The sequence below is a fragment of the Allosphingosinicella sp. genome, assembly GCF_059502505.1.
The window spans coordinates 931,278-1,037,968 of sequence record NZ_JCACEU010000014.1 but is presented as its reverse complement, the minus strand read 5'-3'; the positions used below and the strand labels follow the sequence as shown (position 1 = coordinate 1,037,968).

Sequence of the window (106,691 nt, the reverse complement as noted above, 5' to 3'; positions counted from 1 at the left end):
CTGGCCCTGAACCGATTGCCTTGACGGCGGGTTCGCTGTGGAGGCCGCTCATGGCCGGACCGGGGAAGCACAGACTGAAGGTGACGTTGCTCGGCGAGCTGACGCTGAGCGAGGCCGGCCACGCGCTCCCGCTGCCGGCGTCGCGCAAAACCCGCGCCTTGTTCGCCTACCTGCTGCTCGCCGGAAATGCGGTGCGCCGTGAACGGCTGTGCGAGTTCTTCTTCGACATACCCGACGATCCGCGCGCGGCGCTGCGCTGGTCGCTCTCGAAGATCCGCACGATGCTGTGCAGCCACGCCGATTGCCTGATCGCCGACCGCGACCGCGTCGAGCTCGTCACCCGCACGATCGATACGGACATCGACGAAGCCGAGGCCCTGCTCGCCTCGTCGGAGCTTGCCAACGGTGCCCCCGGCGAGGCGCTCGACCGCTTTGTCGAACTGGCCCATGCGGCGATCGACACGCCGCTCGCCGGACTCGATCTCGCCGGGCTCGACGGCTACGCCGCCTGGTTGGCGGCCGAGCGCAGCCTGATCGACGATTTACGCGCCCGCCTCTTCGCCGCAGCGGCCGCCCATCCCGCCTTTACGCTCGAACAGCAGAAGCGCTTCGCCATGGAGGCGGAAGCGCTGGGCCGGTCCGTCCCTTCAGCGCGGCCGCAGGACACGACTCTTACGGTCGTCGCCGAACCGGCCACGATTGAGTTGGTCGGCCAGGAGACATCCTCGGCGGACGTCGATCAGCACGTCCGCTACACCTTCACATCCGACCGGGTGCGCATCGCTTATGCCTGCACCGGCTCGGGTCCGCCGCTGGTCAAGGCCGCCAACTGGCTCAACCATCTGGAGCTCGACTGGTCCGGTCCTGTGTGGGGTCGCCTCTTCCGCGAGCTGTCCGCAAACCATAGCCTGATCCGCTACGACGAGCGCGGAAACGGCTTCTCCGACTGGGAGGTCGAGGATCTGAGCTTCGAGGCGTTCGTCAGCGACCTCGAATGCGTCGTCGATCATCTCGGGCTGGAGCGCTTCCCGCTGCTCGGGATCAGCCAAGGCTGCGCGGTCTCGATCGAATATGCCGCGCGTCACCCGGAGCGGGTCAGCCAGCTGATCCTCCTCGGCGGCTATGCCGCGGGCTGGCGCCACACCGCCGACCCGGCAGAGATCGAGCAGCGCGAGGCGGTGATCACTCTGGTGCGTCACGGCTGGGGCGGCGACAATCCGGTCTACCGCCAGCTGTTCAGCCAGGCCTTCATGCCGTCTGCCACCCATGCCGAGATCGACTGGTTCAACGAATTCCAGCGCCGCACCACCAGCACAGAGAACGCCGTCCGCTTCCTGGAAGCCTTTTCGCGGATCGACGTCCGCCACCGCCTTTCGGAGGTGCGCGCGCCGACTGTGGTTCTCCACGCCAGCCGCGATCAGCGCGTACCGATCCTCTGCGCTGTCGAGCTTGCCGCCACCATTCCCAATGCGAGCTTGGTCTCGCTCGATACCGACAGCCATATCCCGCTTTCGCGTGAGCCGGCCACCGGCCGCATCGTCGAATGCATCGAGGCGTTCCTGCGCACGACGCCCGAGGCACCGCTCCACCGCCGCCACCTCGTCGCGCCGCATTGACCCCCGGCGATCAGGTCGCCAGCCAGAACAGCCCGGCCAGCAGATACAATCCCGCGCTGATCAGCAGGCCGTACATCAGTCCCTTGCTCGGCCCCCGCGCGTCATCGTCGTGCATCGCCACTCCACGGTCACTTTCGCCACGCCGTCCCTCGTCGGAACTTGCGAAAGGCCAGGAGTCAGTCGCGCTAAGGCGGGATTTCAGTCGATCGCTTCAACGCCGATCAGGCTGAAGCGGCGAGTGCCGACGGTGGGCGCGCCGTCGGCTTCGGAGGGTGCCGGAATGGGCCTGCCTTCGATCACGTAGGCGGCAAGGATCCCTTCCAGAATGCGGGCGGCGCCGCGAAAGGCCTCGTCGGCGCAGCGGGCGACAACGACGGCTTCCGGCACGTCGGGAAAGGTCAGCATCACCGCCTGCTCGCTGCCGGGCGTGACGTGCACCGGATAGTTCAGCATCGCGTCACTCCTTGCGCCACTTGAACAGCGGCCGTTCAGTCGGGCTCGGCGCCAAGGCAAGCCGTGTCAGCTGCCGGCGATAATTGGCGACAACCTTCCTGCTCTTCTCGATGCCGCGACGAAGCTGGCGCTCCGCCTGGTCGGCACTCATTTGCTCGTCGACCGTCCGCTGCCGACTAGAAGGGCCCGCTTTGTCCAAGCTCCACCGCCTGCATCTGCTCCGGCTGCCCGGTATTACGTGCCGTCCAGCCGCAGCGCGGACAGGCATTGTCGACCATGGCCGGATGGAAGCCCCAGGGACTTTCAGGCGAACACTCCGCCCGTTCCGCCCCGGGGCTGACTACGCTGTTCATCAACTTAATCTGCATCAATTCCGCTGGAGAACGACCGTCATTCTGATCTGTTTCAAGAATTCCGCCGCCGTTCCGAAGATCAGCCGATCTGGCATGGCCCGCGGCCGTTCCGGGTGCGGAAACTCGCCTCGCCAGCGCGCGTTCGTCGGCCATGGCCCAGCCATCGCCCCTTCTGCTCCAGCCGGAACGCAATTGCTGGCGGATAGAGCGCGCGGATCGGGCTGCGCTGATCGTCGATGCCGCAGACTATTACCGGCTCGCGCGCGAGGCGATGCTCGCGGCGAGGCACCAGATCCTGCTGATCGGCTGGGACGTTGACACCCGCGTCGCCTTGGTAAGCAAGGAAGACGCCGGCGAGGCGCCCAACTGCCTGGGTGCCTTTCTCTCGTGGCTCGGTCGCACCCGACCCGGCCTGAACATCTACATCCTCGCCTGGGACGAGGGGCTGCTCAGCATCCCCGGCCGCGGCACCACCTTCTTGCGCCTGCTCCGCTGGTATTTCGACAAGGACATCAGCATCAAGTGGGACAGCACTCATCCGCTCGATGCCAGCCACCATCAGAAGATTCTGGTGATCGACGACGCTCTCGCCTTCTGCGGCGGCATCGACATCACCGCCTCGCGCTGGGATACGCGCGATCATCGCGATCTTGAGCCAGGACGCCGTCGCCCCTTCACCCATCGCGTCTATGAACCTTGGCACGACGCGATCATGGCCGTGGACGGCAACGCCGCGCGTGCTTTGGGTGAGCTCGGCCGAATGCGCTGGGATGCCGCCACCACCGATGACGAGCTTCCGGTTCCCCCGTCCGGCAGCGATCCCTGGCCCAAGGCGCTGGAGCCTCAATTCCGCCATGTCCCGGTCGCCATCGCCCGCACCCGCGGCCATGAGGGGCCGCAGTCCGAACTGCGCGAAATCGAGGCGCTGTTCCTCGACCTCGTCGCCTGCGCGCGCCGGTACATCTATTTCGAGACGCAATATTTCGCCTCGCGCGCGGTCGCCCTCGCCATCGCCGAACGGCTGGAGGAGCCGGACGGCCCTGAGATCGTCGTGATCAATCCGAAGACCGCGGAAGGCTGGCTGGACGAAAGCGTGATGGGCCCGGCGCGTGCCCTCCTCCTCGGCGAGCTCCGGAAAAGGGACCGCCACGGCCGCTTCCGCATCTACACGCCCGTCACCGAGCAGGGCGCTGACATCTACGTCCATGCCAAGATCATGATCGTCGACGACGAATATCTCCGCGTCGGCTCGGCCAATCTCAACAACCGCTCGATGGGCCTCGACAGCGAGTGCGACCTGCTCATCGATGGCGTCCATGCCGATCCTGAGGCGCGCCGCACCATCGCCTCCGTCCGCTGCGACTTGCTCGCCGAGCATCTCGGTGTTTCGCCCGAGACGATGGCGGCGAGTCTCGACGAGACCGGCTCCGTGATCCAGACGATCGACCGCCTTCGCGGCTCCGGCCGAACCCTCGTGCCGTTCGAGCCGCCTCCGACGAGCGCCGCGCAGGGCGCCCTTGCGACGAGCGAACTGCTCGATCCGGAAGCGCCCAACGAATTGTTCGAACCGCGTGTTCGGCCGGGCCTGCTGTTCGGCCTCAGAGGGCGCCAGGGGTCCAGGATGCTACGCGGGAACGACCTTCCGCGATCATCCTCATCGTGATCCTCGGCTCTTGAAGGGCGTCCTTTTTCCTCAGGTCAAGGCGCCGCTTTTGTCCGGGATCGGATAGGCAGTGGTCCACTTCACCCGCTCGACCGAAAAGCGGGAGGTCACCTTCTTGATCGGCACGGCGGCGATCAGCCTTTTGTAGAACGCATCGTAAGCCGGCATGTCCGCGACTGCGACGCGCATCAGATAGTCGATGTCGCCGGTCGTGCGGTGCACTTCCAGCACTTCCGGCATGGCCTGGACCGCACCTTCGAAGCGCTGCAGCCAGTCGGGCGTATGGTCGCCAGTCTCGATTGCCACCAGAACCTGGATGCCGAGGCCGACCTTCTCCGGATCGAGTATTGCCACGCGCCGCTGGATGACGCCGTTCGCTTCGAGCCGCTGGATGCGGCGCCAGCACGGCGTCTGGCTGAGGTTCACGCGCGCTGCGATTTCGGCGATCGGCAGCGAGGCGTCCTCCTGCAGGATCGCAAGAATTTTCCGGTCAGTCTGGTCCAAATCCCTTGCTCCCGCTACTCCGAATCGCGTTCTGCGGGAGTCGAGCCGGATTGGCAAATTCTTCTCACTGGAATGGGTAGCGGCCCAATTTCGAATGACTTGCTGCGCCGCAGCTCAGTTGCAGTAGCAACGATATTCTCCATCACCCCACTTAGGGAGAAAAGTTTTACTGAAAATCCCGCGCTGCAAATGACAAACACCTAAATGTGGGCGCCGCCGCAGCGCAGCATTGCCCATGCTAGCGCGAACTGTATTTCTGCCGCTGATCAAGTTCACAAAAAGGGGAAAGAAATGAACAAGTTTTTGGCGGCTCTCGGCACGGCTTCGCTGCTCGCTCTTACCGCATGTGGTGGCGGCGCTTCGGAGACCGAAACAAACAACGTCACCGCGACCGACGATCTGGCGCTCCCGTCCGATGAGAATTCGGCGCTCGGCACCGAGACGCTGGGCGACCAGGCCAATGCGCTGGACGCGAATCTCACCACCGATGCCAATCTGACGACGGACGCCAATCTCACCAATACCGCCGACGCCAATGCGATCGGCAACGTCGCCAACAGCCAGTAACCGATCCCGCGGCCCCGGCCGCGCCAGACACGCACCGCGGAAACTCCCTAGACCTCCTAGCGGTGAACTCGCCCCGGCCCTCGCGCCGGGGCTTTTTTGTTCGTTTGCCTCTGTCGGTCGGGGCGGAACGCGCCGCCCCACCGGATGTTGATTTCACGACAACTTCGACGGAGGATCTGATGGCAGACGATCGCTACGGCGCCCGCGGCTATGCGAGCAACTCACCCCATGGCCCGGAGGATCGGGACCGGCATCCCGATGACGAGGAGCGCAGCTTCTTCGGGCGCAGGGGCAACGAGCTCCGCTCCTGGTTCGGCTTCGGCGATGACGATCCGCGCGGCGGCTACGGCCGTGGCACGCAGAGCTGGGGTCAGGCCAACGAGGGCGGCAATTGGGGCAGCGGCCGGCGGGAGCCGGATCGCAGTCACTACGGGCCGGAGCACGGCTTTGGCGGCTTCCAGGGCGATTATGGCGGCGGCAGCGGCCAGGGTGGCTTCGGCGGCCGCGGCGACTGGGAAGGCGGCCGGCAGAGCTTCAGCGGCGGCCGCAACTTCGGCCCGCAGGACCAGCATTATCTGAGCTGGCGCGACCGCCACATCGCAGAGCTCGACCGCGATTATGAGGATTATCGCCGCGAGAACCAACAGGATTTCCATTCCAGCTTCGACAGCTGGCGCCGCACTCGCCAGTCAGGCGCGTCCGCTCCTCAGGAGACGACCAGCGGCGCCTCCGGCTCGACCGGCTCGAGCGCGGAAACACCGGAGAGCTCCGGCTCGAAGGGCTAGCGCGACGCGCCGTCGCTGCGGTTGCGCAGAACCGCGCGCGAGAAGCTGTCCTCCTCCCCCGGCGCTTGCGCGGGGGGCGGCGGAGGCGCCTTGGCTGTCTCGGTCACTGGCGGCTCGGCTGCCGGCGGCGGCACGGCGGCATCGATGATCGACGTCAGATCCTCCGCCAGGTTCACATCGGGCGCGGGTCCGCTGGCGATGCGCGGGCCAATCCCCTGCAGTTCCTCGGGCGAAGCGCACCAGCGTATGTAGAAATCGGGGAAAATGTCCTCCGGATCCGCGAACATCACCTGCGGCGTGGTGCTGATCACCGCCACGCCCTCCGGCGTCACCACGAACGGCCGCGGCCCGCCATGCTTGCCGTCCGCCTGCTTGGCATCGACGAGACCGCAGACCGAGCCGGCGGCGCCTGCCCGCACCTCGGAATAGCGCGCGCTTTCCGGATCAACGAGGATCGCGGCGAGCGCCTGCGACGCCCGCTGCTGATTCTGTGCCGCCTGCTGGGCCGGCGATGCCGCGCCTGATGCGTCAGCCGCGGCGGGCAGGCTGCCATCCGGCGCAGGCCCCGCCTCGGGAGCAGGTTCGGAATCGCAGCCGGCGAGCAAGAGCAGGATCAGCAGTCTTCGCATGCGCCCCTCATCGCAAAAAAGAACCGGATGGTCAGCCCGGGTTCAGCGTGCTGGGGATAATCTAGTGGCATCGAGTCAGCCAAAGTTCGAAAGCATCCTCATGAAGCGCCTGATTGCTCTCGCCGCAGCAGCCTCCATTCTCGCCATCGCGCCCGCTCAGGCGGGGCCCCGCCTGAGCCCCGAGGCGCGTCTCGCCAAGGAGATCGAGGGCCGCGTCGCCGGTGAGCCGGTCGACTGCATCAACCTGCGCTCGATCCGCTCCAGCCGGATCATCGACGACACCGCCATCGTCTACGAGGTCGGCAGCACAATCTACGTCAACCGCCCCCGCGCCGGCCAGGAGAGCCTCGACCGCTGGGATACGATGGTCACGAAGACGTTCGGCAGCCAGCTCTGCAGCATCGACACGATCAAGCTGGTCGATTCCAGCTCGCACATGCTGACCGGCATCGTCTTCCTCGGCGACTTCGTCCCCTACAAGAAGGTCCGCTGATCTATTCGGCCTGGCGCGGCGCCGGCACCAGCTCGATCACGTCGAGCTTCGAGGTGCCGCGCGGGCGCGGGATGACGAGGCGGTAGCGGAACGGTCCGACCCGCTCGAACACGCCCGCCATATCGCGCGCAGGATCCTCACCATAAGCAAGCGGCGCCTCCTCCGTCCCCAGCGCCAGCGAGCCGAGGAAGACGAGCCGGCCGCTATTCCCCGGCTCCTCCCACAGATATCCCGCCGGCCGCTCGGAGCCGGTCTGCTTGGTGATGCTGAGTTGGTCCTCATTGACCCCGACGTTGCAGAAGAACGGCTTGAACGCATTATAGGCGGCCCCTCGCCCTTCGCTGCCGATGCGAATGACCCGGCACATGTAGGATCCCGGTGCGGGCGCCGCGCGCGGAAGCACGGCACCGGGGTCGAGCAGCGGCCCTTCGCTGCTGACCTGTCTGTTGAACCCGGCGCGGCGCGCGGCCGACAGAGCTTCGTCCCATGCCACGTCGACGGCCTCGATCTTGGCGATGTCCTCGTCTCGCGCGACCGATCTCCAGCCGGTGTCCGGCTCTTCCACCTCGATGACCGGCCGCGGCCGCTCGCGCTCGGGCGCTGCGCATGCGCCCAGCAGCAGCAGCGCGGCAAGCCACGACCGGCGCACCATCATAGCGCGTTTCATGCCCATCTCTCGCTTGTAACGCGAGGCCCGGCCATTGCGCCGCCCGCCCCGCCAATTCGTTAACAAATTATTCCCAAAAAGTTAAATTTCGGTAAACAACCGGCTTCCATTCGGCGCACCGCGGCCCCGCCTCGACAAAAGTTGCGTCCCCGCTGAGCCAATTCGCCGCCGCCGCGTTGAAGGCCCGCCCGCGTCGCTTCCTTCGGGCGAAATCCATCTGCACCAAGGGCTTGATGACCAACCCGCAATTGCTCGCCTTCGCCGTGCTCGCCGGCATGATGGCGCTCTTCATCTGGGGCCGCATCCGCTACGATATGGTGGCGGTGCTGGCGCTCCTCACCGCGTTGCTGGTCGGCATCGTGCCGGCGGAGCGGGCCTTCGCCGGCTTCGCCGACGATATCGTCATCATCGTCGCCTCGGCGCTCGTCATCTCGGCTGCGATCGCGCGGTCGGGCATCGTGGAGGCGGCGCTGCTGCGGGCGACGGGCGGCTTCACCCGGCTCGGCTCGCAGCTCATCGTCCTCGTCGGCTCGGTCACTCTCCTGTCCGGCTTCGTCAAGAATATCGGCGCGCTCGCCATGCTGATGCCGGCCGCGTTCCAGATGGCGAAGCGGTCCAACGCCTCGCCCTCCTGCCTTCTGATGCCGATGGCGTTCGGCTCGCTGCTCGGCGGCCTCGTCACCCTCGTCGGCACTTCGCCCAACATCATCGTCAGCCGCGTGCGCGAGGAGATGACCGGCGAGCCGTTCGGCATGTTCGACTATGCGCCGGTCGGCCTCGGCCTCAGCTTCGCCGGGCTGCTCTTCCTGCGCTGGGGCTACAAGCTGCTCCCGACCAACCGGCGTGCCGCGCCGACAATGGGCGAGGCGCTGGACATCAATGATTATACCACCGAGGCGCGCATTCCGCGCAACAGCCCCGCCGAAGGGGTCAGCGTCGCCGCCTTCAAGCAGATGACTGACGGCGAGGTCGAGGTGACCGGCCTCCATCGCGGCGAGCGCAACCGTATCGTGCCGCTCCCCGACGCGGCATTGAGCGCCGGCGACGTCCTCATCCTCGAGGGTGAGCCGGAAGCGCTCGAGCGCGCTATCGCCGCTGCCGGGCTCCAGCTCGAGGGCCAGCACCGGGAGGGCGTCGCCGACGCCGCTGCCAACGATATCGGCGTGATCGAGGCGGTCGTCGGCAAGGATTCGATCCTGGTCGGCGAGGCGGCCGGGCGGATGGCTTTGCACGACCGGCACGGCGTCAACCTGATCGCCGTTTCGCGTCAGGGCGAGCGCCTGACCCAGCGGCTGCGCGACATCCATCTCTGCCCCGGCGACGTGATCGTGCTGCAGGGGCCGCTCGCGACCCTTCCTGCCCGGCTGCGCGAGCTTGGCTGCCTGCCGCTTGCGGAGCGCAGCCTCAGGCTCGGCAATGCGCGCCAGGGTCTTGTGCCGATCGCCATCCTCGCCGGCGCGATGGCGCTGACCGCGGTCGGCTGGGTGCCGGTGGCGGTCGCATTCTTCGGCGCCGCCGCTTTGATCATGCTGAGCGGCGCCCTGCCCGCCCGCGAAGCCTATAGCCGGATCGAATGGCCGATCCTGGTGATGATCGCCTGCTTGATCCCGGTCTCCGACAGCCTGCGCACGACGGGAGCGACCGACCTGATCGCCGGCTGGCTCTCGACAACCGCGGCCAGCCTGCCCGCCTGGGCCGCGGTCGGCTTGATCATGGTGGCCGCCATGGGCGTGACGCCCTTCCTCAACAATGCCGCGACGGTGCTGGTGATGGCGCCGATCGCGTCCGTCTTCGCGACGCAACTCGGCTATCGGCCCGAAGCCTTCCTGATGGCCGTCGCGGTTGGGGCGGGCTGCGATTTCCTCACCCCCATCGGCCACCAGTGCAACACGCTCGTCATGGGCCCCGGCGGCTACCGGTTCAGCGACTATGCCCGCCTCGGCGCCCCGCTCTCGCTATTGGTCGTGCTCGTCGGCGTTCCGCTGATCCTCGCCGTCTGGCCGCTGCGCTAGGTCTCGGCGGAGGCCATCACCACCCTCAACACGGCCGGGTGGAGCGGATCGGCGAACCGGCAGCCGGCGAGGCGTTTGCTCACCCAGACGATCGTTCCGACCAGCGGCTCCAGCATCGGCAGGGTCAGCGCCACCTCGCGCCCCACCTCCAGCGGCGCCGGCGTCACCAGTCTCGCACCCTCCGGCGAGAGGTCGGTGACGACCACGAAATCGACTTCCTCCCCCTGGTCGATCTCGCGCACCGTCGCGCGCCGTGAGCGCCTCCGCTCCCCGGGCCAGCCGGTCAGGCTTGCTGCTATGCGCATCATCGCACCGCCCCCTCAGTGCCGATGGATGCGCAGTTTCCCCCCGTGCCCCCCTCTCGGCATGGCCTGCAGCGCATGCTGCCAGATCTCGATCAGCGTCGCCGCCGTGCCGTAGCGCTTCGTCGCCTGCTCGAGATCCACCTCGCCGCGCTCGATCGCGGCGGCCGCCTCGACGGCGCGTCGCGCCCGCGCGGGCATCGGCCGCTCCAATGATGTGATGCTTTTCAGCTCTGGCGCTTCGCTGCGCCGATCTTCGCTCAATACGATCATGTCCGCCTTCCGGTTCAAATTCCCCCCGGTTGGCGACTCCGCACCTGCGCCCGGCAGATTAAGAAAGTGTAAACGCGAAAGGTGAAGGCGATCCGCCTGCGCCAGCTTGCGCCGAAGCGTTCGCGGCCGGCGGCGAATTAGCAGGCCTCGGGGGCTGCCCGCGGGTGGTGGCCCCCGAGAACACTCTGCACCGCAGACTTCAGTTCGCTTTCCTTGATCGGCTTTCCGACGATCACGGCGTCCGGCACTCGCTCGCGTATCTCGTCAGTATAGCCGGTGACGAACACGACCGGGATGTCACGCTTTGCACGGATCGTCTCGACGGCACTGACGCCGTCGCCGGGAAGCAGCCGCGCATCGGCGGTGATGAGGTCGAACTTCTGCTCGCCCGCGCCGAGGATCGCGACGTCCTCCGATCGCGCGAAGCTGAAGCGGCTGAAGCCGATCTCGCTCAGGATTTCCTGGATGGCCTGGCCGATCAGGTAATCGTCTTCGATGATATAGGCGTGCATTCCGTCTGCTTTCTCACGCCCCCGCCGCTGCTCCACAGGCTCCTATGTCGGCCGTCCGACAAATAAGCAACGCATGTTAAGGTGGAGGATGAGACGAAAACGCACGCCTGGCCTCCCGGTTTCCCGGACAGCCGCCCCTAGCGCTTCAGCACGCGGGTGAAGCGGGCGAGGCCGAACAGGATGGTCGGCCAGAACATCGTGTTCCAGATGTCCTTCCAGTTGGCGTTCCAGCGCGGGCGCCCGCCATGGCTGAACGTGTCGATCACGTCCCAGATCTCCCCGGCGACAGAGGCGAGCGCCACCGCCGCGAGGGGCCGCCAGTCGGACAGGGAACGCTTGAAGGCGATCGCCACGACCAGCATCACAGCCATGCCGACATAAATGTGCAGCGCATCCTTGGCGAGATTGGTGACATCCATCAGCACCAGCTTTGCTGACTGCAAAACGCTCATCTCAGATCGCAGCCGGACGAACGGAATCCTGCCGTTCGCCGATCAGATACGCGACCGGGAAGCTCAACGCGAGCAGCGACAGCGGCACGGCGACGACCGCCGCAGCCTGGCCCAGCCAAGGCACCGCCGCGGCCATGACGGAGAGCAGGACCAGCCACATGAAGGGTCCGAGCGGCGCCGTATCCGCGCCGGCGGCGTGGAGCCTGGTCCGATCGTCGAGAATGGCGTGGAGCAACCGAATGCGCCGGCTGGCGGAGGTCGGGAACAGAGCCGGCACCATTGCGTGAACCGCGCAGCAGAAGCCGGCGACGAGCAGCAGCCGGCTCACGCCAAGCGCGAAGTGCATATGCTCGCCATAGGTCTCGCCCACTCCTTCGAGATGGTCGCGGCTCTCGGTCAGCATTTGCTTCATAGGCACCCTCTCCGTCATTTCTCTAGCACGCAGGTGGAGAATAGTTGATCCCCCCGTACGAGCCGCAGGCGGCGGTCCGCCCCGCTAATAAGCTGGACAGCGGCAGGAAGCGCCGCGATGAAGGAGGTCGTGCGTCAAGAGTCTGATTTCGCTTATTACAGCCGCAGGGCAGACGAGGAGAGGGAGGCCGCGGAACGCGCCGCCTCCGACGAGGCGCGAGCCAGCCATGTCCAGCTCTCCGCTCAATATGCCATTCTGGCCGACATGATCCGGGAAGCGAGAGGCCGGGGCGGCGCCAACGACAATCCGTAGCCGCTGCCGCCTGGCTGCGCAGGCAAGCGCGGTGCGGTTCTAGAAGGCGATACCGCAAGGGTCCTGCTGGCACCGCCGCTTGGTGTCGCGATGGAAGCAGCCGGTATAGCCGCCCGGCCCCGTGGTCGAGCAGGAGCCGATCCCCGCATCCCCTTCCTGGATGAGCTTGTGCCGCTCGCGCGACACGCTGTCGACGGGCCCCTTAGGGTCGAAGCCTTGTGACCGGATCGGCAGGCGATAGCGCTCCGTCTCGTTGCGCCCGCAGACGACGATCTCATCGCCGTCTGCCGGGTCGCAGCGCCTGACGATCGCGAAGGATCGCGCAGCATCCGCCAGATTGCCCTCCTCCGGCGCCGCCTGGGCGGCCTGCGCCGCGAGGAGCAGCAGCATCACCTCGCCTCGGCACCCGCGACGCTGCGCCGGCTGCCGTAGAGGAGGTAGATGGCGAGCCCCACGACATGGGCGATCAGGAAATAAACCTGCGTCCTCTGCGGGAGGCTGATGAAGAGGTAGGCGCAGCCGAGGATCGCGAAGATACCTACCGGCCACGCAAGCGGTGTGCGGAAGGTGCGCGCCATGTCCGGCTCGCGCCGGCGCATGATCAGCATGCACGCCGACACAGCGATGAAGGCGGTGAGCGTGCCCGCATTGGCGAGGGCGGCGAGCTCGTCGAGCGGGATGAGGCCGGCGAGGATCGCCACCAGCACGGCGGTGAAGATGGTGATCCTGACCGGCGACCCGCGCTCCGAAACCCGCGCCAGGTTGCGCGGCAGCAGCCCGTCGCGCGCCATGACGAAGAAGATCCGGCTCTGGCCGTAGAAGAAGGCGAGGATGACCGTCGGCAGCGCGATCACCGCGGAGGCGGCGAGATAGGCGGCCGCGCCCTCCTGATCCAGCAGCCGCAGGATGAGCGCGAGCGGCTCCGGACTGTTGGCGAAGCCGGTATAGGCGACGGCGCCGATCGCCGCCGCCGCGACGGCCATGTAGATGACCACGCACAGCAGCATCGACCCGACGATGCCGATCGACAGGTCACGCGCGGGGTTCTTCGCCTCCTCGGCCGCTGTGGCGATGGCGTCGAAGCCGTAGAAGGCGAAGAAGATGATCGCCGCGGCCGCCATCACGCCCACTTCCGCACCCGGGGGCCCGCTCTTGGCGAAGCCGAAGGGCATGAACGGCTCGAACTTCGCCGCATCGAAATAGGGCAAGGCGACGACCACGAAGACGATAAGTGCGGCGATCTTCACCAGCACCAGCAGGGCGTTGATGGTCGCGCTCTCCTTGGTGCCGAGAATGAGGAGTCCCGCCACGACGGCGATGATGAAGATCGCCGGCAGGTTGACGACGCCGCCAAGGGCCGGTCCCTGGATCAGAGCGGCCGGCAGCCCCGCCCCGATGCTCTCCATGAAGCCGGCCGCATAGCCCGACCAGCCGACCGCCACGGCGCTGACGACGAGGCTGTATTCGAGAATCAGGCTCCAGCCGACCACCCAGGCGAGCAACTCGCCTATGACGACATAGGTGTAGGTGTAAGCGCTGCCCGAGGCGGGGATCATCGTCGCCATCTCGGCATAAGCGAGTGCCGCCGCCGCGCAGATGATGCCCGCGATGGCGAAGGACAGGATCACCGACGGCCCCGCCTTGGCCGCGCCGACGCCGATCAGGGTGAGGATGCCGGTGCCGACGATCGCGCCGACGCCCAATGCCACCAGATGCGGCCAGGAGAGCGATTTGCGGAGACGGTGCTCCGACGGCATGTCCTCATGCGCATCGACGCGCTTGCGAGCGTTCCAGTGCTTCAATCCTGCCCCCTTTGTCTCAGACGCCGTCGATCACGCGCTGGCTGTTGAGCCAGCGCAGCAGCTCGACCGTGTTCTTGGCCGGGCCTTCGAAGCTGAAGTTGACGCCGTTGAGGCGGCAGCGATCCATCTCGGGAATGCCGCCGCCGAAATAGACCAGCGTCGTGCCGTTGAACTCGCATTCGATGAAGGTGCCGCCGTCGAGGATGATGCGATCGGCGCCGAAGGTCTTGCCCTTCAGCTCGGCGCGGCTCCTGGTGACTGGTTCCCCCATGCGCCTAGCTGCTCCGCTTGGGCGCCGCCGGTCAAGCTGCCGGTTCAATAATCCTTGGAGACGCGCACGTTTACGCTCTCGCGGCCGATGGTCGAGATGCTGGAGAGCAATGAGAGCCACCGCGTGATCTGATATTCGATGCGAGTGGCGGAATAGCCGCGGCCGTCGGTGATGACCTCCACATAAACCTGGCGGCCAAGATATTTGCCGGCGGCGATGGATGTGCCCTGGCCGGTGGCGATGTCCGCGGGAAGGATGCGCAGGCGGTCGAGACCGATCGCGCTGCGGACGCTGTTGATCGGATCGAGGCCGCCGCCCGTGTTGTTCAGCGACGCGACGGCAGCGGCGAGCTGCAGCGCCTCGGGCGCGGTGAGGTTGGTGATGGAGGTGCCGAAGAGAAGCCGGCTGAGCAGCTCGTCTTGCGGCAGCGCGGGCGTGCTGGTGAAGGCGATTTCCGGCTTCTGGCCGCGCCCGGTGACGCGGATGGTGGCGTTAAGGCCCTGGATGCCGCCCTCGGCGGTGATGTCGAGGATGGGGTTGGGCGGGCTCTCGCCGAGGAAGCGGATGGTGCCGCGCTCGAGGTCGAAGCGGCGGCCGGCAAAGTCGTAGCTTCCGCGCACCAGGTCGGCTCGGCCGTCGATCCGCGGCTCGGTGACGGTGCCGCCGACCTTCAGGTCTGCCCCCCATTCGCTGGTGATGCCGAGGCCGGTCACGGTCAGCCGGTTGTCGGCTTTCAAGGCGATGTCCAGGCGCCAGGGGTCGGCGCGGCTCGGCGGCGGCAGGTCGTCCTCCTCGCGGTTCAGCTCGCGAACAGGCAGACGCGGCACCTGCGCGACGGCGGTGGCGCTGCCGAGGCGGAAGCTGCCGCTGACCAGCTCCAGATCGCCGGAAATGGTGCCGCCCGAGCCGTCGGAGCGGAAGCGCAGCGGCCCCGTCACCTGGGCCTTCAGATCGTCGCGGTCGATCAGCTGCGCCGCCTTGGCCTCGACGGCGAGGTCGATGCCGAAGCCGCGTGCCGCCGAGAGGTCGAAATTGCCGCGGCCCGACACGGTGCCGCCGCGCTTGGTAGTACCGGTGAAGCGATCGATCACCAGCTGCGGCCCGCCGAAGCTGCCGGCGGCGGCGATATTCTCGATGATAGTGCCGAGCACCGGGCTCTCCAGCCGCGCCCGCTCGGTGCGCAGCGAGCCGCGGATCTGCGGGTCGTTAAGCGTGCCGCGCGCGTCGGCGCCCACCGCCACCGGCCCGCTGAGATCGAGCAGTTCGACGCCGGTCAGGCGCCAGAGCGTGTCGGCGGGCCCGTTATAGCGCAGCTGCGCGAAGAGCGGCGCGCGGGAGATACGATCGGCGAGGCTGCCGGCCCCGCCGATCGGGGAGATGCGCGCCTGGGCCCGCCCAATCGTGCGACCTTCGCTGACCGCCACCGCACGCAGCGCCGCATTGCCACCGAGCAGCCGCGCGGCGACGCCGATATCCACTGGCCGCGACGACAGGACCAGGCCGGAGCGAGTGAGGCCGCGCACCTTGATGTTGGCGGCGCCGGTCGGCTGGGCGCCCGGCTGCTCGCGATAGCTGAGCGTGCCCGATGCGATGCCGCCGAGACCGAGCCTCGGGATGGCAATGTCGACTACCGTCAGCGGCAGCGCCTCCAGATCGGCGCTGAACTCGGTGCGCGCCGCGCCGAACAGGCCACCAACCGTCGCATTGCCGCCCGCGAAGCTCAGCGCAGCCGGGGCGAGCCTCCAGCCGCCCTCCTCGCGCGTCAGCACGGCCGGACGATTGAGGCGGATCGGCCGCCGGTCGACCGTGCCTTCGCCGGTCAGCCGGATCCGCCCCGGCGCCACCTCGGCAAAGCTGTTGAAGACGAAGTCGCGGCCGCGATTGCCGGCTATGCTCGCCTTCACCTGCCCGACGCCGCCGCGCAGGCTCGCCTGCGCATCCAACCGCGCCAGCGAGAGCGGTCCGCGCGTCATGCCGCGCAACGCGATCGTGCCTTCGACCGAGGTGGCGCCCGGGTTGAGCAGTATCACGCCATCAAGCTTGCCGCGGCGGATCGCAATCGGCGGCGGACCGAGGAAACGGGCATTCTCCGCCGTCAGATGGGCTTCGATCCGCTGCACCTGGCCGACTGGGTTGAACAACAAGCTCCCGCCCAGGCCGCCGCCCGCCACGTCGAGCCGTCCGCTAAAGCCACCCGGATCGGACCTCAGCGAGCCCGTCGCGCTGGTGCCGGAGACGTTGAGCGCCGCCACCTGGATCGTCGCGGGCCGGCCTGCCGGGAGCAGGATATCGCCGCGGGAGGTGAACGGCCCCAGCGTGGATTCACCCTCCGCCCGATAGGCGAAGCCGGTCGAAGTCGGATCGAGCAGCAGCAGCACGTTGGCGAGCCCCATCGCCTCGTTGGGGCTCTGCAGACGGATCGCGAGCTTCGGCCGCTCGATGCGGCCGTCCAGCGTCATCGCGAACGGGCCGTAGGTGCCCTGCCGCCCCGACCCTTCGAAGAGGAACGTCCCGTCGCGGCGCCTGAGGCCGCTGCCCTGGATGCGGATCGCAGGCGCAATCAGCCGCAGGTTCGAGAAGCGGATCACGCCGTCATTGGTGCGGACGAGATCGGTCTCGAGCTGCGGCAGCCCGCCGGCGAGCCCGAGCAGGAAGCGATTGTCGAAGCTCCGCACCCAGGCGCGTCCCTGGCCGGTGACCAGGGCGCCGCGCGCGCCGGGGTTCGGCACGATCTTCAACTCGGTCAGCACGTCGACGATGCCGAGGCCCGGGATCAGATAGCGCGTGAGACCGCCCGACAGCACGACGTCGAAGCGCCCGGTGACGAGGTCGACGAACAGGCTGCCCTTGCCCTTGAGCTTGTCGGACGTGATGGCGAGATCGTCGCCGGTGAGGCGCTTGTCGGTGACCTTCAGCACGCCCTGGACACGCAGATTGGCGAGGATGCCGCCCGCCACGTCGCCGACGCCGGTCACCCTCCGCGCGGTCAGCAGCACCGGCACGCTCACCGGCGCCTTGGACCAGCGCCCCCTCCCCTCCGCCCGCACATCCTCGAAACCGGTATTGTCGAACGCGACCCGCGGTGTGGTGATGCGATAGGCGAAGCTGGCGCGGCGAAAGACGCCGTTGAGCAAGGCGGTCATCCGCACCGAGCGTCCGCTCATGTTCGGGAACAAGGCCTGCGGGCGGAGCAGGTCGATGCCGATCCTGACGCCGTCGAAGCTGCTGCGGGCGAAGTCGATCACGCCCTTGCTCTCGACCCTGAGCGCCGACGAGCGCAGCGACAGCGTGCCGTCCAGCCGCCGGTCCTCGAAGGTCGCGCGGGCGTTGAGCAGCACCCGCGGCGCCGTCAGCCGTGCCTTCTTGCCCTTCCAGAATTGCGCGGGCGCAACCGCGCCGGTGAGGCTGTAATGGCCGTCCCGCGCCCGCAGCGCGAGCTCGGCGGTGCGGCGGCCGGACAGGTCGAGCCGCGCGGTCCCCGCCCACGCGCTCCACCGCCCCTCGCCTTGCACCTGGAACTGGATCGGCCGCTTAGTGCCGAAGAGCGCGCCGGCAACGCCGCCCTCCGGACTCTGCAGTCGCACGTCCACGTCGAAGCGGTCGCGGTCGGGCTCGGCGTCGAGCAGCAGGGCGAGCCGGTCGCCCCCGCCCCGCACTTCCGCCTTGAGGTCGATCAGCGCGCGGCCGGAACGGATGTTTGCGGTGCCAACGACACGGGCGGAACGCCGCTGCCCCGTCCACGGCTTCTCGAAGCGGAGCTGCTCGATGCTGAGACGGCCGACGCGGATGTCGAAACCGGGCAGGATCGGCCCCGGCGTCTCGCTCGGCAGCAGCTTCGGCTGGCGGTGGAGGATGACTAGGTCCGACTGCAGCTCGTCGATCAGCAGCCTTTCGGTCAGCCAGCCGAACGGCTGCCAGTCCAGGTCGACGCGCGGCGACTCCGCGAACACGCCCTGGGGGTCGTAGAGCCGGACGTCGGTGAGCCGCGTCTCGCCCCAGATCGATCCCTCGATCCGGCCGACACGGATGCGGAGCCCCGAGCCCGGCGCCAGCGCAGCGATGCGATCGGCGATGAAACGGTGACCCGGCCCGGTGTCGAGGAAGGCGGTGAACGCGCCCAAGGCGAGCAGCAGGACGATCAGCAGCCCCGCCAGCCATCCGGCGAGGCGGGAGGGCCAGCGCCTCCGCCTGCGGACGGGCAATTCCTCCTGCTCGTCCTCGAAGCGGGCGGGCGCCTCATCGTTCATCTAGAAGGCCTGGCCGAGGGAGACATAGACGGCGATGCGCGGATCGCCGCTGCGACGGCTGAGCGGCGTGCCGACGTCGACGCGGATCGGCCCGAAATTGGTGTGGTAGCGAACCCCGATGCCCGCCCCGAAGCGCAGATCGTCGAGCCGCGGCAGGGGCGAGGTGTAGATATTGCCCGCGTCGACGAAGGGGACCACCCCGAGCGCGCCGCCGAACAGAGGCGTCCGCACTCGCGCTTCCAAGGCGAATTCGGCAAGGCTGCGCCCGCCGATCGGATCGTCGAACACCGGATCGCGCGGGCCCAGCCGTTGGAAGCCGTAGCCGCGCACCGATCCGCCGCCGCCGGCATAGAAGCGGCGCGATGGCGCGATGCGGTCGCGATCCGCCCCGAAGATCGTGCCCAGCCGCGCCCGCCCCGCTAGCGTGACGGTGCCGGAGACCGGCTGGTAGTAGCTGCCGTCCAGTTGCAGCCGCGAATAGCCGAAGGCGCCCCCCTGGAAGGAGGCTTCGGGCGAGAAGCGCGACGACAGCCGGTAGCCGTCGGTCGGGTCGAGCAGATCGTTCGACCCGTCATAGGAAAGCGTCGCCGGCAGCGCGCCGATGAAGAAGGTGCGCCGCCGCGTCATCCCGCTGTCCAGGTCGACGTCGCGCTCGTCGGTGGCGATCAGGTCCGCGCCGACCGACCAGGTCCACTTCTTCTGCCAGATGATGTTGGTCTGGCGCTCCAGCCCGATGCCGACTAGGAAACTGCGCGCCTCATAGGCATCACGTTCGATGTTGCTGGCGATCACGTTGCCGGTCAGCACCTGGTCGCGCTTGCGGAAATTGTTGCGGCGAAGCGTCGCCCCGACCAGCTGCTCGTCGGTGCCGAGCACGCCGCGGAACCGCACCGCGCCCTCCGGGCGGATCAGGTTGCGATGTTCCCAGCTCAGTTCGACGCGGGCGCCTTCGCCGGTGCCGTAGCCCGCCTCGCCCGCGACCGTCCGCAGCGGCGCCCGTTCCAGCGCGACGGCGATATCGACCACATCGCTGCCCTCCCGCGCCACCGGGCGGATCGTCACCACCGAGACTAGGCCGGTCGCGACGAGTGCCCGCCGCAAATCCTCCAGCCGCGGCGTCTCGAACCGTTCGCCGGCATCGAAGCGGGCGATGGTCTGGATATGCTCGGCGCTGAACAAGGGCCGTCCCTCGACGATGATCCGCCCGAACTGGCGCGAGCCGTTCGGCTGGACCGGAAGCACCAGGCTGGCGGTGCGCGTCTCGTGATCGACGGCGATGTCGAGCGTGCCGACATCGGCAAAGGCGAAGCCGCGCCGGCCGAGCTCCGCCCGCAACGCCGCCTCGCCCGCCGTGACCGCCGCCGCATTCACCGCCTCGCCTTCCTCGACGCCGAATGCCTGGCGAAGATCGTCGGTCTCCTCGCCCGCCGCTTCGATCCCCGGCAGGCGCACCTCGGTGAAGCGGTAGAGCGGCCCCGGATTCGTCTCCAGCGTCACCTGCACGCCAGCCGCCCCCGCCTCCACTCGGGTCGCGACCTCGGCATCATAATAGCCGTAGGCGCGCAGCAGCTCGGTCAGCAGCTCGGCATCCTCTCGCGCGCGGCGGTCGATCTGGGCGGCGTTGGCGGGATCGTCGCGATTGGTTCCGAGCGTCGAGAGGTCGTTGAACTGCGCGACCAGCCCTTCCGCCTCCAATCCGTCCAGCCCGGTCAGCGCGATCGTATAGCTGCGCTCGGCGGCGGCATCCGCGATATTCGTGTCGGGCGTGTCGGAGAGCGCTTCCGGCCCCTGCTCCATCTCCGGCCATTCGACGCCGAGATCGGGCAAGGGATCGAGCGGGGCCGAAGGATCGAGCGGCTGGTCGATCGCGTCCAGGCCGCCCCTATCCTGCGCCCGCGCCTCCGATTGGCAAAGGACAAGGGCGGCGACGGCCAGGGCCGCCACACGCCGCCCCGCAGCGGTCTGGAACATCGCACGAAACTAGCGCCCGCACCTTTACCGCGCCAGAACAGATTGGCCGCCAACGCTCCCGCGGGAGGTGGGGATCAGCGGGTCAGTGCACCGTTCCGACGGCGTGCGGGACGCTCAGCATCTCGATCGCGCGCTCGATCTGCCGCCACTGGCAGAAATGGATGACGTTGCCGACGGCGCGGCTGCGGTCGGCGCGCTGGGCGGCCTCGACCACGGCAAGCTCACCGAACATCGTCATCAGCTCCTGCGCCTGATCCAGATCCGCACGATCGACATGAACATAGGTTTCCAAGTGGGCGCTCCCTTGCCTGTTCCAGGCGTGTAGGCAGGCAGCGGTTTCCATTTGGCGGATGTTAATTATCAACGGGATCTTAATCACGACGACTGGCTCGGCCCGACTGAAACTGCCATGAAAGAGCGATGGAAAAGACCAGACGCAAAGGCACGCGCGCAGGCGGCTTCATCCTCGCTGTCTGCATCATGGCGGGGGCGATCGGGGGCGCCATGCTCCGGCAGGCGAGCGCAGGACTACTCGCCGGCGGCGCCCTCGGCGTCTTGATCGCACTGGCCTTGTGGTGGCGCGATAGGCGCTATTACGGCTAGGCGATCCGCCCGCCCGCCCAAACGACGCGCCCGACGATGTCGAAATCGGCCGGGTCGCAATCCGGCCAGTTCATGTAGGCGGGATTGTCGCTGACCACGGTGATGGTTCGCCCCGACGGGTTGAGCGCGAGCCGCTTCACCAGCAGCGCGTCGTCCATCCTCAGCACATAGACGCCGTCCCTTAGCCGGCCGGCTGCGTCCCCTTCGTCGACCAGGATCTCGTCGCCGTCCTTCAGCGTCGGCGCCATGGAATCTCCGCGTACCGCGATCATCGACAGCCGCCGGACGTCGCCGGCCAGCCGCCGGAGCCAGGCGGCATCGAAGGAAAGGTGCGAGCGCGCCCGCTCGTCCTGGGCAAAGGCGCCGGGTCCCGCCGACGCCTCGACCCGCAGGCGCGGCACCGCGACTGGGCCATTGCCGGATGGCGATGCGGACGCCGCCGGTCCGCCGAGCAATGCCTCGTCGATCTTGAAATAGCGCGCGAGCGTGCGGCGATCGTCCTCCGCGAGCCGCTTCGGCGTCCCGCGGCGGATAAATTGCTGCATGTAGGCGGCGTTGCGGCCGAGCAGCCGCGACAGGCCGGCATAATCCTCTCCCCGCTCCCGCACGAGGCGCTCCAGCACAATGCGAGGATCGGCTTCAGCCATGACTTCCTATAGAGATAGGAATTTTCCTAGACAAGTAGGAAATTTCCTATGACGGAACATAGCAGGAACAGCAGCTGATTCGAAAGGAAAGCCATGCACCTGCTCAGCATTATCGAGCGCCATCTGCGGCGCAGCGGGACGCCGCCGACCCGCTTTGGCCGCGAGTGCCTCAAGGATCCGCAATTCGTCTTCGACCTGCGCCGCGGCCGCGAGCCGGGACCGGAGGTCAGCGCGCGCGTCGCCGCTTACATTGCGGCGCGTGATCCTAGCGAGGGGATGAAATCATGTTCTCGCTGAGCCCGGACGCAACCACCTCGCTGCTGCGCGCGATCGTCAACTTCGTGAACTTCGACATCTGCTTCGAGGAGATACGCAGCCGCAGCTGGGCGAGCGTCACCTTCACGGGTGCGCGGCACGAGCTCGGGCTGCGGCTCGAAGGAGATGGCGCGGAGGCGGCAGCCGACCGGCTGTGCGATGGCCTCGATACGGCCGAGCTCAACCTGCGCGGCCACATTCTCGCGGACATCGCCCTGGTCTCCCGCGAGCCAGTGGATCAGGCCAGCGTGCGGCTCAGGCTCGAAGCCTTGACCGTGGAGGATGCTTAGAAGCCAGAGCGGGTCGTCAAGAAAAGATGCGCCCCGGTGCGAGCTCGGAGCGACGACTCAGAAGGTTTGAGGTGTCAGCCGCGCGACATCTTGCGCAGGTCGCTGATCGCGCCGCGCAGGCGCTCCTCAAGCTTCCGGTCCTCTTCGGACACGGGCGCGCTTGGCGTCCAGGTCGCCCGCTTGCGGCGTCCTACCCCCGTTTCAAGACGATCGACGAGGCCGTCGATGCTCTCATGGTCCAGAGCCTGCTTCTTGGGCAGCCGCTGACCAAGCTCATCCAGTTCCGGATACTCCTCCTGCGCCACCAGCGCGGGCTCGTCGAGCACCAGCTCCTCGTCCTCCGGATCCACCACGACGGACGCCTCAGCCCAGAAGGGCACTGCCGGCGGCTCGTCGCTTTCGCCGACTTCCGGCTCCTCGAAAGAAGTCTCGGCCGGCTCTATTTCTTCCACCACCTCGTCGGCGGACGCATCGTCCGGCACCCAGAAGGGCAGATCGGACTCGCGCGCCGGCTCGGCATCGACTTCCGCGACCTCATCGACGGTCGCGCTTGTGTCGGCTTCGTCAGTTTCGCTCGCGATGAAACCCGGGAGCGGACGCTCCCATTCGGCTTCATAATCGACATTCTCGACGTCCTCGACATCGACCGCTTCATCTGCGCGTTCGTCGACGGCCATGTCGTCGAGCGGCACGCCCAGCTCGCGGCCGGCCAGGATCGGCGTGCGCGCCGGAGCGTCGGGATGCATGTCGGCACGACGCAGCCGCGGCGGCTCGTTCGGGACCTCGACCGGGGCCCGGCGGCTGCCCGGCGGCTTGCTCAGCGCCCGCAGCAGCAGCGCCACGCCCGCGAAGGTGGCGATGGCAGCGACGAGGGACAAAGCGGCGCGGCCGGTCTGGCTGCTGATCGCGATCACGCGGGCGAGGAGATCGGCCGGCATCACGTAGGTAGCGAAGGCCACCGAAGCTGCCGCGAAGACGGCCATCGCCGTATCGAGCGGCGATGCGCGACCGTTCCCTGCTGCCTTCAACTTGATCTTCTCTGCCATCTAGAGCGCCTTGCCGGTCAGCTTTTGGTAAGCGGGGATGTAACGGCAAATGTTTGACGACCAGTTACGTTCGGTTTCGACGAACCGTCGAGCGACTTCGCGCCTGCGCTCCCAACCCGCTCTTTCGCCGAACAATTTGTCGAGCGACTCGGCAATCGCCGCCGGATCACCGGGCGCGAAGAGCGTGCCGGTAACGCCGTCTTCGATCAGCTCACGATGGCCGCCGACGTCCGAAGCGGCGACGAGCTTGCGCTGCGCCATCGCCTCCAGCGGCTTCAAGGGCGTAACCAGGTCGGTCAGCCGCATCTTCTTCCTTGGATAAGCAAGCACGTCGATCAGGCTGTAATAGCGATCGACCTCCTCATGCGGCACCCGGCCGACGAAGCAGATCCGCGCCCGCGCCGGCGAGGCGTCTGCCTGGGCCTTCAACTTGGCTTCCATCGGCCCGCCGCCCACCAGCAGCAGGAACGCGCGTGGCCTTTTGGCCAGCAGCGACGGCATCGCCGCGATCAGATCGTCGATGCCTTCATAATCGTAGAAGGAGCCGATGAAGCCGACCACGTCCGACCCGTCGATGCCGAGCCGGCGCGCCAGAGCGGCGTCGCGCGGCGGCGGCTCGCCGAACAGCCCCAGATCGACGCCGTTAGGGGAGACGATGATCTTTTCCGCGTCGATGCCGCGCTCGATCAGGTCCTGACGCAACCCCTCGCAGATCACCGCCACCGCATCGGCCTTGCGAGCGGCGCGGGTCTCCAGCGCGCGCGTCAGACGATATCGAAGCGAAGCGTCGCTGCCCGTGCCGTTGCCGACCGCTGCGTCCTCCCAGAAGGCGCGGATCTCGTAGAGCAAGGGCACGCCTCGCCGCCTTGCCACCGGCAGCGCCGCGAGCGGGTTCAGCACCGGCGAATGGGCGTGGATGAGGTCCGGCCGCGATGCCTCGATGAGCGCGTCGAGCCGCTGCCGCGTTGCCCGTATCTCGCGCCACTCGCGCAGGGGCGACGGCCCTTCCGCGGGCGCGCGGGTGCGGTAGAAAGTGATGCCGTCGACCGTCTCAGGGTCCGGCCCCGACGCCGTGTGGCGGGGGCCGGTCAGTCCGATCACCTCCCAGCCCTTCGCCAGCTGCGCCTTCACGATCGCGCGCGTGCGGAACGTGTAGCCGCTGTGGAGCGGCAGGCTGTGGTCGAGGAGGTGGAGGATGCGCATGCACCCTTCCTCTGCCATGGGAGGCTTAACGCCCCGTCAACCGCGACCTCTCGCTGTGCCGAAGCGGGACGGCCGATTTGCGCTCGCTACCGGGCCCTGGCCTTTTCCAATATGCCTTGGGCCATGCGTACCATCATCCTTGCCGCCGCCCTTTTGACCAGCGCCGCTTCGGCTCAGTCGGGAGGTCCGTTCCTGCTCGTCGAGAATGGGCAGAGCTTCGCCCGCCTGCAGGACGCGGTGAGCGCGATCGGCGGCGGAGCCGGCACTATCCAGATCGCGCCCGGCACCTATCGCGACTGCGCCGTCCAGGAAGCCGGGCGCATCGCCTATGTCGCGCGGGTGCCGGGCACCGCCGTGTTCGACGGCGGCACCTGTGAAGGCAAGGCGGCGCTGGTGCTGCGCGGCCAGTCGGCGCATGTCGAGGGCCTCGCCTTCCGGCGCCAGTTCGTGCCCGACGGCAACGGCGCCGGCATCCGCATCGAGCAAGGCGATCTGGAGGTCGTCGAAACGCTCTTCGCCGATGCCCAATGCGGCATCCTGTCCGCCGACGATCCCTCCGGCACGATCATCGTCGAGCGCTCGACCTTCAGCGGTCTCGGCAAGCATCCGGACGGCAGCGGCGCCCATGCTCTCTATATCGGCGGCTATGGCGGTCTGAAGGTCACGAACAGCCGCTTCGAGCGCGGCACCGGCGGGCATTATCTCAAGAGCCGCGCTGCTCGCATCGAAGTGCTCGACAGCAGCTTCGACGACAGCCAGGGCCGGTCGACCAATTACCATATCGACCTGCCCAACGGCGCCGTCGGCCGGATCGCCGGCAACACCTTCGCCCAGGGCAAGAACAAGGAAAATTACAGCACCATGATCACCGTCGCGCCCGAAGGCGCGCAGCAGCCTTCGGACGGGCTGGTGATCGAGAACAACAAGGCCTGGGTGGTGCCCGGCTTCGCCTGGTCGACGACCTTCGTCGGAGCCTGGACGCCGGAGTCCCTGGTCGTACGCAACAATCAGCTCGGTCGCGGCATCCAGAGCTACGCCCGCCGTTAGAGGGCGAGCCGGGAGCCGAGCCTGTTCGCGAAATATTCGAGGCAGGCGATGCGCCGGTAGACGCCATTGTCGTTGACGCGCTCGGGATGGAAGAAGCGGCGCATCACGGGGAAGTCGAGGTCGATCACCCGGCCGAGATATTCGGGCCCGAGGAGACCGCCATGCTCGTCGCCGGCGGTGCCGAGCCTGCGCTGCACCGCATAGCTGCGGTGCCGCACCCAAGCCGGCCGCACCCGCGTCGACCATTCACTGAGGCGGTGGCCCAGGCCCGGCTGGCCGGCAAAATCGTGACCGTAGGCGGAGGGCTGCCGCGCCAGCGCCGGATCGATCGCGTTCACCAGCATCGCCTCGAAGCGGCCGGCATTCTTGAGGTGCATCGGCACCGTCAGGCCGGCGGCGACCACCTGATGATCGAGGAACGGCATCATGTAAGCGCCGTGCCGCGCCTCGTCGCTGATCTCCTTGCCGAACAAGGACCGGCAGCGTGAACGCGGATAGATCTGCTCGATCACCGTCCGCGGCAGCTTCCCTCGCTCGCCCGGCAGGCCGAGGTCGGCGAGGATCTTGTCCTCGATCGCGCGGAGGAACTGGCGTTCGTCGAACAGGCTGGTGGCCTCGGCCTTGCTGTAGCGGGCGAAAAAGGCGCGGGCGACGGTGCCGGCGGTGGTGGGACGGTCCGGCAGGAAGAAGAAGTTGCGGAAGACCTCGCCGCATCCGCCGGAGGCAGCGAGCGCGCCGCCGGCATGGCGGGCGTCGCGGGCGGCGGCGTTGCCGCCATTGTCGAACAGGCCACCGAAATTAGGCAGGCCGTCATGGTCCTGGAAGGTGCTCTCGACCAAAGCCGGGAATGCGTCGGGCGCGACGAGCGCATAGCCGTCCTTGTCGAACCACTCGACCTCGAACCCCTCTGCCCGTCCGATAGCCTTGGCGACGCGAACATCGGCGCCGTCGTTCGCTCCATAGACATAGACGCTGGGGCGGCAGCCCTCGGCGCGCAGGATCGACAGCAGCAGCCTGGAATCGAGGCCGCCCGACAAGGGGCAGAAGACCCGGTCCCCGAACAGCTGCAGATGATCGCGGACGATGCCGCCGAGGCGCTCCCGGTGGACGGCGATCCGCTCCACGATCGGCATCTCCACCGGCGCGTCCGGAAGCGGCTTGGCCACGGGCCGGAGCATCGCTCCGTCATGCCGCAGGTCCGCGACCTCAAACGGGCCGAGGCGCTTCAGCTCGCTGATCACCGTGTCGTTCCCGAGCGGCACGACGTTGAACGCGAATTCGTAGACGCTCTGCCTGTCGAGAGTCAGCCGCGGCAGCGCCCGGGCGGCGCCCAGCAGCGAGGTCGAGAAAAGCCGCAGGTCCGCGTCGTGGAAGAGCTGGAACGAGGCGAAATAGTCGGTGAAGAGCAGCAATTGTCCGACCGCCCGCACCAGCGCCACGAAATGCCCGCCGATCCGCGACCAGTCGAGATCGCCCGCTGCCACCATCTCCAGCAACGCCTCCAGCGCAGGCCTGCCGATCTTGCCGTCGCAGGTCAGCGTGCCGGCGACGGCCACGAGATCGTCGCCCTGGACCAGCAGGCAATCCGGGCCGCCGATGATCGGGGGCGCGTGGAGCAGCCGCCATCCCGGCAGTTCCGTCTCCGTCACGCCACTGAAGCCGTGAAGCGCGAACTGCTCCCGCGCTCCGGCTAGAGCCGCCGCCGCGAATTCGGGTTCGCGCGTCTGCACGAGGAACAGCCCAGCCATCGCCCCCCCCTAGCAAATTAGTCTTGCGGAGGAATGATCGACTTTGGGGCGGCCGGGACAATTAACGGCAAGGCAACGACGACCGCGTAAACAGCGCCGAGGGCACAGGGCGCGGACACGGCAGGCATGATCGACAATTTCGCCCTTGGATTGAGCCATGGCCTCCTGATCCTTGCCGCCTGGCGTCTGCTCTCCCGCCCCGATCTCGATGACGAGAACGCTGCCGGCCCCCCACCCGTCACGGGCGGCGGCCCCATCACCGATGCCCTGAAGAAGGTGCGCAAAGGTGCGTGACCTCGCCTTTGTCGGTTTCCTTGTGGCACTGCTCGCGCTCGGCTTCCGGCGGCCGTTCCTGTTCGTGCTCGCTTATGCCTATGTCGACATCGTCGCGCCGCAGCGCCTCTCTTATTACATGCTGAACCTGGTGCCGGTGTCGATGATCGTCGCGACGCTCGCGATGCTCGGCTGGCTGATCGCCGACGACAAACGCGCCTTCCGCTTCACCGCGCGCCAGGGGCTGATGCTACTGCTCCTGCTCTATGCCGGCTGGTCGACGTGGAATGCCGAATTCCTGACCGACGCCCTGTTCAAGTGGGAATGGGTGTGGAAATCGATGCTCTGGGCGATCTTCCTGCCCCTCACGCTGCGCACCAGGCTCCGGCTCGAAGCCTATCTCCTGTTCATGACGCTGTCGGCCGCGGCGATCATCATCGTCGGCGGCATCAAGACCGCGGCCTCGGGCGGCGGCTATGGCGCGTTGAACCTGATGGTCGACACAAACAGCGGCCTCTACGAGGGCAGCCAGATCTCGACCGTGGCGATCGCGGTGATCCCGGTGATCCTCTGGCTCGCTCGCTTCGGCACCGTCTATCCGCGCGACTGGCGGGTCAGGCTCTTCGCCTACAATTTGATCTTCGCCTGCCTGCTGATCCCGGTCGGCACTGAGGCGCGCACCGGCCTCGTCTGCATCGCCGCGCTCGCCATCCTGATGCTCCGCAACGTCAAGAACCGCATCGGCTATATGGCGATGGTGGCGATCGCGGTCGCGGGCGCCGTGCCGATGCTGCCGGACAGCTTCACCAGCCGGATGAGCACCATCCAGTCCTATGAGGCCGACGCGTCGGCGAGCACCCGCCTGGCCGTCTGGGCGTGGACCTGGGAATATGTGCAGGACAAGCCGATGGGCGGCGGCTTCGAGGCCTATCGCCAGAACCGTCTCAACGTGAACATGGTGCAGACGCGCGACCTCGGCAACGTGGAGACGGTGCGGAGCGCGCAGGTCCAGGAGGCCGGCCGCGCCTATCACTCCAGCTATTTCGAGATGCTGGGCGAGCAGGGCTTCCCCGGCCTTATCCTCTTCCTGCTGATCCACGCCGCCGGCCTGATCCGCATGGAGGTGCTGCGCCGCCGTTATCGCGATGCCGTGGGCGACAGGAGCTGGATCTCGCCCCTCGCGACCGCCCTCCAGAACGCCCAGATCATTTACCTGATCGGGGCGTTGTTCGTCGCCATCGCGTGGCAGCCCTTCGTCTACATGCTGCTGGCGGTCCAGATCGGCTTCGACACCGTTGTCCGCCGCATGGACCAGCAGGCGAAACGCGAACCCTGGGGCAAGAAGAGGTCCGCGAGACCGGAGCCGGCAACCGCCTGATTTCCGGGCCGGAACGAAGCGCCCGCGCGTCCATTCTAGGCGGATGCTCAAATTCGTCGACGACAGCAAACCCGGCATAATCCGCAAGAAGATGCGGCTCGGCTGGGGCTATTACGGCCCCGACGGCAAGCGCATCACGGACCGCCAGGAGATCGAGCGGCTGAACGCGATCGGAATGCCGCCGGCCTACGAGAAGTGCTGGTTCTGTCCCGATCCAAACGGGCATCTCCAGGGGATCGGCTACGACGCGCGCGGCCGCAAGCAGTATCGCTACCACCCCGACTTCCGGGCCGAGCAGGAGAGCCGCAAATATGAGCGGCTCGCCCATTTTGGCCGCGCCTTGCCCAAGCTGCGCAAGAAGATCGAGGAGGATATCAAGGGCAAGCCGACAGCGCCGGACACGGTGATCGCCGCGGTGGTACGGCTGATCGAGAGCACCCACATCCGCGTCGGCAACGAGGAATATGCGAAGGAAAACAAGAGCTTCGGCGCGACGACCCTGCGCAACCGCCATGCGAAGGTGGAAGGCGGCAAGGTGAAGCTCACCTATGCCGGCAAGCACGGCATCAAGCGAACGGTAACCGTTACAGACCGTAATCTCGCCCGTATCGCCAAGCGGACCCAGGACCTGCCTGGCCAGCATCTGTTCGAATATCAGAATGAGGATGGGGAAATCTGTCCGGTGAGCTCGAGCGACGTCAACGCCTATATCAAAGAGGCCATGGGCGACGACTTCACCGCCAAGGACTTCCGCACCTGGGGCGCCAGCGTGATTGCATTCGAGGAGATCGTGCGCCGCCACGAGACCGAGAAGAAGATCAACCTCAAGAACGTCATTGCGCCGGTTGCCGAGGCGCTCGGCAACACGCCCGCGATTAGCCGGAAATCCTATGTCCATCCGGCGCTGATCGAGGCGCTGAAGGATGCGGGCGCGATCGGCGAGCGCAAGCTGCCGCGCACCACGGCGCATCTCAGCGCCTACGAGCGCGGTCTGATCGAATTCCTGGATGCCTTGCCGAAGGAAGCGGCGAAGCAGGCAAAAAAGGCCAAGGCAAAGGGAGAACCGACGGTTCCGGCAGACGCGCGCGCGCAGCTGAAGGCCTCCCTCGCCGGCGCCTGATTTGGCTTCAACCGTCGCTTCGGGCTAGGAGGCCGGCCCCATGAGCAATGCCAACTCGCCCGCAATCGCCGAATCCACGCAGAACCTCAGCGAGAAAGGCGCCCGCTTCGCAAACGAGGCGTCAGCTTGGGTGACCGGCAACGCGGTCAACATCCTGGTCGCTGCCGGCGCCGCCTCCGTCATCGTCCTGATCCTGCTGGCGCTGCGGGCGTTCGGCCACCGGCTGGTGAGGAGCCAGACCGACGGCATCGACTGGAGCACCATCATCGGGCGCGTCCTGTCGAAGACCACGATGTTCTTCATCGTCATGTGCGCTCTGGAGCTGGTCGCCGAGCATGCCGCGACGCCGCCGAGCGTGCTCCGCGCGATCAACATTCTGTTCGTGGTCGCCGCCGCTTTCCAGGCCGCGATCTGGGCACGCGAGCTGATCCTTGGCCTCGTCCAGCACAAGGTGGGAGTCGACGATTCCCACAGCACCCTCGGCTCTGCGATCGGGATCATCCGCCTGCTGGTGACGGTCGCCCTGTTCGCGATCGCTGTGATCGTCATTCTCGACAATCTCGGCGTCAACGTCACCGGCCTCGTCGCCGGCCTCGGCATCGGCGGCATCGCCATCGGCCTTGCCGCACAGGGCATCTTCTCCGACTTGTTCGCGGCGCTTTCGATCATCTTCGACCGCCCCTTTCGCCGCGGCGACGGCATCCGTTTCGACCAGCTCTCGGGCTCGGTCGAGCAGATCGGCCTCAAGACGACGCGGATCCGGTCGCTGGACGGGGAGGAGGTGGTGATCTCCAACACCAACCTGCTCAGCAAGCAGATCCACAATTTCGCCCGCCTGGAGCATCGCCGATTCGTGCTGCGCTTCGGTGTCGTCTACCAGACCGGCCCGGACGTGCTGGAGGCGATCCCCGGCATCGCCCGCGAGATCGTCACCAGCGATGAGCACACGACGTTCGTCCGCTGCGGCATGACGGCTTTCGGTGCCTCGAGCCTGGATTTCGAGCTGCAGTTCGACGTCCACACGACGGATTATGAACTTGCCTTCGCGACCCGCAGCGCGGTCTGCGTCGCGCTGCTGCGCCGCTTCGCCGACCAAAGGATCGAGTTCGCCTATCCGACGACCGTCAACTTCACCGCGGCGCCCGACGGCACCCTCGTCGATCCCTTCCCGCACGTGAAGATGGTGGCGACGGAAAATCTGGAGCCCTCGGACCCTTCGGAAAAATAGCCCGCTTCTCCCCAAGGGGATGCAAAGGAGAAGCGGGATTCCCGCTTTCGCGGAAATAGGAGCTAGGCCGCCTGGGCGAAGCGCTGCGCCTGGAAGCGGGCGATCATCGCCTGGTAATTGGGGATGGTGATCGCCTCCAGATACTCCGCCTGCATGGCCGGCGTCAGCACCTCGACGAGCTGACAGCCCTCGACCCACAATTCGATCACGCCAAACGCAGCGCCGCGCATGCAATATTTCACCGGCCAGCCCTCGCGCTCTGCAATGGCGAAGATGTCGTCCATCTCCATCGGCGTGGCGATCGCGATGTGGGTTGCGTTGTTGCGACGCATCGGAGCCATCATGCCGACGGCATCGGCATCGCCCGGCGCGAGGTGCATCTCGGTACCCCTCGCATAGACCTCGATCATCGTGCCGCGGTCGTCGCCAGCGAGCGCCACCCAGCTGTCGTCCCCGATCGGCGGAAAGGGCGCTGCGGCGCCGCCGAAAATCTCAGCGAAGACATGAGCGACATGGCGGGGATCGTCCGCCTCCAGCGAAACGTGAAACAGCATCTGCGAATCTCCTGAACGATGTTCTGAGACTCGCTTAGGTGTAGTCCGCGGCAGGACGCAGTGTCGGGCGACCAAGGTTAACCCCCGCTCGACGGAGCCTCGGTCACAACGACAAAGCCGACGGCGTGCGCGATGAAGCGGATTAGAGGCCCACATCCTCCAGGCTGAGCAGCGTCGCGTTGCCGCCTGAGCTGGTGGTGTCGGTGCTGGTCACGCGCTCGGTGCAGAAGCGCGGGAGATAGTGGGGGCCGCCGGCCTTGGGGCCGGTGCCGCTGAGGCCCTCGCCGCCGAACGGCTGGGAACCCACTATCGCGCCGATCATCGAGCGGTTGACGTAGAGGTTGCCGACCTTCGCCACTTCCTCGACCGCTTCGGCCGCACGAGCGATGCGGCTGTGGAGGCCCATCGTCAGGCCGAAGCCGCTGCGGTTCACCCTGGCTACGCTCTCGGCGAGCTCGCCCGCCTTCCAGGTGGTGACGTGGAGGAGCGGCCCGAACCACTCCTTGCCCACGTCCTCGATCCGGTCGACCGCGATCGCCGTCGGCGGCACGAACAGGCCCGCTTCGGGTGCCTTCACTGTGTGGATCCAGCGGCCCTGCATAGTGGCCCGGCGACCCATCAGCCGGTCATACGCGCCCTGGTCGATCACCGGGCCGACATCCGTGCGCGGATCGGCCGGGTCGCCGACGACGAGCGTATCCATGGCGCCGGACAGCATCTCCAGCGTGCGCTCGGCGATCTCCTCCTGGAGCAGCAGCACGCGCAGCGCTGAGCAGCGCTGGCCGGCCGAGCGGAAGGCGGAGGTGACGACGTCCGCCACCACCTGCTCGGGCAAGGCGGTGGAATCGACGATCATCGCGTTGATGCCCCCGGTCTCGGCGATCAGCGGCACGATCGGCCGCTCGTCGTCCTCGAGCAGGGTGCGGGCGATGCGCTTGGCGGTCGCGGTCGAGCCGGTGAAGGCGACGCCGGCAATGCGCGTGTCCTCCATCAGCGCCTGCCCGATTTCGGGCCCGCCGACGGCGAGTACGAGCACGTTCTCGGGCACGCCCGCCCGATGGGCGAGCCGCACCGCATAGCCGGCGATCTCCGGCGTCTGCGGCGCGGGTTTCGCAACGACGGTGTTGCCGGTGACCAGCGCGGCCGTGACCTGGCCGAGGAAGATGGCGAGGGGAAAGTTCCACGGGGCGATGCAGACCCAGGCGCCCCTCCCCTCCATCCGCATCATGTTGCGCTCGCCAGTCGGACCGGGAAGTTCGATCGGCTGCAGCCCGGCGCGCGCCTGAGCGGCGTAATAGCGGCAGAAATCCACCGCCTCGCGCACCTCTCCGAGTGCGTCCGGGATCGTCTTCTTCGCCTCCTGCACCGCGATCCGCATCAATGCATCGCGATGCTCCTCGAGCAGATCGGCGAGGCGATCGAGGCAGCCGGCGCGATGCTCGATGCTGCGGGTGCTCCAGGCCGGGAAGCCGGTGAGGGCGCGTTCGACGGCCGCCGTGGCGATCACCTTCGCGTCGCCCGGTGCGTGGTCCGGCCGCGTCACGTTGCCGGCCCCCGTCCCGGGAGCATGGCTTGGATCGGGAGCGGTCCTAACCGCATTTGCGAGAGGTTGAGACACCGCCGCGGCGACGCGCGCCAGTTCATCGCGGTCGTTGAGGTCGATGCCTTCGCTATTCTCCCGCTCTAGGCCGAACAGGTCCTTGGGGAGCGGGATCTTCGGGTGCCGCGTGCCGCCCACCGCGGCGATCTTCTTGACGGGGTCGGCAAGGATATCGGCGTCGGTCAGCTTCTCGTCGGCGAGCTGGTGGACGAAGCTGGAATTGGCGCCATTCTCCAGCAGGCGGCGGACGAGATAGGCGAGCAAGTCGCGGTGCCCGCCGACCGGGGCGTAGATGCGCGTCTGATAGCCCTGCTCGCGGACCAGGCTCTCGTAGAGCCCCTCGCCCATGCCGTGGAGGCGCTGGAACTCGAAGTCGCGGCTGCCGCCCGCCCATTCGAGGATGGTCGCCACGGTGAGCGCATTGTGAGTGGCGAAGGCGGGATAGATGTTCCTGGCGCGCAGCATGTCGCGGGCGCAGGCGAGGTAGGAGACGTCGGTCGCCGCCTTGCGGGTGAAAAGCGGGTAATCGGACAGGCCCTGCTCCTGCGTGTGCTTGATCTCGCTGTCCCAATAGGCACCCTTGACGAGCCGGACGGCGATACGGCGGCCGGTGGCGGCGCCGAGCGCATCCGCCCACGCGAGCGTCGGCTTGCAGCGCTTGCCATAGGCCTGCACCGCCATGCCGAGGCCGTCCCAGCCCTTCAGCGCCGGCAGCGCCGCGACCGCGCCGATGATGTCGAGGCTCATGTCGAGCCGTTCGCTCTCCTCGGCGTCGATGGTGAAGGCGATGCCGTAGCGCTTCGCCAGCGTGGCCAGCGCCTCGACCTGCTCGGTCAGCGAGGAGACGGAGCGTTCGTACTGCGCGACTTCATAGCGCGGGTGGAGCGCGGACAGCTTGACCGAGATGGAGTGGCCTTCCTTAGCCACCTTGCCGACGGCATGGATGGCGCCCTCGTAGGAGCGGAAGTAGCGTTCGGCGTCCGGGAAGGTCCGCGCCGCCTCGCCGAGCATGTCGAAGCTGGCGGTGAAACCCCTATTCTCCTTCTTGCGCATGCGGGCGACCGCCTCGTCGATGGTGCGGCCCATGACGAAGATCTCGCCCATCATCCGCATCGCCGCACCGACCGCCTGACGGACGAACGGCTCGCCCGCCCGCGCCATCAGCCGCTTCAGGGCGCTCGCCTGCTCGGTCTCGCTGACCAGCGCCCGCCCGATAACGAGGCCCCAGGTCGCGCTGTTGACCAAGGTCGAATGCGATTTGCCGGCATGCGCCTTCCAGTCGGCATTGCCGAGCTTGTCGGCGATCAGCTGGTCGGCGGTCTCCGGATCGGGAACGCGCAGGAACGCCTCGGCCAGCGACAGCAAGGCGACGCCTTCCGACGTGTTGAGGCGATATTCCTGCAGGAACTGGTTCACCCATCCCGACGCCTGCGCCGAACGCAGCTCCGCGAGCATGCCGAGGGCGCGGCTCTCGACGCGGCGGCGCGATTCGGGATCGAGCGCGGCAGCCTGAAGCAACGGCGCCAGCACGTCCGGTTCAGGGGCGCGATGAAGGCGGCGGATTTCGGCGCGCGCGGCTGCCGTAGCGTCCGCGCCGGCGCTGGCGATGGTGGCTGTGGCCAAGGCTTGAGTCTTTCGAGGAACGGGGTCTAGGGCTGCCTCTAGACCTCCGGGCGCGCCCGGACAACGGAGGGACGATGCCGCTCGCCAGCCTCGACGAAATCAGGAGCAAAGTGCGTGAGAGCCTCGGCGCCTCGCCTTGGATCGAGATCGACCAGGGCAGCATCGACACCTTCGCCGACGTCACTGGCGACCACCAGTTCATCCACGTCGACCCGGCTGCGGCCGCGCAAACCCCGTTCGGCGGCACCGTCGCCCACGGCTTCCTGACGCTGTCGCTGCTGAGCCAGATGGCGGCGCACGTGATGCTGGTGCCCAACACGACGAAGATGGCCGTCAATTACGGCTTCGAGAAAGTCCGCTTCATCAACCCGGTGCGCTCGGGCAGACGGGTCCGCGGCCACTTCACGCTGCTGAGTGCTGAGGAGAAGCGCCCCGGCCAGTGGCAGTTCGTCCACAACGTCAGTGTCGAAATCGAGGGCGAGAGCAAGCCCGCCCTTACCGCCGATTGGATCGGCCTTATCTTCATCTGATCACCCGAGGAGCTTTATCCATGGTCACCCGCGAAGCCGTCATCGTTTCCACCGCCCGCACCCCGATCGGCAAGGCTTATCGAGGAGCCTTCAACGCCACGCCCTCTCCCACCCTCGCCGCGCACGCGATCCGCGCCGCCGTCGAACGCTCCGGCGTCGCGCCGGAGGAGATCGAGGACGTGATCATGGGCGCGGCGCTTCAGCAAGGCGTGCAGACCACGATCGGCCGCACAGCCGCCCTCCGCGCCGGCTTGCCCGTCACCGTCGCCGGCATGTCGATCGACCGCCAGTGCGCCTCCGGCCTGATGGCGATTGCGACCGCGGCCAAGCAGGTGATCGTCGACCGCATGGACATCTGCGTCGCCGGCGGCGTCGAGAGCATCAGCCTCGTCCAGACACCGGAGATGCGCCTCGGGCCGGATCCCGAGCTCCTCTCCATGCACAACGGCGTCTACATGCCGATGATCAACACCGCCGAGGTGGTCGGCAAGCGCTACAGCGTCAGCCGCGAACGCCAGGACGCCTATGCGCTCCGCTCCCAGCAACGCACCGCAGCCGCCCAGGCGGAAGGCAGGTTCGACGACGAGATCATCCCGGTCACGGCAAAGATGATGGTCAAGGACAAGGCGACCGGCGAGACCTCGATGAAGGAAGTGACGCTCACCAAGGACGAGGGCAACCGTGCCGACACGACGCTCGAGGGCTTGTCTTCGCTCCAGCCGGTCATGGGTCCCGAGGCGATGATCACCGCCGGCAACGCCTCCCAGCTTTCGGACGGCGCCTCCGCCTGTGTTATCATGGAAGCGGGCATGGCCGCCGAGCGCGGCGTGAAGCCGCTTGGCCGCTATGTCGGCATGGCCGTGGCCGGCACCGAACCCGACGAGATGGGCATCGGCCCCGTCTTCGCCGTGCCGAAGCTCCTCAAGCGTTTCGGCCTCACCGTCGCCGACATCGACCTGTGGGAGCTCAACGAGGCCTTCGCGGTCCAGGTGCTCTATTGCCAGGACCAGCTCGGCATCCCCGACGACAAATTGAACGTCAACGGCGGCGCGATCTCGGTCGGCCATCCCTACGGCATGTCCGGCGCCCGTCTCACCGGCCATGCCCTCCTCGAAGGCAAGCGGCGCGGGGCCAAGCACGTCGTCGTCACGATGTGCGTCGGCGGCGGCATGGGTGCGGCGGGGCTTTTCGAGGTCCTCTAAGGAAACCGGGCGGCGTCTCCTCCGTTAGCTGGGGCAAAGGAGACGCCAAATGCCGGTATCGAGCCTCACGCTTGTCGAACGGATCGCCCGCGTGCTCGCCGGGCGCGAGCTCAGCATCAACGCGGAAGGGGACGATCCCTCTGCGGGCCCTAACGTTGACGAGGAATGGCACGAATATGTCGACGACGCGCTCGCCATCCTGCGCACCATGCGCGAGCCCGATCCGGTGATGGCCGCGGCAGGCGATCCGGAAGTCTGGGAGCGCATGGTGGAAGCAGCGCTGAACGTCGAGCGCGCGGCCGCCCGCGCCTCCTGAAACGCGAAAGGCCGCCCGGTCACCCGGACGGCCTCTTTGCATTGTCAGCCGACAATCGCGGCTTCAGATCAAGCGAATACCCCCGCGGAGGCTGCGCTCACCTGGATCGCCGCGAACGGCATATGACAATGAGACATCAGACCACCTCCTTTCAGTTGTTGAGAACTGACGAGGATATAGGAAGCGACTTGGAAAGTTGAAGTAGCTCAGGGACTTAAATGCTCGCCTTGAAGGGCGTGAAGTCGGTGCCCGTGTCATAGACGTCGATGCCCTCGCGCCGCTTCAGCCACCCAACCGTGGCATAGGTGACCGGGGTCAGCAAAGCCTCCCACGCCACCTTCAGCGCGAATTGAGTCAGCAGGACGATCAGCAACGTCGAATTGTCCCACACGCCGTAGAAAGCGAGCGGGTAGAAGATCAGGCTGTCGATCCCCTGCCCCACCACCGTCGAGCCGATCGTGCGGGTCCAGAGGTGCCGCCCCCTGGTCCAGATCTTCATCCGCGCAAGCACGTAGCTGTTCGCGAACTCGCCCGCCCAGAAGGCGACGATCGAGGCGAACACGATCCGCGGCACCTGCCCGAACACGGTTTCGTAGGCCGCCTGCCCCTGCCAGTCCGGCGAGGGCGGCAGCGCCACCACCACCGCCGCCATGAAAGCCATGAAAAGCAGGGCGGCGAACCCCGCCCAGATGCAGCGCCGCGCCCGTGCATAGCCATAGACCTCGGTCAGCACGTCGCCGATCACATAGGAGATGGGAAAGAACAGGATGCCGGCGCCGAACGGCCAGGTGCCGATGCCGGGCAGGTCGATCACCGCCACCTTGCCTGCACCGAGGACGTTGGACAGCAGCAGGATGGTGACGAATGCCGCCATCACGAAGTCGAAATAGCGAAAGCGCTGGCCCTCCAGCGCGGCCGCCTCGACGCTTCTGATCCCCTCCTCCGCCATGCGGCCGGCCTAGCGCTGTTCCGCTCCTCGCGAAAGCGCGCTACAGCCCATGCCTAGGCGCCCGTAGCTCAGTTGGATAGAGCACGAGCCTTCTAAGCTTGGGGTCGCAGGTTCGAATCCTGCCGGGCGCGCCACCTCGTTCCTTTGGGCGGTCATGCGAGCAGCCTCACCCATCAACGTCACGCGGATCGGGCCGGAGGATCTGGCGCTGATGCAGGATCTGCTGACCATCTTCGGTGAAGCGTTCGACGAGATCGAGACCTATGGCGCGGCGCGGCCGAGCGCGGATTACCTTCAGAAATTGCTTCGCAGCGAGACCTTCATCGCGCTCGTCGCCGTGAGGGACGACGCGGTGATCGGCGGGTTGGCGGCCTACGAGCTGCCGAAGTTCGAGCGCGAGCGGAGCGAGGTCTACATCTACGATCTCGCAGTCGCGGAGGCGCATCGGCGGCAAGGCGTGGCAACGGCGCTCATCGAGGAACTGAAGCGGATCGGGGCGGCGCACGGCGCCTATGAGATCTTCGTCCAGGCGGATCATGGCGACGATCCTGCGATCGCGCTCTACACTAAGCTTGGCCTGCGCGAGGACGTGCTGCATTTCGACATCGCGGTACCGGTCAGGCTAGCTCCTTGAGCGGCACCGACGCATCGGCAAGCGCCCCCGGATCCGGCGCTGCGGCGGCCTCGATCAGCTTGCGGCCCTGGACGTAATCCTTGACCGAATTGACGCAGTCGAGAGCGACGACCCGGCCCTGGCGCAGGTAGATGAGCGAGAAGCTGCGCTTGTCGGGCTCACCGCGGATCACGGTCCCGTCATGACCGCGGGAGAGGCCGACGGTCTGGAGCTTGAGGTCGTATTGATTGGACCAGAACCAGGGCGTCGCGGCGTAGGGCTGCGGATCGCCGGTGATGAAGCGGGCGGCGGTGTTGGCTTGGTCGTTAGCATTCTGGACGGATTCGAGGCGGACGCGCTCTCCTTCCGCAAACGTATTGGCGTGCGCGGCGCAGTCGCCGATCGCGAGGACGTCAGGAAGGTTGGTGCGGCAGAATTGGTCCACGTGCACTCCGTCCCCGCCTTCGGCGCCGACGGCGATCAGGGGTTCGGTCGCCGGCGCGATGCCGATGCCGACGACCACCATCTCGCCGGCAATGCGCCCGCCGTCGGCGAGCCGGACCGCAGCGGCACGTCCGCCCTCGCCCTCGATATGGTCGACCGTGACGCCGAGCCGCACGTCGACGCCCTGGCGCCGATGCTCGACCTCGTAGAAGCGAGAGACGGGCTCGCCGGCAACCCGCGCCAGCACCCGGTCGAGCGCTTCCAGCAGCACTACTTCCTTGCCGAGCTTGCGCAGCACCGCCGCGGCCTCGAGGCCGATATAGCCGCCGCCGATCACGATCGCGCGCCGGGTGGCGCCAAGCTCGGACCTCATCGCCTCGACATCCGCGAGGCTGCGCACCGTGTGCACGCCGGCGAGGTCGCCGCCGGTGCAGCCGAGGCGCCGGGCATTGCCGCCCGCCGCCCAGATCAGCTTGCCGTAGCCGATGCGGCCTCCATCCTCTGCGGTGAGGATGCGGGCCGCGGCATCGACGCCCACGATCCGGCAGCCGGTCACCCGCTCGATACGCTGCGCATCCCAGAAATGCTCCGGCCTCAGCAGGATGCGCTCGAGCGGCTTCTCGCCGGCAAGATAATCCTTGGAGAGCGGCGGGCGCTCATAGGGCAGCCCCTCCTCCGCGCCGATCAGGCCGATGCTGCCGGTGAAGCCATATTCGCGCAGAGCCACCGCCGCGCGCACCCCGCCATGGCCGCTGCCGACAATCGCGACGTCGAAATCCCTGTCGGCCAAGCATATGCTCCCTTCGCTTACAGACGCAGCATTATGCTCTGGGAGAGCGGCGTCCAGATCCCGGTCCGCACGCCCGCCGCCCGCAGCGCGGCACCGGTCCATTCATTGCAGGTGAAGAAGGCATTATACGGTCCCCGCGCCTCATAGAAGACGTCCGCGGGCCCGTAGCCGCGGCCGAGCAGTGGTCGGGTTCGTCCTCGCGCATCCAGCTCGAAGCTCTGCGCGATATGCCGCGCCAGCCGGCGATACTGCTCCCGCGTCACCACCAGCCGCTGCTGATATTCGTCGACCCGCGGATTCCACTCATGCTCGACATGCATCAGGCTGCGGCCGCTCCCGAAGGCGGCGGCGAGCGCCGTGCGGGGCCTGAGATCCGCCCAGCGCGGGGTGTTCAGGTAAAATTCGCGGTTGCCATAGCCCAGGGCGATGTAATTACCGGCATAGCGCGGATCACGGATGTGGGTGGCCGGGGCGAGCGGCCGCCAGTCCATCTCGGGACTCACCGTCGGCACCATGATCCAGGTGTGCACGCCATTCGTGCGAAGGAAGATTGGAACGCCCTCGCGCGGCTCGGTCCACCCCGCATTGGCCGGAATGAGTCCGCCGATCAGCGCGGCCACGAAATAAAGCAGAATCGGCGCCCCCACCGCGCCCAGCGCCCATGCTCCGATCTTCAGCGCCCGCTTCATCGTGATAGCCTAGCCGTCCGTCCCGCCCACATGAAGATCGCTTGCACCGCCCCGGGTCGGCTCGCAAATAGCGGCGATGAGCGAATGGACGATCGGCATCATCGGCGGCTCCGGCCTCTACGACATCGACGCGCTGGAAGAGGCGCAGTGGATCGCGGTGGACACGCCCTGGGGCGCGCCCTCGGACGAGTTGCTGATCGGGCGGATCGAGGGCGTGAAGTTCGTCTTCCTCCCCCGCCACGGCCGCGGCCACCGCATCCCGCCGAGCCACGTCAACGCGCGCGCCAATATAGACGCGCTGAAGCGGGCCGGCTGCACGGACGTGCTCGCCATCTCCGCCATCGGCTCGCTGCAGGAGGAGCTGGCGCCCGGCCGGTTCGTCGTCGTCGACCAGTTCATCGACCGCACCTTCGCGCGCGAAAAGAGCTTCTTCGGACCTGGCATGGTCGCCCATGTCTCGATGGCCGAGCCGGTCTGCCCGCGCCTCTCCTCGCTCGCCGCGGCGGCGGCGGAAAAGGCGGGCGCGGAGGTGACTAGCGGCGGCACCTACCTTGCCATGGAGGGCCCTCAATTCTCCACCCGCGCCGAAAGCGAGCTCTACCGTTCCTGGGGCTGCGACGTGATCGGCATGACCGGTATGCCGGAGGCCAAGCTCGCCCGTGAGGCGGAACTCCCTTACGCCTTGGTCGGCATGGTCACCGATTATGATTGTTGGCGGTCGGGCGTCGAAGCGGTCGAGGTGTCGGCGATCATCACCCAGCTGATGGCCAATGCCGAGACCGGCCGCCGCCTGGTCGTCGAGCTCGCCCGCGCGCTCCCGCCCGAGCGCTCGGCCTCGCCGATCGACACCAGTCTCGACACCGCCCTGATCACCGCACCCGGTGCCCGCGACCCGGCGATGCTGGCCAGGCTGGACGCAATCTGCCGGCGCGTTCTCGGCCGGAGCTGAGCGGGTTCAGCCCATCCGGTAATGGTCCGCCAGCCGGTCGAGTGCGAGGCCAAGCACCAGCTTCCCTGCACGCGCCGGCCAGCCGAGCGCCCGCTCCGCCTCGCGCATGCCCTCGCCCGCGCAGACGATCCGCCACAGCACGTCACCGAGGCCTGGTCCCACCGCGGCCACCGCTTCGTCGAAGCGCCGCCTGGCGCCGATCTGCGCGCTCGTCGGGTCGCTTGCGGCCGGAGCAGCTCTCGCGCCCCTGCGCAGCGGCGGCGCGTCCCACTTCATCGTCACCGCGGGCGCCAGCTGCGCCCGCTCCCAATCCTCGCGCAGCCGCTCGCCCGCGTCGAACTGCCGCTCGCTGATCAGACCCCGCGCCTTCAGCCAGCCGAGCGGCGCCTCGACCAGGTTCACGGTGACGGAACGCGCCCTTCTGTTCCCCCGCGCCGCGGCCACTCCGCCGCGCTTCTCGCCATCCTGCGGCACCGCCCGCTCCGCCAGCACCCTGTTCCCCACATCTCTCTCCCACAGCTTCCGAGTCGCTTTTTCCTTGCCATCCGGCACAGCCTGTAGGAAAGGAAATAACCGAACTGGTTCAGAGAGGCTGAGATGATCACGCGCATCCGGGAAGTCCGCCGGGTCAAGAAGATGACGCTGCAGGATGTCGCGGACCGCTGCGATCCGCCGACCACGCCCCAGACGATCGGACGGCTCGAGACCGGCACCCGTACCGTCTCGGTCGGCTGGCTCAACCGCATCGCCAAGGCCCTGGGCGTCGAGGCAGGCGATCTCGTCCAGCTGCCCGACCGCGAGGACGTGCCGGTCGCCGCCATCCTCGACCATGACGGTGCCCACGCCCCTCGTCGCGCCGGCGTGGTGATTCCGCCCAAGCCGGAGCCCGGCATCGTCGCGATCAGCGTCGCCTCCGGCATCGGCGACTATCGCAGCGGCGACGAGATCTGGCTCGCGCGCATAGCGCCGGAGGAATTCAGCCGCGCGATGAACCGCGACGTCCTCCTCCCTCGCCCGGCGGGCCGCTTCCTCTTCGGCCGCCTGATCGGCCGCGAGGAAGGCAAGCTCCACATCCTGCCGCTGGGCGCCGGGCAGCGTCAGCTCGTTGTCGCGAATCCGGCCTGGGCGGGAATGGCGGTGAAGCTGATCCGAAACCTCTAGCCGAACAAGGCCGGCCAGAGGATCAGCGCGATCCCGACCACGCTGATCAGGAACACGAAGGTTCGGACCTTCGGAATGCCGGCCGCGTAGAGCGGCAGATAGACGACGCGCGCGGCCAGCCAGACGATCGCGCCGATCGCCGTCCACTGATCGGTGCGGTCCGCCAGCTCGACGATCAGGATCGCCGCAGCCGCGACCGGAAAGGTCTCGAAGAAATTGGCCTGAGCCCGGGCGAGGCGGCCGACGATCGGGTCCGGCGGCGGCAGCGCCTCGTCGCGTGCGCCCATGTTCCACTTCACGCCATATTGGCGCGTCTTGAAGCGCACGGCGATGAAGATGTGGGCGAGCGCCAAGACGCAGCCCCAGGCGAGCACGGAGAGTTCGATCGACATCGGGCAAGTGTCGCTCAGCGCGGTCCAAGCGGCAAGGCACCAATCACGCGCCCGCTGCGTTGCTACCTCACCTGTTTCGGGAGCCGGCCCTTGTTCTTCTTTTTCTCGAACCGCCTCGGCTGTCTCGGATCGATCGCCCTGTCGGTGATCGCCACGCTCGTCCTGCTGAAGCTGCTCGGCTGGTTCTGAACATCGCTAACAGTTCGGAAACCGCTTCTGGGCTAAGCCGGCGCGGCGATGAGCATACAATTGAAAAGAGTCGAGCTCCACGACGGCACGGTCGCGGTGATCAACACCGGTCAGGTGACCTGGCTGGAAGCTCGGGATGCGCGTACCACCCGGGTTCATTTCGCGGGGGCGAACACGATCCATATCAAGGGTTCGGTGACCGAAGTCGCCTTGAGGCTGTCGAGCCCGGCCTAACGTCGGCTCCTGCGGCTGGTGGGCGCTGACGGGCTCGAACCGCCGACCCTCTCGGTGTAAACGAGATGCTCTACCAACTGAGCTAAGCGCCCTCTCGGGAAGCCCCGGCCCTGCCACCGTCCGCCATGGCGGGCAAGCCTAGATGGACAGCGGCGAAAGACGCTGCACGGCGCGAAGATACTGCTCCAGCGCTGCCGCCGCCGTGTCCGAAAGTTCGATGTATACGCGTCGCCCATCCTGCGGATCGGCAACCCGGACGAACAGGCCGTGCTCGGTCAGCGTCTTGATCCAGCGCAAGGCAGTCGTCGCCGGCACCGCCGCGGCGATGCAGAGGCTGGACACCGCGACCCGCTGCCCGTCGAGCCGCGCCGCCATCAGGTCGAGCAGCATGTCCCACGCAGGATCGGCGAACAGCTCCGACTGGAAGAACTGCTCGCGAAGCCGCCGCGCCCGGATCATCGCCCGCAGCTTGCAGGCGTCGATGCCGCTACCGTCCGATTGATCCGGGCGTGGGCGCGCAGCAGCTTCGTCTTCCGACAGTTCGGCGAGTTCGCTCGCGATGCGCTCCGCCTCCTTGCTCAGCTGCTGGAGGCGCTGCGCGCTTCGCCCGATGTCGTGCAGCTGGGGCGGCGTTCGCTCGGCCGCCTCCGCCATGCGGAGGGCAAGCTCGTCCAGGCCGGGATCGCACAGATGGGCGACCCCGGCGGCGGAGCCGATCGCGGCGTCGACGGCATCGATCAGCGGCGTCGGCGCGCTCACCACGCTCCCGTAGCGGCCGGCGTTCGCATCCCGCGCAATACGTCTCAGCAGAGCGTCCAGAGCCGGACCATGATCCTGGGTAATGCCGACGACCACCAGATCGACCGCTGCCTGCCGGTCCAGCCGGTCTTCGGCAGCCTGGATCGGATGCATGTCGGCGATGCGGAGACCCGCCAATTCCACCGCCTGCCGCGCCTGATCGCAGGCCGCTTCGTCGCACAGCAAAAGCGCGCCGGCACCCGCCCCATAGTCCACCATAGCGAGCGCATCATGCGCGATGTTCAGCGACATACCAACAGCGGCCTCCACAAAATCTGGATGGGAGATTGCCGCCGAAGCGGAGGTTTTGCAGGGCCGCTCTGCTCCGAAACGGAGACGTCGCCCCACTTCCACTTACAAGAATTTCGCTAGGAAATCCGAAGCTTGCCGCTCCGGACGAAGCTCAGAGCCGCGCGTTGCCTTGCCGCGTCAGGCGAGCGGGCGTTCCCGCATCGACACCTAGTCCGCCTGCGAAACGATCGCTGTCGGCTATTTTGGTCCGGAATGGACACACTTTAGGAATCGATATGGACCTTCAGCCGCCGTGCGCGGTGATCCACTTCTCGACGACGGGGGCGATCCGCTCGCGCCACTTGCTGCCGTTGAAGATGCCGTAATGGCCGACGCCAGGCGCCAGGTGGTAGAGCTTCATCTCCTCCGGCAGGCTTGTGGAGATATCGAGCGCAGCCTTCGTCTGGCCGATACCGGAAATATCGTCCCGCTCGCCCTCGATGGCGAGGATGGCGATGTCCTCGATCGCAGCGGGATCGACCCGACGCCCGCGATGCATCATCTCGCCTTTGGGCAGCAGGTGGCGCTGGAACACGACGTCCACCGTCTGCAGGTAGAATTCGGCCGTCATGTCACAGACGGCGCGATATTCGGCGTAGAAATCCTTGGTCGCGTCGGCGCTCTCGCCATCGCCCTCGACGAGATGCTTGAACATCTCCCAGTGGCTGGTGAGGTGGCTGCCGAGATTCATGGTCATGAAGCCGGCGAGCTGCAGAAAGCCCGGATAGACCGGCCGCCCCGACCCCGGATAAGTGTAAGGGACCGTCGCGATCACATTGCTCTGGAACCAGCTATGCGGCCGCTGCGTCGCCAGCGAGTTGACCGCGGTCGGCGCCTGGCGCGTGTCGATCGGACCGCCCATCATCGTCAGCGTCTTCGGGCGGCACGGATGCTTGTCTTCGCTCATCACGGCGGCGGCCGCGTAGCAAGGCACCGACGGCTGGCAGACCGCCAGCATGTGCGCGCCCGGGCCGATGGCCTCGAGGAAGGCGATCAGATAATCAACGTAGTCGTCGAGGTCGAAGCGACCCTCGTCCAGCGGCACCAGCTTCGCATCGCGCCAATCTGTGATGTAAACGTCGTGCCCCGGCAGCATCCGCTCGACGGTGCCGCGCAGCAGGGTCGCGTAATGGCCTGACATTGGTGCCACGATCAGCAGCTTCGGCCCGCCCTCAATGCCTTCGCGGCGGAAGCGCTTCAGCTGGCCGAAGGGCTTCCTCAGCACGATCTCCTCGGCAACCGGCACGGTCTTGTCGCCGACCATCACCGTTTCGATGCCGAAGTCAGGCTTGCCGCGCGGTGCGGAGGCGTGCGCGAAGACGTCGAGCGCGGAGGCGACGATCGGCCCCATATGACTGTAGGCGAAGGGGTTGGCGGGGTTCTGCATCCATCCGGCGCCTATATTGGCTAGCGTGCTGGCTCCGGCGAGCAGCGAGCGCTGCATTTCATAGGCGTCGTAGAGCATCGAACCTCCAACCTGTTGCGATGCCAGAATAACGTCAACACCGCATTTAGCCAGATAAACCGACCGGTCGGTCAAAAGCTCCACCTGCTGGTTCCCCACCGCCCATTGAGCGCATCGGCGGGCGCTGCTAACCCTCGGCCCCATGGCAGACAGCAGCGCCGAGGCGCCCTCGAACAGGAAGCTCGGCAATCTCGCCATCATCTGGCGGCATGCCCTACGCTATCCGAGCAGGATCGCGGCCGCCGCGCTGGCCCTGCTGGTCGCAGCCTCGGCGACGCTTGCCATTCCGGACGGCTTCCGCCGCGTCATCGATAAAGGCTTCGTGGCCGCTGGCGGCGACGTCTCCGAGCATTTCACCTATCTCTTCTTCATCGTCATTGTGCTGGCGCTGGCCACCGCGACCCGCTTCTACTTCGTCTCCTGGCTGGGCGAGCGTGTCGTCGCCGATATCCGCGGCGCGGTGCACCGCAACCTGCTGCGCCTCGAACCGCGCTTCTTCGAGGAGAACCGCCCGTCGGAAATCTCGTCGCGCCTGACCGCCGACACGGCGGTGATCGAGATGGTGGTCGGCCAGACCGTCTCCGTCGCCTTGCGCAACGTCGTGATGGGCATCGGCGGCATCATCTACCTGTTCACGCTCGCGCCGAAGCTGACCGCTTTCCTTCTTCTTGGCATCCCGCTCGTGATCGCGCCGGTCGTGCTGCTCGGCCGCAAGCTCCGAGACGTCTCCCGCTTCAGCCAGGACCGGGTGGCGGACGTCGGCGCCATCGTCTCGGAGACGTTGAGCGCGATGAAGATCGTCCAGGCCTTCGGCCAGGAACGGCGGGAAGGCGAACGCTTCTCCTCCGCAGTCGAGGATGCATTCGGCACCGCCCGCCGCCGCATCCGCCTCCGCGCGGTGATGACGGCGATCGTCATCTCGCTCGTATTCGGGTCGATTACCGTCGTGATGTGGCAGGCCGCGCTCGATGTTGCCGCGGGACGCATCAGCGGCGGCACGGTCGCTGCGTTCGTTCTCACCGGCGCGATCGTCGCCGGTGCTTTCGGGGCGCTGACCGAAGTCTATGGCGAGCTGCTGCGCGGTGCCGGCGCGGCGGGGCGGCTGGCCGAGCTTCTTGCCGAGGTGCCGGAGATCAAGGCGCCCGCCAATCCCCTTCCCCTCTCCGAGCCGGCACAGGGCGCGCTCGTCTTCGAGCATGTGCAGTTCCACTACCCCACCCGCCCGGAAATCAGCGCGCTCGCCGACTTCAACCTGGAGGTGAGGCCGGGCGAGACGCTGGCGGTGGTGGGGCCATCGGGCGCGGGCAAGACGACCCTGTTCCAGCTCGCCCAGCGCTTCTACGATCCGGAAGCCGGCACGGTGCGCCTCGACGGCGTCGACCTTCGCGACGCCGACCCGGCCGACATCCGCGCCCGCATCGCCGTCGTGCCGCAGGAAACGGTGATCTTCGCCGCCTCCGCGCGCGACAATCTCCGCTACGGCCGCTGGGACGCGAGCGACGAGGCTTTGTGGCAGGCCGCCGAGGCCGCCAATGCCGCCGAGTTCCTGCGCAAGCTGCCGCAGGGCCTCGACACCTTCATGGGCGAAGGCGGCGCCCGCCTCTCCGGCGGTCAGCGCCAGCGCATCGCCATCGCCCGCGCGATCCTGCGGGATTCGCCGCTGCTGCTGCTCGACGAGGCGACCTCGGCGCTCGATGCGGAATCGGAGCGGCTGGTGCAGTCCGCGCTGGAGCGGCTGGTGGTCGGCCGCACCACCATCGTCATCGCCCACCGCCTCGCCACCGTGCGCAGCGCCGACCGCATCATCGTCATGGACCATGGCCGGATCGTCGAGGAAGGCACCCACGACACCCTGCAGGCGCGCGGCGGCCTCTACGCCAGGCTCGCGCGGCTGCAGTTCGAAGGCCTCGCGGCTTAACATTCCTAGATCGTCACCCCGGACCTGATCCGGGGTCCACCTTCCTTAAAGGACGCAGCGCGAGAAGAAGGAGGATGCCGATCGAGTCCGGCATGCCGGACTCGCAGCGCGGCAGCTCGGCCGCGGGACCGCCCAAACGCAAATGAGGGCTGGCGTTGCCGCCAACCCTCACTGTCCCGTTTCGACTGCCAGGCCCTGGGTTAGGGCGAGGCGTCTAGTCTGGGGCTCCAGGCGTCCCGCCAAAGCCAGGCTTCGGCGCTACCCCGGTCCTCGGTTTTCTCGCCGGCTTTTCTTTGCTTGCGCATCGAAACTCCGCCTCGTCCCCGGCCCGGTTCCGGCCGAGGCCTTGTGGGCCCCGGTCGGTTCCGGTCGAGGTCACTCATCGAAGCGAACTTCGCTGAGGCCCCGTTCGGGCGATCCCATCGAAGCGAACTTCGAAGGGGACCCTGTGAGGTGATCCGTCGTCGCTCTCGCTCCGGCGGGCCTCGGGTTCGGGCGTTTCACCAGGGTCTCCCTTGGTGTCGTCCCTTTCGGAAAGTTTCCACAAGGGCGAACCCTCGCGTCCATTTCCACGAAACGATCGAAGCGTCCTCCGACCAGTCCCGTCCGGATCCTTCGCTTCCGCCTTGCGGCCTCCGCTTCCGATCCTTTCGCAGTCCCGTGAGCCGAAGCTCTGGTCCCGCCGGACCGCTCTTGTGGAAAGTGGGTTCGGCTGCCGCCTCGCGCTTCTTCCCTTGAGCTTGCCCGTTTCCGCTTTCGAAGCCGCTTCCATCCTTGCGAATTTCAGCCGCTTTTCAGCGGGTTGTGCCTTGGAAGCTTCTTTCCGTCTCCGGTCCGCCGCTCCCCGGCACGTCCTCAAACTGACCTAGTTTCCGAGTCGCGCAAAGCGGAATCCACCTGTGGATAACTAGGATATTGGGGATAACTTTTGGGGCAGATCCCGGTGCCCGACAGGCCAAGCGGGCGCGGCAGCGCCTCGCACTGAGGCGCTCGACGGAGGTTGGGATTGGGGAAAATGGTGGGCGTGGCAAGGATTGAACTTGCGACCCCTGCGATGTCAACACAGTGCTCTACCACTGAGCTACACGCCCACGCCGCGGCTACTAGCGACGCTCCCGCGCCGGCGCAACGGCTGACTTTCGGCCGGGTCTATTCCTCCGCCTTGGCGTCCTGGTCGAGCTGCAGCTTCAGCGGCGACAGCAGCCACAAGGTGATGATCGTCATCAGCGAGATGATCAGAGCGACGTCATAGCTGCCGAGCCCGACCGCAGTGCCCATCGCGCCGGTCGCCCATAGGCTCGCCGCCGTCGCGGTGCCCTTCACCGACTCCTTCATGCGCAGAATGGCGCCGCCGCCGATGAAGCCCATGCCGGTGATGATGCCTTCGACGATCCTGGCCATTGCCTCAGGTTCGCCGATCGTCAGCGACTCCGCGGCCTGAACGATGCCGCAGCTCGCCATCGCCACGAGCGGAAAGGTACGCAGCCCCGCGCTCCGCTCCGCTTTCTCCCGGTTCCAGCCGATCGGCAGCGCGAGAAGATAGGCGGCGGCGAGCGCCACCAGATGCGGCAGGATATCGAAAGGGTTGGCGTGAAATACCTGTGGAAGCGTCATGACACTTTTGTTGCACGACAATGACGCTCATCGCCAGCGGGAAGCGGCACTTCCCCCCAAGGCCCACAGTCCGATTACTCGCTAGAGTCGGCCGTGCCGGTCCTCGGTCTGGAACAGGCGGTCGACCTCGGCGACAAGGTCGCGCAGGTGAAAGGGCTTCGAGAGCACCTTGGCTTCGGGCTGCGCCTTGCCGGCCTTCAGCGCCACCGCCGCGAAGCCGGTGATGAACATCACCCGCATCTCGGGCGCGATCGTGGCCGCCTTCTGGGCGAGCTCGATCCCGTCCATCTCGGGCATGACGATGTCGGTGAGGAGAAGGTCGAAGCGCTCCGCCGCGAGCAGCGGCAGCGCGGCAGTGCCGCGGTCAACGGAGACCACGGCATAGCCGACGCGCTCGAGCGCGCGCGCCAGATAGACGCGCATCGACTCGTCGTCTTCGGCAAGAAGGATCCTGATCATCCGCTCCTCGGGCCCGGCCGCGCGGCCTGCCAGGAGCCGCGGAAGCCCCACTTATGCGCTAAGCCCTTAAAATATTCCAGCCGGAGGCGAAGAGAATTCACGTGGCTTATCTGATTGCGGGACATTTCCCGGGCTCGTAACGTTTGCGCTGACAATGGCCGAGTCCCCCGCCGAACCGCCTTTTCTGCGCATCGGCCCCGAAACGCCCCTTTCGCCGGTGGTGCTGTCGGTGCCCCATGCCGGCCGCTCCTACTCCCCTGCCCTGCTGAGCGCCTCGCGGCTCCCGCGCGAGACCTTGGAGACGCTCGAGGACCGGCTTGTAGACCGGCTCGTCTGGCGCGCCATTGCGGGCGGCGCGAGCGCGCTGTTGGCGCTCCGCCCCCGCGCCGAGATCGACCTCAACCGCGACGAGCGCGAGATCGACGCGGCGATGATCGCGCCGCCGCCGCCGTCGCGCTCGGTGCTGCAGTCGCCGCGCACGCGGGGCGGCCTCGGCCTGGTGCCGTCGCGGATCACCGGCGCCGGCTCGATCTGGCTGGACCGCCTGCCGGGCAAGGAGCTGGCGCGCCGCATCGTCGAGGTCCACCGCCCCTATCATGCGGCTTTGGCCGAGATGCTGGACAAGGTGCGCGCGCAATTCGGCGTCGCGATCCTGCTCGATTGTCACTCGATGCCACCCCGAGCGGCGAGCGGCGGCGTCGAGGCGGGCGTCGTGCTGGGCGACCGGCACGGCACCAGCATCGCCCTGGAGCTGCTACTCGCGGCGGCCGAGGCAGCGCGCGCGGCCGGCTTCGAAGTGGCGCGCAACGAACCCTATGCCGGCGGCTACATCACGCAGCGCCACGGCCGTCCCGTCGAAAGCATCCACGCCCTCCAGCTGGAGATCGACCGCGCCGCCTATCTCGAGCCGATGCTCCGCGCGCCCGGCCCGGGTTTCGACAAGACCGCGCGGATGATCGCGGCGGTTTCCGCGGCGCTGGCCGGCCGCGCCCTCGAACCTCCTCACGCCATCGCGGCCGAGTGACGGGCAAAAAAAGACCACCTCGCGAGACCGCGAGGTGGCCAAGGTTCAGGGAGGAACGCCCACAAGGGGCGTAACGCGCCATGACAAGGGGGGAGTCACAACGCGTCTCGATCGAGATAGGAAGTTGTTAACCTCTTTCAAGAGGTTGCGAGCTTAGCGAACGCTCCGGCCAAGCCACGGCGCCATCCGCGCGGTGAGGTGGCGGTGCCCCTGGGCGTGGTGCTTCAGCGCACCGGCGACGTGCAGGATGATCAAGGCGATCATCAGCTTCCCGAGCAGCTCGTGGCTATCCTCCAGCGCATCATGCACGTCGTCCGTCTGCGGCACCGGCAGCGGGGCGATCTCGAACAGGCCGTAATAATCGGTTGGTCGATTGCTCGAGGAGGAGAGCATCCAGCCGCTCAGCGGAATCGCGATCAGGAGCAGGTAGAAGAGCCGGTGGACCAGGCCGGCGAGCATCGCCTCCCACCGCTTCAGCACGGGGTCGGGCGCCGGCGGCCTGTGGCCGAGCCGCCAGAGCAGCCGCAGCAGGCTCAGCACCAGGATCGTGATCCCGGTCGCCTTGTGGAAGAACATCATCGACGAGCGCGCGTCGCGGCCGAAATCGTCGTGGAAGAGGCCGAGGATCAGGTTCAGGACGATCAGCGCCGCGATCAGCCAATGGAAGGCGATGGCAACGTTCGAATAACGTTGCGCATCGCGTCCCAGCTGCTCGGCAGCGCTGGCCATCAGGCGTTGGCGAGCGCCGGCGCTTCGGCCAATTGCGGGCCCTTGCCCTGCTGGATCTGCTTGCCGAAAATCTCGCGGATCGTGGGCAGCGAGAAGAGATGCGCCATGACCAGCTGCAGCATGCCGTTCTGGTTCATCTTGCGCAGCGCATCGCCGCGCAGCTCGCGGATCTTGTTCTCGTCGACCATCTGGAAGCCGCGATAGATGAAGGGCTGGGTGCTGGTGGACGGCTGGATCGACACCTCGCCGTCGATCAGCAGATCGCTGTCCTTCAGCTCCTTCATGAAGGCATTCGTGCGCTGGGCGGACAGCTCGAACTCCTCGCAGAATTTGAGGATCGCGTTGGTCGTCTCGCTGGGCTGGCCGTTCTCGAACAGCGGGCTGCCTTCTTCGAAGTCGCCGACGAGGCCGCTCTGGCTGTCGAAGCAGAGCGAGAGCTCGTCCGCGTCGGGGCGCAGGCGCGCAAGCATGAAAGGATAGCGGCGGATATAGGCCGGGACGTAGCATTCGCCGAGCAGCTTGCCCTCGCCGTCGACGAATACGTTGACGCCTTCATTCAGTCCCATCAGCGCCAGCGGCACGGGATTGTCGCCGACCGAGAAGACGATAGGGTAGAAACGCTGCGCGGAAACGAACTCGTCCACCGTGATCGGCACCGCATGCGCATTGGCGAGGAACGGCGCGCTGTTGGCCGCGCGGCTCTTGAAATTGCCGTGGACGTTGCTCGAAAGCGGCTCGAGCGTGTTGTAGAAAATCGGCAGCTGGTTCGGCGCACTGGCCATTATCACTCTCCATGAGAACAGGAATATAGGGGCGCCCCTGCCGGCAGCCCGGAATGTCGGGTGAAGCGTCTATGGCTGAACCGGCGCTTCCGCAAGTCTGTCCTGAGTGGCGTTCGCGGGGCTTTCCTCGGCCGCATCGAGGGGCGGGACGAGCTTGCCGGGGTTCATGATGCCCTTGGGGTCGAGCGCTTTCTTGATCGCCCGCATGACCCCGAGCCGGGCCGGATCGCCGAGCCGGGCGAGTTCGGAGAGGCGCATCTGCCCGATCCCGTGCTCCGCCGAGATGGAGCCGCCTGCGGCGACGACGAGATCGTGCACATACCGGGTCACGATCCAGCCTTCGGACGCCAGCCAGTCCGGTCCGGCGCCGGCCGGCGCGCGCACGTTGAAGTGTACGTTCCCGTCACCGAGATGCCCGAAGGCGATGACGTTGGTCCCCGCGAAGCGGCCCTCCACCGCCGCCGTGGCTTCGACGATGAAGCTGGGCATCATCGCGACCTCGACCGAGAGATCGTGCTTGGCGGCGGGGCCGTCCTTCTGCTCGGCTTCGGAGATGCTGTCGCGGAGGCGCCAGAAGGCCTCCGCCTGCGCCTCGCTGGCGGCGATCACCGCATCGCGGGCAAGATTGGTGCCGAAGGCCGATCGCAACGCCGCGCTCAGCGCCTTTTCCGGGTCCGGCGCGACCATCGGAGCGGTCGCTTCGATCAGCACGTTCCATTCGTGCATCGATTCAAGCGGCGCGCGCGTGCCGGGGATGTGCCGGAGAACGAGGTCCAGCGCCGAGCGCGGGATCAGCTCGAAACCCTCAATCGAATCGCCCATGCTGGAGCTCAGCAGCTGCAGCAGCTCGAGCGCCTTGGCCGGCGAGGAGACGCCGATCCAGGCCACCGCCCGCGATCCGATCGCCGGCACCAGCTTCAGGCTCGCCGCCGTGACGATGCCGAGCGTGCCTTCGGCGCCGATCAGCAGCTGCCGGAGGTCATAGCCGCGATTGTCCTTCTTGAGCGGCGCCAGGCCGTCGAACAGGGTGCCGTCCGGAAGCACCGCCTCGAGACCTTGGACGAGGCCGCGCATGGTGCCGAAGCGCAGCACCTGCGTCCCGCCGGCATTGGTCGAGATGAGGCCGCCGATGGTCGCCGAGCTCCTCGCGCCCAGCGTCAGCGGAAACCGACGTCCGTGGATTTCGGCCACGTCGTGCAGCCGCGACAGGACCACGCCTGCCTCGCAGACCGCGCCGTTGCTCTGGCCCGAGATGGAGCGGATGCGGTCCATCCGCCGCATCGACAGCAGCAGCGAGGCGCCGTCCTCGGACGGCGTCGCTCCCGCCACCATCGAAGTGTTGCCGCCTTGCGGCACGATCGGAACGCCGGCCGCCGCGCAGAGCTTCACGACCTCGATCACCTCCTCGGTGCTTGCCGGCGAAGCCATGGCGAGGGCGGCGCCGCGATAGCGTCCCCGCCAGTCCTGCAGCCACGGCGCCAGGTCCGCGTGATCCCGCGTCAGGCCCTTGGGCCCGAGAGTCGCCCCGAGGCGCTCCAGCAGATCGTCCCCGTTTGCCATCATCCAGCCACGCGTTCATTAGCCGTCCCGAGGGGAAGCCGCAATTAATCGCATGTTCAAACGCAACCATGAATGTCGGGCGCGAATGGAACCCACATCGTGATCGACTGGAGCGCGGCATTGCTGATGCTCGCGGCGCTGGGCGGCGTGCCCGATGCGCCCAATGCCGCTCAGCCGATGCAGTTCGCGCAGCTGACTGTGCGCCAGCAGATCCTGGTCCGCGTGCCGGTGCAGCTGAGGCCCATGCGCAAGCCCGACCCGCAGATCGAGTGGAAGGAAGACAAAGGCCCCAAATGCGTGGCCGCCCGCTCGATCGCGGGGGCGACCGCCTTGCGGCAGAAGAGCTTCGATCTGATCCTGCGCGACAAGAGCCGCATCCGCGCGCGGCTCGACCGCAGCTGCCCGGCGCTCGATTATTATTACGGCTTCTACATCAGCCCCGATGCCGACGGGCAGATCTGCGCGGATCGCGATTCCATCCGCTCACGCGTCGGCGGCGAATGCGAGATCGATGCCTTCCGCACGCTGCGCGCGGCCAGGCGCGATGACTGAGCTTGCTTGACAATTAACCTTTGATCGCTTCAAGCGGCCCACCAGGGCGCTGAGCAGGACCAGCGTCTCTTATTTTCCGGACCAGCAATGACTTTCGCCAATCTCGGCCTCTCAGACGAATTGCTCCGCGCGGTGACGGAATCGGGCTATGACGAGCCGACTCCCATCCAGCGCCAGGCGATCCCCTCGGTTCTGATGGGCAAGGACCTGGTCGGCATCGCCCAGACCGGCACCGGCAAGACCGCCGCCTTCGTCCTGCCGATGATCGACATCCTCGGCGAAGGCCGCAGCCGCGCGCGCATGCCGCGCTCGCTGATCCTCGAGCCGACCCGCGAACTTGCCGCTCAGGTCGCCGAGAATTTCGAGAAATACGGCAAGTATCACAAGCTATCCATGGCCTTGCTGATCGGCGGCGTCTCGATGGGCGATCAGGTGAAGGCGCTGGAGAAGGGCGTCGACGTGTTGATCGCGACGCCGGGGCGGCTGATGGACCTGTTCGGCCGCGGCAATATCCTGCTCACCGGCTGCAACCTGCTCGTGATCGACGAGGCCGACCGGATGCTCGACATGGGCTTCATCCCGGACATCGAGCAGATCTGCACCAAGCTGCCCTCGAACCGCCAGACCCTGCTCTTCTCGGCGACCATGCCGGCGCCGATCAAGAAGCTGTCCGAGAAGTTCCTGAGCAGTCCCAAGACGGTCGAGGCCGCCCGCCCCGCCACCGCCAACATCAATATCGACCAGCGGCTGCTGCGGGTCGACGCGCGCAAGAAGAAGGCTGCGCTCGAGCGGCTGCTCGAAGATGAGGCGGTGAAGACCGCGATCATCTTCTCCAACCGCAAGACGACAGTGAAGGAACTGGCGCAGAGCCTCCGCCGCGACGGCTTCAAGGCCGGGCCGATCCACGGCGACATGGAGCAGCCCGAGCGCCTTAAGGAGCTCGACCGCTTCAAGACCGGCGAGATCAACATCCTCGTCGCGTCCGACGTCGCCGCGCGAGGCCTCGACATCAAGGGCGTCAGCCACGTCTTCAACTTCGACGTGCCTTGGCAGCCGGACGATTACATCCACCGCATCGGCCGCACCGGCCGCGCCGGTGCGACCGGCGTCGCGATCACGCTCGCCACCGCCTCCGACGCCGACCAGCTCGCTGCGATCGAGAAGATGCTTGGCCAGCCGATCCCGCCGATGGAAGGCAGCGCCGAGCCCGCTCCCGCCCCTGAGGAAAAGCCGAAATCGCCTGAGCGCAAGCCGAAGGCGGAGCGGCCGGAGGCGAAGAGCCGCAGAAAAGCCGCCGACGAGCAGCCCAGGCCTGCAGCGGAACGCAAGCCCCGGCGCGCATCGGAGCCGCGCGAGCAGGAGCTCGAACTCGCCGATGACGGCTGGAACGGCCCGGTGCCTAGCTTCCTCGGCCAAGGGCTCAGCTAAGCTTCCGCTCGGTCTTGCCAACGGGCCGAGACTGCCTCACCCTAATGTCAGACAAATGGCGCCGCCCCATGGTGGCAGCCGAGGGGAGAGCCTTGCCGAGCCTTGAACTGAGCAACGTGCGCAAGGCCTATGGCTCCACGCTCGTCCTCGACGACGTGTCGCTGACCATGGCGGATCGCGAGTTCGTCGCCTTTCTCGGTCCCTCGGGCAGCGGCAAGTCGACCCTGCTCCGCATCATCGCCGGGCTGGAGACGCTCGACGGGGGCGAGGTGCGGCTGGACGGCAGGCGCATCGACAAATCGGCTCCGGGCGATCGCGGCGTCGCCATGGTCTTCCAGCATTATGCGCTCTACCCGCACATGACCGTGCGCGAGAACATGGCGTTCGGCCTGCGCAATGTCGGCGTGCCGAAGGCCGAGATCGAGCAGCGCGTCGCCGATGCCGCCCGGGTGCTGGAGATCGAACCGCACCTCGACAAGAAGCCCGGCCAGATGTCGGGCGGACAGCGGCAGCGCGTCGCGATCGGCCGCGCCATAGTCAAGCACCCCAAGCTGTTCCTCCTCGACGAGCCCCTCTCCAACCTCGACGCGGCGCTCCGCATGCGCACGCGGATCGAGCTCGCCCAGCTCCGCAACCGCGTCGATGCCGCCTTCATCATGGTGACGCACGACCAGGCCGAAGCGATGACGCTCGCCGACCGCATCGTCGTCATGAACGACCGCCGCATCCAGCAGGTCGGGCCGCCGATGGAGATTTACAGCCGGCCGGCAAACACTTTCGTCGCGCGGTTCGTCGGCTCGCCTGCGATGACGCTCGCGCCGGCTGAACTGGTGCCGGGCGACGGACCCCATGCCCGTGTGCGGCTGGGCGACGGCGCGGAGGTGGAGACGCGAGTGCCGCGCTCGGAGCTGCCCGCCGGCGGTGCGCTGCAGCTGGGCTTGCGCCCGGAGAACGTGACGGTCGCAAACGGTGAAGCAACGACGCAGGCCAAAGTCGAATTGGTCGAGCGGCTGGGCGACCGGACGCTTGTTTACGCCCATCTCTCCGATGGCCTCGAGGTTGTCGCCGAGGACGAAGGCAATAGCCGCCTGAAGGTCGGAGATGCGATTGGCCTCAGGATCGTGGGCGTCGCCGCGCACCTCTTCGACGCCGAGGGCCGGGGCTATCACGCGGAGGCGCAACCCGCATGAGGTCCGGCGCGGAGCGGAAGGACTGGAGCGGGCTGCTCTTCGTCCTCCCCTTCCTGACCGCTTACGTCATCATCCTCATCTATCCGCTGCTAAGCGGCATGGCGCTCAGCCTCCAGCGGGTCGATCTGTTCGGCGGCGGCCGTTTTGTCGGGTTGGACAATTATGCCCGCCTGTTCGCCGATGACGTCTTCATCCGCTCGGTGCTCAATACATTCGCGCTCGCTTTGATGATCGTGCCGCTGCTGACTGTGATCGCGCTCGGGCTGGCGCTCGCGCTCAACCGGGCGACGCGCGGCGCGGCGGTGTTCCGGGGCATCTTCTTTTCCTCCTCCGTCCTCTCGGTCACCATCGTCACCCTGATCTGGCGCTTCGTGCTGGCGCCGGACGCAGGTCTTCTGGGGGAGACGGCGCAGGCGATGGGCGCGGAGCCGATCCCGTTCCTCAGCCATCCGACCTGGTCGCTCTGGGCGCTCGCCATCACCACCATCTGGTGGTCGATCGGTCTCCCGATGATGCTGTTCCTTGCAGGGCTCCAGCAGATCCCCGGCGACGTCTACGAAGCCGCGGCGCTGGACCGGGCGAGCCGCTGGACGACCTTCTGGCGCGTAACCTTGCCGGCGCTCCAGCGCACGCTTGTCCTCGTCATCATGCTGCAGACCGCCGCGCAGCTCCAGATCTTCGGCCAGGCGCAGCTCTTGACCGGCGGCGGCCCGGGCGGCGCGACCCGGACGATGGTGCTGTTCATCTTCGAATCCGCGTTCGCCCGGTGGGAGCTGGGCTATGCGACTGCCGCGGCCGAAGTCCTCTTCCTGCTGATCGTGATGATCACCCTCACCCAATATGTAACGACCATGCGCGGATCGGAGGGCGACGGTGGCCGCTGAGCCAGGTCGAACCCGCCGGTCGCCGCTGACGCTGCTCGCGATCCTGCTCGCGGCCGCGGTGATGCTCGCGCCCCTCGTCTGGACTTTGCTGCTCTCGCTCAAGGAGAATAGCGAGCTCGTCGGCAATAGCGGCGCGGCCTTGTCGCCGCCCTACACGCTCGAGAATTATGCCGCGATCCTGCAGGGCAACCAGGTGTTCCGCTGGCTGATCAACAGCCTGATCGTGTCCGGCGGGACCACGCTCGGCGTCCTCGCCTTGTGCAGCCTCGCCGGCTACGGCTTCGCGCGGCTCGACTTCCCGTTCCGCCGCACCCTCTTCATCTTCGTGCTGCTGGGGCTCGCCATCCCCGAGCAGGCTGTGATCCTGCCGCAGCACCAGCTTTTCGCCGAACTGCGGCTCCACAACTCCTATCCCGGGCTGATCCTGCCGGGGCTCGCGGGGCCGTTCGGCGTCTTCTTCATGACCGAATATATGCGGGCAATTCCGCGCGAGCTCGACGAAGCGGCAATGCTGGACGGCGCGTCGCGCCTGACGCTGTTCTGGAAGGTGCTGCTGCCGCTGACCCTGCCCGCGCAGGCGACACTTGGGGTGTTCACCTTCCTCGCGTCGTGGAACGCCTATTGGTGGCCGCTCATCTCGGCGACGCGCAGCGACATGTATACGCTTACCGTCGGCCTGGCCGCAGCTCAAATGAATTATGCGCAGACGAGCGGCCTCGGCTTCCTGATGGCCCAGGCGGTGTTCGCCTCGATCCCCATCTTCATCGTCTACATATTGTTCCAGAAGCAGATCGTGCGGGCGATGGCCGGCACGGCGGTCCGGTGAGGCGCCTCTTCCTCGTCGCGGCCATGCTCCTTGCGAGCGGCTGCAGCGCCGGCGGTGACGGCGGCGACCGAACCGAGATCTACCTGCAGCGCTTCTTCGGCGAGTGCGGCGCCGAATATGGCAGCGCGACCGACGTGTCGAAGGTCGAAGGCGAGTGCGGGATCATCACGACGATGATCAACAAGTTCAACGCCCGCAATCCCGACGTGCAGGTCAGCAGCAACGTCGTCGCCTGGCCGGGCTATCCGCAGCTCTCGGCGCAGATGGCGGCCAAGGACCCGCCCGACCTCGTCACAATGCACACCGGCGTGATCTCGGATTACGCCGCCGAAGGCCTGCTCGAGCCGATCGAACCTTATCTTGCCGAGGCGGGGCTCGCGCCCTCCGCCCTGACGGAAGCGAGCCGGAGCGCGGTCACGATCGACGGCAAGCTCTACGGCCTCCCGTTCGACACTCATGGCGGCCTGTTCCACATCAATACGAAGCTGTTCGCCGAGGCGGGTCTGATGAGGGACGGCAAGCCGGTGCTGCCAACCTCGCCCGAGGAGATGCTGGCGCAGGCGCGTCAGTTCACCGAACGGACCGGCAAGCCCTATCTGATCCAGAGCCTGGTCGGCGACAATGCCTATGCCGCGCGCAACGTCTACACCTACCTGCTGGCGCAGAATGCGGTGCTGTTTACCAGCCCCACTCGGATCCGGCTGCAGACACCGGAGGCCGAGCGGATCGTCGACTTCTTCCGCGCCATCACCGCGTCGGGGACGAGCACGCGCAACCAGGACACGCCCGCGGCGATCGCGAGCTTCATGTCCGGCGAGGGCGGCATCTATCCGACCGGCACCTGGATGATCGGCCAGTTCGAGGCGGAAGCGAACACGCCGGGGCGCCCGCTCTACCGGAGCTACACGGTCTATCCCTATCCCCGGCTCTGGGGCGAGGACGTGAGCTACGTCAGCGGCCATGCCTGGGTGGTGCCCAGGCGCGAGCGAACGCTTGAGCAGCGGCGCGCCATCGCCCGCTTCTTCCGCTTCATCGCCGAGCATAATTTCGACTGGGCCCGCACCGGCCACTTGCCCGCCTTCAAGGCTGTCGTGGAGAGCCCTGCGTTCAAGGCACTGCCGCACCGGATCAACATTGCGCCGGTCGCCACCACCGGGCGGCCGCTACCGGGCGGGGTCCAGCGCCAGAACGCGATCGAAGGGCTGGTTGGGGAGGAAGTCGCCGCTGCCTTCAACGGTCAGAAGTCGACCAGGCAAGCGCTCGCCGATGCCGAGCGGCGGGTGAACGAGCTGCTCGCCCAGACGAGCTGAGGGCAGAAGCTCACTCCTCGTCCGCCGGATAGCCCCAGCGCCGGCCGCGGAACCACTTGGTGACGATATACTTCACCCCCGCCGTCACCGGCATGCCCTGGTGAAGCGAATAGGTGTTGGGCTCGCCGGCAAGGTCGAGATTGTTCCACATCAGGAGGTTGCCGGCCTTGGGCGTGATGCGGACACCGGCGCGCTCGAAGAAGGTCTGGCCGCCTGCCTCGACGTCGTTGAGGAAGGCCATCGCAGTCCAGGTGCGCTGGCCGCCGACCTTCTCCTGCGCGGGCCAATAGGGCTGGTCGGTGTAGAAGAAATCGTGATGGGGCTTGAACTGCTGGCCGATGGCGTAGCGCTGGCCCTGGAGCGTCTCGGCGAACTCGCGGTCCATGCCCATGAACGAGGCGATCTTGTTGTCGACGAAGCGGACCAGCGGGTCGGAGGGGCTCAGCTCGCAGGTCTGGCTGGTGCGGAATTCGGGATCGGGATCGTCGGCGAGCAAGCCCGACGGCTTGAGGTCGGAATCGATCCGCTCGATCAGACCCGAACATTCCTTGGCGCTGAGAAAGTCGCGGACGACGAAGATTTCGAGCCCGGTCGCTGGCACCTGAAAGACGTTCGGCCGCTTCGCGAGGGTTTTCCGGACGACCTCGCCGATTTCCCACAAATACATGAAAAGGCTCTCGCTTCCCGTGCGCCGCTCATCCCCCGGCGGCAAATAGCGCCGCGCGGACCGGCTCGGCAAGCTCGGGCCGGCAGATCAGAAGGTCGGGCAGGTTGGTGTCCGCCTGGTTGTAGACGAGCGGGCAGCCGTCGAGCCGCGCGGCGTGGAAGCCGGCGGCGAGCGCCACGCCCACCGGCGCACAATTGTCCCATTCGTGCTGCCCGCCTGCGTGGAGGTAGATGTCGGCCTCGCCCGTGATCACCGCCGCCGCCTTCGCGCCTGCCGAGCCGAGGGGGACGAGATCGGCCCCCAGCGCGAGCGCGACGCGCTCGGCTTCGGCGGGAGGGCGGGTGCGGCTGACGAGAATGCGTAGTCTCGACGGCGCCTCCGCAGGCGGAGGCGGAACATCGGAGCGAAGCAGCAGCCCCTTTGCCGGCAGCGCGACCGCTGCCGCCTCAGGCCTGCCGTCGATCGCCAGGGCGACGTGAATTGCCCAGTCCGGGCGACCTTCCCGATACTCCCGTGTGCCGTCGAGCGGGTCGATCACCCAGACCCGCTGCTTGAACAGCCGTTCGGTCGTGTCGACGCTCTCTTCCGACAGGATGCCGTCGCCCGGCCGCAGCGCCCGCAGCGCGCCCATGATGAAATTGTTGGTGAGCTGGTCGCCGGCCTGCCCGAGCGCCGCTCCCTCCAGCAGGCCGCTGTCGCGCACGGCGAGCGCGATCCGCCCCGCTCCTTCCGCCAGCCGCGCCGCAAGTTCGACGTCACTCAGTTCGTCCACGGATGGTCCCATCTTGCGCGCCGTTCGTTGGCCGGCCGAGGAGCGACCATGGCGCACATCATCCTGCTTGGCGATTCCATCTTCGACAACGGCGTGTATGTGCCGGGCGGGCCGGACGTCGTGAAGCAGCTCCGGCAGGTGCTGCCGACCGACTGGTCCGCCACCCTGCTCGCCGTCGACGGCGCGATCACGAGGAGCGTCACGGGCCAGCTCGCCCGATTGCCGCGCAACGCGACGCACATCGTGCTCAGCGTCGGCGGCAACGATGCGCTCGGCGCATCGCACCTGCTGGGCTCGCGCGTGAGCAGCGTCGGCGAGGCGGTGCTGCTGCTGGCGGAGGCGCAGGACGCGTTTGCCCGCGACTATGACCAGATGCTGGAGGCGGTGCTCGGCGCCGCCCTCCCGACCGCGCTGTGCACCATCTACGACACCCCGCCGTCCGCGCCCCAGCACCGGATCATCAAGGCAGCCCTGTCGCTGTTCAACGACCGCATCACCCGCGCCGCCTTCATGCGCGGGCTGCCGCTGATCGACCTGCGGCTGATCTGCGACGAAGAAGGCGATTACGCCAATCCGATCGAGCCCTCGGTCCAAGGCGGGGCGAAGATCGCCTCGGCCATCGCGAGCCTGTTCACGGCTACGGAGGAGAGGCCGGCGCGATCGACCGTCGTCGCCCGCCCAGGCTGACCGGCGCCGGGACAGCAGGCGATACTGACGCTTCCGAAATGACTGGTTAGCGCTTTGTTAATCGGGTAAAAACCCGCCGTTGCGTGACCAAGGATCAACAGGGAGACTATCTTATGAGTACCCGTACCTTTGCGCTCATCTTCGGTATCGTGTTCCTCATCGTCGGGGCCGGCGGCTTCATTCCCGGGCTCAACATGATGGACCATAGCGGGCATCCGGCGGACGCCGACGTGACGGTTCGATCCTTCTTCGGCTACGAGCTCGGCCTGTTCCCGGTGAACGTGCTGCACAACATCGTCCACCTGCTGTTCGGCGTCTGGGGCCTGCTTGCCTACAAGAGCCTTTCCGCCTCGAAAGGCTACGCCAAGGGCGTTGCGATCATCTACGCGGTGCTGACGGTGATGGGCTTAATTCCGGGGCTGAACACCACGTTCGGGCTGATCCCGCTCTACGGCAACGACATCTGGCTGCACGCGCTGCTCGCCGCCGTCGCGGCCTATTTCGGCTTCGTCTACAAGGACCGCGTCGACACCGCCACCACCCGCGTCTGATCGGCCGGGCAAAGCAAAAGGGGCGGCTGTCGCCAGCCGCCCCTTCTCTTTCGGCTTCAGATCAGAAGCTCTTGTCGCGATCGGTGCGCTCGAAGTCGGTGCGTTCGAAGTCGGTGCGTTCGAAGTCGCTTCCGCTCTTGTTGGTTTCGCCGCTGTCGAAGAAAGCCGAGCGGTCACCGGAGGCGCTGACGCCCTCGTCCACGTCCACTTCGGTGCGGCGGACGGTGTCGTCGATATTCTCGAAATGCTCCTCGGCCGTCTTCTTGACGACGAGCTCCTCGCGGACTCGCGCTTCCTTGGCGACGACCGCTTCCTCCGCGGTTTCGGTCATCTCGATGCTGCGCTCCTGGAACATGTCACCGCGATCCGCAGTGCTGAGCGGCTGGTCGACCGGCCGGCGCTCGACGCTGACATGCTCCTCGCGCAGATTGATCTGCTCGTGGACGGGCACCTCCCGGACGTAGGAGCGAACGCGGGCGCCACCGCGATTGACCTCGCGCTTGCCGACGCGCAGCTCCTCCTCGACCAGCGGGATATGCTCTTCCTGAACCGTGGTGGAGCGCTCGCGCCCTTCCGTGCCGCCGGTGCCGAAGCCGGAGCTCTGCCCGGTGAGCGGCATGCCGGTCGCGCCCGTGGCGAGGCCGCCGGTCTGGGCGCCGGCGGTCGCGCCGGTGCCCGTCATGTTCTCGCTGCCGAACAGGCCGGAACCCGCGTCACTATTGTAGCCGGCCCAGCCGCTGCTCCGCCATTCCTCCTGGCGGCTGTCGAAGTCGACGCTGTTCGACTGGTCGAGCATGCGGATCGCCTCGTCGGCTTCGTCTTCGTCCACCTGAGCGCAGAGAAGATAGCCGCCGCGGCTGATGCCTTCGCCATAAGCGTGGCGGTCCTCGTCCGGCATGAACAGGTCCTTGAGCGACGCCCAGAAGCCCTGATCGCCGGCATCGCCCGATGATCCGTTGGCGGAGGAGCCGCTGCTCTCCTTGTCGATGATGCGGATGCTGTCGGCATCGATGCGCGACGAGGTGAGGCGCTCCCTGGCGGCCTCGGCCTCGGATCGGCTATCGAACAATGCTGTTACCGTACGCGACATTTCATTCTCCTTCAAAGGTGGACAGGATCCCCGCTACTTTCTTAGCGCTCGACGACGGCGCGCTGGCTTTTCAGCAGCACCGGCTGCGCATGTTCTTCCATCTGGGTGCATCGGCGGACGCGAACCTCCTCGACGAGGATCAGCTTCTTCTCGACGACCAGCACCTCCCGAACGACCGGGATGATGGTGACGCCCTCCTCCTCCCGGACGGGCGGGATCTCGTCGATCTCGCGGTCGACCGGCACCCGGTCCACCTCGACAGTCGCGTGACGAAGCGTATCGCGGACGACCGCTTCCTCCTCGTCGACAATCGTGCGCACGCGGACCCGACCCGTCTCGACCTCTCTTTTGCTCGTGACGAGCCGTTCCTCGACGAGCGGGATACGCACGTCGGATGCGTCCTCGGCCATGCTGGCTCCCGCTCCGGATAAGTTTCGGAAAGTTAACCAAGAAACACCCGAGCCGGGCTGCCCGTTCCTGCAATTCACCGCAAACGTGAAACAGTTCGGACTCTCGTGCGGCCGGGTCGACGGACGTCTCAGCGCGGGGGGAGCATCCGCGGCGAGGCGTCACACTGTTGCGCGGAAGAACCGCTCGCCGGAAATCGGAGTCGTCACGCCGCAGTCAGCTTGGCGAAAGCTGGTTTGGCTCAGGAGTTTGCGCTAACAGGAGACCATGCAAATGCCGTCACGTTTCGCAGCCCTGTCGCTGCTTCTCGCCGCCACCGCCACCCCTGCGCTCGCGCAGCTTCAGGAGGGCGAGAAGGCCACCGCCGAGCAGGTCGCCACCGGCGAAGTACCGGCCGAGAAGATCTCCGAGGAAGAGCGGGCGCTGCGCGCTCTGCCGGCCGGCGTCGTGACCCCGACCTGGAGCAAGTCGGCGGCGATGGCGCTGCTCGACTATATCACTCGCGTCGACGAGGAAGGTCTCGATCCCGCCGATTACTCCCCGGAGCGGCTGAACGCGGCGATCGCGTCTAACGACCAGGCGGCGCTCAACGCCACTGCGACCGACACCTTCCTGCGGGTCTCCTCCGATCTGGCGCTCGGCCACGTTCGCGGCGACTCGCGCATGGACTGGCATGTCCACGACCAGGAGGACCTCAACAGCACCGACCAGCTCGCGCTCATGCAGCGGGCGATCGAGAACGAGACGATCCACGACAGCCTCAACTCGCTGCTGCCGACGCACCCGCAATATGCCGAGCTGAAGGCGCTGCTCAGCTCCGCCACGACCAAGGAATTGCGCGACAAGGCCCGCACCAACCTCGACCGCTGGCGGTGGCTGCCGCGCGATCTCGGCCCGCGCTACGTGATCGTCAACGTTCCGGCCTATACTGTCGCCCTGGTCGAAGACGGCAAGGTCGTCGCCCGCCACAAGGCGGTGGTCGGCGCCGCGAAGACGGCGACGCCGCAGCTCGCCGCCACCGCCACGGGCGTCATCCTCAATCCCTGGTGGGAGATCCCCAAGAGCATCGAACCGGAGGTTCGCGGCAAGAAGGGCTATGTCCGCGTCAAGACGCCTGAGGGCGGCTATCGCTACCGCCAGCCGCCGGGCGCCGGCAACGCGCTCGGCCGGATGAAGGTGGTCATGCCGAACAATTACGCCATCTACCTTCACGACACGCCGTCCAAGGCCGCGTTCAAGCGCGACGCGCGTGCGCTCAGCCACGGCTGCATCCGGACGGAGAACCCGCTCGACTTCGCCGCTTTGCTGCTCGGCAACCCGGAATGGGACCGCGCCGCGATCGACCGCGCGATCGCCGAGGGCAAGACGGTGAAGGCCGAAGCGGCGGTTCCGACGCCGGTCTACATCACCTATTTCACCACCGCCGCGCTCGCCGAGGGCAAGGGCATCATCAGCTATCCCGACATCTACAAGCGGGACGACAAGGTGGTGACCGCCCTCAACGCCCAGAGCGGCACGACGCAGGTCGCATCGGCGAACTGATCGGGCGCTGGCCCGCGGCGCCTGCCCGCAATGCGGCGAGCCTGTCCCGCTCGCCCGGACCCAGTTTCGTCGTGAGGTCTTCGCCTGTGCCCGCTGCAGAGCCGGCCTGATGGCGCCGAAAGCCGGCATCGGTTTGGCCATGCTCGCCTTTGCCGCCCTCTCCTTCCTTTCGGATCGGGTGCCGTTCGTGGCAATCGTGCTGCTGCTCGTTGCGGCCGTGCTTTTTGAGTGGCTGCTGGTGAGGGTTCGCGTCGCGGACATCGCCACCGCAACGAAGAGCTCGGCCGTTCCTTACACCTTGTCGGCGTAGAGCAGGCGACCGGAGCCCAAGCGCGTCATCGCTTCGGCGTGGCTGATGCCGGGCAGCGCAAAGCAGCCTTCGCTGCGGCCGAGCTTGCCATATTCCTCCACCACCCGCGGCTCCGCATACCAGGCGCTGTGAACGACGATCGCACGGGTGTCGGCATTGCTGTTGGTGTGATCGAGCCCGGTCAGGCGCATGGAGTGGCCGTATTTACCGAAATAGGCGTCGCCGGTGAGATAGGCGCCGGACGAAGTCGCCTCCGATCCCACTTCGTTGGAGAACATCTCCAGCCAGCCGCTGTGCCCCGGGTCGGAGCCGCGGCCATGGGCGCAGAGATGCTGCGTCAGCATGCCGCTCCTCAGGTCCATGATGTAGAAGCGCGGCTCACGCGAGGGCCGGCTGAAATCGGCGATGCCGATGACGTCGTCATGGGGAATGCGGCTGCGATTGGCGGCAAGGGCCACCAGCGCCCGCGCCTTCAGCTTGGGATCGATATAGGGTTTCAAGGGAGTAATGATCTGCGCTGCGGCCGGCCCGGCGACGCCGCCGAGCAACCCGGCTGCGGCTCCGGCCCGGATCATGTTCCTGCGCGTAAGCATTACCATGCCTTCGATCCTAACGTTTCCGTTCTGTGGCCTCAATGAATCCGCGGCCGCGACTCGTGGACTCAACGCGGTTTCGGCGCGACTGGGCGCATCGTGCGGATGGGCCGTTAACAGGACGTGTGCCGCTGCGCCGGAATGGCACGGGCGCGCGGCGAAGCGTTGCCGCGGAACCCGTTCGGACCGCGGGGCGTCTCTGCGCCATGGGCCGATTCGAGCGACTGAAGGTGAAGCCCGGCACTGCCCCGATGGAGGCGAAGCTGGTCGACGAGCTGCCGGATGGGCCCGCCTGGCAGTTCGAGCCCAAGTGGGACGGCTTCCGCTGCATCGTCTTCCGCGACGGCGGCGATATCGAGCTTCAGTCCAAGGCCGGCAAGCCGCTCGGCCGCTATTTTCCGGAAGTGGTGACCGCGATCGGGGGACTGCAGGCGGAGCGTTTTGCGATCGACGGCGAGCTGATCATCCCGATCGGCGGCATCCTCTCGTTCGACGCGCTGCAGATGCGACTGCACCCGGCGGAGAGCCGGGTCCGCAAGCTCTCGTCGCAGACGCCGGCGCAGCTGATGCTGTTCGATTGCCTCGCTCTCGGCGAACGCGACCTGGTCGCCTGCCCCCTCTCCGAACGCCGCAAGGCGCTGGAGAGCTTCCATGAGGCTGAGGATGAGCCGCTGCTGCAGCTTTCGCCGTTCACCGAGGACCGTAAGGTCGCACAAGCCTGGCTCAAGCAGGCCGGCGGCGCGCTCGACGGGGTCGTGGCGAAGCGGCGCGACGGAGCCTACGAGCCGGGTGAGCGCGCCATGCTCAAGATCAAGCAACTGCGCTCCGCGGACTGCGTCGTCGGCGGCTTTCGCTATGCCGCCAAGGGACGCGAGGTGGGATCGTTGCTGCTCGGCCTCTACAATGAGGAAGGCAAGCTCGATCATGTCGGCTTCACCTCCGCCATACCGTCCGATGAGAAAGCGGCGCTGACCAAACGCCTCGAAGCGCTGGTGGAGGCACCCGGCTTCACCGGCAGCGCGCCGGGTGGGCCCAGCCGCTGGAGCACCGAGCGATCAGGCGACTGGCAGCCGCTGAGGCCCGAGTTGATTGCCGAAGTGCGCTACGACCACGTCACCGGCCGGCGCTTCCGTCACGGCACCAAGTTCCTTCGCTGGCGCCCCGACAAGGCGCCGGAGCAGTGCCGGATGGACCAGCTCGAGCATGAAGCGCGGCCCGCCGAGCTTGCTTCGACGCTGGAGAGCGCGGCATGACTGAGCGGACGGTCGAAGGGGTGCGCCTGAGCAGCCCGGACAAGATCCTGTGGCCGGACCAGGGCGTCACCAAGTCGGAACTGGCGGATTATTATGTAGCGGTCGCCGATCGCATGCTGCCGCACGTCGCGCGCCGGCCGGTGACGATGGTCCGCTGCCCCGTCGGCGCGGAGAAGAAATGCTTCTACCAGCGCCACGCGGCCTCGGGCGTGCTGCCGGAGCTGAAGGAGGTGACGGTTCCCGGCTTCGACGAGCCCTATCTCTATATCGAAGACGCTGCCGGGCTGATCGCCATGGTGCAGATGGGTACGCTGGAGATCCACCCGTGGGGCGTCACGCTCGATGTGCTCGACAAGCCCGACCGGATCATCTTCGACCTCGATCCCGACGAGAGCCTCGGCTTTGCGGATGTGATCGCCGCGGCGCATGACGTGCGGCAGCGCCTCGACGCCCTCGGCCTCACCAGCTTCGTGAAGACGACCGGCGGCAAGGGACTCCACGTTATCGTCCCGATCGAACCGGTCACCGCGTGGCGCGACGCGAAGGCCTGGGCGAAGCTGCTCTCGGAGCAGATGGCCGCGGACGCGCCGGAGCGCTACCTCACCCGCATCTCGAAGGCGGAGCGCAGCGGCCGCATCTTCATCGATTATCTCCGCAACGATCCGACCTCCACCGCCGTCGCCCCCTACTCCACTCGCTCGCGCGCCGGCGCGCCGGTCGCGATGCCGCTCGAATGGGGGGAAGTGACGAACGGCCTCGACCCGACTGCCTTCACCGTCTCGACCGTGCCGAAGCGGATCCGGGAGGTGCCCGACCCCTGGGCAGGGATGCATGAAGTCCGGCAGCGCCTGCCCGCGCTCGACCGCCCATAGAAATATTTTCGGGGGGTGCGACGGAAACGGCCGTCTCTGTTGACTATCCTACACAGGCACCGGAATGTCCGGCGCCCCCGACCTGGGACTGTGAAGGAATCTGCTTGCCATCCCAATATGTACATGTGGTGGACGATGATCGCGAGGTCCGCCGCTCGCTGAGTTTCATGCTCGGTTCCGCCCAATTCCAGTCGCGCCCCTTTGCCAGCGGAAGCGATCTGGTCGAGAGTCTCGACGAGCTGCAGCCGGGCTGCGTGCTGCTCGACATCCGCATGCCCGAGATGGACGGCTTCCAGGTCATGAATGAGCTCGCCAGCCGCGGCGTCGACTGGCCGGTGGTGGTGATGACGGGCCATGGCGAGGTCCCGGTTGCGGTCCGGGCGATGAAGCTCGGCGCCGTCGACTTCCTTGAAAAGCCGTTCGAGGAAGACGTGCTGCTCGGCAGCCTCGAGCGCGCCTTCGGGCTGCTCAAGGAGCGCGGCGAGAAAGCGGAGCGCAAGCGCGTCGCCGAGGGACGTATCGCGGTCCTGACCCTGCGCGAGCGCGAGGTGCTTCGCGGCCTGATGGCCGGCATGCCCAACAAGATGCTGGCGCGGCGGCTCGACATCAGCCTGCGCACCGTCGAGATGCATCGCGCCAACATGATGGAACGGCTTCAGGTCGGCAGCCTGGCCGAGGCGCTGACCCTTGCCGTGCAGGCGGGAGTGGAGCCGCTCTCCGACGAATGAGGCCGCTCTGATGCGGGAGGCTTCGGCACCGACGAACGAAGAAGCGCGGCGCGAGCGGGTCGCGATCCTGCAGTCGGGCGGCGCTGCCGAGCTTCAGACCGTTCTGGCGGGTGCCGACCTTTGTGCGGACATTGCCGCCGCCGACGATATCGCGGCCGGTATCCGATCGGGCGAGCTGGATGCGGCCATCATCGGGCCCGACGCGCTGAGATCCCCGCCGCTCGCTGCGGCGATCGAGGCGCAGCCACCCTGGTCGCACTTCCCCTTGCTGCTGGTCGCGGAGCGGGAGGAGCTGCGGCGGGATGGACTAGCGGTCGAAGCGCTCGGCTGGATGGTCTTGCTGGAGCCCCCGATCGAGCCACCGCTCCTCCTCGACATGGTGAAGGCGGCGCTTCGTTCCCGCGCGCGGCAGCGGCAGGCCGGGCGCGATTTCAGGCTGCGCGCGGAGGCCGAGGCGCAGTTCCGGGAGCAGGCCCAGGAGCTTCGAGACAAGATCAGGGAGCGAATGAACGATCTGCGGGCCGCCCATGAGCGGCTGGTGCGGGAGGTCGGGGACAGGCGGGCGGCGGAGGCCCGCCTGCGGGAGAGCGAGGAGCGCTATCGCCATACGATCGAGCTCAGCCAGCAGATGGCCTGGACCGCGGATGCCGACAAACGGCTGACCTCGGCCAGCTCGGCCTTCAGCGAAACGACCGGCATTTCGCCCGATGTCGATCCGCAAGTCGCCTGGCTGGCGGTGGTCCATCCGGAGGACCTCAAAGAGGTGGCTGCGCGCTGGAATGCGGAGCCCGAGGCGCCAGGGCCCCGCACCGCGGAATTCCGCATGAAGGTCGCCGACGGCTCATACCGGCTGTTCCGTGCCCGCAGCGTCCCCAAGCGCGACGAGGCCGGCCAGATCCTGTGCTGGTACGGCTATACGGAGGATATCACCGACCAGAAGGCGGCTGAGCAGGCGCAGCGGGAGGCCGAGGAGCGCTATCGACTGGCGGCGCGCGCTACCGACGATGCCGTCTGGGATCACGATTTGCTGAAGGGGGAAGTCTACTGGATCGACTCGGCTTCCGCGTTCCTCGGCTTCCCCGCAGGGGAAGGCGGTACGTTGGCGAGCTTCTGGCTGGACAACATCCATCCTGAGGACCGGGAGCGCGTTGTCGCCAATGCCTATGGCAGCATCGAAGCGGGTCTCAGTCGCTGGTCGTCCGAATATCGCTTCCGCAGCCGGGGTGGCCACTATGTTCAGGTGCTCGACCACGGCTTCGTTATCCGCAACGATGCGGGTGAGCCGATCCGCGCCGTCGGCTCAATGGCGGACGTCAGCGAGCGACGCCAGGCCGAGGCGGAGCTGAAGCGCATGCAGGCGGAGCTGATCCAAGTGTCACGCCACAGCGCAATGGGGGCGATGGCGTCGACGCTGGCGCACGAGCTCAACCAGCCGCTCACGGCGGTGGCAAGCTATGTGCGCGGCGGGCTGCGGCTGCTCGAAGGCGCGGAAGAGCCGGTGCCCCCCGACGTGCGCGCGGCGCTCGAGGCGGCCGAGGCGAGCGCGATCAAGGCCGGCCAGATCGTCCGCGGCCTGCGCGAGCTGGTCTCGCGCCGCAGCGGCAAGATGAAGCGGCAGGACTTGGCCAAGATCATCGAGGAGGCCAACGTGCTCGCCCTGGTCGACGAGCAGGCGCACGGGCTCACGCATCGCGTCGTTGTCGATCCGGCAGCTCGGTGGGTGGAAGCCGACAACATCCAGATCCAGCAGGTTCTCATCAACCTGATCCGCAACGCGATCCAGGCGATGGCGGAGTCCCCCCAACGCCACATCACCATCGCGACGCAGCCCGGCCCCGACCATATGATCGAGGTGAGCGTCGCCGACACCGGCCACGGTCTTCCGCCGGGTGCCGGCGGCGCCCTCTTCTCCCCGTTCAAGAGCGGCAAGGCGGAGGGAATGGGGATCGGCCTCTCGATCAGCCGCACCATCGTCGAGGCGCATGGCGGGCGAATCTGGGCCGAGGATGGGCCCGGGTCAGGCGCCGTCTTCCGCTTCACGCTCCCGGCTGCAAAGGAGTCTTCGGCTGCCAAGGAACGCAGGACTGCGACGAAGGCTTAACAGCGCGAGCCTCCGCCCCCATCTGTGGGCGGAAGGAGAATTTACATGGCCGAACAACAGGCAATTCTGGCGGGCGGATGCTTCTGGTGCACCGAGGCGGTGTTCAACGACGTGGTCGGCGTCTCAAAGGTCGAGAGCGGCTACACGGGCGGCCAGGTGACCAATCCCACCTATCGCCAGGTCTGCGGTGGCGATACCGGCCATGCGGAGGCGATCCGCGTCACCTTCGATCCCGAGGTGATCGGCTTCGACGCGCTGCTGGACATCTTTTTCGCGACCCACGACCCGACCCAGCTCAACCGCCAGGGCAACGACGTCGGCACCCAGTATCGCTCGGCCATCTTCCCCATGGACGCGGAGCAGGAGGCGGCTGTCCGCGCCGGCATCAAGCGTGCCCAGGCCGACTGGACCAATCCGATCGTCACCACCGTCGAGCCGCTCGCCGATTGGTATCCGGCCGAGGATTATCACCAGAGCTATTGGGAAGGCGAAGGCCAGCGCAATCCATATTGCCTCGCCACCATCCCGCCCAAGCTCAAGAAGCTCCGCAAGAGCTTCCAGAACCGCCTGAAGGATCAGGCCGTCGCCTGACGCGGCGCGGCTGCCCGGCGCAGGCGATCGTTGATCGCCGCGCCGAGGCCCTGCGCCGGGATCGGCGCCACCGCGATCCGGGGCCGGTCCGCCTGATCGGCTCGATGCAGGGCGGCGAAGAGCTTTGCCGCCGCCTCGCCGAGGTCGGCGGACGGGCTGAGATTGTCGTCGCCTGCGACCCCTCCGAACCCGATCAGCCATTCGTCCGGCGCCGCGGCACCGGCATCGAGGCGAAGCGGCTTGGTGGGCGCATAGTGACTTGCCAACTGCCCCGGCGCCTCGATGCCGCGTGGCCGCCCACTGGTGGCAAGGCGTGCCAACGCCGCCAGCTCGGCAAAATCGATCGGTCCCGGGCGGAGCAGTCGCAGCCCCTCGTCATCGACCGCGACGATGGTTGATTCCAGGCCAAGCGACGTAGGTCCGCCATCGATCACCAGCGGAATGCGACCATCGAGAGAGGCGAGCACATGCGCCGCCGTGGTCGAGCTGATCGTGCCGCTCGCATTGGCCGACGGCGCTGCCAACGGCAGGCGCGCGGCGGCGAGCAGCTCCTGCATCACGGGATGGGCCGGACAGCGCAAAGCCACCGTGGGCAGCCCGGCGGTGACGGCGTCGGCGATCCGCGCGTCTCGCCAGAGCGGCACCACCAGCGTCAGCGCGCCCGGCCAATAGGTCCGCGCGAGCGTCCGTGCGGCCGGAGAGAATGTTCCGATCGCCTCCGCCTCTTCGAGCTGCGCGACATGGACGATCAGCGGGTTGAAGCCCGGCCGGCCCTTCGCCTCGTAGATCCGCGCCACCGCCTCCGCGCTGGTCGCATCGGCCGCGAGTCCGTAAACCGTTTCGGTCGGCACCGCGACCGGCTGCCCCTCCCGGATCAGCCGCGCCGCCTGGTCGATCGCGGCCTTTCCGTAAGGGACGACGTGGGTGCGAAAGGGCCGGTTTGGAGCGGTCACAGGGCCGCGCTATAGCCGCCCCTCACGTCACGCAAGCGGGGCCTCCCATGACCTATACGCCGCCGATCGCCGAGCAGCGCTTCCTGCTGGAGCATGTGGTGAGGCTGAGCGAGCTCGCCGGCCACAATGCTTTTGCCGAGGCCACTCCGGATCTGGTGGATGCGATCCTGGAGGGCGCCGGCGCGTTCGCCGCGGGCGAGTTTGCGCCGTTGAACCGCCTGGGGGATCAGGTCGGCGCCCGCTGGAGTGAGCAGGGCGTCACCATGCCGGAGGGATTCCGGGAAGCCTATCGCGCCTATGTCGAAGGCGGGTGGGGCACGCTCGCCGGTCCGGTCGAGCATGGCGGCCAAGGCCTCCCCTTCACCCTCGCCACGATCGTCATGGAGGACCTGACCTCGGCCAACATGGCATTCTCGCTGATCATGATGCTCACGCCGGGCGCGGTGGAGGCGCTGAAGCATCACGGCTCTCCGGAGCTCCAGAGCACCTGGCTGCCCAAGCTGGTTACGGGCGAGTGGAACGGGACCATGAACCTCACCGAGCCGCAGGCCGGCTCCGACGTCGGCGCCCTGAAGACTCGCGCGGCTCCGAACGACGACGGCACCTACTCGATCAAGGGCCAGAAGATCTTCATCACCTTCGGCGAGCACGATTTGACCGACAATATCGTGCACCTCGTCCTCGCCCGCCTGCCCGACGCGCCGCCCGGCACGAGGGGCATTTCGCTGTTCCTCGTCCCCAAATTTCGGCTCGATGCGGACGGCCGCCCGGCCGGGGCCAACGACGTCCGCTGCGTTTCGATCGAGCACAAGCTCGGCATCAACGCCTCGCCGACCTGCGTCATGTCCTACGGCGATCATGACGATTGCCTCGGCTGGCTGATCGGCGAGGAGAATGGCGGCATGCGCGCGATGTTCACGATGATGAACAATGCCCGCCTCAACGTCGGCCTCCAGGGAGTGGCGATTGCCGAACGGGCGACGCAGGGGGCGGTCGCATTCGCCCGCGAAAGGCTGCAGTCGGCTCGAGCCGGAGCGCCCGGCCGGGAGCCGGTCGCGATCATCAGCCATCCGGACGTGCGGCGCATGCTGCTGCGCATGAAAGCGCTGACCCAGGCTGCGCGGGCGCTTACATATTATGCGGCGGGCCTCACCGACCGCGCCACCCTGGGTGACGCCGATGCGAAGGCGCGCGTCGACCTGCTGACGCCGTTGGTCAAGGCCTACGGCACCGATGTCGGCGTCGAGGTGGCGAGCCTCGGCGTGCAGGTCCATGGCGGCATGGGCTTTGTCGAAGAAACCGGTGCCGCCCAGCATCTGCGCGACGCCCGCATCGCCCCCATCTACGAAGGCACCAACGGCATCCAGGCCGCGGACCTGGTCGGCCGCAAGCTAGGGCTGGAGGGCGGGGCCGTGCTCGCGCGACTGCTCTCCGACATCAGGTCCGAGGCCGGCGCTGAAGCTGAGTTGGTGGCACTGGTCGACGCCTGCGAGGAAGCGGCGGCGCATCTAGCCTCCGCTCAGACGGACGATCGGCTGGCTGGCTCCTACCCCTTTTTGACTATGCTTTCGGTCGCGGTGAGCGGCTGGCTGATGGCCCGGCAGTACGCCGCAGCGGTGAGCAGCGATGCCGATCCGGATTTCCTGGCGCTCAAACGAGCCGCCGCACGCTTCTACATCGAGCAGATCGTCCCGGAGGCGGAGGGTCTCAAGGCGGCTGCGACGGCCTCGTCAGCGGTTCTCTACTCGCTGCCCGACGCCGCCTTCGCCGCCTGATCCGCGCTCAGGACCTGAGAAGGCGCGCCTTCAGCTCGGCGGTGCGGATCGTTGCCGCGGCCGCGAGCCGATCGTCCGACAGGAGGACCTGCGCGATCTCGCCGAGGAGTGCGGCGGCGCGGCGGCAGTTCTGAAGCGATGCGTTATGGCGGTGCACGATCGCCGGGTTTGCCGTGAGATCCATGCCGACCGTCTCGACCAGCCGGCCGATATAGGCGATCTCCTCGCCCACCCGTTTCGAGAGACGGTCCTCCAGCCCCGCCGCCGATCCTTCGGCGACAAGCCAGGCTGGAAGCGGTCCCGTAGTCCGCTCCTCCTGCTCCCGGGCGGGCTCGGGCGGCGGCGCGGCGCGAAGGGTGGACCCCACCCATTCCTCGATCACGACCGGCTCGTCGAACTTGACGCCGCAGCGGTTCGGCTTGGACCAGACCACCTGCGCGCGCGCAGAGTGGAGATTGCGCAGGATCTCCACCGTGGCGCCGGCCTCGGGCATGGCATCGCCTTCGACGAGGGCGCCAGAGCGCGACAGGTTCCTGATCCTGACGTCGGCCGATAAGCCGGACGTGACGATCGTGGCCGCCAACATCACTCGAGAGCGATGCTGGACGCTCCTCTTGTCGCCCTCGATCTCGTCTATCTTGGCTTCAATCATCCCGCCCATACACCCAGCGTGCAGGATGCCATTACAGCCCAATCCTTAAAAGAACTTGGCCCCGCGGGTGGCGCCGGCGATCAGGCGAGCGCGCGGTCGACCAGATCTGCGACGTCGAGGTCGAGGCGGCGGATATGGGCCGCGATGGCCGGCCAGCGCTGCTCGAGGAATTCCTTGCGGGCGCTGGCGCGAAGGCGCTCGGCGGCGCCGTCGGCGACGAACATGCCGACGCCGCGCCGGACCACGATCAGTCCCTCGTCCTGGAAGGTCTGGTAGGCCTTGGCGACGGTCAGCGGGTTGGCGCCATGCTCGGCGGCGAGGCTGCGCACCGACGGGAGCGGATCGCCGTCCTTGACGCTGCCGTCGAGAATCTGCGCGGCAATGGTGTCGCGAAGGCGGAGGTAAACGGGACGGTCGTCATTGATCATTGCCTGATATAGTGTGCTAATACAGTCACGGGGTCAAGCAAATTCCGGCCCTACGCCCGCGTGTCAGGGCCGCCACTCCGTCACCACGTCGCCGAGTTCGGGCCGGGGCCGCTCTTCAAGTTCGGCGGCCGGGGTGCCGATGAAGACGAAGCCGGCGATCACTTCATCGCCTGTCGCGAATGCACGCCTGACCTCTTCCGAGAAAGCCGCCCAGCCGGTCACCCAGCCGCCCACGAAGCCGAGCGCATGGGTGGCGTTGAGCAGGTTCATCAAGGCGGCACCGCAGGAGAGCTGCTGCTCCCAAAGCGGGATCTTGCTGCTCTCGACCGGCTTGAACAAGGCGACGACCAGGGCCGGGGCCTGGTGGGCGAAACGCTGCGTGGCCTCGATCTCGAGCCGGCCGGGTTCGGGATGGTCGATCCGGTAGGCGCGCAGCAGCAGCTCCTCGAGCGCGCCCCGATCCGCCTTGCGCACCACCACGAACCGCCAGGGCGCGAGCTTGCCGTGATCGGGCACCCGCGTCGCGACCGACAGGATCTCGCGCAACTGCTCCTCGCTCGGCCCCGGCTCGACGAGGTCGCGCGGCCGCCCCGAGCGGCGCGTCCTGAGCAGGGACAGGGTCGAGGAGCGGTCGTTCAGCATGTCGGGCCGGGTGCCAGCATCCTTCTGACAGTGCAACAATCTGCTTCACATGTGAGTTTAGGACGCTAGTTTGCGCGCCCTAAGCGCTGCCCCATGAGAGCGGCGCACTGTATGGAGTAGCGAGCCAGTGGCAACCAACCCCTACGTCGCCGAAGAGGGTCGTACGATCCTGGGCCACCCCCGCGGCCTCTTCGTCCTCTTCTTCGCCGAAATGTGGGAGCGCTTCTCCTATTACGGCATGCGGGCGCTGCTGATCTTCTATCTGACGCAGCACTGGCTCTTCTCGGACGAACGCGCCTCGATCATCTACGGCGCCTATACCGCCCTGGTGTACATCACGCCCGTGATCGGCGGCTACATAGCCGATCGCTATCTCGGGCAGCGAAAGGCGGTGCTGTTCGGCGCGGTGCTGCTCACCTTCGGCCACTTCCTGATGGCGTTCGAGGGCAATGGCGGTCAGGAGGATGCGACGATCAACGCCTTCTGGCTGGCGCTGGCCTTCATCATCGTCGGCTCCGGCTTCCTCAAGGCCAACATCTCGGTCATCGTCGGCCAGCTCTACCCGCGCACCGACGTCCGCCGCGACGGCGCCTACACCATCTTCTACATGGGCATTAACCTCGGCGCGGCGATCGGCACCCTGATCGCCGGCTATCTCGGCCAGACCTATGGCTGGGGCTACGGCTTCGGCGCAGCGGGCCTCGGCATGCTGCTCGGCCTCATCGTCTTCATGTGGGGCAAGCCGCTGCTGATGGGCCGCGGCGAAGCCCCGGACCCGGCGCGGCTGCGCTCGACCGTCGCCGGCATGAAGTTCGAATGGTTCCTCTACCTTACCGGCATCGCCGCGGTTGCGATCGTCTGGGCGCTGATCCAGTATCAGGAGCTGGTCGGCTCGCTGCTCGGCATCGCCGGCGGCATCCTCGTCCTCTACGTGCTCTTCACGGCGGTGTTCAAGCTGCCGGCCGAGGACCGCGACCGGATCTTCGCCGCGCTCTACCTGATCCTCGGCTCGATCCTGTTCTGGGCTCTGTTCGAGCAGGCCGGCTCCTCGCTCAACCTGTTCACCGATCGCCATGTCGACCGCGGCGGTGTCCCCGCCTCGATCTTCCAGTCGATCAACCCGATCTACATCATCCTGCTCGGCCCGCTCTTCGCGTGGCTGTGGACGGCGCTCGGGCGGCGCGGGCTTGAGCCGCCGGCGCCGGCCAAGTTCGGCCTCGGCGTGATTCAGCTTGGTGCGGGCTTCCTGGTGCTGGTCGCCGGCGCCAATGCGGTCGGCCTCGGCAACGCCACGCCGGTCATCTTCATCTTCCTCATCTACCTGCTGCACACGACCGGCGAGCTCTGCCTGTCGCCGGTCGGCCTCTCGGCGATGAACCGGCTGGCGCCGGCGCATATGGCGAGCCTGATCATGGGCACCTGGTTCTTCGCCTCGGCGACCGGCAATTTCGCCGCCGGCCTGATCGCGGCGGCGACCGGGTCCGGCCATGGCACCGGCGAGGGCGCGGCCAAGGAGACGGTCCTCGAAGTCTATTCGACCATCGGCTGGACCGCGGTCGGCGTCGGCGTGGCGATGGTGGTCATCTCGCCGCTGATCAAGCGGCTGATGCACCTCGACACCCTGCGCGACGAGCGCATGGCGGGCGATGCCGAACTCGCCGAGCCGATCGCGCCCGGCATTCCGCGCGATCCCAACCTCGAAACCGTCCCCGGAGTCCGCAACTAGATGAAAAGAACGGCACTGGCCGCGCTCGCCGCGGCCACCCTGCTTTCCGCCTGTTCCACCACCTCCAGCCGATCAGAAGACCGAGCAGCGACGGCGTCCGACGGGGCGCCGGCACGGGCCGCCGTCGAGCCTTTCCCCTCCACCTACCGACCCTATCCCGGGGTCGTGACCGCCATCACCGGCGCCACCATCTATGACGGCGAAGGCGGCCGCATCGAGAACGGCACGGTCGTGCTTTCGGACGGGCGGGTGCAGGCGATCGGCGGGGCCGACACCGCGATCCCCGACGGCGCCACCCGCATCGACGCGGCAGGCAAATGGGTGACGCCGGGCGTCATCGACATCCACAGCCACCTCGGCGACTATCCGAGTCCGTCGGTGGAGGCGCATCAGGACGGCAACGAGATCACCGGTCCGGTCCGGTCCGAAGTGTGGGCCGAGCACAGCGTCTGGCCGCAGGACCCCGGCTTCGCACGGGCGCTGATGAACGGCGGCGTCACCAGCCTCCACATCCTTCCCGGCTCGGCAAACCTGTTCGGCGGCCGCGGCGTGACGCTCAAGAACGTCTATGCCCGCACCATGCAGGGCATGAAGTTCCCCGGCGCCCCCCACTCACTCAAGATGGCGTGCGGCGAGAACCCCAAGCGCGTCTATGGCGGCCGCAACCAGATGCCCGGCAGCCGCATGGCGAACGTCGCGCTGATGCGCCAGACCTGGGCCCGCGCCCAGGAATATGATCGCAAGTGGGACAAGTACGAGCGCGACGGCGGCGAGGCGCCGGCGCGCGACCTCCAGCTCGAGACGCTGCGCGGCGTCCTCGACGGCGAGATCCTGGTCCAGAACCACTGCTACCGCGCCGACGAAATGGCCAACATCATGGATATGGCCAAGGAGTTCGGCTACAAGGTCAGCGCCTTCCACCACGCCGTCGAAGCCTACAAGATCGCCGATCTCCTGCGAGAAAACGGCGTCTGCGGCGCTCTCTGGGCCGACTGGTGGGGCTTTAAGATGGAAGCCTATGACGGGATCGAGGAGAATATCCCGTTCGTCCACAATGCCGGCGCCTGCGCGATCGTCCACTCCGACGATCCCAACGGCATCCAGCGCCTCTACCAGGAAGCGTCCAAGGCACTCGCCAACGGCCGCCGTGCCGGGATCAACATTTCGGACGAGATCGCCTGGACCTGGCTCGCCATCAACCCGGCCAAAGCGCTTGGCATCGCCGACCGCACTGGCAGCCTCCGCCCCGGCAAGATGGCGGACGTGGTGCTGTGGAACGGCAATCCGCTGAGCGTCTACACCCGCCCCGAGCGCGTCTGGATCGACGGCGCCCTGATGTATGATGCCAACGACCCGAGCCGCCGCCCGGTCAGCGACTTCGAACTCGGCCAGCCCGGCGAAGGGGACGTGAAATGAAGCCGGTTTTCGCAGCAGCCAGCGCACTTGCCCTGAGCCTCGCCGCCTCCCCTGCCCTCGCCCAGACCGTGGCGATCACCGGCGGGACAGTGGCACTCGGCGATGGCTCCGCGCCCATCCAGGGCGGCACCGTCGTGATCCGGGGCGGCCGCATCGTCGCCGCGGGCCAGGGCGTCGCCGTTCCCGCCGACGCGCAGCGTGTCGACGCGACCGGCAAATGGGTAACGCCGGGTCTCGTCGCCGGCTTCTCCCGCGTCGGGCTGCTCGAGGTCGATGCAGTCGGCGGATCGAACGACGTGCAGGCCGCCAACTCGCCGTTCAGCGCGGCGATCGACGTTGCGCCGGCGATCAACCCGCGCGCATCGAACGTTGCCGTCAGCCGCGCGGGCGGCGTCACGCGCGCCATCGTCGCTCCAGCCACTGCGAAGAGCATCTTCGCCGGCCAGGGCGCCGTGATCGATCTCGGCTCCGACATGCAGCCGATCACCCGCGCCCGCGCCTTCCAGTTCGTCGAGTTCGGCGAGGCAGGCGCCGACAGCGCCGGCGGCAGCCGCGCCGCCACTTTAGCCTTGTTTCGCAATGCGCTTCGCGAAGCCCGGGATCTCGGCCGGTCCGACAGAATCGCCTCTTCCGGCGGTCAGCGCGAAGCAAGCGCATCGGACCAGCGCGACTTCCCGCTCGAGGAAGTGCCGGATCCGAACAGCCCGCTGCTAGGCGCGGATGCGAGGCGCTCCGACGACGTCCTCCTCACCCGCTTCGACGCGGCGGCGCTCGTGCCGGTTCTCACCGGGCGCCAGCTCCTCCTCGTTCATGTCGAGCGCGCCAGCGACATCCTCCAGGTGCTCGGGCTGAAACGCGAGTTCCCGAACTTGCGCATGGTGCTGGTCGGCGCCACCGAGGGCTGGACCGTGGCGGACCGCATCGCTGCCGCCCGAGTGCCCGTGATCGCCAACGCCCTCGTCGACCTGCCCAATTCGTTCGAGCAGCTCGCCGCCACCCAGTCCAACATCGGCCGCATGCGCGCAGCCGGGGTGACGGTCGGCATGGGAATGATCAACGAGGACGAAGCCCGCCAGGTGCGGCTTTCGCGCCAGAATGCCGGTAACCTCGTTGCTCTAGGCAAGGTTCCGGGCGCTTCGGGCTTGAGCTGGGGCGAGGCGCTGGCGACGATCACCTCGCTTCCGGCCGAGGCGCTCGGACTCGGCGGCGAGATCGGGTCGCTCCGCGCCGGCCGCCGCGCCGACGTGGTGATCTGGGATGGCGACCCGCTGGAGCTGACCTCCGTTGCCGAGGTGGTGCTGATCGACGGCGTCCAGCAGCCGCTCGAGAACCGGCAGACCAAGCTCAGGGACCGCTACCGCGACCTCAGCGAGCCGAACCTGCCGCCGGCCTACGATCCGCGGTGATCAGCACCGTCAGCCTCGCGCTGGCGACCCTCGCCTTCGTCGGCACCCACCTCGCGATGTCGCACCCCTATCGGGGGCGGCTGATCGGACAGCTGGGCGAAGCGAGTTTCCGCTTGCTCTACTCGCTCGTCGCATTCGTGACGCTCGGCTGGATGATCTGGGCCTGGCAGGATGCCGACAACATCCCGCTATGGACGGCGCCGGACTGGGCCTGGACCGCAGGATCGATCGTGATGCTGGTCGCCAGCATCCTCCTGGTCGGCTCGTTCATGGGCAACCCCGCCTTCCCTCATCCCGGCGCGGCGAAGCTGGCGGTGAAGCCGGCGCGCGGGGTATTCGCAATCACCCGCCACCCGATGAACTGGAGCTTCGCGCTCTGGGCGCTGGTCCACCTCTCGATCTACGGATCGCCGCGCAACCTCATCGTCGCCGCCGGCATCCTGATCCTCGCCTTGGCCGGATCGATCGGACAGGACCGCAAGAAGCGCGCGGTGATCGGCCGGAAATGGCAGGACTGGGAAGGGCGGACGTCGTTCGTCCCCTTCGCCGCGCTGCTGCGCGGCCGCGCCAGATGGAATGCCGCCTTCCCCGGTTGGATCGCGCTCGGCGGCGGCTTGCTGCTGTGGCTGCTCGTCACCACCCTCCACGCGCCGAACGCGTCGCTGCCTCGCTGGCTCGGCCTCAACCTCGGCTGAAACGGATCAGGACGCTGCCGGATCGGCGGGAGCGGCCGGAGTGGCACCGTTCGAGGTGAACAGCAGGCAGGAGCCGAAGCCGAGCGCCACCAACTCGAGCGTGAAGCGCAGGTCCGTCCGGACAAGGCCGCGCGGCTCCAAGATGACGTAGATGATCTGCGCGACCGCGACATAAGCGACGCAGAAGGCGCCGATGCGGAGCAGGCTGCGCTCCTCCCGGTCGAAGAAGATCGCCCAGAAGATGCCCAGCAGGATGATGATCATCGCGCCGATGCCGACGGTGCCCCAGACATTTAGCAGCCCGAACGCCCAGAGGAAGATGATGATGGCGGCCACCAGGGCGGCGGCCTTCAGACAGGCAATCGCCAATTGACCTAGCAGCCGCATCTCTATCCTCCGGCTCGCCGCCGCAAACAGATGACCCGTCGCCGAAGCTGCTGTCAATGGAAAGGGAGGATCGGCGGTTGGAGGCTTATTCTGCCGCCTGCTGGCGGGCGGTGTAATGCTCGATGATCTTGCGCTTCATTTCCTTGCGCACGGCATTCATGTTGCCGCTGAAGTCCTCGACCGCCCAGGGATATTCGATCCGCCAGCGGTTCAGGGCCATGTGCGTCGCCTTGGCATCGCCGTTGCCGGTCGGGATGTAGATGATCGTCGGCGGCACCTTCTTCTCGGCGGCGTAGCGCTCCTCGATCCGACGGTTCATCTCGTGCTGGAGCGACTCCCGGTTGCCGAAGAATTCCTGCGTGTCCCACGGATAGCTGATCAGCCACACGTCGCCGTGCCGGTTGAGCGCTTCGACGTCGCCATATTTGGTCGGAATGTAGACGACCTCCTTCGGCATGCTCGGCGGCGGAGCCGGCTGGGCGGCGCGGCGCTTCAGATACTTGCCGAAGTCGAAAATCGTCATCGATCCGCTCCTTGTGAACTTAGTTGGCACTGATCCTGCGGCTGGGCCTGCGGCGGATGAGGTGCAGCGCGAAGGCGGCACCGGCCGCGGCGGCGGCGAACGGCAGGGCAAGCTGAGGCACCTCATAGGCGGCGCTGGCGGTGACCAGCACGGCGAGGAAGATGAAGAGGCCACGCCCGTTGCTGGTCGAGATGGCGCGATATTGGAGCAGGCCGGCCACGAGGTGGTAGGCGGCCCAGCTCAGCGCAAAGCCGAGCGCCGCATAGGCCGGGAGCAGCAGCATCGGATCGGGCAGCCCAAGTCCCGCCGGGGATACCGCAACGAGCGCATTGCCGCTCCGCACTGCCAGGTAGGTGGCCCCCAAAGTGGGAGCGGCGACGATCGCCGCGTCTGCGCTCAAGCTCCTCATTTTTCGAAACTTATCACCGCTCCGAGCGGCCCGCCATCGGGCCGCGCAGCGGGAAATGCGGCTGTCCCGGGCGGGGACGGAAAGGCAATGAACTCTTAGGTCGGCCGCTCCGTCGTCTCGATGGCGTCAAGCACCGCTTCGGGCGCGACGTTGCGCTTCAACTCCTCCACATCTTCTCCGGCGACGTGGTGGAGGCCCAGATGATCGCTGATCGCCGACACCATCGCCACCAGCTTCGTCACCTCATGTTCCGACAGGAGGTTGATCTGGAGGTCGAGGTCGGCGCGCTTGTCGGCCGCGGCTGCCATCCGGTTCTGGCTGATCAGGACGAAGGTGGAGAGGAAGATCGCCTCCACCGATGCGATCATCGCCAGCACGACGAAGCTCTCGTCCCATTGCGGCACCCCCGGCACCCAGCCGAGATTGGCCACGATCCAGAAGCCGAACACCGTCAGGTGCAGGTAGACGAAGCGCATGCTGCCGGTGAAGCGGGTGATCGCTTCCGCTATGCGCTCCTCAAGGCTCGCATTGGCGGCTTCGGCGAGGCGCCGCTCCTGAAGGGCGCTGATGTTGCGCGCGAGGGCTCGATTGAGGCTGCCGGGCTGCGGCGGCTGCACGGTCGGGCCGAAGCCGCCGCCCTTCCCATCATGTTCGGAAACGCCGATGACCTGGCTCCCTGAGCTGGTTCGGCGATAGAACCGCCAGCCGGAGGGGCGGTTCCTAGGCGGCGGTTGCCGGCTCGGCGCTGCCCTCCTGCGTCTCCCCGGACTGCCGGCTGACCGTCGTCGTGACCGCCACGTCCATCATCACGTTGCCAAGCGTGCGGATGATGTCGGGCAGCACTTCGACCGCGATCAGGATCGCCAGCGCCTCGATCGGCACGCCGAGCACCAGGCAGATCGGCGCGATCGCGGTGATGAAGCTCACCTGCCCCGGCAGGCTGACCGATCCCATCGAGGTCAGCACAGCGGCGAAGATGGCGACCGCATATTGCGCCGGCCCGAGCTCGACCCCGAACCAGCTGGCGACATAGAGCGCGACTGCCAGGTTCATCGCCGGGCCGGTGGCTCGGAGCAGGGCGACCGCCAGCGGCAGGACGATGCCGGCGGTGCGCTCCGGCACGCCGAGTTGCTCGGACTTCTTCAGCATGATCGGCAGGCAGGCGAGCGAAGACTGGGTGCTGATCGCCAGCGCCTGGACCGGCGCGATCGTGCGTGCGAAGCGGCCGAGCGGCAGCCGTCCGCCGAACACCGCCAGCGGATAGGCGAGCAGCGACATGACGACGCCCACGGCCGAGACGACAAGGATGTAATGGATGACGGCGCCGAACGCGGCCGCGCCCGATCGCGCGCCGACGACGAAGGCGAGCGCAAAGACGCCGATCGGCGCCAGCTTCAGCACCCATTCGATGACGATGATCATCGCGTCTGCCAGCGCGCTGAAGAAGCTGGTGAGCACCGTGCGGGTCTCGACGGGCAACCGCGTCACTGCAAAGGCGAAGACGCCGGTGAAGATGATCAGCGGCAGGATCGCGTCCTCGGCCGCCGCCGAGATCGGATTGATCGGCACGATCGAGCGCAGGAAATCGGCGAAGGGCGGCACCTCGCCCACTTCGGCGGTGGTGGTCAGCGCGTTGCGCAGCGCCAGCGCGGACGCTTCCGGCATCGGCGCGATCGACAGGAAGAGCGGCGTCAGGATCGCGCCCATGATCGCCGACAGGGTCATCAGGGCGACGATCCAGGCGAGCGCGCGCCCGGCGATGGCGCCCGCCTTGGCTGCCGCCGCAGTCTGGGCAATGCCGGTCACCAGCAGCGCCACCAGCAGCGGCACGATGGTCATGCGAAGGCCGTTCAGCCAGAGATTGCCGATCGGGTCGGCGACGCTCGCCGCCCCTGCCGCGAAATCGGGTGCCCAGCGGAACGCCGCGATGCCGAGCAGGAGGCCGGCGGCCAAAGCGAGAAGGATACGTGTGGCCTGCGACATGCTCGCCCTTTTGCTCGTTACGCGCTATCAGCGCCATTCATGGCAGCAGCCAGCGCGACAAGCAAAAACGGAAGCAAGCTGTAGATGACGCGTAAGTTTTTCGGCACGGACGGGATCCGGGGCCGCACCAACCAGATGCCGATGACCGCCGCCATGGCGCAGCGCGTCGGCCAGGCCGCGGGCGCCCACTTCCTGCGCGGCGACCACCGCCACCGCGTCGTGATCGGCAAGGATACGCGCCTTTCCGGCTACATGATGGAATCGGCGCTGATTTCCGGCTTCACCAGCGTCGGCATGGACGTGGTGATGGTCGGCCCGGTGCCGACGCCGGCGGTGGCCATGCTCGCCCGTTCGATGCGCGCGGACCTCGGCGTGATGATCTCCGCCAGCCACAACCCCTATATCGACAACGGCATCAAGTTGTTCGGCCCCGACGGGTTCAAGCTCACCGACGAGGACGAGGCCGCGATCGAGCGCCTGCTCGATGAGGAGCCGAAGCTCGCCCCCGCCCCCGAGATCGGCCGCGCTCGCAAGATCGAGGATGCCCGCGGCCGCTATACCCACGCCGCCAAGCTGACCTTCCCCGAGCATCTCCGCCTCGACGGCATCAAGGTCGTGGTCGATTGCGCCAACGGCGCCGCCTATCAGGTCGCTCCGGCGGCGCTGTGGGAGCTGGGCGCCGACGTGGTCGCGATCGGCGTCTCGCCCAATGGCCTCAACATCAATGACAGCTGCGGATCGACCGACACGCGCCTGCTCCAGGCGACTGTAGTAGAAGCGGGCGCCGACGTCGGCATCGCGCTGGACGGCGATGCCGACCGGTTGATCGTGGTCGATGAGACCGGCCGGGTGGTTGACGGCGACCAGTTGATGGCGCTGATCGCCGCCTCCTGGCAGCGGCACAAGAGGCTGCGCGGCCGCGGGATCGTTGCCACTGTCATGTCCAACCTCGGCCTCGAACGCTATGTCGAGGGTCTCGGCCTGACGCTCGAGCGGACCAAGGTGGGCGACCGCTACGTGCTTGAGACGATGCGCCAGAAGGGCTTCAACGTCGGCGGCGAGCAGTCCGGCCACATCATCCTCTCCGATTATGCGACCACGGGCGATGGGCTGGTCGCCGCGCTGCAGGTGCTCGCCGAGCTGGTGGTGAGCGGCAAGCGGGCGAGCGAGCTCCTCCATCTGTTCGATCCCCTGCCCCAATTGCTCAAGAATGTCCGCTTCGAAGGGGGCGCCACGCCGCTCGAAGCCGCGCCGGTCCAGGCTGCGATCAAGGAGGGCGAGGCGCGGCTCTCCGGCACCGGCCGGCTCCTCATTCGCAAGTCGGGCACCGAGCCCCTGATCCGCGTGATGGCAGAGGGTGAGGACGAGAAGCTCGTCGCTGAGGTCGTCGACCAGATCTGCGAAGCGGTGAAGGCCGCCGCCTGATGCTGGCGATGCGTCCCGACTGCGAGCGCTGTGGCCGCGGCCTCCTCCCTCAGGCGAACGACGCACATATCTGCTCCTTCGAATGCACCTTCTGCACCGAGTGCGTGGAAGGGCCGCTCGCCGGCACCTGCCCCAATTGCGGTGGGAACCTCCAGCCTCGCCCTACCCGAGCCGAGCATCTTCTCGATCGCCACCCCGCGTCCACGGAGCGCAAGTGGCGCGGTTAACGCGCTATTGCGGGCGAAGGGAAGCAATCCAGCAATGGCTTTGACGCCAGTCTGGATTGCTTCGCCGCTCCGCTCCTCCCAATAACGGTCCCAATGACAATCCCGCGCATCCTGATCATCGCCGGCTCCGATTCCGGCGGCGGCGCCGGCATCCAGGCCGACATCAAGACGGTCACCATGCTTGGCGGCCACGCCATGACCGCGATCACCGCGATCACGGCCCAGAACACGCTCGAAGTGGCGGACGTCATGCCCGTGCCAGCTGAGATGGTGCTGAAGCAGATCGATCTTGTCATCGACGATATCGGCGTCGACGCGGTCAAGATCGGCATGATCGGCTCGCCCGAGACTGCGCGAGCCGTCGCCGAACGGCTGGCACGCCTCCAGGACGTTCCCATCGTCTTCGATCCCGTCATGGTGGCATCAAGCGGATCGACGCTGGCTGACGATGCAACCATCGCCGCATTCCGCGAGCTGATGGACGTCGCCACAATCGTCACCCCGAACCTGCCGGAGCTGGCAACCCTGTCGCATGGCGACGATGCGGTCAGCGCCGCGCTGAAGCTGGTCTCGGATCATCGCTGCGCGGTGCTGGTGAAGGGCGGCCACGACAAGGGCGAGGCGGTGGCTGACGCCCTGATCGAAGACGACAACATGACGAGTTGGCAGGGCAGCCGCATCCAAGGCGACGACACGCACGGCACCGGCTGCACCCTGGCGACCGCGATCGCCGTCTATCTGGCGCTCGGCGCGTCCCTGCCCGCGGCGGTCGACCGCGCCCGCGAGTTCGTCCGCCTGGCGCTGCGCGAGGCGCCGGGGCTCGGACGCGGCAGCGGACCGCTCGGCCATGCCAATGTGCGCCTCGACTGCGGCGAGGCGCCGCGGCTCAACCAGGTGACCGTCGGATGCAGCGACTATGTCGAGTCCGTCGCCTTCTATCGGGCACTTGGTCTGCGACTGATCGTCGACAGCCCGCCCGATTACGCCCGATTTGAGTCGATGGGCGGCGCGACCCTTTCGATCCACGACGTGGGGCAGGAGAGCGGGCCCGGCAGTACGACCATCTACCTCGAATCGGAGGATCTCGACGGCGATGTCGAGCGGCTCGCCCGCTTGGGGCTCACCTTCGAGCATGGACCCGTCAAGCAGCCGTGGCTGTGGCGGGAGGCGAGGCTGCGCGATCCGTTCGGCAACATGGTTTGCCTCTACAAGGCGGGCGAGAGCCGTCGCTATCCGCCCTGGCGGGTCGCCGACTGATCCACAATTTTCTGGCGCCGAGGAGCGCTTGGCGCTGGCGGCGCCGGCAAATGGTTAATAGGCTGAGCCGATGGCCCGTCCCTGCTTCAAGATAGAACGTGAGTTCCCCGAGCCGCTCGCCGGCGTAGATGAAGCGGGCTGCGCGCCGCTGGCGGGACCGGTGGTCGCCGCCGCGGTGGTGCTGGACCGCAACCGCTTCCCGCGCGGACTCGACGACTCGAAGGTGGTGCCGGTGAAGGAGCGAGAGTCGCTCTACGCCCGGCTCAAGTCCCAGGCGCGGATTGGCGTCGGCATCGCCACCGTGGAGGAGATCGACAGCCTCAACATCTACTGGGCGCGGATGCTGGCGATGACGCGCGCGGTCGAGGCGCTGGGCTTCGAGCCGGCCTGGGTGCTGGTCGACGGCAACGCGACGCCGCGCTGGAGCCGCCCGTCCAAGGCCGTCGTCGGCGGCGACGCGAAGTGCCGGTCGATCGCGGCCGCCTCGATCATCGCCAAGGTCACGCGGGACCGGATGATGGCGGATTATTGCGCGCAGTATCCGGGCTACAATTGGTCATCGAACAAAGGCTATCCGACGCCGGATCATCGCCGCGCGCTGGCGGAGCTCGGCCCGACGCCGCTCCACCGCCGCAGCTTCGCGCCGGTGCGGCAGCATCTGCTCCCGCTCTAGCACCTGACGAAAATCGGGCCGGCAGCGCGAACGCGACCGACCCGAAGTTTGACCCGCGAGAAAGGAGAAACGCGGGCCAGGGCAGCTCAGGAAGCGAAAGAAGGGAAAGCCGGCTTGTAGTTGCGGCTGTGGGTCCCCGGTCCCCGCGCAGTGGCTTCGGCGAGCGGCAGCGCCGTCGCGCAGAAGCCGCATTCGGCGGAGACCCGGCCGACATACCAATGGGTGCGCCCGCAGGACGGGCAGTGATTCACTTGATTCTCGCGATAGACGACGAGGTAGCCGCGGGCGGCGGGATCATGCGGGAAGGCCTTGTCCTGCCCCTGGATCATCTGGCTCAGCATCTTGTTTCCCTCCGCTTGGAACGCAAAGCGACATCGCTGCTATTGAACTCATTATCCGCCCGGAATGATCCTGCTGTCACCTCCCCAAAATGCGCACGTCCCGAAAGGACACGCTGCCGTGCCGGAAATTAAAACAAAGAGTTCAAGGACATAGTGAAGACGCTGTTAACCGTCCGCAGCTTGCTCCAGACTGCAGGTGCACCGGTCAGGGAGGAGAGTTGGATGCCGAGGGACGAACGTGTCGACGCCTATATCGAGCGGCAGGCCGAGTTCGCCAGGCCGATCCTGACCATGCTCAGGGAGACCGTCCACGCCGCCTGCCCCGCCTGCGAGGAGACGCTGAAGTGGAGCATGCCGGCCTTCACATACAAGGGCAGCATCCTCGCCAGCATGGCGGCCTTCAAGGCGCACGCCACCTTCGGCTTCTGGCAGGCCAAGCAGGTCGTCGGCGAAACCGGCAAGGAACGCGAGGCGATGGGCACGTTCGGCCGCCTGACCAGCGTCGGCGATCTGCCTGACGACGCCACCATGCACGCGCTGGTGGCGAAGGCGATGGCGTTGATCGACAGCGGCGAAAAGGCGCCGCGGCCCGTCAAGCATCCTAAGCCGCCGCTCGAGACGCCGACCGATCTCGAACAGGCGCTAGCGGCGAACCGAGCCGCGCGGGCGACCTTCGACGGCTTCCCGGAGTCGGCGCGGCGCGACTATCTCGACTGGCTGGCCAACGCCAAGCGGCCGGAGACGCGAGCCAAGAGGCTCGCCCAAGCCGTGGAATGGATGGCGGAAGGCAAGAGGCGGCACTGGAAATATGAAGGATGCTGAGCCGCCGCTGAGGCGCAACAGCCACGCCAATCTGGATCGCATCCTCCGCGAGATGATGGAACGCCCGGAGGCGCAGGAGGAGCTGACCCGCGAGATCGACGAGCAGTTCGGCGAGACCCGCGCCGTGCTCGTCCTCGACATGAGCGGCTTCTCGCGGACCACGCAGAAGCGCGGCATCACTGCCTTCCTGCTGATGATCCACCAGATGCGGCTCATCGCCACGCCCACGATCGAGGAGAATGGCGGCATCGTCGTCAAGGCGGAGGCGGACAATCTTTACTGCCTGCTCGGAAGCGTCACGGGCGCCGTGACGGCGGCGCGCGAGATCATGAAGCGGCTGGACGCCGCCAACCTGCTCCTGCCCGAAGAACGGCGCCTCTATGCCTCGATAGGCATCGGCTGGGGCCGCATCCTCAACATCGACGAGCGGGACATGTTCGGCGACGAGGTCAATCTCGCCAGCAAGCTCGGCGAGGACGTGGCCGAGCGCGGCGAGATCCTGCTGACCGCGGCGGCGCAAGTGGAGGCCTCGGCGGCCGGCCTGCAGACGCGGGCAGAGGCGATCAGCATCTCCGGCCTCAGCCTCTCCTATCACGCGCTCGTCTGATGCCTTGATCGCACCCCTCTTCCAGCCCACATGGGCGTCATGCTGATCCAGACCGAACCGACGCCGAATCCGGCCACCTTGAAGTTCCTCCCCGGCCAGACGGTGATGACCGGCGGGACGCGCGATTTCGCAACGCCCGAGGAAGCGGAAGCCTCGCCGCTCGCCCATGCAATCTTCTCGATCGGCGACGTGGACGGCGTGTTCTTCGGCCGCGACTTCATCTCGGTCACCGCCGCGCCCGGCGTCGAGTGGCGGGAGCTCAAGCCGCAGGTGCTCGGCATCCTGCTCGACCATTTCTCGAGCGGCGCGCCGTTGTTCAACCCCGGCAACGCCGCAGGCATTGCCGTCCCATCCGCCGAGATGGAAGATGATCCCGCCGATGCCGAGATCGTCGCGCAGATCCGTGAGCTGATCGAGACTCGCGTACGCCCCGCGGTCGCGCAGGATGGCGGCGACATCGTCTATCGCGGCTTCCAGAAGGGCACGGTCTATCTGGCGCTGCACGGGGCCTGCTCGGGCTGCCCCTCCTCGACCATGACGCTGAAGAACGGCATCGAGGGCTTGCTCAAACATTACGTTCCCGAGGTCGAGACGGTCGAGGCCGTCTAAGCCAGCATGGAGCTGGTGATCGACAGCGCGACCGCGGCCTGCTCGGTCGCGCTGATCGACGGCGAGACGCTGATCGACGAGCGGCACGAACTGGTCGGCCGCGGTCATGCCGAACGGCTGGTGCCGATGATCGAGGAATTGCTCGCTGGCCGCCGCCCGCGCTCCATCCTGGTCGATTGCGGTCCCGGCAGCTTCACCGGCCTCCGCGTCGGCCTCGCCGCCGGACATGGGCTCGCGATCGGCTGGCGGGTCCCGCTGGCCGGCTACTCTTCGCTGACGCTGATCGCCGCAAGCGCGACCGAAGGCGAGAGCGAATATGCTGTTGCGCTCCAGGGCGGACACGGGCAGCTTTTTGTCCAGACCTATGACCGAGACCCGATCTCCCCACGCGACGCCCTGCGCTCGCTGCTGCCCGACCGAGCGGCAGCGACGGTCACCCCACACATTGTCCTCGGATCGGGAGCGGAGGCGCTGGTGAGCGCGCGCGGCTACGGACGGGCGATCGACGTCCTCCCCCGTGCCGCCGACGCACGCCTGCTCCCCGTGTCGCAGCGCGCACTCGATCCGCGGCCGATCTACGGCCGCGCTCCCGACGCAAAGCCGATGGTCTGATGGCCGAGGGCATCTCCATCGCCGAAGGCGGCATTGCCGACCTTGAAGCCGTCATGCGGGTGATGGAGGACAGTTTCGATCCCGCTTATGGCGAAGCATGGACCTCGGCCCAATGCTCGGGGCTGATGCCGATGCCGGGCGTCTGGCTCAGCCTGGCGCGGGAGGGGGACGAGGTGGTCGGGTTCGCCCTCGCCCGCATCGTCATCAGGGAAGCCGAATTGCTGCTGCTCGCCGTCCGGCATGACGGTCGGCACAAGGGCATCGGCCAGATGCTGCTCGACCGCTTCACGCTCGTCGCGACAAGCCGCGGCGCCGATCGGCTGCACCTCGAAGTCCGGGACGGCAATCCGGCAATGAAGCTCTATGCCAGAAGCGGCTTCGCAGAGGTTGGACGCAGAAAGAACTATTATACAGGCCGGGATGGTCAGATTTACGATGCGCTGACCTTGACGAGAGCGGCGACGATCTAGCACATCTCGTGCATTCAAGTCTTTTATGCTTGTCAAAGGGGGTGGGAGCGCTCATTTGCGCAGCACGGACTCCCCCCGCCACTATTCAGACAAGAGAGTAATAGGCTTTCCATGGACGAGAACATCAACCTGAACGAGACTTTGATCACGCTCACTGCCGACATCGTGTCTGCGCATGTCAGCAACAATAGCGTCGCCGTCAACGATCTTCCGCAGCTGATTCAGAATGTTCACAACGCGCTGAGTGGACTTGGCGCGCGCGCCCCCGAACCGGAGGTGAAGCCCGAGCCGGCCGTTTCGGTGCGCTCTTCGGTCAAGCCCGACTACATCGTCTGTCTTGAGGACGGCAAGAAGCTGAAGATGCTGAAGCGGCATCTGATGACACACTATCAGATGACCCCGGACGAATATCGGACCAAGTGGGGCCTCAGCGCCGATTATCCGATGGTTGCGCCGAATTATGCCGAGCAGCGCCGCACGCTCGCCAAGAAGATCGGGCTCGGCACCAAGCGCCGCCGCACCGCCCGCAAGTAAGGCCGGAGTGCGCCGGGGCGGCCTCGCCCCGGCCGTTTGACGCGGCCTCTCATTGAGCTAAAGCCGGTGGCGGAATGACACGCAGGATCGACATCGAGGCTTTGTGCGCGGAGAAGGGCCTCCGCATCACTGAGCAGCGGCGGGTGATCGCGCGCGTGCTGTCCGAGGCCGAGGATCATCCCGATGTCGAGAAGCTCCACGAGCGGGCCTCGGCGATCGATCCGGGCATCTCCATCGCCACCGTCTACCGCACCGTTCGTCTGTTCGAGGAAGCGGGCATTCTGGAGCGCCACGATTTCGGCGACGGCCGCGCCCGCTACGAGGCGGCGCACGAGACTCATCACGACCATCTGATCGACGTCGAGACCGGCACCGTGATCGAGTTCGTCGACGAGGAGCTGGAGGCGCTGCAGCGCCGCATCGCCGAGAAGCTCGGCTTCCGCCTGGTCGACCATCGCATGGAACTCTACGGCGTGGCTCTCAGCCGCAAGCAGTGAGATCGCGTCGCTGATACGGATCGTCCTACGGATTGCCGCCATCGCCGCGGGGCTGCTGGTCTGCCTGCCGCTTCATTACCTCTGGAAGCTCTTCGGCAAAGCCTCGCCCTGGCCGCGGCGGTTTCTCTTCTGGGTCGGCTTCGCGGCGGGCGTGCGCACCCGCATCGTCGGCGCGCCGCTCCGCAGTCACGTGCTGTTCGTGTCCAACCACCTGAGCTGGCTCGACATCATGGTGATCGCGGGTGCGACGGGGGCCGCTTTCGTCTCGAAGGACGAAGTTGCCCGCTGGCCGGTGATCGGCTGGCTGGCGCGGCTCAATAATACCGTCTTCATCGCCCGCAGCGATCGCAAGGCGGTGCGCGGCCAGGCCGACGCGCTCCGCTCCGCTTTGGCGAGCGGCCAGCCGGTCGCGCTGTTCCCCGAGGGCACAACAGCCGGCGGGATCGAGCTCCTGGCCTTTCGTGCCAGCCTGCTCTCTTCACTTTTCCCGCCGCTGCCCGGCATCCAGGTCCAGCCGGTGGCGCTCGATTACGGCAGCGCCGCGCCCGAGATCGCCTGGGTCGGCGAGGAGTCGGCGAGAGCGAATGCGATGCGCATCTTCGCGCGGAAGGGCAGGCTTCCGGTGACGATCCGTTTCCTGGCGCCGGTCGATCCGGCGGACGCGGCCGATCGGAAGGTGCTGGCACAGCGCAGCCGCGCCGAGATTCAGGAGGCGCTGACGGGTTCCGGACTCAGCCCGGATCGCCTATAGGCGCGCGATGAATTCCCCCAGGACGTTCCACGTCAAATCCTTCGGCTGCCAGATGAACGTCTATGACGGCGCGCGTATGACCGAATTGCTGGAAGCGGAAGGCCTGTCCGCCGCCGCTGAGGCCGGCGCGGCCGACCTCGTCGTGCTCAACACCTGCCACATCCGCGAAAAGGCTGCCGAGAAGGTCTATTCGGACATCGGCCGTCTCCGGCGCGAGGACGGCTCACGCCCGATGATCGCCGTCGCCGGCTGCGTCGCGCAGGCGGAAGGCGCCGAGATCCCGCGGCGCGCGCCGAGCGTCGATATCGTCGTCGGCCCGCAAGCCTATCACCGGCTGCCGGAGATGGTTGCCAAGGCGGGACGCGGCGCGGTCGCTCTCGACACCGACATGCCCGTGGAGAGCAAGTTCGGCGCCCTCCCCGCCCGTCGCCGACAGGGCCCGACAGCCTTCCTGACCGTGCAGGAAGGCTGCGACAAATTCTGCACCTATTGCGTCGTCCCCTACACGAGGGGCGCCGAAATCTCCCGCCCGTGGGCCGCAATCGTCGACGAGGCCAAGGCGCTGGTGGATATGGGCGCGAAGGAGATCACACTCCTCGGCCAGAATGTGAACGCCTGGCAAGGCGAGGACGAGAAGGGCCGGGCGCAGGGCCTCGACGGCCTGATCCGCGCGCTCGACGCGCTGCCGGGGCTCGCCCGCATCCGCTATACGACCAGCCACCCCAACGACATGACCGAGGGGCTGATCCGCGCCCATGGCGAGGTCGAGAAGCTGATGCCCTTCCTTCATTTGCCAGTGCAGTCGGGCAACGACCGCATCCTCAAGGCGATGAACCGCAGCCATTCCACGGCGAGCTACCTCGCCGTCATCGAGCGGGTGCGGGCGGCACGGCCGGACATCGCCCTCTCTGGCGATTTCATCGTCGGCTTCCCCGGAGAAACCGACGCCGACTTCGAAGACACGCTCGAAATCGTGCGGGCAGTGAACTACGCTCAGGCTTACTCGTTCAAATATTCGCCGCGGCCGGGCACTCCGGCCGCCGAGATGGGCGACCAGATCGCGCCGGAGGTCATGGACGAGAGATTGCAACGGTTGCAGGCGCTGATCACCGAGCGGCAGCTGCGCTTCAACCAGGCGAGCGTCGGCAGGCGCACGTCGGTGCTGCTCGAGCGCAAGGGCAAGCGCCCGGGCCAGCTGATCGGCAAGTCGCCCTGGCTGCAGTCCGTCCACCTCGAAACGGGTGCCGCGATCGGCGACCTGATCGACGTCGAAATCCTTTCCGCCGGCCCAAACAGCCTCGCCGGCGCCCAGCTGATGGAGCAGGCCGCCTGATGGCGCAGAAGAAAGCCGACGTCGCCGCCGCACCTCGCGCCAGGCTCGAGCTCGAATTCGCCGAGCCGCACCTGCTCGGGCCCCTGTTCGGCGAGTTCGACCGCAATCTGGTGGCGATCGAGGACCGGCTCGGCGTCTATATCGCCGCGCGAGGCTCGCGCGTGCAGATCGAGGGCGAGCCCGAAGCCGCCGCCCGCGCCCGGGACGTGCTGCAGGGCCTCTACAACCGCCTCGACGAGGGTCAGGACATCGACGCCGGCATGGTCGACGCCGTGATCGCCATGTCGGGGCAGCCGACGCTGGAAGGCATCATCTCGCCGGACGTGTCCGAGCCGCCCAAGGTGATGATCCGGACGCGCAAGAAGACGATCGTTCCGCGCTCCAAGACCCAGGCCGTCTACATGGAGGCCCTGGCGCGCGACGACATGATCTTCGCGCTTGGGCCTGCCGGCACCGGCAAGACCTATCTCGCCGTGGCGCAGGCGGTGCAGCAACTGATCGGCGGCTCCGTCGACCGGCTCATCCTCTCCCGCCCCGCCGTCGAGGCGGGCGAGCGGCTCGGCTTCCTCCCCGGTGACATGAAGGAGAAGGTCGACCCCTATCTCCGCCCCCTCTACGACGCGCTCTACGACATGCTGCCGACCGAGCAGGTCGAGCGCCGCATCGCGTCCGGCGAGATCGAGATCGCCCCGATCGCCTTCATGCGCGGCCGCACCCTCTCCGACGCCTTCATCATCCTCGACGAGGCGCAGAACACCACGCCGCAGCAGATGAAGATGTTCCTGACCCGCTTCGGCATGCGCAGCCGCATGGTGATCTGCGGCGACCCAAAGCAGGTCGACCTGCCCAATCCCGGCATGTCCGGCCTTGCCGACGCGGTCGCGAAGCTGGAGGGCATTCCAAGGATCGCGACCGTGCGCTTCACCTCCGTCGACGTCGTCCGCCATCCGCTCGTCGGGCGGATCGTCGATGCCTATGAGGGTCCGCAATCATGATCCTCGTCGAAGCCGATGCCGACGGAGATTGGGACAGTCGCCTCTCCTGGGGCGATCTGGCAGACAAGGCCGCCCGATCCGCGGTCGCGCAGAGCCGTTTCTCTGGGCTGCTCGACAGCGCCCTTTCCGTCGAACTCTCGGTCCGGTTCACTGACGACGCCGAGGTGAAGGCGCTCAACGCCGCCTATCGCGGCAAGGACAAGCCGACCAACGTCCTCTCCTTCCCCATGGTCGAGCCCGAGCTGCTCGAGCCGCTGGTCGAGGCGGACGGCGGCGAGCTGCTGCTCGGCGATGTGGTGCTGGCCCATGGCGTCTGCGCGGCCGAAGCGGCCGACAAGGGCGTCGCGGTCGAGACCCATGCCGCGCACCTGATCGTTCATGGCACGCTCCACCTGCTCGGCTACGATCATGAAACGGGCGAGGCCGACGCCGAGCAGATGGAACAGGTCGAGCGCGACGCGCTCGCGGCGATCGGGATCGCCGATCCTTATGCAGTGACAGAGGTGCAATCCTAGCCACATGGCAGACGACATAAGTAGCGGCGCCCAGCGAAACGGGCGCACTTTCTGGAGCGGTCTCAGGACCCTGCTCTTCGGCGACGACAGCGAAGCGACGCTGCGCGACCAGATCGAAGAGGCGATCGAGAGCCACGAAGGCGAGGTGCCCGCGGTCGGCGACCTCAGCCATGTCGAACGGCAGATGCTGAAGAACCTGCTCCACTTCGGCGAGCGCGAGGCCGGCGATATTGCGGTTCCTCGCGGCGAGATCATCGCCGTGCCCAGCACCACCAGCTTCGAGGATCTGGTCGCCGCCTTCGCCGAGGCCGGCCACAGCCGCCTGCCCGTCTACGAAGGCAGCCTGGATCAGGTGATCGGCATGGTCCACGTCAAGGACGTGTTCGCGCTGCGCGTCACCGGCGCCAGCCCGCCCGCGGACCTCGGCACATTGCTACGCAAGCCGCTCTACGTGCCGGAATCGATGGGCGTGCTCGACCTCCTCGCCCGGATGCGCGCCGAGCGCGTCCACCTCGCCATCGTCGTGGATGAATTTGGCGGGACCGAGGGACTCGTGACGATCGAGGACGTTGTCGAGGAGATTGTCGGCGACATCGAGGACGAGCATGACGAGGAAGTCACGTCCATGCTGGTCCCGCTGGAGGACGGCATGTGGGATGCCGACGCGCGGGCCGAGCTGGAGGATGTCGCGGAAACCGTCGACGCCCGTCTCGCCACAGTGGAAGAGGATGTCGACACCCTGGGGGGTCTTGCCGTGGTCCTTGCCGGACACGTGCCCCAGCTGGGCGAGATCGTCGAGCATCCGAGCGGCTGGCGCCTCGAGGTTACCGACAGCGACACGCGCCGCGTAAACCGGCTGCGCCTGCACGCGCCGGAGGAGAGCGCGCTGACCGAATGAGGGGGAGCTGATGCGGTTCATCCATCCGGCCGCCGTCGCGGCGTTCCTACTTACCGGCTGCGGTGAAAGCGCAAAGCTGAACGTCACCGACGGCTACGGATCCGATCCCCGGCTGCCTCCGCCGGTCAAGACGATGCTGCCGACGGTCAACATCGCCGACGCGACCGGCTGGCCGGAGGGGCGGATGCCGACCGCCGCCCAGGGGCTGGCGGTGCAGCCCTTCGCCCGCGGGCTCGATCATCCGCGCTGGCTGCTGGTCCTCCCGAACGGCGACGTGCTTGTGGCTGAGACCAACAAACCGGCGCCGGCCGAGAAGCAGGCCGGGGGCATCAAGAGCTGGATCACCAAGAAGGTGATGGAGAAGGCCGGGGCCGGTGTGCCGAGCGCGAACCGGATCAGCCTTCTGCGCGATGCCGACGGCGACGGGATCGCCGAAGTGAAGACGCCGTTCCTCACGAACCTCAATTCGCCGTTTGGCATGGCCCTGGTCGGAAGCACCCTCTACGTCGCCAATGCCGATGCCCTCGTCGCCTTCCCCTATGTCGAGGGTGCCACAAGGATCGACGCGCCGCCGCGCCGGATCGCCGCACTCCCTGCCGGCCGGAACCACCACTGGACCAAGAGCCTGGTCGCCAATGCGGACGGCTCGCGTCTCTATGTCGGGGTCGGCTCGAACAGCAATGTCGCCGAGAAGGGCCTCGACGAGGAAGTGAACCGCGCCGCTATCCTCGAGATCGATCCGGCGCGCGGCGCCACCCGCGTCTTCGCCTCAGGCCTTCGCAATCCCGTCGGCGTGGACTGGAACCCGGAGAGCCGTCAGCTCTGGGTTGCCGTGAACGAGCGCGACGAGCTCGGCAGCGATCTCGTGCCCGATTACATGACCAGCGTCCGCCCCGGCGGCTTCTACGGCTGGCCGTGGAGCTATTACGGCCAGAATGTCGACGCGCGCGTGAAGCCGCCGCGCCCCGACATGGTCGCCAAGGCAATCAAGCCGGACTACGCGCTCGGCCCGCATACCGCCTCGCTCGGCCTCACCTTCTCCGACGGGGCGCGGCTCGGCCCGACCTTCGCCAACGGCGCCTTCGTCGGCCAGCACGGATCCTGGAACCGCAAGCCGAGAAGCGGCTACAAGGTGATCTTCGTCCCCTTCCGGGGCGGCCGCCCGGCGGGCCAACCGATCGACGTCCTCACCGGCTTCCTGAGCGAGGACAAGGCACTCGGCCGTCCGGTCGGCGTCGCCATCGCCCGCGACGGCGCCTTGCTCGTCGCCGACGATGTCGGCAACACGATCTGGCGCGTCGGCGCGCGGGGGGCGCAGGGAGGACAATGAATTTCGAGCATATCCGGCTGGAAGTCAGTCCGGCCGCGGTCGCCACCATCACTATCGCCCGGCCGGACAAGCTCAATGCGCTGTCGGGGCAGACCGTCGACGAGCTCCGCGCGGCAGTGGAGGAGGCGCCGCGGCAGGGTGCCCGCGCCCTGCTGATCACCGGTGAAGGACGAGGCTTCTCGAGCGGCGCCGATCTCGCCAGCGGCGGCGGCCTTCCCGAAGATGCGGGAGCGGCGCTCGAAAAGCATTTCAACCCGCTGATCGAGGCCATATTCGCCCTCCCGATCCCCGTCGTCGCTGCGGTGAATGGCGCGGCGGCGGGTGCGGGCTGCAGCCTGGCGCTGGCCGCAGACATCGTCATCGCCTCGCGTTCCGCCTATTTCCTCCAGGCGTTCGTCAACATAGGCCTCATTCCCGATGCGGGTGCCACCTGGCTCCTCCCCCGCCTCGCCGGCCGCGCCCGGGCCATGGAGATGATGATGCTCGGCGAGCGCATACCCGCCGAGCAGGCGCTGGACTGGGGCCTGATCTCCCGCGTGGTGGAGGATGAACATCTCGCCTCGGAAGCGGTGTTGCTTGCCACCCGCCTCGCACAAGGCCCGACCCTGGCACTCGGCCTGATCCGCAGCCTCGCCCGCAATGCCGAGCAATTGTCCCTGACGGACGCACTCGCCGCCGAGCGCGTGGCGCAGCGCGACGCGGGACGGACGCAGGATTTCCGGGGAGCCGTTATCGCCTTCCTCCAGAAGCACCAGCCTCGCTTCGAAGGGCGCTGATCCGCGCGCGGGCGCGAATTGCCACGCTCCCTCCGCAGTCCTAAGGAGCCGCCATGGCCACGACGATGGAAGAACTCGAAAAACGCCGGGAGCAAGCGAGGCTCGGCGGCGGGCAGGCGCGTATCGATGCGCAGCACAAGAAGGGGCGCCTCACCGCCCGCGAGCGGCTCCAGGTCCTGCTCGATGAGGGCAGCTTCGAAGAATATGACATGTTCGTCGAGCATAATTGCGCCGACTTCGGCATGGAGACGCAGAAGGTGCCGGGCGACGGCGTCGTCACCGGCTCCGGCACGATCAACGGCCGTCTCGTCTACGTCTTCGCGCAGGACTTCACCGTCTTCGGCGGCTCGCTGAGCGAGCGCCACGCGCAGAAGATCTGCAAGGTCATGGACATGGCGATGAAGGTCGGCGCGCCGGTCATCGGCCTCAACGACAGCGGCGGCGCCCGCATCCAGGAAGGCGTCGCCTCCTTGGGCGGCTATGCCGAGGTGTTCCAGCGCAACGTGCTCGCCTCCGGCGTGGTGCCGCAGATCAGCCTGATCATGGGCCCCTGCGCCGGCGGCGCGGTCTATTCGCCGGCGATGACCGACTTCATCTTCATGGTGAAGGATTCGAGCTACATGTTCGTCACCGGCCCGGACGTGGTGAAGACCGTCACCAACGAGGTCGTGACCCAGGAGGAATTGGGCGGCGCCGTCACCCACACGACCAAGTCGGGCGTCGCCGACGTCGCGTTCGAGAACGACATCGAGGCGCTGCTCGCCACCCGCGACTTCTTCGACTTCCTGCCGCTTTCCAACCGCCACGATCTGCCGACCCGGCCGACCGATGACCCCTGGGACCGGGTCGAGGAGAGCCTCGACACGCTCATCCCGGACAGCGCCAACAAGCCCTACGACATACACGAGCTCATCCGGAAGACGGTGGACGAAGGCGATTTCTTCGAGATCCAGCCCAATCACGCCGCCAACATCATCGTCGGCTTCGGCCGGATCGAGGGCCGCACGATCGGCATCGTCGCCAACCAGCCGATGGTGCTGGCCGGCGTGCTCGACATCAAATCGTCCAAGAAGGCCGGCCGCTTCGTGCGCTTCTGCGACGCCTTCGACATCCCGATCATCACCTTCGTCGACGTGCCCGGCTTCCTCCCGGGCGTCGCGCAGGAGCATGAAGGCATCATCAAGAACGGCGCTAAACTGCTCTTCGCCTATGCGGAGGCGACGGTGCCGAAGATCACCGTCATCACCCGCAAGGCCTATGGCGGCGCCTATGACGTCATGGCGTCCAAGCACCTCCGCGGCGACCTCAACTACGCCTGGCCGACCGCCGAGATCGCCGTGATGGGCGCCAAAGGCGCGGTCGAGATCATCTTCCGCAAGGACATCGGCGACCCCGAGAAGATTGCCGCCCGCACCGCCGAATACGAGGAGCGCTTCGCCAACCCCTTCGTCGCCGCGAGCAAGGGCTTCATCGACGAGGTGATCATGCCCCACTCCACCCGCCGCCGTATCGCGCTCGGCCTCCGCAAGCTGCGCGACAAGCAGCTCGAGAATCCCTGGAAGAAGCATGACAACATTCCGCTCTGAGGAGGTGCTGGTCGGGCTGATCGTCTTCGCGGCGGTGCCGTGGATCCTGTGGGTCCTCGTCCGCGGCCAGCGCGACCAGCGCCTTCCGATCGGCCGCGGCCATGTGCGGTTGGACGAGCGTCCGGGTGCTTACCGCGTTCTGTTCCTCTTCTACGTCGTGAGTGCGGCTCTGATGCTCTTCATCTCGGTTGATCTCATGCTGGGCCTCGGAGCGCGGGCATGACTCTCGGCCGGCTCAACCATGTCGGCGTGGCAACGCCATCGATCGAGCAGAGCATCGCCCTCTACCGCGACCTCCTTGGCGCGACCAAGATCGGGGAGCCGTTCGACCTGCCGCCGCAGAAGGTGCGGGTCTGCTTCGTCGACACGCCGAACAGCCAGATAGAGCTGCTGGAGCCGCTCGGCGAGGATTCCCCGATCGCCAAGTTCCTCGAGAGGAATCCGGCCGGCGGGCAGCATCATATCTGCTTCGAGGTGCCCGACATCCATGCCGCCGCAGCGGAGATGACGGCCAAGGGCGCCAAGGTGCTCGGCGAGCCGCGCATCGGCGCGCACGGCACGCCGGTCATCTTCCTGCACCCGAAGGGCACCGGAGGCGTACTTGTCGAATTGATGGAGTTCCCTCGCGGTGAGCACTGAGAGACCTACCATCGAACGCAACACGGGAGAGGATAGCGGCGCGGCGCCGCAGTCGCCTGGCGCCGGGGCGGCCAGCGGCTCCCCGACCGTCGATCATTGGCAGGCCGCCGCTGCCAAGGAAGTGAAGGGCAAGGACGTCACCTGGCACACGCCGGAAGGCATTGCGGTGAAGCCGCTCTACACCGCCGAAGACACGTCTGACCTCGACCCCGGCCTCCCCGGTTTCGCGCCGTTCACCCGCGGCCCCTATGCGTCCATGTATACCGGCCGGCCCTGGACGATCCGCCAATATGCCGGCTTCTCCACAGCCGAGGATTCCAACGCCTTCTACCGCCGCAACCTCGCCGCCGGGCAGAAGGGCCTCAGCGTCGCCTTCGATCTCGCGACCCACCGCGGCTATGACAGCGACCATCCGCGCGTCGTCGGCGACGTCGGCAAGGCCGGCGTCGCGATCGACACGCTCGAGGACATGAAGATCCTGTTCGACGGCATCCCGCTCGGCGAGATGTCCGTGTCGATGACGATGAACGGCGCTGTGCTGCCGGTGCTCGCCTTCTACATCGTCGCCGCCGAGGAGCAGGGCGTCGCCCAGGCGCAGCTGACGGGCACGATTCAGAACGACATTCTGAAGGAGTTCGCGGTCCGCAACACCTACATCTATCCGCCGACGCCCTCGATGCGGATCGTAGCGGATATCATCGCCTACACTTCGGCCAACATGCCGAAGTTCAACTCAATCTCCATCTCCGGCTACCACATGCAGGAAGCCGGGGCGACGGCGGTGCAGGAGCTGGCCTTCACGCTCGCCGACGGCATGGAATATGTCCGCGCTGCGCAGGCGCAGAGGCTGGACGTCGACGCCTTTGCCCCGCGGCTCAGCTTCTTCTTCGGCATCGGCATGAACTTCTTCATGGAGATCGCGAAGCTCCGGGCCGCCCGCCTGCTCTGGCACCGGATCATGGACGACTTCGGCGCGAAGAGCGCCAAGTCGAAGATGCTCCGCACCCACTGCCAGACCAGCGGCGTCAGCCTCACCGAGCAGGACCCCTACAACAACATCATCCGCACCACCGTCGAGGCGATGGCGGCCGTGCTCGGCGGCACGCAGTCGCTCCACACCAACAGTTTCGACGAGGCGATCGCGCTGCCGACCGACTTCTCGGCCCGCATCGCCCGCAACACCCAGCTCGTCCTCGCCGAGGAGACCGGCATCACCAACGTCGCCGACCCGCTCGGCGGCTCCTATTATATCGAGGCGCTAACGAGGGAGATCGCCGACAAGGCCTGGGCGCTGATCGAGGAAGTCGAGACGATGGGCGGCATGACCCAGGCGGTCGCCGGAGGCATGCCCAAGCGTCGGATCGAGGAGGCCAGCGCCGCCCGCGCCGCTGCCGTCGATCGCGGCGAGACGACCATCGTCGGCGTCAACCGCTACCGCCTCAAGGACGAGCCGCCGATCGACACGCTCGAAATCGACAATGCCAAGGTTCGTGCAGGCCAGATCGATCGTCTAGACCGCACCCGCGCCTCCCGCGACGAAGCGGCAGCTCGTGCTGCCCTCGACGCACTCCGTGACGGTGCGCGGAGCGACGCCAACCTTCTCGCCCTCTCGATCGACGCCGCCCGTGCGCGCTGCACATTGGGCGAGATCAGCGGGGCGCTGGAGGACGTGTTCGGCCGCTACGACACCGTGCCGGAGCCGGTCAGCGGCATCTATGGCGGCGCCTATCGGGGCGATCCGCGCTGGGCCGCGGCCGAAAATGGCGTCGGCGCCATCCAGCGCCGGCTCGGCCGCAAGCCGCGGCTGCTCGTTGCGAAGATGGGCCAGGACGGCCACGACCGCGGCGCGAATCTCGTCGCTTCCGCCTTCGCCGATCTCGGCTTCGAGGTCGTCCCCGGCCCGCTCTTCCAGACGCCGGAGGAAAGCGCGCGACTGGCAGTGGAGCGCGACGTCGACGTGGTTGGAGCCTCCAGCCTCGCCGCCGGGCACAAGACCCTCGTCCCCGAGCTGATCGATCGGCTCAAGGAGCTCGGCCGCGCCGACATCAAGGTCGTGGTGGGCGGCGTCATCCCGCCCCAGGATTACGACATGCTCCGCGAGGCCGGCGTCCAGGCCATCTTCGGCCCCGGCACGAACTTGGTTGACGCCGCGGGCGAAGTGCTGAAGCTCCTCGGGCACAACATGCCGCCGCTTGAGGAAGCCGCAGAGTGATCGAAGAGGACGATGCCAGGCTGAAGCCGGTCCCCGGCTCCGAACATTATAGCGAAACTCTGCTCTACGATTATTCGAAATTCCTGACGACGATCTCGCTGCTCGCCCTGGGCGGCATCCTCTCGCTCAGCCAGACGGACGGACTGCGGGACGTCAAGGCCTTCAATCTCGCCTGGTCCATCGGCGCGGTCATCATCGGCGGCATCAGCGCCTTCTCCGTCAGCCACGACATCGTCACCTCGCGTGCGAAGGGGCGGGAACCCTCGCGCTGGGTACGTCCTACCATGTCGATCGCGCTGGCCGGCATCGGCCTCGGGCTTGGCGGTTTCGTCCATATCTTCTGGAAGGCCATCACATGAACGTCCGCCGGGATTGGTCGCGGGGCGAGATCGCCGCCCTGTTCGACCTGCCTTTCCTCGACCTCCTCTACGAGGCGCAGAGCGTGCACCGCCGCTGGCACGCGCCGAACGAGGTGCAGCTCTCGACCCTGCTGTCGATCAAAACCGGCGGGTGCCCGGAGGATTGCGGCTATTGCAGCCAGTCCGCCTTTGCCGAGACCGGCCTCAAGGCCGAGAAACTGATGGACCCGGATGCAGTCCTCGCCGCTGCGGCGCAGGCGAAGGCAGCGGGCTCCGGCCGCTTCTGCATGGGCGCGGCCTGGCGCGAGCCCAAGGACCGCGACATGGACGCGCTCTGCACGATGGTGAGCGGGGTCAAGGACATGGGGCTGGAGACCTGCATGACGCTCGGCATGCTGAGCGACGATCAGGCTGAGCGCCTCGCCGCCGCCGGCCTCGATTACTACAACCACAATCTCGACACCTCGCCCGAACATTATGGCGAGATCATCAGCACCCGCACCTACCAGGAGCGCCTCGATACGCTTGAGCGCGTCCGTGCGTCGGGCATGTCGGTCTGCTGCGGCGGCATCGTCGGCATGGGCGAGAGCCGAGAGGACCGCGTCGGTTTCCTCCACGCTTTAGCCACCCTCCCCGCCCATCCGGAAAGCGTGCCGATCAACGCCCTCGTCCCTATCCGCGGCACCAGCCTTGGCGACAAGCTGCTGGCCGAGCGCGAGAGCAAGATCGACGATCTCGAATTCGTCCGCACCGTCGCCGTCGCCCGCATCACCATGCCCCGGTCAATCGTCCGCCTCTCCGCCGGCCGCGAGAGCATGAGCGAGAGCAGCCAGGCGCTCTGCTTCCTCGCCGGCGCCAACAGCATCTTCACCGGCGACAAGCTGCTGACTACAGGCAATGCCGGTGCCAATGCGGACGCCCTGTTGTTCGAGAAGCTGGGGCTGGTCCCGATGACGAGCGAAGAGCCGGCACGGGTCGCGGCTGAATAGGCGAGGATAGATGTTCAAGAAGATACTCATCGCCAATCGCGGCGAGATTGCCTGCCGCGTCATTCGCACGGCCAAGCGGATGGGCATCAAAACCGTCGCGGTTTATTCCGATGCCGACGCGCGGGCCCCGCATGTGAAGATGGCGGACGAGGCGGTGCGGCTCGGCCCGCCGCCGGCCGCCGAGAGCTATCTGCGCGCCGACCTGATCCTGCTCGCCTGTCAGGAGACGGGCGCGGAGGCCGTGCATCCGGGCTACGGCTTCCTCTCCGAGCGCGAGAGCTTTGCGCGGCTGCTGGCCGAGAACAACATCGCCTTCATCGGGCCGCCGCCGAAGGCGATCGCCGCGATGGGCGACAAGATCGAGTCCAAGAAGCTGGCCAAGGAAGCCGGCGTCAACGTCGTGCCCGGCTATCTCGGAGACATCGCGAGCACCGACGAGGCGGTCCGCATCGCGGGCGAGATCGGTTATCCGGTGATGATGAAGGCTTCTGCCGGCGGCGGCGGCAAGGGCATGCGCCTGGCCTGGTCCGAAAAGGACGTGCGCGAGGGCTTCGAGGCGACCCAGCGCGAGGGGCTGTCGAGCTTCGGCGACGACCGCGTCTTCATTGAGAAGTTCATCGAAAGCCCCCGCCACATCGAGATCCAGGTACTCGGCGATCAGCACGGCAACATCCTTTACCTCGGCGAGCGCGAATGCTCGGTGCAGCGCCGCCACCAGAAGGTGGTCGAGGAAGCCCCCTCCCCCTTCGTCACGCCAGAGATGCGCAAGGCGATGGGCGAGCAGGCCGTCGCCCTCGCCCGGGCCGTCGGTTACT

The 106,691-nt window shown here is 67.2% G+C and carries 119 protein-coding genes and 3 tRNA genes (1 of these 122 only partly in view); 70 read left to right on the top strand and 52 right to left on the bottom strand.

The annotated features are described in order from the left end of the window. Window positions 1–50: 50 nt before the first annotated feature. Window positions 51–1,616, top strand: coding sequence for a bifunctional AfsR/SARP family transcriptional regulator/alpha/beta hydrolase (locus tag AC5JBD_RS07545; protein WP_495721136.1), 1,566 nt, complete (start codon window positions 51–53; stop codon window positions 1,614–1,616). A gap of 198 nt (window positions 1,617–1,814) precedes the next feature. Here AC5JBD_RS07545 and AC5JBD_RS07540 read toward each other — a convergent pair whose 3' ends face one another. From AC5JBD_RS07540 to AC5JBD_RS07530, 3 genes are read right to left on the bottom strand one after another with little or no spacing between them, the layout of a single operon-like run. Continuing rightward, a complete protein-coding gene (locus AC5JBD_RS07540) occupies window positions 1,815–2,069 on the bottom strand; it encodes a type II toxin-antitoxin system HicB family antitoxin (RefSeq protein ID WP_495721135.1) in 255 nt (84 codons plus the stop codon). A gap of 4 nt (window positions 2,070–2,073) precedes the next feature. Beyond that, window positions 2,074–2,220: a hypothetical protein gene (locus tag AC5JBD_RS07535; protein ID WP_495721134.1), complete on the bottom strand. Its 147-nt coding sequence runs from the start codon at window positions 2,218–2,220 to the stop codon at window positions 2,074–2,076. Window positions 2,221–2,245: 25 nt separating this feature from the next. Continuing rightward, entirely contained in the window at window positions 2,246–2,575 is a 330-nt protein-coding gene (locus tag AC5JBD_RS07530) for a hypothetical protein (RefSeq protein WP_495721133.1), read from the bottom strand. On the opposite strand from AC5JBD_RS07530, the gene AC5JBD_RS07525 reads away from it, so the two are divergent. Next, window positions 2,574–4,085: a phospholipase D-like domain-containing protein gene (locus tag AC5JBD_RS07525; protein ID WP_495721132.1), complete on the top strand. Its 1,512-nt coding sequence runs from the start codon at window positions 2,574–2,576 to the stop codon at window positions 4,083–4,085. The genes AC5JBD_RS07530 and AC5JBD_RS07525 overlap by 2 nt on opposite strands. 30 nt (window positions 4,086–4,115) lie before the next feature. Here AC5JBD_RS07525 and AC5JBD_RS07520 read toward each other — a convergent pair whose 3' ends face one another. Then, the gene (locus AC5JBD_RS07520) at window positions 4,116–4,589 is read right to left on the bottom strand and encodes an Lrp/AsnC family transcriptional regulator (RefSeq protein ID WP_495721131.1); all 474 of its coding nucleotides are present in this window, start codon (window positions 4,587–4,589) and stop codon (window positions 4,116–4,118) included. A 291-nt stretch (window positions 4,590–4,880) separates the two neighbouring features. On the opposite strand from AC5JBD_RS07520, the gene AC5JBD_RS07515 reads away from it, so the two are divergent. Then, on the top strand, window positions 4,881–5,156 hold the full coding sequence (locus tag AC5JBD_RS07515; RefSeq protein ID WP_495721130.1) for a hypothetical protein: 276 nt from the start codon (window positions 4,881–4,883) through the stop codon (window positions 5,154–5,156). Window positions 5,157–5,335: 179 nt separating this feature from the next. Beyond that, entirely contained in the window at window positions 5,336–5,941 is a 606-nt protein-coding gene (locus AC5JBD_RS07510) for a hypothetical protein (RefSeq protein ID WP_495721129.1), read from the top strand. Here the strand turns inward: AC5JBD_RS07510 and AC5JBD_RS07505 are convergent. Then, window positions 5,938–6,570 (bottom strand): hypothetical protein, encoded by a 633-nt coding sequence (locus AC5JBD_RS07505; RefSeq protein ID WP_495721128.1) that lies wholly within the window; start codon window positions 6,568–6,570, stop codon window positions 5,938–5,940. The genes AC5JBD_RS07510 and AC5JBD_RS07505 overlap by 4 nt on opposite strands. Before the next feature lie 100 nt (window positions 6,571–6,670). Between AC5JBD_RS07505 and AC5JBD_RS07500 the strand changes: the two genes are divergently transcribed. Continuing rightward, on the top strand, window positions 6,671–7,063 hold the full coding sequence (locus tag AC5JBD_RS07500) for a hypothetical protein (RefSeq protein WP_495721127.1): 393 nt from the start codon (window positions 6,671–6,673) through the stop codon (window positions 7,061–7,063). A gap of 1 nt (window position 7,064) precedes the next feature. On the opposite strand, the gene AC5JBD_RS07495 is transcribed toward AC5JBD_RS07500, so the two are convergent. Then, window positions 7,065–7,730, bottom strand: coding sequence for a DUF4893 domain-containing protein (locus tag AC5JBD_RS07495; RefSeq protein WP_495721126.1), 666 nt, complete (start codon window positions 7,728–7,730; stop codon window positions 7,065–7,067). 233 nt (window positions 7,731–7,963) lie between these two features. Between AC5JBD_RS07495 and AC5JBD_RS07490 the strand changes: the two genes are divergently transcribed. Then, window positions 7,964–9,742, top strand: a complete 1,779-nt coding sequence (locus AC5JBD_RS07490; RefSeq protein WP_495721125.1) for an SLC13 family permease — start codon at window positions 7,964–7,966, stop codon at window positions 9,740–9,742. Here the strand turns inward: AC5JBD_RS07490 and AC5JBD_RS07485 are convergent. The 5 genes from AC5JBD_RS07485 to AC5JBD_RS07465 form a co-directional block, all read right to left on the bottom strand. Next, entirely contained in the window at window positions 9,739–10,047 is a 309-nt protein-coding gene (locus AC5JBD_RS07485; RefSeq protein ID WP_495721124.1) for a PilZ domain-containing protein, read from the bottom strand. The two genes, AC5JBD_RS07490 and AC5JBD_RS07485, sit on opposite strands and share 4 nt — an antisense overlap. Window positions 10,048–10,062: 15 nt before the next feature. Continuing rightward, window positions 10,063–10,317: a hypothetical protein gene (locus AC5JBD_RS07480; protein ID WP_495721123.1), complete on the bottom strand. Its 255-nt coding sequence runs from the start codon at window positions 10,315–10,317 to the stop codon at window positions 10,063–10,065. Window positions 10,318–10,454: 137 nt separating this feature from the next. Continuing rightward, window positions 10,455–10,829: a response regulator gene (locus AC5JBD_RS07475; protein WP_495721122.1), complete on the bottom strand. Its 375-nt coding sequence runs from the start codon at window positions 10,827–10,829 to the stop codon at window positions 10,455–10,457. Between the two features lie 137 nt (window positions 10,830–10,966). Then, window positions 10,967–11,272, bottom strand: coding sequence for a hypothetical protein (locus tag AC5JBD_RS07470; RefSeq protein ID WP_495721121.1), 306 nt, complete (start codon window positions 11,270–11,272; stop codon window positions 10,967–10,969). 10 nt (window positions 11,273–11,282) lie between these two features. Further along, the gene (locus AC5JBD_RS07465) at window positions 11,283–11,693 is read right to left on the bottom strand and encodes a DUF6356 family protein (protein ID WP_495721120.1); all 411 of its coding nucleotides are present in this window, start codon (window positions 11,691–11,693) and stop codon (window positions 11,283–11,285) included. Between the two features lie 129 nt (window positions 11,694–11,822). On the opposite strand from AC5JBD_RS07465, the gene AC5JBD_RS07460 reads away from it, so the two are divergent. Continuing rightward, entirely contained in the window at window positions 11,823–12,005 is a 183-nt protein-coding gene (locus tag AC5JBD_RS07460) for a hypothetical protein (protein ID WP_495721119.1), read from the top strand. Between the two features lie 39 nt (window positions 12,006–12,044). Here AC5JBD_RS07460 and AC5JBD_RS07455 read toward each other — a convergent pair whose 3' ends face one another. The 6 genes from AC5JBD_RS07455 to AC5JBD_RS07430 form a co-directional block, all read right to left on the bottom strand. Beyond that, window positions 12,045–12,395: a hypothetical protein gene (locus AC5JBD_RS07455; RefSeq protein ID WP_495721118.1), complete on the bottom strand. Its 351-nt coding sequence runs from the start codon at window positions 12,393–12,395 to the stop codon at window positions 12,045–12,047. After that, window positions 12,395–13,762 (bottom strand): amino acid permease, encoded by a 1,368-nt coding sequence (locus AC5JBD_RS07450; protein WP_495721205.1) that lies wholly within the window; start codon window positions 13,760–13,762, stop codon window positions 12,395–12,397. Before AC5JBD_RS07450 ends, AC5JBD_RS07455 begins: the two co-directional genes overlap by 1 nt. A gap of 61 nt (window positions 13,763–13,823) precedes the next feature. Further along, window positions 13,824–14,078 carry a hypothetical protein gene (locus AC5JBD_RS07445; RefSeq protein WP_495721117.1) on the bottom strand — a complete coding sequence of 85 codons (255 nt, stop codon included), beginning with the start codon at window positions 14,076–14,078 and terminating at the stop codon, window positions 13,824–13,826. Between the two features lie 44 nt (window positions 14,079–14,122). After that, a complete protein-coding gene (locus tag AC5JBD_RS07440; protein ID WP_495721116.1) occupies window positions 14,123–18,325 on the bottom strand; it encodes a translocation/assembly module TamB domain-containing protein in 4,203 nt (1,400 codons plus the stop codon). Beyond that, complete coding sequence (locus AC5JBD_RS07435; RefSeq protein WP_495721115.1) at window positions 18,326–20,296, bottom strand: autotransporter assembly complex protein TamA; 1,971 nt, start codon at window positions 20,294–20,296, stop codon at window positions 18,326–18,328. Window positions 20,297–20,378: 82 nt separating this feature from the next. Continuing rightward, complete coding sequence (locus tag AC5JBD_RS07430) at window positions 20,379–20,588, bottom strand: hypothetical protein (protein WP_495721114.1); 210 nt, start codon at window positions 20,586–20,588, stop codon at window positions 20,379–20,381. A 128-nt stretch (window positions 20,589–20,716) separates the two neighbouring features. On the opposite strand from AC5JBD_RS07430, the gene AC5JBD_RS07425 reads away from it, so the two are divergent. Continuing rightward, window positions 20,717–20,899, top strand: a complete 183-nt coding sequence (locus AC5JBD_RS07425; protein WP_495721113.1) for a hypothetical protein — start codon at window positions 20,717–20,719, stop codon at window positions 20,897–20,899. Here AC5JBD_RS07425 and AC5JBD_RS07420 read toward each other — a convergent pair. Then, on the bottom strand, window positions 20,896–21,546 hold the full coding sequence (locus AC5JBD_RS07420) for a S24 family peptidase (RefSeq protein ID WP_495721112.1): 651 nt from the start codon (window positions 21,544–21,546) through the stop codon (window positions 20,896–20,898). The two genes, AC5JBD_RS07425 and AC5JBD_RS07420, sit on opposite strands and share 4 nt — an antisense overlap. A 93-nt stretch (window positions 21,547–21,639) precedes the next feature. Here AC5JBD_RS07420 and AC5JBD_RS07415 point away from each other — a divergent pair, with 93 nt between their 5' ends. Then, the gene (locus AC5JBD_RS07415; protein WP_495721111.1) at window positions 21,640–21,843 is read left to right on the top strand and encodes a hypothetical protein; all 204 of its coding nucleotides are present in this window, start codon (window positions 21,640–21,642) and stop codon (window positions 21,841–21,843) included. Beyond that, window positions 21,831–22,151 (top strand): hypothetical protein, encoded by a 321-nt coding sequence (locus tag AC5JBD_RS07410; RefSeq protein WP_495721110.1) that lies wholly within the window; start codon window positions 21,831–21,833, stop codon window positions 22,149–22,151. The genes AC5JBD_RS07415 and AC5JBD_RS07410 overlap by 13 nt, the downstream gene beginning before the upstream one ends. Window positions 22,152–22,225: 74 nt before the next feature. Here the strand turns inward: AC5JBD_RS07410 and AC5JBD_RS07405 are convergent, their stop codons facing one another. Then, window positions 22,226–23,197: a hypothetical protein gene (locus AC5JBD_RS07405; protein WP_495721109.1), complete on the bottom strand. Its 972-nt coding sequence runs from the start codon at window positions 23,195–23,197 to the stop codon at window positions 22,226–22,228. Further along, a complete protein-coding gene (locus AC5JBD_RS07400) occupies window positions 23,198–24,400 on the bottom strand; it encodes a TIGR04063 family PEP-CTERM/XrtA system glycosyltransferase (RefSeq protein WP_495721108.1) in 1,203 nt (400 codons plus the stop codon). Window positions 24,401–24,523: 123 nt separating this feature from the next. Between AC5JBD_RS07400 and AC5JBD_RS07395 the strand changes: the two genes are divergently transcribed. Next, a complete protein-coding gene (locus AC5JBD_RS07395; RefSeq protein ID WP_495721107.1) occupies window positions 24,524–25,447 on the top strand; it encodes a right-handed parallel beta-helix repeat-containing protein in 924 nt (307 codons plus the stop codon). On the opposite strand, the gene AC5JBD_RS07390 is transcribed toward AC5JBD_RS07395, so the two are convergent. After that, window positions 25,444–27,195 carry a hypothetical protein gene (locus AC5JBD_RS07390; RefSeq protein ID WP_495721106.1) on the bottom strand — a complete coding sequence of 584 codons (1,752 nt, stop codon included), beginning with the start codon at window positions 27,193–27,195 and terminating at the stop codon, window positions 25,444–25,446. The two genes, AC5JBD_RS07395 and AC5JBD_RS07390, sit on opposite strands and share 4 nt — an antisense overlap. A 126-nt stretch (window positions 27,196–27,321) precedes the next feature. On the opposite strand from AC5JBD_RS07390, the gene AC5JBD_RS07385 reads away from it, so the two are divergent. The 4 genes from AC5JBD_RS07385 to AC5JBD_RS07370 are packed head-to-tail and all read left to right on the top strand — an operon-like array spanning window position 27,322 to window position 31,194. Then, complete coding sequence (locus AC5JBD_RS07385; RefSeq protein WP_495721105.1) at window positions 27,322–27,489, top strand: hypothetical protein; 168 nt, start codon at window positions 27,322–27,324, stop codon at window positions 27,487–27,489. Beyond that, window positions 27,482–28,846 carry a putative O-glycosylation ligase, exosortase A system-associated gene (locus tag AC5JBD_RS07380; protein WP_495721104.1) on the top strand — a complete coding sequence of 455 codons (1,365 nt, stop codon included), beginning with the start codon at window positions 27,482–27,484 and terminating at the stop codon, window positions 28,844–28,846. Before AC5JBD_RS07385 ends, AC5JBD_RS07380 begins: the two co-directional genes overlap by 8 nt. 43 nt (window positions 28,847–28,889) lie before the next feature. Further along, window positions 28,890–29,966, top strand: a complete 1,077-nt coding sequence (locus AC5JBD_RS07375; protein ID WP_495721103.1) for a DNA topoisomerase IB — start codon at window positions 28,890–28,892, stop codon at window positions 29,964–29,966. Window positions 29,967–30,006: 40 nt separating this feature from the next. Further along, entirely contained in the window at window positions 30,007–31,194 is a 1,188-nt protein-coding gene (locus AC5JBD_RS07370) for a mechanosensitive ion channel family protein (RefSeq protein ID WP_495721102.1), read from the top strand. Between the two features lie 62 nt (window positions 31,195–31,256). On the opposite strand, the gene AC5JBD_RS07365 is transcribed toward AC5JBD_RS07370, so the two are convergent. Continuing rightward, window positions 31,257–31,748 (bottom strand): hypothetical protein, encoded by a 492-nt coding sequence (locus tag AC5JBD_RS07365; RefSeq protein WP_495721101.1) that lies wholly within the window; start codon window positions 31,746–31,748, stop codon window positions 31,257–31,259. 142 nt (window positions 31,749–31,890) lie between these two features. Next, window positions 31,891–34,911 carry a bifunctional proline dehydrogenase/L-glutamate gamma-semialdehyde dehydrogenase PutA gene (gene putA / locus AC5JBD_RS07360; protein WP_495721204.1) on the bottom strand — a complete coding sequence of 1,007 codons (3,021 nt, stop codon included), beginning with the start codon at window positions 34,909–34,911 and terminating at the stop codon, window positions 31,891–31,893. A gap of 134 nt (window positions 34,912–35,045) precedes the next feature. Between putA and AC5JBD_RS07355 the strand changes: the two genes are divergently transcribed. The 3 genes from AC5JBD_RS07355 to AC5JBD_RS07345 are packed head-to-tail and all read left to right on the top strand — an operon-like array spanning window position 35,046 to window position 37,019. Beyond that, on the top strand, window positions 35,046–35,501 hold the full coding sequence (locus AC5JBD_RS07355; RefSeq protein ID WP_495721100.1) for a MaoC family dehydratase: 456 nt from the start codon (window positions 35,046–35,048) through the stop codon (window positions 35,499–35,501). Between the two features lie 20 nt (window positions 35,502–35,521). Continuing rightward, window positions 35,522–36,703: an acetyl-CoA C-acyltransferase gene (locus AC5JBD_RS07350; protein WP_495721099.1), complete on the top strand. Its 1,182-nt coding sequence runs from the start codon at window positions 35,522–35,524 to the stop codon at window positions 36,701–36,703. 49 nt (window positions 36,704–36,752) lie between these two features. After that, window positions 36,753–37,019 (top strand): hypothetical protein, encoded by a 267-nt coding sequence (locus AC5JBD_RS07345; RefSeq protein ID WP_495721098.1) that lies wholly within the window; start codon window positions 36,753–36,755, stop codon window positions 37,017–37,019. A gap of 214 nt (window positions 37,020–37,233) precedes the next feature. On the opposite strand, the gene AC5JBD_RS07340 is transcribed toward AC5JBD_RS07345, so the two are convergent. Next, window positions 37,234–37,968 (bottom strand): queuosine precursor transporter, encoded by a 735-nt coding sequence (locus tag AC5JBD_RS07340; RefSeq protein WP_495721097.1) that lies wholly within the window; start codon window positions 37,966–37,968, stop codon window positions 37,234–37,236. Window positions 37,969–38,025: 57 nt separating this feature from the next. On the opposite strand from AC5JBD_RS07340, the gene AC5JBD_RS07335 reads away from it, so the two are divergent. Both AC5JBD_RS07335 and AC5JBD_RS07330 read left to right on the top strand, forming a co-directional pair. Beyond that, window positions 38,026–38,102, top strand: a tRNA-Arg gene (locus AC5JBD_RS07335). A 20-nt stretch (window positions 38,103–38,122) separates the two neighbouring features. After that, on the top strand, window positions 38,123–38,602 hold the full coding sequence (locus AC5JBD_RS07330) for an AAC(3)-I family aminoglycoside N-acetyltransferase (RefSeq protein ID WP_495721096.1): 480 nt from the start codon (window positions 38,123–38,125) through the stop codon (window positions 38,600–38,602). On the opposite strand, the gene AC5JBD_RS07325 is transcribed toward AC5JBD_RS07330, so the two are convergent. Both AC5JBD_RS07325 and AC5JBD_RS07320 read right to left on the bottom strand, forming a co-directional pair. Next, window positions 38,586–39,815 carry an NAD(P)/FAD-dependent oxidoreductase gene (locus tag AC5JBD_RS07325; RefSeq protein WP_495721095.1) on the bottom strand — a complete coding sequence of 410 codons (1,230 nt, stop codon included), beginning with the start codon at window positions 39,813–39,815 and terminating at the stop codon, window positions 38,586–38,588. The two genes, AC5JBD_RS07330 and AC5JBD_RS07325, sit on opposite strands and share 17 nt — an antisense overlap. 17 nt (window positions 39,816–39,832) lie before the next feature. Further along, window positions 39,833–40,504 (bottom strand): TIGR02117 family protein, encoded by a 672-nt coding sequence (locus tag AC5JBD_RS07320; protein ID WP_495721094.1) that lies wholly within the window; start codon window positions 40,502–40,504, stop codon window positions 39,833–39,835. A gap of 76 nt (window positions 40,505–40,580) precedes the next feature. Between AC5JBD_RS07320 and AC5JBD_RS07315 the strand changes: the two genes are divergently transcribed. After that, on the top strand, window positions 40,581–41,453 hold the full coding sequence (locus AC5JBD_RS07315) for an S-methyl-5'-thioadenosine phosphorylase (protein WP_495721093.1): 873 nt from the start codon (window positions 40,581–40,583) through the stop codon (window positions 41,451–41,453). Between the two features lie 6 nt (window positions 41,454–41,459). On the opposite strand, the gene AC5JBD_RS07310 is transcribed toward AC5JBD_RS07315, so the two are convergent. Beyond that, on the bottom strand, window positions 41,460–41,957 hold the full coding sequence (locus AC5JBD_RS07310) for a DUF6456 domain-containing protein (protein WP_495721092.1): 498 nt from the start codon (window positions 41,955–41,957) through the stop codon (window positions 41,460–41,462). A 93-nt stretch (window positions 41,958–42,050) separates the two neighbouring features. Between AC5JBD_RS07310 and AC5JBD_RS07305 the strand changes: the two genes are divergently transcribed. Beyond that, window positions 42,051–42,614 carry a helix-turn-helix domain-containing protein gene (locus AC5JBD_RS07305; protein WP_495721091.1) on the top strand — a complete coding sequence of 188 codons (564 nt, stop codon included), beginning with the start codon at window positions 42,051–42,053 and terminating at the stop codon, window positions 42,612–42,614. Here the strand turns inward: AC5JBD_RS07305 and AC5JBD_RS07300 are convergent. Beyond that, window positions 42,611–43,006, bottom strand: a complete 396-nt coding sequence (locus tag AC5JBD_RS07300) for an MAPEG family protein (protein ID WP_495721090.1) — start codon at window positions 43,004–43,006, stop codon at window positions 42,611–42,613. The genes AC5JBD_RS07305 and AC5JBD_RS07300 overlap by 4 nt on opposite strands. Window positions 43,007–43,255: 249 nt before the next feature. Between AC5JBD_RS07300 and AC5JBD_RS07295 the strand changes: the two genes are divergently transcribed. After that, window positions 43,256–43,429, top strand: a complete 174-nt coding sequence (locus AC5JBD_RS07295; RefSeq protein ID WP_495721089.1) for a hypothetical protein — start codon at window positions 43,256–43,258, stop codon at window positions 43,427–43,429. Between the two features lie 16 nt (window positions 43,430–43,445). Here AC5JBD_RS07295 and AC5JBD_RS07290 read toward each other — a convergent pair. The 3 genes from AC5JBD_RS07290 to AC5JBD_RS07280 all read right to left on the bottom strand — a co-directional run bounded on the left by AC5JBD_RS07290 (window position 43,446) and on the right by AC5JBD_RS07280 (window position 45,983). Next, window positions 43,446–43,521, bottom strand: a tRNA-Val gene (locus AC5JBD_RS07290). 46 nt (window positions 43,522–43,567) lie between these two features. Beyond that, a complete protein-coding gene (locus AC5JBD_RS07285; RefSeq protein ID WP_495721088.1) occupies window positions 43,568–44,479 on the bottom strand; it encodes a winged helix DNA-binding protein in 912 nt (303 codons plus the stop codon). Window positions 44,480–44,762: 283 nt separating this feature from the next. After that, window positions 44,763–45,983 carry a polyhydroxyalkanoate depolymerase gene (locus tag AC5JBD_RS07280; protein ID WP_495721087.1) on the bottom strand — a complete coding sequence of 407 codons (1,221 nt, stop codon included), beginning with the start codon at window positions 45,981–45,983 and terminating at the stop codon, window positions 44,763–44,765. Between the two features lie 142 nt (window positions 45,984–46,125). Here AC5JBD_RS07280 and AC5JBD_RS07275 point away from each other — a divergent pair, with 142 nt between their 5' ends. Beyond that, on the top strand, window positions 46,126–47,901 hold the full coding sequence (locus AC5JBD_RS07275) for an ABC transporter transmembrane domain-containing protein (RefSeq protein ID WP_495721086.1): 1,776 nt from the start codon (window positions 46,126–46,128) through the stop codon (window positions 47,899–47,901). Window positions 47,902–48,917: 1,016 nt separating this feature from the next. Here the strand turns inward: AC5JBD_RS07275 and AC5JBD_RS07270 are convergent. The 3 genes from AC5JBD_RS07270 to cpdR all read right to left on the bottom strand — a co-directional run bounded on the left by AC5JBD_RS07270 (window position 48,918) and on the right by cpdR (window position 49,974). Next, window positions 48,918–48,992: transfer RNA gene (locus AC5JBD_RS07270), tRNA-Val, on the bottom strand. 58 nt (window positions 48,993–49,050) lie between these two features. Then, window positions 49,051–49,515: an MgtC/SapB family protein gene (locus AC5JBD_RS07265; RefSeq protein ID WP_495721085.1), complete on the bottom strand. Its 465-nt coding sequence runs from the start codon at window positions 49,513–49,515 to the stop codon at window positions 49,051–49,053. A gap of 81 nt (window positions 49,516–49,596) precedes the next feature. Further along, window positions 49,597–49,974, bottom strand: a complete 378-nt coding sequence (gene cpdR / locus AC5JBD_RS07260; protein WP_495721084.1) for a cell cycle two-component system response regulator CpdR — start codon at window positions 49,972–49,974, stop codon at window positions 49,597–49,599. 154 nt (window positions 49,975–50,128) lie between these two features. Between cpdR and AC5JBD_RS07255 the strand changes: the two genes are divergently transcribed. Then, complete coding sequence (locus AC5JBD_RS07255) at window positions 50,129–50,998, top strand: N-formylglutamate amidohydrolase (protein ID WP_495721083.1); 870 nt, start codon at window positions 50,129–50,131, stop codon at window positions 50,996–50,998. A gap of 153 nt (window positions 50,999–51,151) precedes the next feature. On the opposite strand, the gene AC5JBD_RS07250 is transcribed toward AC5JBD_RS07255, so the two are convergent. From AC5JBD_RS07250 to AC5JBD_RS07240, 3 genes are all read right to left on the bottom strand, one after another. Further along, window positions 51,152–51,727, bottom strand: coding sequence for a cytochrome b (locus AC5JBD_RS07250; RefSeq protein ID WP_495721082.1), 576 nt, complete (start codon window positions 51,725–51,727; stop codon window positions 51,152–51,154). Beyond that, window positions 51,727–52,509, bottom strand: a complete 783-nt coding sequence (locus AC5JBD_RS07245) for a SapC family protein (RefSeq protein WP_495721081.1) — start codon at window positions 52,507–52,509, stop codon at window positions 51,727–51,729. Before AC5JBD_RS07245 ends, AC5JBD_RS07250 begins: the two co-directional genes overlap by 1 nt. A 69-nt stretch (window positions 52,510–52,578) precedes the next feature. Next, entirely contained in the window at window positions 52,579–54,069 is a 1,491-nt protein-coding gene (locus AC5JBD_RS07240) for an FAD-binding oxidoreductase (protein ID WP_495721080.1), read from the bottom strand. A 72-nt stretch (window positions 54,070–54,141) separates the two neighbouring features. Here AC5JBD_RS07240 and AC5JBD_RS07235 point away from each other — a divergent pair, with 72 nt between their 5' ends. The 6 genes from AC5JBD_RS07235 to AC5JBD_RS07210 all read left to right on the top strand — a co-directional run bounded on the left by AC5JBD_RS07235 (window position 54,142) and on the right by AC5JBD_RS07210 (window position 60,259). Then, window positions 54,142–54,621 (top strand): hypothetical protein, encoded by a 480-nt coding sequence (locus AC5JBD_RS07235; protein WP_495721079.1) that lies wholly within the window; start codon window positions 54,142–54,144, stop codon window positions 54,619–54,621. Window positions 54,622–54,708: 87 nt separating this feature from the next. Beyond that, window positions 54,709–56,049, top strand: coding sequence for a DEAD/DEAH box helicase (locus AC5JBD_RS07230; RefSeq protein WP_495721078.1), 1,341 nt, complete (start codon window positions 54,709–54,711; stop codon window positions 56,047–56,049). Window positions 56,050–56,141: 92 nt separating this feature from the next. Next, the gene (locus tag AC5JBD_RS07225) at window positions 56,142–57,239 is read left to right on the top strand and encodes an ABC transporter ATP-binding protein (protein WP_495721077.1); all 1,098 of its coding nucleotides are present in this window, start codon (window positions 56,142–56,144) and stop codon (window positions 57,237–57,239) included. Beyond that, window positions 57,236–58,123 (top strand): carbohydrate ABC transporter permease, encoded by an 888-nt coding sequence (locus AC5JBD_RS07220; RefSeq protein ID WP_495721076.1) that lies wholly within the window; start codon window positions 57,236–57,238, stop codon window positions 58,121–58,123. Before AC5JBD_RS07225 ends, AC5JBD_RS07220 begins: the two co-directional genes overlap by 4 nt. Continuing rightward, on the top strand, window positions 58,113–58,949 hold the full coding sequence (locus AC5JBD_RS07215) for a carbohydrate ABC transporter permease (RefSeq protein ID WP_495721075.1): 837 nt from the start codon (window positions 58,113–58,115) through the stop codon (window positions 58,947–58,949). The genes AC5JBD_RS07220 and AC5JBD_RS07215 overlap by 11 nt, the downstream gene beginning before the upstream one ends. Then, a complete protein-coding gene (locus tag AC5JBD_RS07210) occupies window positions 58,946–60,259 on the top strand; it encodes an ABC transporter substrate-binding protein (RefSeq protein WP_495721074.1) in 1,314 nt (437 codons plus the stop codon). Before AC5JBD_RS07215 ends, AC5JBD_RS07210 begins: the two co-directional genes overlap by 4 nt. A gap of 10 nt (window positions 60,260–60,269) precedes the next feature. On the opposite strand, the gene AC5JBD_RS07205 is transcribed toward AC5JBD_RS07210, so the two are convergent. After that, on the bottom strand, window positions 60,270–60,926 hold the full coding sequence (locus AC5JBD_RS07205; RefSeq protein ID WP_495721073.1) for a prolyl hydroxylase family protein: 657 nt from the start codon (window positions 60,924–60,926) through the stop codon (window positions 60,270–60,272). 28 nt (window positions 60,927–60,954) lie between these two features. Further along, window positions 60,955–61,689 (bottom strand): 3'(2'),5'-bisphosphate nucleotidase CysQ, encoded by a 735-nt coding sequence (locus AC5JBD_RS07200; protein WP_495721203.1) that lies wholly within the window; start codon window positions 61,687–61,689, stop codon window positions 60,955–60,957. Between the two features lie 57 nt (window positions 61,690–61,746). On the opposite strand from AC5JBD_RS07200, the gene AC5JBD_RS07195 reads away from it, so the two are divergent. Then, window positions 61,747–62,385, top strand: coding sequence for an SGNH/GDSL hydrolase family protein (locus tag AC5JBD_RS07195; RefSeq protein WP_495721072.1), 639 nt, complete (start codon window positions 61,747–61,749; stop codon window positions 62,383–62,385). 113 nt (window positions 62,386–62,498) lie between these two features. After that, window positions 62,499–62,936, top strand: a complete 438-nt coding sequence (locus AC5JBD_RS07190) for a DUF4383 domain-containing protein (RefSeq protein WP_495721071.1) — start codon at window positions 62,499–62,501, stop codon at window positions 62,934–62,936. Window positions 62,937–62,997: 61 nt separating this feature from the next. Here AC5JBD_RS07190 and AC5JBD_RS07185 read toward each other — a convergent pair whose 3' ends face one another. Both AC5JBD_RS07185 and AC5JBD_RS07180 read right to left on the bottom strand, forming a co-directional pair. Then, window positions 62,998–64,026: a YsnF/AvaK domain-containing protein gene (locus tag AC5JBD_RS07185; RefSeq protein WP_495721070.1), complete on the bottom strand. Its 1,029-nt coding sequence runs from the start codon at window positions 64,024–64,026 to the stop codon at window positions 62,998–63,000. A 41-nt stretch (window positions 64,027–64,067) separates the two neighbouring features. Further along, entirely contained in the window at window positions 64,068–64,436 is a 369-nt protein-coding gene (locus tag AC5JBD_RS07180; protein WP_495721069.1) for a YsnF/AvaK domain-containing protein, read from the bottom strand. A gap of 271 nt (window positions 64,437–64,707) precedes the next feature. Here AC5JBD_RS07180 and AC5JBD_RS07175 point away from each other — a divergent pair, with 271 nt between their 5' ends. Both AC5JBD_RS07175 and AC5JBD_RS07170 read left to right on the top strand, forming a co-directional pair. After that, window positions 64,708–65,976, top strand: coding sequence for a L,D-transpeptidase family protein (locus AC5JBD_RS07175; RefSeq protein ID WP_495721068.1), 1,269 nt, complete (start codon window positions 64,708–64,710; stop codon window positions 65,974–65,976). A 109-nt stretch (window positions 65,977–66,085) separates the two neighbouring features. Then, window positions 66,086–66,286: a hypothetical protein gene (locus tag AC5JBD_RS07170; protein WP_495721067.1), complete on the top strand. Its 201-nt coding sequence runs from the start codon at window positions 66,086–66,088 to the stop codon at window positions 66,284–66,286. On the opposite strand, the gene AC5JBD_RS07165 is transcribed toward AC5JBD_RS07170, so the two are convergent. Beyond that, window positions 66,268–66,885: a murein L,D-transpeptidase catalytic domain family protein gene (locus tag AC5JBD_RS07165; RefSeq protein ID WP_495721066.1), complete on the bottom strand. Its 618-nt coding sequence runs from the start codon at window positions 66,883–66,885 to the stop codon at window positions 66,268–66,270. The two genes, AC5JBD_RS07170 and AC5JBD_RS07165, sit on opposite strands and share 19 nt — an antisense overlap. A 200-nt stretch (window positions 66,886–67,085) precedes the next feature. Here AC5JBD_RS07165 and AC5JBD_RS07160 point away from each other — a divergent pair, with 200 nt between their 5' ends. From AC5JBD_RS07160 to msrA, 5 genes are all read left to right on the top strand, one after another. Then, window positions 67,086–68,132 carry an ATP-dependent DNA ligase gene (locus AC5JBD_RS07160; RefSeq protein ID WP_495721065.1) on the top strand — a complete coding sequence of 349 codons (1,047 nt, stop codon included), beginning with the start codon at window positions 67,086–67,088 and terminating at the stop codon, window positions 68,130–68,132. Further along, complete coding sequence (gene ligD / locus AC5JBD_RS07155) at window positions 68,129–69,004, top strand: non-homologous end-joining DNA ligase (protein WP_495721064.1); 876 nt, start codon at window positions 68,129–68,131, stop codon at window positions 69,002–69,004. Before AC5JBD_RS07160 ends, ligD begins: the two co-directional genes overlap by 4 nt. A 128-nt stretch (window positions 69,005–69,132) precedes the next feature. Next, entirely contained in the window at window positions 69,133–69,732 is a 600-nt protein-coding gene (locus AC5JBD_RS07150; protein WP_495721063.1) for a response regulator transcription factor, read from the top strand. Window positions 69,733–69,742: 10 nt separating this feature from the next. After that, on the top strand, window positions 69,743–71,833 hold the full coding sequence (locus tag AC5JBD_RS07145; RefSeq protein ID WP_495721062.1) for a PAS domain-containing sensor histidine kinase: 2,091 nt from the start codon (window positions 69,743–69,745) through the stop codon (window positions 71,831–71,833). A 45-nt stretch (window positions 71,834–71,878) separates the two neighbouring features. Next, window positions 71,879–72,424 (top strand): peptide-methionine (S)-S-oxide reductase MsrA, encoded by a 546-nt coding sequence (msrA, locus tag AC5JBD_RS07140; protein WP_495721061.1) that lies wholly within the window; start codon window positions 71,879–71,881, stop codon window positions 72,422–72,424. Here the strand turns inward: msrA and AC5JBD_RS07135 are convergent. Next, window positions 72,409–73,377: an L-threonylcarbamoyladenylate synthase gene (locus AC5JBD_RS07135; protein WP_495721060.1), complete on the bottom strand. Its 969-nt coding sequence runs from the start codon at window positions 73,375–73,377 to the stop codon at window positions 72,409–72,411. The genes msrA and AC5JBD_RS07135 overlap by 16 nt on opposite strands. 47 nt (window positions 73,378–73,424) lie before the next feature. On the opposite strand from AC5JBD_RS07135, the gene AC5JBD_RS07130 reads away from it, so the two are divergent. Beyond that, window positions 73,425–75,152 carry an acyl-CoA dehydrogenase family protein gene (locus AC5JBD_RS07130; protein ID WP_495721059.1) on the top strand — a complete coding sequence of 576 codons (1,728 nt, stop codon included), beginning with the start codon at window positions 73,425–73,427 and terminating at the stop codon, window positions 75,150–75,152. A gap of 7 nt (window positions 75,153–75,159) precedes the next feature. Here the strand turns inward: AC5JBD_RS07130 and AC5JBD_RS07125 are convergent, their stop codons facing one another. The 3 genes from AC5JBD_RS07125 to AC5JBD_RS07115 form a co-directional block, all read right to left on the bottom strand. After that, window positions 75,160–75,804 (bottom strand): PilZ domain-containing protein, encoded by a 645-nt coding sequence (locus AC5JBD_RS07125; RefSeq protein WP_495721058.1) that lies wholly within the window; start codon window positions 75,802–75,804, stop codon window positions 75,160–75,162. An 80-nt stretch (window positions 75,805–75,884) separates the two neighbouring features. Next, window positions 75,885–76,232: a GntR family transcriptional regulator gene (locus AC5JBD_RS07120; RefSeq protein WP_495721057.1), complete on the bottom strand. Its 348-nt coding sequence runs from the start codon at window positions 76,230–76,232 to the stop codon at window positions 75,885–75,887. A gap of 63 nt (window positions 76,233–76,295) precedes the next feature. Next, window positions 76,296–76,874, bottom strand: a complete 579-nt coding sequence (locus tag AC5JBD_RS07115) for a nitroreductase family protein (RefSeq protein ID WP_495721056.1) — start codon at window positions 76,872–76,874, stop codon at window positions 76,296–76,298. A 127-nt stretch (window positions 76,875–77,001) separates the two neighbouring features. Between AC5JBD_RS07115 and AC5JBD_RS07110 the strand changes: the two genes are divergently transcribed. Genes AC5JBD_RS07110 through AC5JBD_RS07095 form a run of 4 tightly spaced genes read left to right on the top strand, consistent with a single transcriptional unit; the run spans window position 77,002 to window position 82,117 of the window. Continuing rightward, window positions 77,002–78,600, top strand: coding sequence for a peptide MFS transporter (locus tag AC5JBD_RS07110; protein WP_495721055.1), 1,599 nt, complete (start codon window positions 77,002–77,004; stop codon window positions 78,598–78,600). Beyond that, a complete protein-coding gene (locus AC5JBD_RS07105) occupies window positions 78,601–80,016 on the top strand; it encodes an amidohydrolase (protein ID WP_495721054.1) in 1,416 nt (471 codons plus the stop codon). It begins immediately after the preceding gene. Beyond that, complete coding sequence (locus tag AC5JBD_RS07100) at window positions 80,013–81,422, top strand: amidohydrolase family protein (protein WP_495721053.1); 1,410 nt, start codon at window positions 80,013–80,015, stop codon at window positions 81,420–81,422. The genes AC5JBD_RS07105 and AC5JBD_RS07100 overlap by 4 nt, the downstream gene beginning before the upstream one ends. Continuing rightward, window positions 81,419–82,117, top strand: a complete 699-nt coding sequence (locus AC5JBD_RS07095; protein WP_495721052.1) for an NnrU family protein — start codon at window positions 81,419–81,421, stop codon at window positions 82,115–82,117. Before AC5JBD_RS07100 ends, AC5JBD_RS07095 begins: the two co-directional genes overlap by 4 nt. Window positions 82,118–82,123: 6 nt before the next feature. On the opposite strand, the gene AC5JBD_RS07090 is transcribed toward AC5JBD_RS07095, so the two are convergent. From AC5JBD_RS07090 to AC5JBD_RS07070, 5 genes are all read right to left on the bottom strand, one after another. Then, window positions 82,124–82,504, bottom strand: coding sequence for a hypothetical protein (locus tag AC5JBD_RS07090; protein WP_495721051.1), 381 nt, complete (start codon window positions 82,502–82,504; stop codon window positions 82,124–82,126). An 85-nt stretch (window positions 82,505–82,589) separates the two neighbouring features. Beyond that, window positions 82,590–83,027, bottom strand: coding sequence for a hypothetical protein (locus tag AC5JBD_RS07085; protein WP_495721050.1), 438 nt, complete (start codon window positions 83,025–83,027; stop codon window positions 82,590–82,592). Between the two features lie 19 nt (window positions 83,028–83,046). Next, window positions 83,047–83,436: a hypothetical protein gene (locus AC5JBD_RS07080; RefSeq protein WP_495721049.1), complete on the bottom strand. Its 390-nt coding sequence runs from the start codon at window positions 83,434–83,436 to the stop codon at window positions 83,047–83,049. A gap of 95 nt (window positions 83,437–83,531) precedes the next feature. Then, window positions 83,532–84,053: a DUF1003 domain-containing protein gene (locus tag AC5JBD_RS07075; protein WP_495721048.1), complete on the bottom strand. Its 522-nt coding sequence runs from the start codon at window positions 84,051–84,053 to the stop codon at window positions 83,532–83,534. 103 nt (window positions 84,054–84,156) lie between these two features. Then, the gene (locus tag AC5JBD_RS07070; protein ID WP_495721047.1) at window positions 84,157–85,419 is read right to left on the bottom strand and encodes a dicarboxylate/amino acid:cation symporter; all 1,263 of its coding nucleotides are present in this window, start codon (window positions 85,417–85,419) and stop codon (window positions 84,157–84,159) included. Between the two features lie 84 nt (window positions 85,420–85,503). On the opposite strand from AC5JBD_RS07070, the gene glmM reads away from it, so the two are divergent. The 4 genes from glmM to rnhB all read left to right on the top strand — a co-directional run bounded on the left by glmM (window position 85,504) and on the right by rnhB (window position 89,001). Further along, window positions 85,504–86,844: a phosphoglucosamine mutase gene (gene glmM, locus AC5JBD_RS07065; protein ID WP_495721046.1), complete on the top strand. Its 1,341-nt coding sequence runs from the start codon at window positions 85,504–85,506 to the stop codon at window positions 86,842–86,844. Next, window positions 86,844–87,071, top strand: coding sequence for a DUF1272 domain-containing protein (locus tag AC5JBD_RS07060; protein WP_495721045.1), 228 nt, complete (start codon window positions 86,844–86,846; stop codon window positions 87,069–87,071). The genes glmM and AC5JBD_RS07060 overlap by 1 nt, the downstream gene beginning before the upstream one ends. A gap of 93 nt (window positions 87,072–87,164) precedes the next feature. After that, entirely contained in the window at window positions 87,165–88,328 is a 1,164-nt protein-coding gene (gene thiD, locus AC5JBD_RS07055; RefSeq protein ID WP_495721044.1) for a bifunctional hydroxymethylpyrimidine kinase/phosphomethylpyrimidine kinase, read from the top strand. 70 nt (window positions 88,329–88,398) lie between these two features. Further along, window positions 88,399–89,001: a ribonuclease HII gene (rnhB, locus tag AC5JBD_RS07050; protein WP_495721043.1), complete on the top strand. Its 603-nt coding sequence runs from the start codon at window positions 88,399–88,401 to the stop codon at window positions 88,999–89,001. A gap of 86 nt (window positions 89,002–89,087) precedes the next feature. Here rnhB and AC5JBD_RS07045 read toward each other — a convergent pair whose 3' ends face one another. Continuing rightward, window positions 89,088–89,342 (bottom strand): hypothetical protein, encoded by a 255-nt coding sequence (locus AC5JBD_RS07045; protein ID WP_495721042.1) that lies wholly within the window; start codon window positions 89,340–89,342, stop codon window positions 89,088–89,090. A 222-nt stretch (window positions 89,343–89,564) separates the two neighbouring features. Between AC5JBD_RS07045 and AC5JBD_RS07040 the strand changes: the two genes are divergently transcribed. From AC5JBD_RS07040 to AC5JBD_RS06940, 21 genes are all read left to right on the top strand, one after another. Further along, window positions 89,565–90,164 carry a YdeI/OmpD-associated family protein gene (locus AC5JBD_RS07040; protein WP_495721041.1) on the top strand — a complete coding sequence of 200 codons (600 nt, stop codon included), beginning with the start codon at window positions 89,565–89,567 and terminating at the stop codon, window positions 90,162–90,164. After that, window positions 90,151–90,771, top strand: a complete 621-nt coding sequence (locus AC5JBD_RS07035) for an adenylate/guanylate cyclase domain-containing protein (protein ID WP_495721040.1) — start codon at window positions 90,151–90,153, stop codon at window positions 90,769–90,771. Before AC5JBD_RS07040 ends, AC5JBD_RS07035 begins: the two co-directional genes overlap by 14 nt. 39 nt (window positions 90,772–90,810) lie before the next feature. Continuing rightward, on the top strand, window positions 90,811–91,380 hold the full coding sequence (locus AC5JBD_RS07030; RefSeq protein WP_495721039.1) for a NifU family protein: 570 nt from the start codon (window positions 90,811–90,813) through the stop codon (window positions 91,378–91,380). 6 nt (window positions 91,381–91,386) lie between these two features. Continuing rightward, window positions 91,387–91,992 carry a tRNA (adenosine(37)-N6)-threonylcarbamoyltransferase complex dimerization subunit type 1 TsaB gene (gene tsaB, locus AC5JBD_RS07025; RefSeq protein WP_495721038.1) on the top strand — a complete coding sequence of 202 codons (606 nt, stop codon included), beginning with the start codon at window positions 91,387–91,389 and terminating at the stop codon, window positions 91,990–91,992. After that, window positions 91,992–92,462: a ribosomal protein S18-alanine N-acetyltransferase gene (rimI, locus tag AC5JBD_RS07020; protein WP_495721037.1), complete on the top strand. Its 471-nt coding sequence runs from the start codon at window positions 91,992–91,994 to the stop codon at window positions 92,460–92,462. Before tsaB ends, rimI begins: the two co-directional genes overlap by 1 nt. A 111-nt stretch (window positions 92,463–92,573) precedes the next feature. Beyond that, window positions 92,574–92,996: a Ros/MucR family transcriptional regulator gene (locus AC5JBD_RS07015; RefSeq protein WP_495721036.1), complete on the top strand. Its 423-nt coding sequence runs from the start codon at window positions 92,574–92,576 to the stop codon at window positions 92,994–92,996. Window positions 92,997–93,070: 74 nt separating this feature from the next. Next, the gene (locus AC5JBD_RS07010) at window positions 93,071–93,493 is read left to right on the top strand and encodes a Fur family transcriptional regulator (RefSeq protein ID WP_495721035.1); all 423 of its coding nucleotides are present in this window, start codon (window positions 93,071–93,073) and stop codon (window positions 93,491–93,493) included. Window positions 93,494–93,644: 151 nt separating this feature from the next. Further along, on the top strand, window positions 93,645–94,244 hold the full coding sequence (locus tag AC5JBD_RS07005; protein ID WP_495721034.1) for a lysophospholipid acyltransferase family protein: 600 nt from the start codon (window positions 93,645–93,647) through the stop codon (window positions 94,242–94,244). A gap of 7 nt (window positions 94,245–94,251) precedes the next feature. Then, window positions 94,252–95,577, top strand: a complete 1,326-nt coding sequence (gene miaB / locus AC5JBD_RS07000; protein ID WP_495721033.1) for a tRNA (N6-isopentenyl adenosine(37)-C2)-methylthiotransferase MiaB — start codon at window positions 94,252–94,254, stop codon at window positions 95,575–95,577. Further along, complete coding sequence (locus tag AC5JBD_RS06995) at window positions 95,577–96,572, top strand: PhoH family protein (protein ID WP_495721032.1); 996 nt, start codon at window positions 95,577–95,579, stop codon at window positions 96,570–96,572. The genes miaB and AC5JBD_RS06995 overlap by 1 nt, the downstream gene beginning before the upstream one ends. Continuing rightward, window positions 96,569–97,087, top strand: coding sequence for an rRNA maturation RNase YbeY (gene ybeY, locus AC5JBD_RS06990; protein ID WP_495721031.1), 519 nt, complete (start codon window positions 96,569–96,571; stop codon window positions 97,085–97,087). The genes AC5JBD_RS06995 and ybeY overlap by 4 nt, the downstream gene beginning before the upstream one ends. A gap of 4 nt (window positions 97,088–97,091) precedes the next feature. Continuing rightward, the gene (locus AC5JBD_RS06985; RefSeq protein ID WP_495721030.1) at window positions 97,092–97,985 is read left to right on the top strand and encodes a hemolysin family protein; all 894 of its coding nucleotides are present in this window, start codon (window positions 97,092–97,094) and stop codon (window positions 97,983–97,985) included. Between the two features lie 10 nt (window positions 97,986–97,995). Further along, a complete protein-coding gene (locus AC5JBD_RS06980; RefSeq protein ID WP_495721029.1) occupies window positions 97,996–99,315 on the top strand; it encodes a PQQ-dependent sugar dehydrogenase in 1,320 nt (439 codons plus the stop codon). Continuing rightward, window positions 99,312–100,091 carry an enoyl-CoA hydratase-related protein gene (locus tag AC5JBD_RS06975; RefSeq protein ID WP_495721028.1) on the top strand — a complete coding sequence of 260 codons (780 nt, stop codon included), beginning with the start codon at window positions 99,312–99,314 and terminating at the stop codon, window positions 100,089–100,091. Before AC5JBD_RS06980 ends, AC5JBD_RS06975 begins: the two co-directional genes overlap by 4 nt. Before the next feature lie 53 nt (window positions 100,092–100,144). Then, window positions 100,145–101,677 (top strand): acyl-CoA carboxylase subunit beta, encoded by a 1,533-nt coding sequence (locus AC5JBD_RS06970; protein WP_495721027.1) that lies wholly within the window; start codon window positions 100,145–100,147, stop codon window positions 101,675–101,677. Then, window positions 101,658–101,900 (top strand): hypothetical protein, encoded by a 243-nt coding sequence (locus AC5JBD_RS06965; protein WP_495721026.1) that lies wholly within the window; start codon window positions 101,658–101,660, stop codon window positions 101,898–101,900. Before AC5JBD_RS06970 ends, AC5JBD_RS06965 begins: the two co-directional genes overlap by 20 nt. Continuing rightward, the gene (gene mce, locus AC5JBD_RS06960; RefSeq protein WP_495721025.1) at window positions 101,897–102,316 is read left to right on the top strand and encodes a methylmalonyl-CoA epimerase; all 420 of its coding nucleotides are present in this window, start codon (window positions 101,897–101,899) and stop codon (window positions 102,314–102,316) included. The genes AC5JBD_RS06965 and mce overlap by 4 nt, the downstream gene beginning before the upstream one ends. Next, complete coding sequence (gene scpA, locus AC5JBD_RS06955) at window positions 102,306–104,528, top strand: methylmalonyl-CoA mutase (protein WP_495721024.1); 2,223 nt, start codon at window positions 102,306–102,308, stop codon at window positions 104,526–104,528. Before mce ends, scpA begins: the two co-directional genes overlap by 11 nt. Then, on the top strand, window positions 104,525–104,887 hold the full coding sequence (locus AC5JBD_RS06950; RefSeq protein WP_495721023.1) for a hypothetical protein: 363 nt from the start codon (window positions 104,525–104,527) through the stop codon (window positions 104,885–104,887). The genes scpA and AC5JBD_RS06950 overlap by 4 nt, the downstream gene beginning before the upstream one ends. Beyond that, on the top strand, window positions 104,884–105,876 hold the full coding sequence (gene bioB / locus AC5JBD_RS06945; protein ID WP_495721022.1) for a biotin synthase BioB: 993 nt from the start codon (window positions 104,884–104,886) through the stop codon (window positions 105,874–105,876). Before AC5JBD_RS06950 ends, bioB begins: the two co-directional genes overlap by 4 nt. 10 nt (window positions 105,877–105,886) lie before the next feature. Beyond that, window positions 105,887–106,691 carry the beginning of an acetyl-CoA carboxylase biotin carboxylase subunit gene (locus tag AC5JBD_RS06940; RefSeq protein ID WP_495721021.1) on the top strand. Its footprint extends 1,193 nt past the window's final position, so only the first 805 of its 1,998 coding nucleotides appear in the window; its start codon is at window positions 105,887–105,889; its stop codon lies off the right edge, out of view.

What these genes read in the sequence shown, in the direction of transcription:
- AC5JBD_RS07545 (WP_495721136.1), top strand. Translation starts at nt 51, where the DNA reads ATGGCCGGACCGGGGAAGCACAGACTGAAGGTGACGTTGCTCGGCGAG.
- AC5JBD_RS07540 (WP_495721135.1), bottom strand. Translation starts at nt 2,069, where the DNA reads ATGCTGAACTATCCGGTGCACGTCACGCCCGGCAGCGAGCAGGCGGTG.
- AC5JBD_RS07535 (WP_495721134.1), bottom strand. Translation starts at nt 2,220, where the DNA reads ATGAGTGCCGACCAGGCGGAGCGCCAGCTTCGTCGCGGCATCGAGAAG.
- AC5JBD_RS07525 (WP_495721132.1), top strand. Translation starts at nt 2,574, where the DNA reads ATGGCCCAGCCATCGCCCCTTCTGCTCCAGCCGGAACGCAATTGCTGG.
- AC5JBD_RS07530 (WP_495721133.1), bottom strand. Translation starts at nt 2,575, where the DNA reads ATGGCCGACGAACGCGCGCTGGCGAGGCGAGTTTCCGCACCCGGAACG.
- AC5JBD_RS07515 (WP_495721130.1), top strand. Translation starts at nt 4,881, where the DNA reads ATGAACAAGTTTTTGGCGGCTCTCGGCACGGCTTCGCTGCTCGCTCTT.
- AC5JBD_RS07510 (WP_495721129.1), top strand. Translation starts at nt 5,336, where the DNA reads ATGGCAGACGATCGCTACGGCGCCCGCGGCTATGCGAGCAACTCACCC.
- AC5JBD_RS07505 (WP_495721128.1), bottom strand. Translation starts at nt 6,570, where the DNA reads ATGCGAAGACTGCTGATCCTGCTCTTGCTCGCCGGCTGCGATTCCGAA.
- AC5JBD_RS07500 (WP_495721127.1), top strand. Translation starts at nt 6,671, where the DNA reads ATGAAGCGCCTGATTGCTCTCGCCGCAGCAGCCTCCATTCTCGCCATC.
- AC5JBD_RS07495 (WP_495721126.1), bottom strand. Translation starts at nt 7,730, where the DNA reads ATGAAACGCGCTATGATGGTGCGCCGGTCGTGGCTTGCCGCGCTGCTG.
- AC5JBD_RS07490 (WP_495721125.1), top strand. Translation starts at nt 7,964, where the DNA reads ATGACCAACCCGCAATTGCTCGCCTTCGCCGTGCTCGCCGGCATGATG.
- AC5JBD_RS07485 (WP_495721124.1), bottom strand. Translation starts at nt 10,047, where the DNA reads ATGCGCATAGCAGCAAGCCTGACCGGCTGGCCCGGGGAGCGGAGGCGC.
- AC5JBD_RS07480 (WP_495721123.1), bottom strand. Translation starts at nt 10,317, where the DNA reads ATGATCGTATTGAGCGAAGATCGGCGCAGCGAAGCGCCAGAGCTGAAA.
- AC5JBD_RS07475 (WP_495721122.1), bottom strand. Translation starts at nt 10,829, where the DNA reads ATGCACGCCTATATCATCGAAGACGATTACCTGATCGGCCAGGCCATC.
- AC5JBD_RS07465 (WP_495721120.1), bottom strand. Translation starts at nt 11,693, where the DNA reads ATGAAGCAAATGCTGACCGAGAGCCGCGACCATCTCGAAGGAGTGGGC.
- AC5JBD_RS07455 (WP_495721118.1), bottom strand. Translation starts at nt 12,395, where the DNA reads ATGCTGCTGCTCCTCGCGGCGCAGGCCGCCCAGGCGGCGCCGGAGGAG.
- AC5JBD_RS07450 (WP_495721205.1), bottom strand. Translation starts at nt 13,762, where the DNA reads ATGCCGTCGGAGCACCGTCTCCGCAAATCGCTCTCCTGGCCGCATCTG.
- AC5JBD_RS07445 (WP_495721117.1), bottom strand. Translation starts at nt 14,078, where the DNA reads ATGGGGGAACCAGTCACCAGGAGCCGCGCCGAGCTGAAGGGCAAGACC.
- AC5JBD_RS07440 (WP_495721116.1), bottom strand. Translation starts at nt 18,325, where the DNA reads ATGAACGATGAGGCGCCCGCCCGCTTCGAGGACGAGCAGGAGGAATTG.
- AC5JBD_RS07435 (WP_495721115.1), bottom strand. Translation starts at nt 20,296, where the DNA reads ATGTTCCAGACCGCTGCGGGGCGGCGTGTGGCGGCCCTGGCCGTCGCC.
- AC5JBD_RS07425 (WP_495721113.1), top strand. Translation starts at nt 20,717, where the DNA reads ATGGAAAAGACCAGACGCAAAGGCACGCGCGCAGGCGGCTTCATCCTC.
- AC5JBD_RS07420 (WP_495721112.1), bottom strand. Translation starts at nt 21,546, where the DNA reads ATGGCTGAAGCCGATCCTCGCATTGTGCTGGAGCGCCTCGTGCGGGAG.
- AC5JBD_RS07415 (WP_495721111.1), top strand. Translation starts at nt 21,640, where the DNA reads ATGCACCTGCTCAGCATTATCGAGCGCCATCTGCGGCGCAGCGGGACG.
- AC5JBD_RS07410 (WP_495721110.1), top strand. Translation starts at nt 21,831, where the DNA reads ATGTTCTCGCTGAGCCCGGACGCAACCACCTCGCTGCTGCGCGCGATC.
- AC5JBD_RS07405 (WP_495721109.1), bottom strand. Translation starts at nt 23,197, where the DNA reads ATGGCAGAGAAGATCAAGTTGAAGGCAGCAGGGAACGGTCGCGCATCG.
- AC5JBD_RS07400 (WP_495721108.1), bottom strand. Translation starts at nt 24,400, where the DNA reads ATGCGCATCCTCCACCTCCTCGACCACAGCCTGCCGCTCCACAGCGGC.
- AC5JBD_RS07395 (WP_495721107.1), top strand. Translation starts at nt 24,524, where the DNA reads ATGCGTACCATCATCCTTGCCGCCGCCCTTTTGACCAGCGCCGCTTCG.
- AC5JBD_RS07390 (WP_495721106.1), bottom strand. Translation starts at nt 27,195, where the DNA reads ATGGCTGGGCTGTTCCTCGTGCAGACGCGCGAACCCGAATTCGCGGCG.
- AC5JBD_RS07385 (WP_495721105.1), top strand. Translation starts at nt 27,322, where the DNA reads ATGATCGACAATTTCGCCCTTGGATTGAGCCATGGCCTCCTGATCCTT.
- AC5JBD_RS07375 (WP_495721103.1), top strand. Translation starts at nt 28,890, where the DNA reads ATGCTCAAATTCGTCGACGACAGCAAACCCGGCATAATCCGCAAGAAG.
- AC5JBD_RS07370 (WP_495721102.1), top strand. Translation starts at nt 30,007, where the DNA reads ATGAGCAATGCCAACTCGCCCGCAATCGCCGAATCCACGCAGAACCTC.
- AC5JBD_RS07365 (WP_495721101.1), bottom strand. Translation starts at nt 31,748, where the DNA reads ATGCTGTTTCACGTTTCGCTGGAGGCGGACGATCCCCGCCATGTCGCT.
- AC5JBD_RS07355 (WP_495721100.1), top strand. Translation starts at nt 35,046, where the DNA reads ATGCCGCTCGCCAGCCTCGACGAAATCAGGAGCAAAGTGCGTGAGAGC.
- AC5JBD_RS07350 (WP_495721099.1), top strand. Translation starts at nt 35,522, where the DNA reads ATGGTCACCCGCGAAGCCGTCATCGTTTCCACCGCCCGCACCCCGATC.
- AC5JBD_RS07345 (WP_495721098.1), top strand. Translation starts at nt 36,753, where the DNA reads ATGCCGGTATCGAGCCTCACGCTTGTCGAACGGATCGCCCGCGTGCTC.
- AC5JBD_RS07340 (WP_495721097.1), bottom strand. Translation starts at nt 37,968, where the DNA reads ATGGCGGAGGAGGGGATCAGAAGCGTCGAGGCGGCCGCGCTGGAGGGC.
- AC5JBD_RS07330 (WP_495721096.1), top strand. Translation starts at nt 38,123, where the DNA reads ATGCGAGCAGCCTCACCCATCAACGTCACGCGGATCGGGCCGGAGGAT.
- AC5JBD_RS07320 (WP_495721094.1), bottom strand. Translation starts at nt 40,504, where the DNA reads ATGAAGCGGGCGCTGAAGATCGGAGCATGGGCGCTGGGCGCGGTGGGG.
- AC5JBD_RS07315 (WP_495721093.1), top strand. Translation starts at nt 40,581, where the DNA reads ATGAGCGAATGGACGATCGGCATCATCGGCGGCTCCGGCCTCTACGAC.
- AC5JBD_RS07305 (WP_495721091.1), top strand. Translation starts at nt 42,051, where the DNA reads ATGATCACGCGCATCCGGGAAGTCCGCCGGGTCAAGAAGATGACGCTG.
- AC5JBD_RS07300 (WP_495721090.1), bottom strand. Translation starts at nt 43,006, where the DNA reads ATGTCGATCGAACTCTCCGTGCTCGCCTGGGGCTGCGTCTTGGCGCTC.
- AC5JBD_RS07285 (WP_495721088.1), bottom strand. Translation starts at nt 44,479, where the DNA reads ATGTCGCTGAACATCGCGCATGATGCGCTCGCTATGGTGGACTATGGG.
- AC5JBD_RS07280 (WP_495721087.1), bottom strand. Translation starts at nt 45,983, where the DNA reads ATGCTCTACGACGCCTATGAAATGCAGCGCTCGCTGCTCGCCGGAGCC.
- AC5JBD_RS07275 (WP_495721086.1), top strand. Translation starts at nt 46,126, where the DNA reads ATGGCAGACAGCAGCGCCGAGGCGCCCTCGAACAGGAAGCTCGGCAAT.
- AC5JBD_RS07265 (WP_495721085.1), bottom strand. Translation starts at nt 49,515, where the DNA reads ATGACGCTTCCACAGGTATTTCACGCCAACCCTTTCGATATCCTGCCG.
- cpdR (WP_495721084.1), bottom strand. Translation starts at nt 49,974, where the DNA reads ATGATCAGGATCCTTCTTGCCGAAGACGACGAGTCGATGCGCGTCTAT.
- AC5JBD_RS07255 (WP_495721083.1), top strand. Translation starts at nt 50,129, where the DNA reads ATGGCCGAGTCCCCCGCCGAACCGCCTTTTCTGCGCATCGGCCCCGAA.
- AC5JBD_RS07250 (WP_495721082.1), bottom strand. Translation starts at nt 51,727, where the DNA reads ATGGCCAGCGCTGCCGAGCAGCTGGGACGCGATGCGCAACGTTATTCG.
- AC5JBD_RS07245 (WP_495721081.1), bottom strand. Translation starts at nt 52,509, where the DNA reads ATGGCCAGTGCGCCGAACCAGCTGCCGATTTTCTACAACACGCTCGAG.
- AC5JBD_RS07240 (WP_495721080.1), bottom strand. Translation starts at nt 54,069, where the DNA reads ATGGCAAACGGGGACGATCTGCTGGAGCGCCTCGGGGCGACTCTCGGG.
- AC5JBD_RS07235 (WP_495721079.1), top strand. Translation starts at nt 54,142, where the DNA reads ATGTCGGGCGCGAATGGAACCCACATCGTGATCGACTGGAGCGCGGCA.
- AC5JBD_RS07230 (WP_495721078.1), top strand. Translation starts at nt 54,709, where the DNA reads ATGACTTTCGCCAATCTCGGCCTCTCAGACGAATTGCTCCGCGCGGTG.
- AC5JBD_RS07220 (WP_495721076.1), top strand. Translation starts at nt 57,236, where the DNA reads ATGAGGTCCGGCGCGGAGCGGAAGGACTGGAGCGGGCTGCTCTTCGTC.
- AC5JBD_RS07205 (WP_495721073.1), bottom strand. Translation starts at nt 60,926, where the DNA reads ATGTATTTGTGGGAAATCGGCGAGGTCGTCCGGAAAACCCTCGCGAAG.
- AC5JBD_RS07195 (WP_495721072.1), top strand. Translation starts at nt 61,747, where the DNA reads ATGGCGCACATCATCCTGCTTGGCGATTCCATCTTCGACAACGGCGTG.
- AC5JBD_RS07190 (WP_495721071.1), top strand. Translation starts at nt 62,499, where the DNA reads ATGAGTACCCGTACCTTTGCGCTCATCTTCGGTATCGTGTTCCTCATC.
- AC5JBD_RS07185 (WP_495721070.1), bottom strand. Translation starts at nt 64,026, where the DNA reads ATGTCGCGTACGGTAACAGCATTGTTCGATAGCCGATCCGAGGCCGAG.
- AC5JBD_RS07180 (WP_495721069.1), bottom strand. Translation starts at nt 64,436, where the DNA reads ATGGCCGAGGACGCATCCGACGTGCGTATCCCGCTCGTCGAGGAACGG.
- AC5JBD_RS07175 (WP_495721068.1), top strand. Translation starts at nt 64,708, where the DNA reads ATGCCGTCACGTTTCGCAGCCCTGTCGCTGCTTCTCGCCGCCACCGCC.
- AC5JBD_RS07170 (WP_495721067.1), top strand. Translation starts at nt 66,086, where the DNA reads ATGGCGCCGAAAGCCGGCATCGGTTTGGCCATGCTCGCCTTTGCCGCC.
- AC5JBD_RS07165 (WP_495721066.1), bottom strand. Translation starts at nt 66,885, where the DNA reads ATGGTAATGCTTACGCGCAGGAACATGATCCGGGCCGGAGCCGCAGCC.
- AC5JBD_RS07160 (WP_495721065.1), top strand. Translation starts at nt 67,086, where the DNA reads ATGGGCCGATTCGAGCGACTGAAGGTGAAGCCCGGCACTGCCCCGATG.
- ligD (WP_495721064.1), top strand. Translation starts at nt 68,129, where the DNA reads ATGACTGAGCGGACGGTCGAAGGGGTGCGCCTGAGCAGCCCGGACAAG.
- AC5JBD_RS07145 (WP_495721062.1), top strand. Translation starts at nt 69,743, where the DNA reads ATGCGGGAGGCTTCGGCACCGACGAACGAAGAAGCGCGGCGCGAGCGG.
- msrA (WP_495721061.1), top strand. Translation starts at nt 71,879, where the DNA reads ATGGCCGAACAACAGGCAATTCTGGCGGGCGGATGCTTCTGGTGCACC.
- AC5JBD_RS07130 (WP_495721059.1), top strand. Translation starts at nt 73,425, where the DNA reads ATGACCTATACGCCGCCGATCGCCGAGCAGCGCTTCCTGCTGGAGCAT.
- AC5JBD_RS07125 (WP_495721058.1), bottom strand. Translation starts at nt 75,804, where the DNA reads ATGATTGAAGCCAAGATAGACGAGATCGAGGGCGACAAGAGGAGCGTC.
- AC5JBD_RS07120 (WP_495721057.1), bottom strand. Translation starts at nt 76,232, where the DNA reads ATGATCAATGACGACCGTCCCGTTTACCTCCGCCTTCGCGACACCATT.
- AC5JBD_RS07115 (WP_495721056.1), bottom strand. Translation starts at nt 76,874, where the DNA reads ATGCTGAACGACCGCTCCTCGACCCTGTCCCTGCTCAGGACGCGCCGC.
- AC5JBD_RS07105 (WP_495721054.1), top strand. Translation starts at nt 78,601, where the DNA reads ATGAAAAGAACGGCACTGGCCGCGCTCGCCGCGGCCACCCTGCTTTCC.
- AC5JBD_RS07100 (WP_495721053.1), top strand. Translation starts at nt 80,013, where the DNA reads ATGAAGCCGGTTTTCGCAGCAGCCAGCGCACTTGCCCTGAGCCTCGCC.
- AC5JBD_RS07090 (WP_495721051.1), bottom strand. Translation starts at nt 82,504, where the DNA reads ATGCGGCTGCTAGGTCAATTGGCGATTGCCTGTCTGAAGGCCGCCGCC.
- AC5JBD_RS07085 (WP_495721050.1), bottom strand. Translation starts at nt 83,027, where the DNA reads ATGACGATTTTCGACTTCGGCAAGTATCTGAAGCGCCGCGCCGCCCAG.
- AC5JBD_RS07080 (WP_495721049.1), bottom strand. Translation starts at nt 83,436, where the DNA reads ATGAGGAGCTTGAGCGCAGACGCGGCGATCGTCGCCGCTCCCACTTTG.
- AC5JBD_RS07070 (WP_495721047.1), bottom strand. Translation starts at nt 85,419, where the DNA reads ATGTCGCAGGCCACACGTATCCTTCTCGCTTTGGCCGCCGGCCTCCTG.
- glmM (WP_495721046.1), top strand. Translation starts at nt 85,504, where the DNA reads ATGACGCGTAAGTTTTTCGGCACGGACGGGATCCGGGGCCGCACCAAC.
- AC5JBD_RS07060 (WP_495721045.1), top strand. Translation starts at nt 86,844, where the DNA reads ATGCTGGCGATGCGTCCCGACTGCGAGCGCTGTGGCCGCGGCCTCCTC.
- thiD (WP_495721044.1), top strand. Translation starts at nt 87,165, where the DNA reads ATGACAATCCCGCGCATCCTGATCATCGCCGGCTCCGATTCCGGCGGC.
- rnhB (WP_495721043.1), top strand. Translation starts at nt 88,399, where the DNA reads ATGGCCCGTCCCTGCTTCAAGATAGAACGTGAGTTCCCCGAGCCGCTC.
- AC5JBD_RS07045 (WP_495721042.1), bottom strand. Translation starts at nt 89,342, where the DNA reads ATGCTGAGCCAGATGATCCAGGGGCAGGACAAGGCCTTCCCGCATGAT.
- AC5JBD_RS07040 (WP_495721041.1), top strand. Translation starts at nt 89,565, where the DNA reads ATGCCGAGGGACGAACGTGTCGACGCCTATATCGAGCGGCAGGCCGAG.
- AC5JBD_RS07035 (WP_495721040.1), top strand. Translation starts at nt 90,151, where the DNA reads ATGAAGGATGCTGAGCCGCCGCTGAGGCGCAACAGCCACGCCAATCTG.
- AC5JBD_RS07030 (WP_495721039.1), top strand. Translation starts at nt 90,811, where the DNA reads ATGCTGATCCAGACCGAACCGACGCCGAATCCGGCCACCTTGAAGTTC.
- tsaB (WP_495721038.1), top strand. Translation starts at nt 91,387, where the DNA reads ATGGAGCTGGTGATCGACAGCGCGACCGCGGCCTGCTCGGTCGCGCTG.
- rimI (WP_495721037.1), top strand. Translation starts at nt 91,992, where the DNA reads ATGGCCGAGGGCATCTCCATCGCCGAAGGCGGCATTGCCGACCTTGAA.
- AC5JBD_RS07015 (WP_495721036.1), top strand. Translation starts at nt 92,574, where the DNA reads ATGGACGAGAACATCAACCTGAACGAGACTTTGATCACGCTCACTGCC.
- AC5JBD_RS07010 (WP_495721035.1), top strand. Translation starts at nt 93,071, where the DNA reads ATGACACGCAGGATCGACATCGAGGCTTTGTGCGCGGAGAAGGGCCTC.
- miaB (WP_495721033.1), top strand. Translation starts at nt 94,252, where the DNA reads ATGAATTCCCCCAGGACGTTCCACGTCAAATCCTTCGGCTGCCAGATG.
- AC5JBD_RS06995 (WP_495721032.1), top strand. Translation starts at nt 95,577, where the DNA reads ATGGCGCAGAAGAAAGCCGACGTCGCCGCCGCACCTCGCGCCAGGCTC.
- ybeY (WP_495721031.1), top strand. Translation starts at nt 96,569, where the DNA reads ATGATCCTCGTCGAAGCCGATGCCGACGGAGATTGGGACAGTCGCCTC.
- AC5JBD_RS06985 (WP_495721030.1), top strand. Translation starts at nt 97,092, where the DNA reads ATGGCAGACGACATAAGTAGCGGCGCCCAGCGAAACGGGCGCACTTTC.
- AC5JBD_RS06980 (WP_495721029.1), top strand. Translation starts at nt 97,996, where the DNA reads ATGCGGTTCATCCATCCGGCCGCCGTCGCGGCGTTCCTACTTACCGGC.
- AC5JBD_RS06975 (WP_495721028.1), top strand. Translation starts at nt 99,312, where the DNA reads ATGAATTTCGAGCATATCCGGCTGGAAGTCAGTCCGGCCGCGGTCGCC.
- AC5JBD_RS06970 (WP_495721027.1), top strand. Translation starts at nt 100,145, where the DNA reads ATGGCCACGACGATGGAAGAACTCGAAAAACGCCGGGAGCAAGCGAGG.
- AC5JBD_RS06965 (WP_495721026.1), top strand. Translation starts at nt 101,658, where the DNA reads ATGACAACATTCCGCTCTGAGGAGGTGCTGGTCGGGCTGATCGTCTTC.
- mce (WP_495721025.1), top strand. Translation starts at nt 101,897, where the DNA reads ATGACTCTCGGCCGGCTCAACCATGTCGGCGTGGCAACGCCATCGATC.
- bioB (WP_495721022.1), top strand. Translation starts at nt 104,884, where the DNA reads ATGAACGTCCGCCGGGATTGGTCGCGGGGCGAGATCGCCGCCCTGTTC.